This window comes from Streptomyces sp. TLI_146 (assembly GCF_002846415.1).
Lineage (GTDB): Bacteria > Actinomycetota > Actinomycetes > Streptomycetales > Streptomycetaceae > Streptomyces.
Map to the genome: position 1 here is coordinate 1818887 of NZ_PJMX01000001.1, position 114252 is coordinate 1933138.

General features: G+C 69.9%; 110 protein-coding genes and 6 pseudogenes (2 of these 116 only partly in view). 58 read left to right on the top strand and 58 right to left on the bottom strand.

All coding sequences use genetic code 11. From position 1 onward, the window contains the following. On the top strand, positions 1-533 hold the 3' portion of the coding sequence (locus BX283_RS08275) for a 1-acyl-sn-glycerol-3-phosphate acyltransferase (RefSeq protein ID WP_101386995.1). Its footprint begins 199 nt before the window's first position; 533 of the gene's 732 nt are visible here — the last part of the coding sequence; its start codon lies beyond the left edge, outside the window; it ends in the stop codon at positions 531-533. Positions 534-557: 24 nt separating this feature from the next. Here BX283_RS08275 and BX283_RS08280 read toward each other — a convergent pair whose 3' ends face one another. The 5 genes and pseudogenes from BX283_RS08280 to BX283_RS08300 all read right to left on the bottom strand — a co-directional run bounded on the left by BX283_RS08280 (position 558) and on the right by BX283_RS08300 (position 4719). Beyond that, complete coding sequence (locus BX283_RS08280; protein WP_101386996.1) at positions 558-1256, bottom strand: B3/4 domain-containing protein; 699 nt, start codon at positions 1254-1256, stop codon at positions 558-560. A 13-nt stretch (positions 1257-1269) separates the two neighbouring features. Further along, positions 1270-1392 (bottom strand): annotated as a pseudogene (locus BX283_RS41455) (transglutaminase); the annotation flags it as partial. An 86-nt stretch (positions 1393-1478) separates the two neighbouring features. Further along, positions 1479-2540 (bottom strand): low specificity L-threonine aldolase, encoded by a 1062-nt coding sequence (locus BX283_RS08290; RefSeq protein ID WP_180357427.1) that lies wholly within the window; start codon positions 2538-2540, stop codon positions 1479-1481. Further along, positions 2537-3298 (bottom strand): SDR family NAD(P)-dependent oxidoreductase, encoded by a 762-nt coding sequence (locus BX283_RS08295; protein WP_101386998.1) that lies wholly within the window; start codon positions 3296-3298, stop codon positions 2537-2539. The genes BX283_RS08290 and BX283_RS08295 overlap by 4 nt, the downstream gene beginning before the upstream one ends. A gap of 23 nt (positions 3299-3321) precedes the next feature. Further along, positions 3322-4719: a DUF6421 family protein gene (locus BX283_RS08300; protein ID WP_101386999.1), complete on the bottom strand. Its 1398-nt coding sequence runs from the start codon at positions 4717-4719 to the stop codon at positions 3322-3324. A 373-nt stretch (positions 4720-5092) separates the two neighbouring features. On the opposite strand from BX283_RS08300, the gene BX283_RS08305 reads away from it, so the two are divergent. Beyond that, the gene (locus BX283_RS08305) at positions 5093-5776 is read left to right on the top strand and encodes a glycerophosphodiester phosphodiesterase family protein (RefSeq protein WP_101387000.1); all 684 of its coding nucleotides are present in this window, start codon (positions 5093-5095) and stop codon (positions 5774-5776) included. A 31-nt stretch (positions 5777-5807) separates the two neighbouring features. Here BX283_RS08305 and BX283_RS08310 read toward each other — a convergent pair whose 3' ends face one another. After that, complete coding sequence (locus BX283_RS08310) at positions 5808-6350, bottom strand: GNAT family N-acetyltransferase (protein ID WP_101387001.1); 543 nt, start codon at positions 6348-6350, stop codon at positions 5808-5810. Between the two features lie 76 nt (positions 6351-6426). Here BX283_RS08310 and BX283_RS08315 point away from each other — a divergent pair, with 76 nt between their 5' ends. From BX283_RS08315 to BX283_RS08345, 7 genes and pseudogenes are all read left to right on the top strand, one after another. Then, positions 6427-6813, top strand: a complete 387-nt coding sequence (locus BX283_RS08315) for a VOC family protein (protein WP_101387002.1) — start codon at positions 6427-6429, stop codon at positions 6811-6813. Positions 6814-6971: 158 nt separating this feature from the next. Continuing rightward, positions 6972-7541 carry a DUF5134 domain-containing protein gene (locus BX283_RS08320; protein ID WP_101387003.1) on the top strand — a complete coding sequence of 190 codons (570 nt, stop codon included), beginning with the start codon at positions 6972-6974 and terminating at the stop codon, positions 7539-7541. A 149-nt stretch (positions 7542-7690) separates the two neighbouring features. Next, positions 7691-8626, top strand: a complete 936-nt coding sequence (locus BX283_RS08325) for a M56 family metallopeptidase (protein WP_101387004.1) — start codon at positions 7691-7693, stop codon at positions 8624-8626. A 48-nt stretch (positions 8627-8674) separates the two neighbouring features. Then, on the top strand, positions 8675-9367 hold the full coding sequence (locus BX283_RS08330; RefSeq protein ID WP_101387005.1) for a phosphatase PAP2 family protein: 693 nt from the start codon (positions 8675-8677) through the stop codon (positions 9365-9367). Positions 9368-9400: 33 nt separating this feature from the next. Then, a pseudogene (locus BX283_RS08335) lies at positions 9401-10090 on the top strand (HAD family hydrolase); the annotation flags it as partial. Between the two features lie 164 nt (positions 10091-10254). Beyond that, the gene (locus tag BX283_RS08340) at positions 10255-10872 is read left to right on the top strand and encodes a TetR/AcrR family transcriptional regulator (protein ID WP_101387007.1); all 618 of its coding nucleotides are present in this window, start codon (positions 10255-10257) and stop codon (positions 10870-10872) included. Positions 10873-10941: 69 nt separating this feature from the next. Further along, positions 10942-12309, top strand: a complete 1368-nt coding sequence (locus BX283_RS08345; protein ID WP_101387008.1) for an FAD-dependent oxidoreductase — start codon at positions 10942-10944, stop codon at positions 12307-12309. A gap of 51 nt (positions 12310-12360) precedes the next feature. Here the strand turns inward: BX283_RS08345 and BX283_RS08350 are convergent, their stop codons facing one another. After that, complete coding sequence (locus BX283_RS08350; protein WP_101387009.1) at positions 12361-12708, bottom strand: helix-turn-helix transcriptional regulator; 348 nt, start codon at positions 12706-12708, stop codon at positions 12361-12363. A 117-nt stretch (positions 12709-12825) separates the two neighbouring features. Between BX283_RS08350 and BX283_RS08355 the strand changes: the two genes are divergently transcribed. Continuing rightward, complete coding sequence (locus tag BX283_RS08355; protein WP_257582257.1) at positions 12826-13917, top strand: NADH:flavin oxidoreductase/NADH oxidase; 1092 nt, start codon at positions 12826-12828, stop codon at positions 13915-13917. An 18-nt stretch (positions 13918-13935) separates the two neighbouring features. Here BX283_RS08355 and BX283_RS08360 read toward each other — a convergent pair whose 3' ends face one another. Further along, entirely contained in the window at positions 13936-15831 is a 1896-nt protein-coding gene (locus BX283_RS08360; RefSeq protein ID WP_101387011.1) for a neutral/alkaline non-lysosomal ceramidase N-terminal domain-containing protein, read from the bottom strand. Positions 15832-16040: 209 nt separating this feature from the next. Here BX283_RS08360 and BX283_RS08365 point away from each other — a divergent pair, with 209 nt between their 5' ends. From BX283_RS08365 to BX283_RS08380, 4 genes are all read left to right on the top strand, one after another. Further along, positions 16041-17129 (top strand): sialidase family protein, encoded by a 1089-nt coding sequence (locus tag BX283_RS08365; protein WP_101387012.1) that lies wholly within the window; start codon positions 16041-16043, stop codon positions 17127-17129. Positions 17130-17139: 10 nt separating this feature from the next. Next, positions 17140-17817 carry a uracil-DNA glycosylase gene (locus BX283_RS08370; protein WP_101392222.1) on the top strand — a complete coding sequence of 226 codons (678 nt, stop codon included), beginning with the start codon at positions 17140-17142 and terminating at the stop codon, positions 17815-17817. After that, positions 17814-18848, top strand: coding sequence for an N-acetylglucosamine kinase (locus BX283_RS08375; protein WP_257582260.1), 1035 nt, complete (start codon positions 17814-17816; stop codon positions 18846-18848). Before BX283_RS08370 ends, BX283_RS08375 begins: the two co-directional genes overlap by 4 nt. A gap of 95 nt (positions 18849-18943) precedes the next feature. Further along, positions 18944-19870 carry a sirohydrochlorin chelatase gene (locus BX283_RS08380; RefSeq protein WP_101387013.1) on the top strand — a complete coding sequence of 309 codons (927 nt, stop codon included), beginning with the start codon at positions 18944-18946 and terminating at the stop codon, positions 19868-19870. 88 nt (positions 19871-19958) lie between these two features. Here BX283_RS08380 and BX283_RS08385 read toward each other — a convergent pair whose 3' ends face one another. Together BX283_RS08385 and BX283_RS08390 are read right to left on the bottom strand one after the other, a co-directional pair. Then, on the bottom strand, positions 19959-21002 hold the full coding sequence (locus BX283_RS08385; protein ID WP_101387014.1) for a lactonase family protein: 1044 nt from the start codon (positions 21000-21002) through the stop codon (positions 19959-19961). A gap of 129 nt (positions 21003-21131) precedes the next feature. Further along, a pseudogene (locus BX283_RS08390) lies at positions 21132-21818 on the bottom strand (FUSC family protein); the annotation flags it as partial. Positions 21819-22275: 457 nt separating this feature from the next. On the opposite strand from BX283_RS08390, the gene BX283_RS08395 reads away from it, so the two are divergent. After that, positions 22276-23412: a tyrosine-type recombinase/integrase gene (locus tag BX283_RS08395; protein ID WP_180357105.1), complete on the top strand. Its 1137-nt coding sequence runs from the start codon at positions 22276-22278 to the stop codon at positions 23410-23412. A gap of 320 nt (positions 23413-23732) precedes the next feature. After that, the gene (locus BX283_RS08400) at positions 23733-23903 is read left to right on the top strand and encodes a helix-turn-helix domain-containing protein (protein ID WP_257584264.1); all 171 of its coding nucleotides are present in this window, start codon (positions 23733-23735) and stop codon (positions 23901-23903) included. Positions 23904-24563: 660 nt separating this feature from the next. On the opposite strand, the gene BX283_RS08405 is transcribed toward BX283_RS08400, so the two are convergent. The 11 genes from BX283_RS08405 to BX283_RS08460 all read right to left on the bottom strand — a co-directional run bounded on the left by BX283_RS08405 (position 24564) and on the right by BX283_RS08460 (position 32459). Then, complete coding sequence (locus BX283_RS08405) at positions 24564-24923, bottom strand: DUF6233 domain-containing protein (RefSeq protein WP_101387017.1); 360 nt, start codon at positions 24921-24923, stop codon at positions 24564-24566. Continuing rightward, the gene (locus tag BX283_RS08410; protein ID WP_101387018.1) at positions 24920-25204 is read right to left on the bottom strand and encodes a hypothetical protein; all 285 of its coding nucleotides are present in this window, start codon (positions 25202-25204) and stop codon (positions 24920-24922) included. Before BX283_RS08410 ends, BX283_RS08405 begins: the two co-directional genes overlap by 4 nt. Continuing rightward, positions 25201-25449: a hypothetical protein gene (locus BX283_RS08415; RefSeq protein WP_101387019.1), complete on the bottom strand. Its 249-nt coding sequence runs from the start codon at positions 25447-25449 to the stop codon at positions 25201-25203. Before BX283_RS08415 ends, BX283_RS08410 begins: the two co-directional genes overlap by 4 nt. Before the next feature lie 33 nt (positions 25450-25482). After that, on the bottom strand, positions 25483-25695 hold the full coding sequence (locus tag BX283_RS08420; RefSeq protein ID WP_101387020.1) for a hypothetical protein: 213 nt from the start codon (positions 25693-25695) through the stop codon (positions 25483-25485). A gap of 262 nt (positions 25696-25957) precedes the next feature. Next, positions 25958-26623, bottom strand: coding sequence for a hypothetical protein (locus BX283_RS08430; RefSeq protein WP_101387021.1), 666 nt, complete (start codon positions 26621-26623; stop codon positions 25958-25960). Further along, on the bottom strand, positions 26620-27084 hold the full coding sequence (locus BX283_RS08435) for a DUF2199 domain-containing protein (protein ID WP_257584265.1): 465 nt from the start codon (positions 27082-27084) through the stop codon (positions 26620-26622). Before BX283_RS08435 ends, BX283_RS08430 begins: the two co-directional genes overlap by 4 nt. A gap of 207 nt (positions 27085-27291) precedes the next feature. After that, positions 27292-27753, bottom strand: coding sequence for a hypothetical protein (locus tag BX283_RS08440; RefSeq protein WP_257582262.1), 462 nt, complete (start codon positions 27751-27753; stop codon positions 27292-27294). A gap of 70 nt (positions 27754-27823) precedes the next feature. Then, entirely contained in the window at positions 27824-29926 is a 2103-nt protein-coding gene (locus BX283_RS08445) for a TniQ family protein (protein WP_143676404.1), read from the bottom strand. A gap of 14 nt (positions 29927-29940) precedes the next feature. Continuing rightward, positions 29941-30093, bottom strand: a complete 153-nt coding sequence (locus BX283_RS41460) for a helix-turn-helix transcriptional regulator (protein WP_101387024.1) — start codon at positions 30091-30093, stop codon at positions 29941-29943. A 407-nt stretch (positions 30094-30500) separates the two neighbouring features. Continuing rightward, complete coding sequence (locus tag BX283_RS08455) at positions 30501-30986, bottom strand: TrmO family methyltransferase (protein ID WP_101387025.1); 486 nt, start codon at positions 30984-30986, stop codon at positions 30501-30503. A 75-nt stretch (positions 30987-31061) separates the two neighbouring features. Next, positions 31062-32459 (bottom strand): Tat pathway signal protein, encoded by a 1398-nt coding sequence (locus tag BX283_RS08460; protein WP_257582266.1) that lies wholly within the window; start codon positions 32457-32459, stop codon positions 31062-31064. A gap of 351 nt (positions 32460-32810) precedes the next feature. On the opposite strand from BX283_RS08460, the gene BX283_RS08465 reads away from it, so the two are divergent. The 6 genes from BX283_RS08465 (at position 32811) to BX283_RS08490 (ending at position 36738) form a co-directional block, all read left to right on the top strand. Beyond that, positions 32811-33353: a hypothetical protein gene (locus BX283_RS08465; RefSeq protein ID WP_101387027.1), complete on the top strand. Its 543-nt coding sequence runs from the start codon at positions 32811-32813 to the stop codon at positions 33351-33353. Between the two features lie 36 nt (positions 33354-33389). Beyond that, entirely contained in the window at positions 33390-33623 is a 234-nt protein-coding gene (locus BX283_RS08470) for a hypothetical protein (RefSeq protein WP_101387028.1), read from the top strand. A gap of 356 nt (positions 33624-33979) precedes the next feature. After that, entirely contained in the window at positions 33980-34576 is a 597-nt protein-coding gene (locus BX283_RS08475; RefSeq protein WP_101387029.1) for a bifunctional 2-polyprenyl-6-hydroxyphenol methylase/3-demethylubiquinol 3-O-methyltransferase UbiG, read from the top strand. Between the two features lie 151 nt (positions 34577-34727). Then, entirely contained in the window at positions 34728-35264 is a 537-nt protein-coding gene (locus BX283_RS08480) for a GntR family transcriptional regulator (protein ID WP_101387030.1), read from the top strand. Further along, positions 35258-36151 carry an SAM-dependent methyltransferase gene (locus BX283_RS08485; protein WP_101387031.1) on the top strand — a complete coding sequence of 298 codons (894 nt, stop codon included), beginning with the start codon at positions 35258-35260 and terminating at the stop codon, positions 36149-36151. Before BX283_RS08480 ends, BX283_RS08485 begins: the two co-directional genes overlap by 7 nt. Next, the gene (locus BX283_RS08490; protein ID WP_101387032.1) at positions 36139-36738 is read left to right on the top strand and encodes a hypothetical protein; all 600 of its coding nucleotides are present in this window, start codon (positions 36139-36141) and stop codon (positions 36736-36738) included. Before BX283_RS08485 ends, BX283_RS08490 begins: the two co-directional genes overlap by 13 nt. A 126-nt stretch (positions 36739-36864) precedes the next feature. Here BX283_RS08490 and BX283_RS41040 read toward each other — a convergent pair whose 3' ends face one another. Both BX283_RS41040 and BX283_RS08500 read right to left on the bottom strand, forming a co-directional pair. After that, positions 36865-38040, bottom strand: coding sequence for a helix-turn-helix domain-containing protein (locus BX283_RS41040; RefSeq protein ID WP_218976516.1), 1176 nt, complete (start codon positions 38038-38040; stop codon positions 36865-36867). 18 nt (positions 38041-38058) lie between these two features. After that, complete coding sequence (locus tag BX283_RS08500) at positions 38059-38496, bottom strand: NUDIX domain-containing protein (protein WP_101387033.1); 438 nt, start codon at positions 38494-38496, stop codon at positions 38059-38061. Between the two features lie 165 nt (positions 38497-38661). Between BX283_RS08500 and BX283_RS08505 the strand changes: the two genes are divergently transcribed. The 12 genes and pseudogenes from BX283_RS08505 to BX283_RS08560 all read left to right on the top strand — a co-directional run bounded on the left by BX283_RS08505 (position 38662) and on the right by BX283_RS08560 (position 51351). Beyond that, the gene (locus tag BX283_RS08505) at positions 38662-39465 is read left to right on the top strand and encodes a TauD/TfdA family dioxygenase (RefSeq protein ID WP_101387034.1); all 804 of its coding nucleotides are present in this window, start codon (positions 38662-38664) and stop codon (positions 39463-39465) included. Continuing rightward, on the top strand, positions 39462-40166 hold the full coding sequence (locus BX283_RS08510) for an ATP-binding protein (RefSeq protein ID WP_180357107.1): 705 nt from the start codon (positions 39462-39464) through the stop codon (positions 40164-40166). The genes BX283_RS08505 and BX283_RS08510 overlap by 4 nt, the downstream gene beginning before the upstream one ends. 12 nt (positions 40167-40178) lie before the next feature. Continuing rightward, positions 40179-41351, top strand: coding sequence for an NAD(P)-dependent oxidoreductase (locus BX283_RS08515; protein ID WP_257582272.1), 1173 nt, complete (start codon positions 40179-40181; stop codon positions 41349-41351). Further along, a complete protein-coding gene (locus tag BX283_RS08520) occupies positions 41348-42277 on the top strand; it encodes a thymidylate synthase (RefSeq protein ID WP_101387037.1) in 930 nt (309 codons plus the stop codon). Before BX283_RS08515 ends, BX283_RS08520 begins: the two co-directional genes overlap by 4 nt. Then, positions 42274-43983, top strand: coding sequence for a carbamoyltransferase C-terminal domain-containing protein (locus BX283_RS08525; RefSeq protein WP_101387038.1), 1710 nt, complete (start codon positions 42274-42276; stop codon positions 43981-43983). The genes BX283_RS08520 and BX283_RS08525 overlap by 4 nt, the downstream gene beginning before the upstream one ends. Then, entirely contained in the window at positions 43980-44990 is a 1011-nt protein-coding gene (locus BX283_RS08530; protein ID WP_101387039.1) for a hypothetical protein, read from the top strand. Before BX283_RS08525 ends, BX283_RS08530 begins: the two co-directional genes overlap by 4 nt. Positions 44991-45054: 64 nt before the next feature. Beyond that, entirely contained in the window at positions 45055-45570 is a 516-nt protein-coding gene (locus tag BX283_RS08535) for a topology modulation protein (RefSeq protein WP_101387040.1), read from the top strand. Between the two features lie 30 nt (positions 45571-45600). After that, positions 45601-46434, top strand: a complete 834-nt coding sequence (locus BX283_RS08540; protein ID WP_101387041.1) for a class I SAM-dependent methyltransferase — start codon at positions 45601-45603, stop codon at positions 46432-46434. Positions 46435-46446: 12 nt separating this feature from the next. Then, positions 46447-47175, top strand: a complete 729-nt coding sequence (locus BX283_RS08545) for a phosphotransferase (RefSeq protein ID WP_101387042.1) — start codon at positions 46447-46449, stop codon at positions 47173-47175. 449 nt (positions 47176-47624) lie between these two features. Then, complete coding sequence (locus BX283_RS08550; RefSeq protein WP_101387043.1) at positions 47625-48089, top strand: NUDIX domain-containing protein; 465 nt, start codon at positions 47625-47627, stop codon at positions 48087-48089. Further along, positions 48086-50081: pseudogene (locus BX283_RS08555) on the top strand (ATP-binding cassette domain-containing protein). Before BX283_RS08550 ends, BX283_RS08555 begins: the two are co-directional and overlap by 4 nt. Positions 50082-50169: 88 nt before the next feature. Continuing rightward, entirely contained in the window at positions 50170-51351 is a 1182-nt protein-coding gene (locus tag BX283_RS08560) for a bifunctional class I SAM-dependent methyltransferase/NUDIX hydrolase (protein WP_101387044.1), read from the top strand. A gap of 233 nt (positions 51352-51584) precedes the next feature. Here BX283_RS08560 and BX283_RS08565 read toward each other — a convergent pair whose 3' ends face one another. From BX283_RS08565 to BX283_RS08585, 5 genes are all read right to left on the bottom strand, one after another. After that, the gene (locus BX283_RS08565; protein ID WP_101387045.1) at positions 51585-52109 is read right to left on the bottom strand and encodes a hypothetical protein; all 525 of its coding nucleotides are present in this window, start codon (positions 52107-52109) and stop codon (positions 51585-51587) included. A 163-nt stretch (positions 52110-52272) separates the two neighbouring features. Next, on the bottom strand, positions 52273-53337 hold the full coding sequence (locus tag BX283_RS08570; protein WP_143676405.1) for a hypothetical protein: 1065 nt from the start codon (positions 53335-53337) through the stop codon (positions 52273-52275). Between the two features lie 201 nt (positions 53338-53538). Further along, positions 53539-53829 carry a hypothetical protein gene (locus tag BX283_RS08575; RefSeq protein ID WP_101387047.1) on the bottom strand — a complete coding sequence of 97 codons (291 nt, stop codon included), beginning with the start codon at positions 53827-53829 and terminating at the stop codon, positions 53539-53541. Positions 53830-54858: 1029 nt separating this feature from the next. Further along, positions 54859-55143, bottom strand: a complete 285-nt coding sequence (locus BX283_RS08580; protein WP_143676406.1) for a hypothetical protein — start codon at positions 55141-55143, stop codon at positions 54859-54861. 117 nt (positions 55144-55260) lie between these two features. Then, a complete protein-coding gene (locus tag BX283_RS08585) occupies positions 55261-55911 on the bottom strand; it encodes an HAD-IA family hydrolase (protein WP_101387049.1) in 651 nt (216 codons plus the stop codon). 767 nt (positions 55912-56678) lie between these two features. On the opposite strand from BX283_RS08585, the gene BX283_RS08590 reads away from it, so the two are divergent. After that, positions 56679-57245, top strand: a complete 567-nt coding sequence (locus tag BX283_RS08590; protein ID WP_101387050.1) for a hypothetical protein — start codon at positions 56679-56681, stop codon at positions 57243-57245. A gap of 45 nt (positions 57246-57290) precedes the next feature. Continuing rightward, a complete protein-coding gene (locus BX283_RS08595) occupies positions 57291-58511 on the top strand; it encodes an MAB_1171c family putative transporter (RefSeq protein WP_306822860.1) in 1221 nt (406 codons plus the stop codon). A 32-nt stretch (positions 58512-58543) separates the two neighbouring features. Here BX283_RS08595 and BX283_RS08600 read toward each other — a convergent pair whose 3' ends face one another. Further along, positions 58544-59410 carry a helix-turn-helix transcriptional regulator gene (locus BX283_RS08600; RefSeq protein ID WP_107503672.1) on the bottom strand — a complete coding sequence of 289 codons (867 nt, stop codon included), beginning with the start codon at positions 59408-59410 and terminating at the stop codon, positions 58544-58546. A gap of 805 nt (positions 59411-60215) precedes the next feature. Here BX283_RS08600 and BX283_RS40550 point away from each other — a divergent pair. The 12 genes from BX283_RS40550 to BX283_RS08665 all read left to right on the top strand — a co-directional run bounded on the left by BX283_RS40550 (position 60216) and on the right by BX283_RS08665 (position 72932). Beyond that, positions 60216-61301 (top strand): hypothetical protein, encoded by a 1086-nt coding sequence (locus BX283_RS40550; protein WP_180357108.1) that lies wholly within the window; start codon positions 60216-60218, stop codon positions 61299-61301. Continuing rightward, complete coding sequence (locus BX283_RS08610) at positions 61298-62053, top strand: ATP-binding protein (RefSeq protein ID WP_101387053.1); 756 nt, start codon at positions 61298-61300, stop codon at positions 62051-62053. Before BX283_RS40550 ends, BX283_RS08610 begins: the two co-directional genes overlap by 4 nt. A gap of 125 nt (positions 62054-62178) precedes the next feature. Beyond that, positions 62179-62808 (top strand): WhiB family transcriptional regulator, encoded by a 630-nt coding sequence (locus BX283_RS08615; protein WP_101387054.1) that lies wholly within the window; start codon positions 62179-62181, stop codon positions 62806-62808. Continuing rightward, positions 62805-64214, top strand: coding sequence for a DUF2637 domain-containing protein (locus BX283_RS42405; protein ID WP_101387055.1), 1410 nt, complete (start codon positions 62805-62807; stop codon positions 64212-64214). Before BX283_RS08615 ends, BX283_RS42405 begins: the two co-directional genes overlap by 4 nt. Then, positions 64211-64402 carry a hypothetical protein gene (locus BX283_RS08625; RefSeq protein ID WP_101387056.1) on the top strand — a complete coding sequence of 64 codons (192 nt, stop codon included), beginning with the start codon at positions 64211-64213 and terminating at the stop codon, positions 64400-64402. The genes BX283_RS42405 and BX283_RS08625 overlap by 4 nt, the downstream gene beginning before the upstream one ends. Before the next feature lie 47 nt (positions 64403-64449). Beyond that, complete coding sequence (locus BX283_RS08630) at positions 64450-64734, top strand: hypothetical protein (RefSeq protein WP_101387057.1); 285 nt, start codon at positions 64450-64452, stop codon at positions 64732-64734. Beyond that, complete coding sequence (locus BX283_RS41470; protein WP_257582275.1) at positions 64731-65363, top strand: hypothetical protein; 633 nt, start codon at positions 64731-64733, stop codon at positions 65361-65363. Before BX283_RS08630 ends, BX283_RS41470 begins: the two co-directional genes overlap by 4 nt. Next, positions 65360-67081 (top strand): relaxase/mobilization nuclease domain-containing protein, encoded by a 1722-nt coding sequence (locus BX283_RS08640; protein WP_101387058.1) that lies wholly within the window; start codon positions 65360-65362, stop codon positions 67079-67081. Before BX283_RS41470 ends, BX283_RS08640 begins: the two co-directional genes overlap by 4 nt. An 80-nt stretch (positions 67082-67161) precedes the next feature. Further along, positions 67162-67611: a hypothetical protein gene (locus tag BX283_RS08645; RefSeq protein ID WP_257582278.1), complete on the top strand. Its 450-nt coding sequence runs from the start codon at positions 67162-67164 to the stop codon at positions 67609-67611. A gap of 84 nt (positions 67612-67695) precedes the next feature. After that, on the top strand, positions 67696-68367 hold the full coding sequence (locus tag BX283_RS08650) for a hypothetical protein (protein ID WP_101387059.1): 672 nt from the start codon (positions 67696-67698) through the stop codon (positions 68365-68367). A 526-nt stretch (positions 68368-68893) separates the two neighbouring features. Continuing rightward, the gene (locus BX283_RS08660; RefSeq protein ID WP_101387060.1) at positions 68894-69226 is read left to right on the top strand and encodes a trypco2 family protein; all 333 of its coding nucleotides are present in this window, start codon (positions 68894-68896) and stop codon (positions 69224-69226) included. A gap of 55 nt (positions 69227-69281) precedes the next feature. Beyond that, a complete protein-coding gene (locus tag BX283_RS08665; RefSeq protein ID WP_101387061.1) occupies positions 69282-72932 on the top strand; it encodes a tetratricopeptide repeat protein in 3651 nt (1216 codons plus the stop codon). Positions 72933-74132: 1200 nt separating this feature from the next. Here the strand turns inward: BX283_RS08665 and BX283_RS40010 are convergent. The 5 genes from BX283_RS40010 to BX283_RS08680 form a co-directional block, all read right to left on the bottom strand. Next, positions 74133-74366: a hypothetical protein gene (locus BX283_RS40010; RefSeq protein ID WP_143676408.1), complete on the bottom strand. Its 234-nt coding sequence runs from the start codon at positions 74364-74366 to the stop codon at positions 74133-74135. A 366-nt stretch (positions 74367-74732) separates the two neighbouring features. Further along, on the bottom strand, positions 74733-74906 hold the full coding sequence (locus tag BX283_RS40555; RefSeq protein WP_180357109.1) for a hypothetical protein: 174 nt from the start codon (positions 74904-74906) through the stop codon (positions 74733-74735). Between the two features lie 43 nt (positions 74907-74949). Next, entirely contained in the window at positions 74950-75546 is a 597-nt protein-coding gene (locus BX283_RS08670) for a DUF317 domain-containing protein (protein WP_306822795.1), read from the bottom strand. A 168-nt stretch (positions 75547-75714) separates the two neighbouring features. Further along, the gene (locus BX283_RS08675; RefSeq protein ID WP_306822796.1) at positions 75715-76203 is read right to left on the bottom strand and encodes a hypothetical protein; all 489 of its coding nucleotides are present in this window, start codon (positions 76201-76203) and stop codon (positions 75715-75717) included. 99 nt (positions 76204-76302) lie between these two features. Beyond that, positions 76303-76662: a DUF317 domain-containing protein gene (locus tag BX283_RS08680; RefSeq protein ID WP_373979151.1), complete on the bottom strand. Its 360-nt coding sequence runs from the start codon at positions 76660-76662 to the stop codon at positions 76303-76305. Positions 76663-77650: 988 nt separating this feature from the next. Between BX283_RS08680 and BX283_RS08690 the strand changes: the two genes are divergently transcribed. Both BX283_RS08690 and BX283_RS08695 read left to right on the top strand, forming a co-directional pair. Further along, entirely contained in the window at positions 77651-77947 is a 297-nt protein-coding gene (locus BX283_RS08690) for a trypco2 family protein (RefSeq protein ID WP_101387064.1), read from the top strand. Between the two features lie 46 nt (positions 77948-77993). Continuing rightward, positions 77994-81332 (top strand): tetratricopeptide repeat protein, encoded by a 3339-nt coding sequence (locus tag BX283_RS08695; RefSeq protein WP_101387065.1) that lies wholly within the window; start codon positions 77994-77996, stop codon positions 81330-81332. Between the two features lie 509 nt (positions 81333-81841). On the opposite strand, the gene BX283_RS08700 is transcribed toward BX283_RS08695, so the two are convergent. Continuing rightward, positions 81842-83044, bottom strand: a complete 1203-nt coding sequence (locus BX283_RS08700; protein WP_101387066.1) for an IS110 family transposase — start codon at positions 83042-83044, stop codon at positions 81842-81844. Positions 83045-83255: 211 nt separating this feature from the next. Here BX283_RS08700 and istA point away from each other — a divergent pair. Then, positions 83256-84850: pseudogene (gene istA, locus BX283_RS08705) on the top strand (IS21 family transposase). Next, the gene (gene istB, locus BX283_RS08710) at positions 84850-85623 is read left to right on the top strand and encodes an IS21-like element helper ATPase IstB (protein WP_101387067.1); all 774 of its coding nucleotides are present in this window, start codon (positions 84850-84852) and stop codon (positions 85621-85623) included. Before istA ends, istB begins: the two are co-directional and overlap by 1 nt. Here the strand turns inward: istB and BX283_RS08715 are convergent. After that, on the bottom strand, positions 85620-86144 hold the full coding sequence (locus BX283_RS08715; protein ID WP_101387068.1) for a hypothetical protein: 525 nt from the start codon (positions 86142-86144) through the stop codon (positions 85620-85622). The two genes, istB and BX283_RS08715, sit on opposite strands and share 4 nt — an antisense overlap. 1174 nt (positions 86145-87318) lie before the next feature. Between BX283_RS08715 and BX283_RS08720 the strand changes: the two genes are divergently transcribed. After that, positions 87319-88212, top strand: a complete 894-nt coding sequence (locus BX283_RS08720) for an antibiotic ABC transporter ATP-binding protein (protein WP_101392228.1) — start codon at positions 87319-87321, stop codon at positions 88210-88212. A gap of 2 nt (positions 88213-88214) precedes the next feature. After that, positions 88215-92564, top strand: coding sequence for a caspase family protein (locus tag BX283_RS42130; RefSeq protein ID WP_101387069.1), 4350 nt, complete (start codon positions 88215-88217; stop codon positions 92562-92564). Positions 92565-92610: 46 nt separating this feature from the next. Here the strand turns inward: BX283_RS42130 and BX283_RS41490 are convergent, their stop codons facing one another. From BX283_RS41490 to BX283_RS08825, 21 genes and pseudogenes are all read right to left on the bottom strand, one after another. Beyond that, positions 92611-92748, bottom strand: a complete 138-nt coding sequence (locus BX283_RS41490; protein ID WP_373979551.1) for a DUF5990 family protein — start codon at positions 92746-92748, stop codon at positions 92611-92613. Positions 92749-92806: 58 nt separating this feature from the next. Further along, positions 92807-93034: pseudogene (locus tag BX283_RS42410) on the bottom strand (DUF5990 family protein); the annotation flags it as partial. A gap of 182 nt (positions 93035-93216) precedes the next feature. Continuing rightward, positions 93217-93648, bottom strand: coding sequence for a hypothetical protein (locus BX283_RS08735; RefSeq protein ID WP_101387070.1), 432 nt, complete (start codon positions 93646-93648; stop codon positions 93217-93219). A 173-nt stretch (positions 93649-93821) separates the two neighbouring features. Next, positions 93822-94838, bottom strand: a complete 1017-nt coding sequence (locus BX283_RS08740; RefSeq protein WP_101387071.1) for a collagen binding domain-containing protein — start codon at positions 94836-94838, stop codon at positions 93822-93824. A gap of 46 nt (positions 94839-94884) precedes the next feature. Continuing rightward, entirely contained in the window at positions 94885-95364 is a 480-nt protein-coding gene (locus BX283_RS40015) for a hypothetical protein (RefSeq protein WP_101387072.1), read from the bottom strand. A gap of 31 nt (positions 95365-95395) precedes the next feature. Beyond that, on the bottom strand, positions 95396-96238 hold the full coding sequence (locus BX283_RS08750; protein WP_101387073.1) for a DUF317 domain-containing protein: 843 nt from the start codon (positions 96236-96238) through the stop codon (positions 95396-95398). A 29-nt stretch (positions 96239-96267) separates the two neighbouring features. After that, on the bottom strand, positions 96268-97488 hold the full coding sequence (locus tag BX283_RS08755; RefSeq protein ID WP_101387074.1) for a hypothetical protein: 1221 nt from the start codon (positions 97486-97488) through the stop codon (positions 96268-96270). Positions 97489-97533: 45 nt separating this feature from the next. After that, positions 97534-98769 (bottom strand): ATP-grasp domain-containing protein, encoded by a 1236-nt coding sequence (locus BX283_RS08760; RefSeq protein ID WP_101392229.1) that lies wholly within the window; start codon positions 98767-98769, stop codon positions 97534-97536. A 62-nt stretch (positions 98770-98831) separates the two neighbouring features. Next, positions 98832-99167, bottom strand: a complete 336-nt coding sequence (locus tag BX283_RS08765; protein ID WP_101387075.1) for a hypothetical protein — start codon at positions 99165-99167, stop codon at positions 98832-98834. A 44-nt stretch (positions 99168-99211) separates the two neighbouring features. Then, the gene (locus BX283_RS08770; RefSeq protein ID WP_101387076.1) at positions 99212-100453 is read right to left on the bottom strand and encodes an MFS transporter; all 1242 of its coding nucleotides are present in this window, start codon (positions 100451-100453) and stop codon (positions 99212-99214) included. Beyond that, positions 100450-101031 (bottom strand): hypothetical protein, encoded by a 582-nt coding sequence (locus BX283_RS41495; RefSeq protein WP_257582293.1) that lies wholly within the window; start codon positions 101029-101031, stop codon positions 100450-100452. The genes BX283_RS08770 and BX283_RS41495 overlap by 4 nt, the downstream gene beginning before the upstream one ends. Beyond that, the gene (locus BX283_RS08780) at positions 101028-101936 is read right to left on the bottom strand and encodes a winged helix-turn-helix transcriptional regulator (RefSeq protein WP_101387077.1); all 909 of its coding nucleotides are present in this window, start codon (positions 101934-101936) and stop codon (positions 101028-101030) included. Before BX283_RS08780 ends, BX283_RS41495 begins: the two co-directional genes overlap by 4 nt. A 30-nt stretch (positions 101937-101966) precedes the next feature. Then, positions 101967-102377 carry a hypothetical protein gene (locus tag BX283_RS08785; RefSeq protein WP_101387078.1) on the bottom strand — a complete coding sequence of 137 codons (411 nt, stop codon included), beginning with the start codon at positions 102375-102377 and terminating at the stop codon, positions 101967-101969. 12 nt (positions 102378-102389) lie between these two features. After that, positions 102390-102833 (bottom strand): hypothetical protein, encoded by a 444-nt coding sequence (locus BX283_RS08790; protein ID WP_180357110.1) that lies wholly within the window; start codon positions 102831-102833, stop codon positions 102390-102392. Then, entirely contained in the window at positions 102830-103288 is a 459-nt protein-coding gene (locus tag BX283_RS08795; RefSeq protein WP_101387079.1) for a hypothetical protein, read from the bottom strand. The genes BX283_RS08790 and BX283_RS08795 overlap by 4 nt, the downstream gene beginning before the upstream one ends. 96 nt (positions 103289-103384) lie before the next feature. Then, complete coding sequence (locus BX283_RS08800) at positions 103385-103720, bottom strand: SH3 domain-containing protein (protein ID WP_101387080.1); 336 nt, start codon at positions 103718-103720, stop codon at positions 103385-103387. A 205-nt stretch (positions 103721-103925) separates the two neighbouring features. Continuing rightward, the gene (locus tag BX283_RS08805) at positions 103926-104651 is read right to left on the bottom strand and encodes a hypothetical protein (protein WP_101387081.1); all 726 of its coding nucleotides are present in this window, start codon (positions 104649-104651) and stop codon (positions 103926-103928) included. Positions 104652-104689: 38 nt separating this feature from the next. Then, complete coding sequence (locus tag BX283_RS08810) at positions 104690-105379, bottom strand: hypothetical protein (protein WP_101387082.1); 690 nt, start codon at positions 105377-105379, stop codon at positions 104690-104692. Continuing rightward, positions 105336-105809, bottom strand: a complete 474-nt coding sequence (locus BX283_RS08815; RefSeq protein WP_306822861.1) for a GNAT family N-acetyltransferase — start codon at positions 105807-105809, stop codon at positions 105336-105338. The genes BX283_RS08810 and BX283_RS08815 overlap by 44 nt, the downstream gene beginning before the upstream one ends. A gap of 135 nt (positions 105810-105944) precedes the next feature. Beyond that, positions 105945-106430: a hypothetical protein gene (locus BX283_RS08820; protein WP_101387083.1), complete on the bottom strand. Its 486-nt coding sequence runs from the start codon at positions 106428-106430 to the stop codon at positions 105945-105947. Then, the gene (locus BX283_RS08825) at positions 106427-107080 is read right to left on the bottom strand and encodes a DUF4913 domain-containing protein (RefSeq protein WP_257582299.1); all 654 of its coding nucleotides are present in this window, start codon (positions 107078-107080) and stop codon (positions 106427-106429) included. Before BX283_RS08825 ends, BX283_RS08820 begins: the two co-directional genes overlap by 4 nt. Before the next feature lie 826 nt (positions 107081-107906). On the opposite strand from BX283_RS08825, the gene BX283_RS39785 reads away from it, so the two are divergent. Continuing rightward, positions 107907-109946 (top strand): SUMF1/EgtB/PvdO family nonheme iron enzyme, encoded by a 2040-nt coding sequence (locus tag BX283_RS39785; protein ID WP_180357111.1) that lies wholly within the window; start codon positions 107907-107909, stop codon positions 109944-109946. Between the two features lie 1107 nt (positions 109947-111053). On the opposite strand, the gene BX283_RS08845 is transcribed toward BX283_RS39785, so the two are convergent. Then, entirely contained in the window at positions 111054-111821 is a 768-nt protein-coding gene (locus BX283_RS08845) for a site-specific DNA-methyltransferase (RefSeq protein ID WP_101387085.1), read from the bottom strand. A 502-nt stretch (positions 111822-112323) separates the two neighbouring features. Between BX283_RS08845 and BX283_RS08850 the strand changes: the two genes are divergently transcribed. From BX283_RS08850 to BX283_RS40560, 3 genes are all read left to right on the top strand, one after another. Next, on the top strand, positions 112324-113460 hold the full coding sequence (locus BX283_RS08850; protein WP_101387086.1) for a C40 family peptidase: 1137 nt from the start codon (positions 112324-112326) through the stop codon (positions 113458-113460). A 141-nt stretch (positions 113461-113601) separates the two neighbouring features. Continuing rightward, on the top strand, positions 113602-113916 hold the full coding sequence (locus BX283_RS08855) for a DUF6112 family protein (protein ID WP_101387087.1): 315 nt from the start codon (positions 113602-113604) through the stop codon (positions 113914-113916). Beyond that, positions 113913-114252 carry the start of a hypothetical protein gene (locus tag BX283_RS40560; RefSeq protein ID WP_180357112.1) on the top strand. 356 nt of this gene lie beyond the right edge of the window, so the window shows 340 of its 696 coding nt (coding positions 1-340); its start codon is at positions 113913-113915; the stop codon falls past the right edge of the window. The genes BX283_RS08855 and BX283_RS40560 overlap by 4 nt, the downstream gene beginning before the upstream one ends.

Below are 114252 nucleotides of genomic sequence, written 5' to 3' on the forward strand. Positions count from 1 at the left end.
TGGCGAAGGAGTCGGTCTTCCGGCACAAGATCTCGGGCCCGCTGATGCGCGGCATGAAGCACATCCCGGTCGACCGCAAGCAGGGCGAGGCGGCGTACGCGCACGCCCTGGACTCGCTGCGCTCGGGAGAGATCGTCGGGGTCTTCCCCGAGGCGACCATCTCGCAGTCGTTCACGCTGAAGACCTTCAAGTCGGGCGCGGCCCGGCTCGCTCAGGAGGCCGGGGTCCCGCTGATCCCGATGGCGCTGTGGGGCACCCAGCGGGTATGGACCAAGGGCCGTCCGCGCAACTTCAAGCGCAGCCACATCCCCGTCACCATCCGGGTCGGCGAGCCGGTCGAGGCCCCCGCCGACCAGTACGCGGGAGCGATCACCCGGCGGCTGCGCGAGCGGTGCCAGGAGCTCCTGGAAGCCGCCCAGCGCGCCTATCCCGTACGTCCCAAGGACGCCGCGGACACCTGGTGGATCCCGGCCCACCTCGGCGGCACCGCGCCCACGCCCGAAGAGGTGCGCGAGCGCGAGGCCAGCCGCTGAGCCGGCGCGGGGGCCGCTGAATCGTCACGCCCCGGCGGCGACCGGGGCGTGGACGGTGATCCGCGCCCCGGGGCTCACCTTCTCCAGGAGCTCGGCGAGCTCCGCCGCCGCCTCTTCCAGGGCGCAGTGCGGGGCCATCCCCTCCAGCAGGAAGAGGGCGTTGACGGAGTCGTCGGTGAGCCGGGTCCGCACGCCCTGGCGCCAGTTCCAGCGGCGGCAGGTGACGCCCTCGTCGTCGCACCACACCACCTCGCCCGCGTCCGGGTGCTCGACGGCCGCCTCGCCGCCCGCGACGGTGGGGAACGGCTCGTCGCCGGTGGCCCGCACCAGTCGCATCGACCCGGCGATGCGGTCGGTGTCCTCGCCGCCGACCGGGATCAGATGGGCGACGCTGATCGCGTTGTAGACGTCGACGAGCCGGTTGATGCGCGGCAGGCCGCCGTCGGCGAGCGCGCGCCTGGCGAGCGCCTCGGCCGAGTTGCGGGTGCGCGAGGGCTTGGCGCCGAACGCGGTGTACGCGTCGCGCCAGGCAACCATGTGCGGGTCCTCGTGCGGGGCGAGCGCGCCGAGCCGCTCGCGCAGCCGCCGGGCGGCCTCGTCGAGCAGCGCCGAACTCGCCTCGTCGCTGGGGCCGTTGACGAGTCCGCGGGCCTGGACGGCGACATGGGTGAAGCCGGGCGCGAGCGCGCGCACCTCGTCGGACACGGTGAGCGTGAGCGTCATGGTCGGTCGTGCCTCACAGTTCGGTCGGGAGCGTCCGCCAGAGGTGGGGACGGTCGGGCGCGGCCTTCAGAGCGGCCGGCACCATCGGATGCGGTACATCATAGAGTACTGGATAGTCCACCTCACTGAACTGCGGCCGGCGCGGGCACACGAAAGCGGCCGACCGCGAGTCAATGACTTTACGGTCGGCCGCATACGTATTTAGCCACTGAGACTATTGCCTCAGCGGGACATCTCTTCCTTGAGCGCCGTGAGGAAGCCGTCCACGTCGTCCTCGGTGGTGTCGTACGAGCACATCCAGCGCACGTCGCCGGCCGCCTCGTCCCAGAAGTAGAAGCGGTAGCGCTTCTGCAGCCGCTCGCTCACGTCGTGCGGCAGCCGGGCGAAGACCGCGTTCGCCTGGACCGGGTAGAGGATCTCCACCCCGTCCACCGAGCGGACGCCCTCGGCCAGGCGCTGCGCCATGGCGTTGGCGTGGCGCGCGTTGCGCAGCCACAGGTCCTTGGCGAGCAGCGCCTCCAACTGCACCGAGACGAACCGCATCTTGGAGGCGAGCTGCATCGACATCTTGCGGATGTGCTTCATCCGGCGCACCGCGTCCGGGTTGAGCACCACGACGGCCTCGCCGAACAGCATGCCGTTCTTGGTGCCGCCGTACGAGATCACGTCGACGCCCGCGGCGTTGGTGAACGCACGCATCGGCACGTTCAGCGACGCGGCCGCGTTGGCTATCCGGGCGCCGTCGAGGTGCACCTTCATGCCGTGCTGGTGGGCGTGGTCGCAGATCGCGCGGATCTCGTCCGGCGTGTAGACCGTGCCCAGCTCGGTGTTCTGGGCGAGCGAGACGACCTGCGGCATCGCGCGGTGCTCGTCCTCCCAGCCCCAGGCCTGCCGGTCGATGAGCTCGGGGGTGAGCTTGCCGTCCGGCGTCGGCACGGTGAGCATCTTCAGGCCCGCCATGCGCTCCGGCGCGCCGCCCTCGTCCACGTTGATGTGCGCGGACTCGGCGCAGATCACCGATCCCCAGCGGTCGGTCAGCGCCTGGAGGGCGACGACGTTGGCGCCCGTCCCGTTGAAGACCGGGAACGCCTCGGCGCTCGCGCCGAAGTGGCTGTGGATGACGCGCTGGAGGTGGTCGGTGTAGTCGTCCTCCCCGTACGCGATCTGGTGCCCGCCGTTGGCGAGGGCGATGGCGGCCAGGACCTCGGGGTGCACGCCCGCGTAGTTGTCGCTGGCGAAGCCGCGCACCTCGGGGTCGTGGTGCCGTCGCGCGTCGGTCTTCACGGCTTGGGGGTCAGCCACAGGCGCTGTCCATTCACTTCCACGGCGGGCCGCTCCCAGACTCCGGCGATGGCCTCGGCCAGCTCCTTGACGTCGGTGAAGCCCGCGAACTTCGCATTCGGGCGCTCGGCGCGCATCGCGTCGTGCACCAGTGCCTTGATCACCAGGATGGCAGCAGCGGCGCCCGGCCCCTCCTCGCCCCCCGCCTTGCGGAAGGCGTCGGCGAGCGCGAGGGTCCACGCCTCGGCCGCGGCCTTGCCCGCGTTGTACGCGGCGTTGTTCGCGGTGGGCTTGTGCGCCCCGGACTGGCTCACCAGCACATAACGGCCGCGGTCGCTGCGCAGCAGCCCGTCATGGAAGGCCAGCGAGGTGTGCTGCACGGTCTTGATGAGCAGCTTCTCCAGGAGCTCCCAGTCGGCGAGGTCGGTCTCCGCAAAGGAGGCGCTGCCGCGCCAGCCGCCCACGAGGTGGACCAGACCGTCGATCCGGCCGAACTCCTTCTCGGTCCTGGCCGCCCACTCGCGGGTGGCGTCCAGGTCGAGCAGGTCGACGGTGTCGCCCACGACGGTCGCCCCGCCGTGTGCGTAGCGCGCCGCGTCGACGGCCTCGGCCAGCCGTGCGGCGTCCGCGTCGGACGCCACCACGATGGCACCCGCCTCGGCGAGCGTGAGCAGGGCGGCGCGGCCCGCGGGGCCCGCCGCACCGGCCACCGCGATCACGGCGCCGCTCAGCGGCCCGTTGCCATTCCCATTGCCGTTCATGATCGTCTCCTCCGTACGAGCGCTCACGCGGCAGCTCGATCAGCGTCCGCCGCGGTGATCCCCTTGGTGGAGGCAATCACGTCCTTCAGCTTCTTGGCGAGCGCCTCATAGAACATGCTCAGGGGAAACTCGTCCGCGAGCACGTCGTCGACCAGTTTGCGCGGCGGCAGCGAGAGGTCCAGGGCGTCCGGGCCCTTGGCCCAGCGGGATCCCGGGTGCGGCGCGAGGTAGGTGGAGACCAGGTCGTACGCGGCGAACCAGTGCACCAGCTTCGGGCGGTCGATGCCGTCCCGGTAGAGCTTCTCGATCTCGGCGCAGAGCTCGTTGGTGACCCGGGGGGCCTGCTCCCAGTCGATGTGCAGCTTGTTGTCGGTCCAGCGCACCACGTCGTGCTTGTGGAGGTACGCGAAGAGCAGCTGGCCGCCGAGGCCGTCGTAGTTGCGGTTGCGGTCGCCGGAGACCGGGAAGCGGAACATCCGGTCGAAGAGCACCGCGTACTGCACGTCGCGGCCGTGCCGGTTGCCCTCGGCCTCCAGCTTCACGGCCTCCTTGAAGGCGGTGAGGTCGCAGCGCAGCTCCTCCAGGCCGTACATCCAGAACGGCTGGCGCTGCTTGATCATGAACGGGTCGAAGGGCAGGTCGCCGTGGCTGTGGGTGCGGTCGTGGACCATGTCCCAGAGCACGAAGGCCTCTTCGCAGCGCTTCTGGTCGTGGACCATCGCGGCGATGTCCTCGGGCAGCTCCAGGCCCAGGATGTCGACGGCCGCGTCGGTGACCCGGCGGAAGCGGGCGGCCTCGCGGTCGCAGAAGATGCCGCCCCAGGTGAAGCGCTCGGGCGCCTCGCGCACGGCGATGGTCTCCGGGAAGAGGACGGCCGAGTGGGTGTCGTACCCGGCGGTGAAGTCCTCGAAGGCGATGCCGCAGAAGAGCGGGTTGTCGTAGCGGGTGGCCTCCAGCTCGGCCAGCCAGTCGGGCCACACCATGCGCAGCACGACCGCCTCGAAGTTGCGGTCCAGGTTGCCGTTCTGCGTGTACATGGGGAAGAGGACAAGGCGCTGCAACCCGTCGGCGCGGTCCGCGGCCGGGTGGAAGGCGAGCAGCGAGTCCAGGAAGTCCGGCACGTCGAAGGCGCTGTCGGCCCACTTGCGCAGGTCCGCGACGAGCGCGCGGTGGTACGCGGCATCGTGCGGCACCAGCGGGGAGAGGTCCTCGACCGCGCCCGCCATCCGCTCGACCACGGCCTCCACGGCGGCACGGGCCGGTGCGCCCTCGGCGTCGAAGTCGATGGAGCCGTCCTTGGACTGCCAGGGCCGGATCTCCTCGACGGAACTCTTGAGCACGGTCCAGGCAGGGTGCTCGACCACGGCCGGGTCGGCGATCCCGCCCTCTGCAGCCACGTCCTGCACAAGAATTTCCGTCATGTCACTTCCTCCACAGGAGAACCTCGCGTTAAGACACCGTATCCGTGTTCGGTTCACCCACTCAAGGGGGATCCCGGGAAATTATCCTGTGCGCCGTCACACAGACCGCTGTTTTTTCTGTGACGCTCCCCCGGCGCGCTCGGTTCTGCCACGGCGCGGACGTAGTGCTCCCCCGCGTCAAGGATCCGGGGACTCGCCCACCTCCGGGTGACCCGTCACACGCCCGCACGCCCTGCGGCGTACGGGCGGACGCCTCCACTGCCCCGCGCGAGCCGGGGTCCCACGCGCGCCCCGGCCGTTAGGCTGCGGCACTGCCGCGTGCGCACGGGACTGCGCCGCGCGCAAACCGCCGTCGACGGAAGCGAGGCCTGTCTTGACGTTCCTCACCATCGGTCATCGCGGGGTCATGGGTGTAGAGCCGGAGAACACCCTGCGTTCCTTCGTCCGGGCCGAACGCTCGGGCATGGACGTCATCGAACTGGATCTGCACCTCAGCAAGGACGGCGCGCTCGTCGTGCTGCACGACGCCGAGGTGGACCGCACCACGGACGGGAAGGGCCCGGTGGCCGACAAGACGGTCGCCGAGCTGCGGGAGCTTGACGCCGGTCAGGGCGAGCGCATCCCGCTGTTCGAGGAGGTCCTGGACGCGGTCGCCTCACCGCTCCAGGCCGAGATCAAGGACATCAGGGCCGCCGACGAGCTCGCGCGCGTCATCCACGCGCGCGATGTCGTCGGCCGGGTCACGGTCTCCTCGTTCCACGAGGAGGCGCTCGCGCGGATCTCCTCGCTGGTGCCGGGGGTACGCACGGTCCTCGTCGCGAGCCGCTGGGACAGCGGGATCGTGGACCGGGCCACGGCGGTGGGCGCGCACGCCCTCTCGCTCGACATCCGCCGTCTCACGCTGGAGGACGTCGAACGGGCCCACGCCCTGTCCGTGCAGGTCATCGGGTGGGTGGTGAACACCCAGGACCATCTGCGGCTGGTGCGCGCGCTGGGCCTGGACGGCGCGACGACGGACTACCCCGAGATCCGCCGCACCGGCCGTTTCACCGCGTGAGCCGCCGCACGTTCCGCCGACCCGGTGCCTGCTAGACCAGTTCCTTCACCAGGAGCTCGAAGGCCAGGTCCTCGCGCTGCGGGATGCCGAAGCGCTCGTCGCCGTACGGGAAGGGCGTCAGCTCTCCCGTACGGCGGTAGCCGCGCCGCTCGTACCAGGCGATCAGCTCGTCCCGTACCGAGATCACCGTCATGTGCATCTCGGTCACGCCCCAGTCCTCGCGCGCGGTGCGCTCCGCCTCGGCGATGATCTCCTTGCCGAGGCCGCCGCCCTGGAGGCCGGGGCGGACCGCGAACATCCCGAAGTAGGCCGCGTCGCCGCGGTGTTCGAGCTGGCAGCAGGCGACGATGGCGCCGTCCCGCTCCACCGTGAGCAGCCGGCTGCCGGGCGTGGTGATCACCTTGCGCACCCCGTCCGGGTCGGTGCGCTGCCCTTCGAGGATGTCCGCCTCTGTGGTCCAGCCGGTCCTGCTGGAGTCCCCGCGGTACGCCGACTCGATGAGCGGCACCAGCTCCTCGACATCGGCCTCGGTGGCGTCCCGGTAGCTCAGCTCTCCGGCGCGGGTGGTGTCCATGGCGAACGTTCTCCCAACTGCATCATGACGTGGCGGGCGCACCCCGAGCGTAACCCCGCCTCTAAGCTCCTCCGGCATGGTGCATGTACTGAGCAGCAGGACTCTTCTGCGCCCCACCGACCCCGACCGCTCACGCGCCTTCTACGGCGGGCAGTTGGGGCTCGCGGTCCACCGCGAGTTCGGCACCGGGCCGGAGCGCGGCACGGTCTACTTCCTCGGCGGGGGCTTCCTGGAGGTGTCCGGCCGCGCCGAGGCGCCTCCCGCGCCCGGTCTGCGGCTGTGGCTCCAGGTGGCGGACGCGGCGCAGGCGTACGAGGAGCTGACCGGGCGCGGGGTGGAGATCACGCGGCCTCCGGTGCGCGAGCCGTGGGGGCTCATCGAGATGTGGCTCCAGGACCCGGACGGGGTGCCGATCGTCGTGGTGGAGGTGCCCGCCGACCATCCGCTGCGCTTTCGCGCGTGAGACGGGCCTCCGCCACGAAGACCACGAACAGCCCGGCGGTACGCGAGCTCCCCACGCGCCCCCTTGTGTGCCCTTGCGCCCGCGTGCGCCACCGCCCGCACGGGAATCGACCCCTCGGCAGGGGCGACATGTCGAGATGTCGAGCGGGGAGGTGTGCCATGCACGGAACCGCGCTGTCCGGCTGGCTGCTCGTGGCGGTGTGCGCGGCCACCGGCGCGTACTGCGTCATGCGGCTGCGCAGCGACTGCGCACGGGCGCGCAGTTCGGCCGGGGGCGAGGCGGTGATGGGCTTCGGGATGGCCGCTATGGCCGTCCCGGCCGCAATCGTGGCCATGCCGTCCTGGATCTTCGCCGTGTACGCGGGGGTCTTCGGCGCCGTGGCCCTGCGGGCGGGCTGGCTCGCGCGTGCGCACGGCAGCGGCGGCGGCCACCATCTGCACCATGTGATCGGCTCCCTCGCGATGGTCTACATGGCGCTGGCGATGAGCCCCCCGGGCGGTCACGCCCACGGGGACCACACGGGACCGGCGAGCGGGATCCCGCTGATCACCGGCGCGCTGCTGGTCTACTACGTGGGCTATGTGCTCACGACGGGCGTACGGCTGCTGCCCGTGGCCGGACCGGCGGGCGACGGCGGTGCGCGCGGCTGGGGCGCGCGGCCCGAACTGACGCTGGCGTGCCGGTTGTCGATGGGGATCGCCATGCTGGCGATGCTGCTCGCCCTCTGACGTCCGCGCGGGGTTCGCCCGGGGCCCGTCCGCGATTCTCCGGGCATCCGCTCCGAGACGCCCGCCGAGACCGTGATCAAAACGTGGCGTGCGTCACTTGCTGTGCAAGGTCGTACCTATGGCGACGGCCCCGCTCATAGGCTGAAGCCATGATGGTCTCCCTCGCGCTGCTGGCGCTCGGCGTCGTGTCCGCCGTGGTGGCCCCGCGACTGTTCGCGCGCGCCCACTGGGCCGAGCGCGAGCCGGTGGTGGCGCTGTGGGTCTGGCAGTGCGTGGTGGCGGCGGTGCTGCTGTGCTTCGCCCTGGCGATGGTCTTCAGCGCGGCGGCGGCCTGGCAGACGGTACGGGGGCAGGTGTTCGCGACCGCTCCGCGCGCGGTGGTCGACGCCTACGCGCTGGGCCCGTACGGCCCGTGGTCGGCGGCGCTCGCGGTGCTGCTCTTCTGCGGCGGCGCCTGGACGGCCGCGATGCTCACCCGGGAGGTCCGCGACGCGCGGGCGCGGCGCCGGGCCCGGCGTTCGGAGCTGCTGGTGCGCGCGCCGCTGCTGCCCGGCGAGGAGCCCGGCGGGGCGCCGCTGGTGGTCCTGGAGGCCCAGCGCCCGGACGCCTGGTGGCTGCCGGGCCCCAGCCCCCAACTGGTCATCACCACCGCGGCACTTCGACGCCTGAAGGGCCGTCAGCTCGATGCCGTGCTCGCCCATGAGCAGGGCCACGCGCGCGCCCGTCACCACTGGCTGCTGAACTGCTCGGCCGCGCTGGCCAACGGGTTCCCCAAGATCCCGGTGTTCGCGGCCTTCCGGGACGAGATGCACCGGCTGGTCGAACTGGCCGCGGACGACGTCGCCTCGCGGCGGTACGGACGGCTGACGATCGCGCTCGCGCTGGTCGAACTCAACGAGGACCGGGGCCTGTTCGGCCCCTGCCCGGCCCCGCACGGCGAGGTCCCGCAGCGGGTGAAGCGGCTGCTCGCCGCCTCGCCCCGGCTCCCCGCCGGCCACCGGCTCCGGCTGACGGCGGCGGCCGCCCTGGTCCCGGTGGTGCCCCTGCTCGTGGCCTTCGTCCCGGGCCTGCGCGCCCTGGGCTGAGCCCGCACCCGAGATCGGCCCGTCGGCACCTCAGCGAGGATCGAGCCCATGCCCAGCCCACCCGCGCCGACCCGCGCCCGCGCCGCCACCGGCGGTCCGGCTCGCGCGGGTGCGGCCCTGGCGGCCCTCTGCGGCCTCCTGCTGGCCCTTGTGGCGGCCGAGTGGGGGCCGCTGATGTCCCTCGACCGCACGGTCGCCGACAGGCTCCACAGGACGGCCGTGGCCGAGCCGGGGCTCACCCACGTCAACCGGGTGCTCACCGACTGGGTCTGGGACACCTGGACGATGCGCGCCCTGCTGGCCGTGGTGGCCGTCGCCCTCTTCGTACGCGGCGGACGGCGCCTCGCGCTGTGGGCGGCGGCGACGAGCGCGCTGGGCACCCTCGTCCAGCAGAGCCTGAAGGCGGCGCTCGGGCGGGAGCGGCCCAGCTGGCCGGATCCCGTCGATTCCGCGTCGTACGCGGCCTTCCCGTCGGGCCACGCGCTCACCGTGACGGTGACATTCGGACTCCTGCTGTGGCTGGCCGTCGCCCGCGGCGCGCGCCAGGCGGTACGGCGGGCGGTGGCTGCGGCCGGTGCCGTCTCGGTGCTGGGGGTGGGCTTCACCCGGGTCTATCTCGGCGTCCACTGGCTCTCGGACGTGGTCGGCGGCTGGCTGATCGGCGCGGCCCTGGTGGCGCTGTCGGCGGCGGCGTACGGGAGATGCGGCGCGAACCGGCCGCGAACCGCCGACGGGGCTTGAACCGGCCGGGGCGCGGAGGGAAGGATCGCCGCCATGGCGATCAAGGGTGTGCTGTTCGACTTCTCCGGGACGCTGTTCCGCGTCGAGTCCACGCGGGAGTGGCTCGGCGCCGTCCTCGACGAGCGGGGCATCACGCTCCCGGAGGAACAACTCGCCCGGTACGTGGAGGAGTTGACCGAGGCGGGCGCGCTGCCCGGCGGCGCGGACCCATCGCACGTGCCGCCGCACCTGGCGGAGCTGTGGGCGACCCGCGACCGCAGCGCCGAGCTCCACCGGGCCGCGTACACCGGGCTCGCGAAGCGGGTGACACTGCCGGATCCGCAGTTGTACACCGCGCTCTACGAACGGCACATGACACCTGCCGCCTGGCACCCCTATCCCGACGCGCGCGCGGTCCTGACCGGGCTGCGCGAGCGGGGCGCGCGCGTGGCGGTGGTGAGCAACATCGGCTGGGACCTGCGCCCGGTGCTGCGCGCCCACGGGCTGGACGGCCTGGTGGACGCGTATGTCCTGTCGTACGAGCACGGGGTGCAGAAGCCGGACGCGCGGCTGTTCCGGGCGGCCTGCGAGGCGATCGGGCGGGAGCCGGACGAGGTGCTGATGGTGGGCGACGACCGCCGGGCGGACGGCGGCGCCGCGGCACTCGGCTGCGCCGTCCACTTCGTGGACCATCTGCCGGTCGAGGAGCGGCCGACCGGGCTGCGCCCCGTCCTGGACGTCGTCGACCTGGACGAAGAGCAGGGCAAAGAAGGGCCGCCCTTTCTGGGTGATCCCCCGCGTCACCCAGAAAGGGCAGCAAATCCGCAGGCCAGAACCCCCGGGAGGGGTTCCCGCATACGGTGACCTGAGTATATTGGCTCAGAGCCAGTCAACGCAGGAGTTACAGCATGTCCCCGCGCAGCGCATCGGTCAATGAAGAGTTGCGCCGACGTTCCCGTGAACGGCTGCTCCAGGCGACGGTCGAGCTGGTGGCGGAGCACGGCTACGAGGCGACGACCCTCGGCGACATCGCCGACCGGGCCGGTTCGGCGCGCGGTCTGGTCTCGTACTACTTCCCCGGCAAGCGCCAGCTGCTCCAGTCGGCCGTCCACCGGGTCATGCACCTGGCCCTGGAAGCGGGCCTGGAGCAGGAGCCGCGCACCGACGACGGCCGGGAGCGGCTGGCCCGCGCCATCGACGCCATACTGGGGCTCACCAAGGTCCACCCCGTGCTGATGCGCGCCCACATGGCCGGGATCCTCCAGGCCGAGGGGTTCGTGCAGTGCCCCGAGCAGCAGCGGCTCTCCTGGCTGCTGAGGGACACCATGGAGCGGTACGGGTCGACGGACGTGGACGCCGACTACCCCATGCTGCGCGCGCTCCTGATGGGCGCGGTCTTCGCGGCGCTGCTGCCCGGCGCACCCATGGAGGTGCCCCGGCTGCGGGCCGAGCTGTTCCAGCGGTTCGGGCTCGACTGGGAGCTCGGAAACCCGCCGCCGCAGGGGAAACCCCTCGCCGTCCCCTGACGCCGCGCGCGCCCCGGTGCGATGCTGGAGTCCCTGGTGGGATCCTCCTGCGGGAAGGGAGCACCCGTCGTGCTGCGCATCGCCGTCGTCGGTTCCGGGCCGAGCGGGGTCTACACCGCCCAGTCCCTGGTCACCCAGAGCGCGGTACCGGGGCTGCGGATCGACGTCCTGGACCGGCTGCCCTGCCCGTACGGCCTGGTGCGCTACGGGGTGGCGCCCGACCACGAGAAGATCAAGTCCCTCCAGAACAACCTGCGCACGGTCCTGGAGGACGAACGGATCAACTTCCTCGGCCACGTCGAGATCGGGCCCGGGGGCGTGTCGCCGGAGCGGCTGCTGCGGCTCTACCACGCGGTGGTGTACTGCGTGGGCGCGTCCGCCGACCGCCGGCTCGGCATTCCCGGCGAGGACCTGCCGGGCAGCTGCTCGGCCACCGACTTCGTCTCCTGGTACAGCGCCCATCCCGACGCGGGGACCGGCGGCTTCTCCCTCGAATGGCTCACCGCCCGCTCGGCCGTCGTCATCGGCGCGGGCAACGTGGCGGTCGACGTGGCCCGCGTCCTGTCGCGCGGCGCCGACGAGCTGCGCCCCACCGACGTGCCGCACGCGGCGCTGGGCGCGCTGGCGGCGAGCCGGGTGCGCGAGGTGCACATGGTGGCCAGGCGCGGCCCCTCGCAGGCGAAGTTCACCACCAAGGAGCTGCGCGAGCTGGGCTCGCTGCCGAGCGCCGAGGCCGTGGTGGACGCCGCCGAACTGGCCCTGGATCCGGCCTGTTCGGACCCCTCCGCGCTGCCGGCCGCCGTCCGCCGCAACGTCGAGGTGCTGCGCGGCTGGGCGGCGCCGGACCGCGTGCCGCGCGGGGTGGAGCGCACGCTGCGGCTGCGGTTCTTCCTGCGTCCGGTGGAGATCCTGGAGCGGGACGGGCGGGTGGGCGGCGTCCGGTTCGAGCACACCGCCCCGGACGGGGCCGGGGGCGTGCGCGGCACCGGCACGTACGAGGAGATCGAGGCGCAGCTGGTGCTGCGGGCGGTCGGCTATCTGGGCGTGCCGCTCGCGGGCCTGCCGTTCGACCCGGCGACGGGGACCGTCCCGCACGCGGCCGGACGGGTCCTGCGCGACGGCGTGCCGTCGCCCGGCGAGTACGTGGCGGGGTGGATCAAGCGCGGTCCGACGGGCGTCATCGGCACCAACCGCCCGTGCGCCAAGGAGACGGTGACCTCGCTCCTCCAGGACGCGGAAGCCCTCGCGCGGCGGCCGGTGGAGGGCGAACCGGTGGACGCCATGCGGGAGTCGGGCCTGCGTCCCGTCCGGTGGCGGGGCTGGCTGGACATCGAGGCGGCGGAGGCGGAGCTGGGGCGCTCGCTGGGCCGGGGCCCGGTGAAGATCGCCGACTGGGACGGGCTGCTGACGGCGGCGCTGGGCACGCGCGAGGGCTGAGCGCGACTCTCCTTGGCCCCGTCGCCCGCCCGGAGGGCACGAGGGCGACTCTCAGCCGCCGACCCGCGCCCCCTGGAGAGCCGCCGCCTCCAGGATCCGGTCAAGCAGCCCGGGGAAGAGCTCCTCCAGGTCCGTGCGGCGCAGGCCGTTCATCTTGGCGGTGCCCCGGTAGGTCTGCTGGATGACGCCGCTCTCGCGCAGCACGCGGAAGTGGTGCGTGGTCGTGGACTTGGTGACGGGCAGGTCGAAGTACGAGCAGGAGAGATCGCCGTCGGCGCTCGCCAGATCGCGCACGACCCGCAGCCGGATCGGGTCGGAGAGCGCGTGCAGCACGCCCTCCAGGCGGATCTCGTCGCGCGCCGGGTGGTCGAGTTCGCGCTTGCTCGTTGCTGTGGACACCTCCTCATTGTACGAGGACCATCGTAGTTTGACATCTCCCGTACTACGATGCGTATCGTACGAAGCGGATCCGGCGCCGCCCCGTGGCGCCGCGGCCGTCCTGAAACGGAGTCTGCCGTGTCTGCTGCGCGTGCCCTGTTCGAGCCCTGGACCCTGCGGTCGCTGACCATCCCGAACCGGATCTGGATGGCGCCGATGTGTCAGTACAGCGCGGAAACGTTCGGGCCGAACGCGGGCGTGGCGAACGACTGGCACTTCGCCCACTACGCGGCCCGCGCGGCCGGCGGCACCGGCCTGGTCCTCGTCGAGGCGACCGCGGTGGCCCCCGAGGGCCGGATCTCCCCGGCCGACCTCGGCATCTGGAACGACACCCAGGTCGAGGCGTTCCGCCGGATCGTCCGCTTCCTGGAGGAGCGGGGCACGGTGCCCGGCATCCAGATAGCCCACGCCGGACGGAAGGCCTCGACCGACCGCCCCTGGCGCGGCGGCGCACCGATCGCCCCGGGCACGGAGGAGGGCTGGCAGCCGCTCGGGCCGAGCCCGGTGCCGTTCAGCGAGCGGCACACCGTACCGACGGAGCTGACAGCCGATCAGATCAAGGAGATCGTCGGGCAGTTCGCCGACGCGGCCCGGCGCGCGCGGGACGCCGGGTTCAAGGTCGTCGAGATCCATGGCGCCCACGGCTATCTGATCGGCGAGTTCCTCTCCCCGCACTCCAACAAGCGCACCGACGCGTACGGCGGCTCGTTCGAGAACCGCACCCGCCTCGCGCTCGAAGTCACCGACGCCGTACGGGCGGTGTGGCCCGAGGAGCTGCCGCTGTTCTTCCGGATCTCGGCCACCGACTGGCTGGACGAGGGCGGCTGGACGGCCGACGACACCGTGCGTTTCGCCGGGCTGCTCAAGGAGCACGGCGTGGACCTCCTCGACGTGTCGAGCGGCGGCAACGTCTCGGGCGTCCGCATCCCGACGGGACCCGGCTACCAGGCGCCCTTCGCGGCCCGGGTCAAGCAAGAGACCCCGCTGCCCGTCGCCGCGGTCGGTCTGATCACCGAGCCCGCCCAGGCCGAGAAGATCCTGGCCAACGGCGAGGCGGACGCCATCCTGCTCGGCCGGGAGCTGCTGCGCAACCCGTCCTGGGCCCTCCAGGCGGCCCGTGAGCTGGGCGGCGAGGTGCGGGTGCCGGACCAGTACGGCTGGGCGATCTGAGCCCGGCTCCGGCCGCTCTCAGCCGATCTCGAAGGGCCCGCTCACCCCGGTGAACGGGCCCTTCGCCGTGTCGCCGTGGTACGCGAGGCGGTAGCGGCCCGGCGCGGTGCCGGGCGGTACGTTCCAGACGACGGTCGCCACCGAGGTCGAGCCGCCCGAGCGGGCCCAGCGAAAGAGCGTCGACCAGTCGCCGTCGCCCGCGATCCGCGTCCATCCGTCGCCCGTCCACCGCTCCACGGACAGGTAACTCCCGCCCCTGCGCAGGTCGTTGCCGGGGTGCGCGGCCACGAAGGAGGCGGTGGCGCGGCGGCCGATCAGGGCGAACGAGAGCAGATCGCCGAACGCGCGCCCCGGATGCGGCGCGTCCACGCCCCGGTGGCGGTGTCGGCGCCGTACGGGGACGGCGGGCTCGGGGACGCCGCGCTCGACGGGGACGCCGTCGCGCAGGGCGGTGGCGAGGCGGGCCACGGTCCGGCAGAGCGCGGGCAGCTCCCAGCGCCCGAACAGCGTGCTGCCGCCCTCGTACTCCTGGGCGTCGTACTCCTCGGGCGTGGTCACGTAGTGGATGTAGCCGTTGCTGTATCCGGCGACCAGGACGTCCTTCAGGTCCGCGCCGAGGACGGCCGCGGCGGTGCGGCGCAGCCGCAGCCCGGCGACGATCGTCACCTCGCCGGGTATGCCGATCAGATACAGCGGCCCGATGCGCAGCAGCTGTACGGGCGCGCGCTCCTGGACCACGGGCAGGAGGCGGTTGACGGGCCCGGCGGGCAGCACGAGCGCCTTGGGGTACTGGGCGTCGCGCAGCCGGGGCGCCAACGGGTAGACCAGCCGCCGCGAGAGCGCGTCCCACAGCGGGTTGGCGCCCGGCCGGAAGCCCTTGAAGCCGGGGCCGTCGACCCAGGCGCCGGCGAAGGCCGCCGCGCCGCCCACGGGGGGCGAGGTGCGGTGCGTACGGCCGTCCCCGGTGTACTCGGGGCCCACTTCGACGGCGGACAGGTGCACGTACGTAGTACGTGAGTCGACGGCGCCGGAGATCTCCCGGCCGCGCAGCGCCGCCGCGGCCTCGTACTGGCGGGTGCCGATGATCCGGGTGTTCTCGAACTGGTCGGCGGTCGGCCCGGTGCCGGGCGCCAGGCCCAGGTTGGGCGACATGTCACCGGCGTTGGTCTGGGCGAACGCGATCACCGGGTCCCCGGTGGTGGGAGCAAGGTGGTCGACGCCCGCCAGCCGCTCCCAGTGGTGGGCGGCGTAGCCCTTGTTGTCGGCGCTGATCAGCCGGTTGCGGTTGGTCATGCTGGTGTTGTGGGTGGCGAACCAGTTGACCGCGCCCACCAGCTCGCCGTCCCGCTCCAGGGCGAGCAGCGTGGTCTGCGGGTCGACGGCCCGCGGGAAGTGCGCCCGGTCGGCGGCCGGGTTGCGGTCGAAGGCCCGTCGGGAGCGGTTGACGCTGGCGTCGGTCAGCTCGCCGTGCGCGAGCCGCAGCACGGTCGGCGCGAGGTCCGCGATGGCCGCCAGGGCGGCCTCCGTGATGCCGTCGGTGATCGCCCGGAAGGTCCGCTCGCGGAATCCGCCGGTGTTGCTGTTGTAGAGCGCGTGGTGGAAGTAGCCGCCGGGTCCGCAGTGGGTGTGGGTCGCGGTGAGCATGACGTTGGACGCGTCGTACCCCTCGGGCAGCCCGCGCAGCACCTCGCGGACGACGCTGTCGGCCATCAGCGGCAGCTCGCACACCACCAGGAGCGCCCTGGCGCGCCCCGCCGGGTCGGCGAAGGCGAAGGCGCGGGCGCGCTGACGGGTGTGGATGCCCGCCGTGCGCTGGTCGGCCTTGCCGTAGCCGAGCATGCCGCACTCGGCGGCCTCGCCGGTGATGTCGGCGGTGCCCCGCCCGGCCAGGAACCCCGTGGCGCCCTCGGTCATGGTCGCTCCGCTCTCGTACGGGTGAATGCGGCCCGGGCGACCGGGAGGGCCCGGCGGGACCTCCGGCCGGCGCGGCAGGTGTCCCGGACGGCCTCGCGAGGCCCGCCCACGCGCTCCGACCTGCGCGGACGCCGTCTGCGGGGGCCGCTGTCAGTGGTCGGGTGCAGACTGGCCACTATCCGGGACAACGGCGTTTTGGAGGGGTCGGGATGACCGACGTACTGCTCACCGTGGGGACGCGCAAGGGACTGTTCATCGGCCGCAGGCACGGCGGCGAGTGGCGGTTCGACGGTCCGCACTTCAATGCCCAGGCGGTCTACTCGATCGCCATCGACACCCGGCGCGCGGTTCCCCGACTGCTCGTCGGCGGCGACAGCGCGCACTGGGGACCCTCCGTCTTCCGCTCGGACGACCTGGGCGAGACCTGGGTGGAGCCACCCCAACCGGCGGTGAAGTTCCCGGAGTTCACCGGGAGGTCGCTGGAGCGAGTATGGCAGTTGCACCCGGCGGGCCCGGAGGCGCCCGACGTGGTCTACGCGGGGACGGAACCGGCCGCGCTGTTCCGCTCCGAGGACGGCGGCGAGAGCTTCGCCCTGGTGCGCCCGCTGTGGGAGCACCCGACGCGCTCGCAGTGGGTTCCGGGAGGCGGCGGCGAGGGCCTGCACACCATCGTCACCGACCCCCGGGACGCCCGGGCGGTGACCGTCGCGGTGTCCACGGCCGGGGTCTTCCGCACCCGGGACGGCGGCGAGAGCTGGGCGCCCGCCAACAAGGGCGTCTCGGCGGTCTTCCTGCCCGACCAGAACCCCGAGTTCGGCCAGTGCGTGCACAAGATCGCGCAGGACGCGGCCGACCCCGACCGGCTGTTCCTGCAGAACCACTGGGGCGTCTACCGCAGCGACGACGGCGGCGAGCGGTGGCAGGACATCGGCGAGGGCCTGCCGTCCACCTTCGGCTTCGCCGCCGCGACCCACCCCCGCCGCCCCGGCACGGCGTACGTCTTCCCGATCACGGCCGACTCGGACCGGGTCCCGGCCGAGAACAAGTGCCGGGTCTTCCGCACCGAGGACGGCGGCCGCACCTGGGAGCCGCTGTCGGCCGGACTGCCCTCCCAGGCGCACTACGGCACGGTGCTGCGCGACGCCCTGTGCACCGACGACGCCGACCCGGCGGGGGTGTACTTCGGAAACCGCAACGGGGAGGTGTACGCGAGCGCGGACGACGGCGACACCTGGAGCCTGCTCGCCTCGCACCTGCCGGACGTCCTGTGCGTACGGGCGGCGGTGATCCGCCAGTAGAGTGACGGCCGTGGCAGCACGACCGTTGAAAGAGATCGTCGAGCCCGGGTGGGCGGACGCTCTGGAGCCCGTGGCCGGACGGATCGCCTCGATGGGCGACTTCCTCCGTCAGGAGATCGCGCAGGGGCGCACCTACCTCCCGGCAGGACAGCATGTGCTGCGGGCCTTCCAGCAGCCGTTCCAGGACGTCCGGGTCCTGATCGTGGGCCAGGACCCGTATCCGACGCCGGGGCACGCCGTGGGGCTCTCCTTCTCGGTCGCCCCCGAGGTGCGTCCGCTGCCGGGCAGCCTGGAGAACATCTTCCGCGAGATGCACACCGACCTGGGGCTGCCCAGGCCCTCCAACGGGGATCTGACGCCCTGGACGCGGCAGGGCGTCCTGCTCCTGAACAGGGCGCTGACCACCGCGCCCCGCAAGCCCGCCGCGCACCGCGGCAAGGGCTGGGAGGAGGTCACCGAGCAGGCCATCCGCGCGCTCACCGCGCGCGGGACCCCGTTGGTCTCGGTGCTGTGGGGGCGCGACGCCCGCAATCTGCGCCCGCTGCTCGGCGAGCTCCCCGCGATCGAGTCCGCGCACCCCTCGCCGATGTCGGCGGACCGGGGCTTCTTCGGGTCGCGGCCGTTCAGCCGCGCCAACGACCTCCTGGTCCGCCAGGGCGCGCAGCCGGTCGACTGGCGCCTGCCGTGACAGCCGCCGGTGACGCCTGGGTGCTCGGGGTCGACTCGGGCGGCTCCGGGGTGCGGTTCGCGCTCGGCCGGGCCGATGAGGCGTCCCCGGCCGAGGTGTTGGTGTCCGACGAGCCGGTACGGACCGGCCCCGCCGGGATCGACGCCGGGCACCTCCTCGGTCAACTGGTGCCCGCCGCGATGGAGTTGCTGGCCCGGACCGGCGCGGACCGGGTGGCGGCGGTGGCCGTGGGCGCCGCCGGGATGGCCTCGCTCGGCGACCACCTGCGGGCCCTGCTGCCCGCAGCGCTCGCCGGTGCGCTGAATGTGCGGCGCCTCGCACTGGCCGCCGACGCCGTGACGGCGTACGCGGGAGCGCTCGGCCAGCGCCCCGGCGCGGTGGTCGCCGCCGGCACCGGAATGATCGCGCTCGGCACCGATCTGACGCGCTGGCGGCGCGCCGACGGCTGGGGCCATCTGCTCGGCGACTGCGGCGGCGGCGCCTGGATCGGCCGCGCGGGCCTGGAGGCGGCGATGCGCGCCCACGACGGCCGGCGCGGCGGCTCGGCCGCGCTGCGCGAGCGGGCCGAGGCGCTGTTCGGCCCGGCGGCGGAGCTGCCCGGGCTGCTGTATCCGCGCACCGACCGGCCCGCCGTGCTGGCGTCGTTCGCGCCCGAAGTGGCGCGCTGCGCCGCGTCCGACCCGGTCGCGGCGGCGATCCTGCGGGAAGCGGCCCGGAACATCGCCGAGTCGGCCGCCGCGGTGTGCCCCGAGAACGGCCCGGCCGACGACGACAGCGCTCACTCAACCGCGGGCGAAAGTGTGAGCGAATGCGAAGTGGCGCTCACCGGCGGCCTGTTCCACATCGGTGACGCGCTGCTCGTCCCCGTACGGCAGGATCTGGCGGCCCTGGCGCCGCACGCGCGGACGGTCCCCGCGGCGGGAGATCCGCTCGCCGGAGCCCTGCTGATCGCCTCCGCGCTGGCCCGCGAGGAGCTGCGACTGCCGCACCATCCGCGCATGTTGTGGGTCACGACAGAGCGGGACGGTTGAGGACAATGTCACTCACGGGATAAATACGGACAGAAACCGCGCACCTGCACCCTCCCCGAACACCCGCGCCCGCAAAGCCAGTAGCATGCGGCGCCATGAGCTCCCCCACTGGGCCCGCGAACGGCCTGCCTGTACGAATGCCGCGACCTCGCCAGCCAGGGCGGCACCGCCGCCCCGAGCCGGTGGTCGCTCCCGAGGGTGCGCCCGCGCTCGTCCTCGCTGTTCCCGGTACCCCTTCCCCCGCCGTGCGCGCCCTGGCGGAGGAAGTCATCAGCATCGCGCGCTCCGAGCTGCCCGGCCTCGACGCCCGGATCGGCTACCTGGACGCCGACGCCGCGTCCGTGGAGTTCCCCCCGCTCGACGCCGTGCTCGCGCACGCCGCCGCCGAGCGCACCGCCCGCTACGAGCAGGCCCGTGCCGCCGGTCAGGACGTGGCCGCCCCCGACGGCCCCGTCGCCGTCGTCGTGCCGCTGCTCGCGGGCCCCGACAGCGCCCTGATCCGCCGGGTGCGCCAGGCCGTCATGGACAGCCGCGCCGCCGCCGAGCTGACCGACGTCCTCGGCCCGCACCCGCTGCTCGCCGAGGCCCTGCACGTGCGTCTGTCCGAGGCCGGTCTGGCCCGCGCCGACCGCGCCCGGCTATTCACGGTCGCCACGGCCGCCGACGGCATCATCCTGGCGACGGTCGGGGGCGAGGAGGCCGTGCAGGCCGCCGGGATCACCGGCATGCTGCTGGCCGCCCGCCTCGCCGTGCCCGTGATGGCCGCCGCGCTCGACCAGGAGGGCTCGATCGCCGCCATGGCCGAGCAGCTGCGCGGCTCCGGCTCGGTGCAGCTCGCGGTCGCCCCGTACCTGATCGGCCCCGAGGTCTCGGACGGGCTGCTCGACGCCGCCGCCAAGGAGGCCGACTGCCTGGCCGCCGAGCCGCTGGGCGCCTACCCGGCGATCGGCAAGCTCGTGCTGTCGCAGTACGCGGCCGCGCTGGGCATCACGCCGCAGCCGCAGGGCTCCCCGGTGCACTGACGTACCCGGCACTCGTACGCGTACAAGTGACGCGAAAGGGCCCGCACCCGATGACGGTGCGGGCCCTTCGCGTGCGTGCGGCGGCGCTCTAGCCGAACACGACGCACGAGGCCGCGGGGGCGGGCACGGAGCCGGTCCGGCGCGGGATGCCGCTCTCCTCGTACAGGTCGAACCAGGTGACGTCGCCGGAGCGTTCGTTGGCCGCGTACAGGCGACGGCCGGAGGGGTCGAGGGTCAGATGGCGCGGCCAGCGTCCGCCGCAGTCCACGGTGGCGACCAGGGCGGCGTGCTCGCCGTCCGGGTCGAGCGCGAGCGTCGCGATCGAGTCGTGGCCCCGGTTGGCGACCCAGAGGAAGCGTCCGTCGCGCGCGACGACGACCTCGGAGGGGAACGTCTCGGTCGTCACGCCGTCGTGGATCACCCGGGTCTCCCCCAGCGGCTCCAGGGTGCCCGCGGCGGCGTCCCAGCGGCAGACGACGAGGGTGGGCTCCAGCTCGTTCAGGACGTACGCGTGCCGGCCGTCGGGGTGGAAGGCCAGATGGCGCGGGCCCGTGCCCGGGCGCAGCGCGGTCTCGCCGTGCGGGCGCAGGCCGCCGGTCGCCGGGTCGAGCGCGCAGACGCGTACGGAGTCGGTGCCGAGGTCGACGCTGACCAGCCAGCGCCCGCTCGGGTCGGGCAGCACCTGGTGGGCGTGCGGGCCGCTCTGGCGCTTGGGGTCGGGGCCGCGGCCGTGGTGCTTCAGGACGTACGCGGCGGGGCCCGGGCGGCCGTCGGGGCGCAGCGGGAGCGTGGTGACGCTGCCCGACGTGTAGTTGGCGGTCACCAGGTGGCCGGCGGCGAGCGCGAGGTGGGTGGGGGAGGCGCCGTCCACCGGCACCGGCTCGCCGAGCAGGACCGGGGTGTCGCCGGTGACGTCGAAGGCGGCGGCCGTGCCGGGCTCGCTCTCGCCGACCGCGTACAGGACGGTGGCGTCGGGCGAGAGGGCCAGGAACGAGGGGTTGGGAAGCGCGGCGGTGGCACCGAGCGGGGTGAGCGCGCCGGTCGCCGCGTCCACGGCGGCGACGGTCACGCCCCTCCCGCCCGCCGCGGTGAACGACCCGATGAATGCCCGCCCGGCGCTGCTCTCGGCCACCGTGCTACCCCTCTCCGCGCGACTGCGCGCCGGGGCTGGGCCCGGCGCCGACTGCGGCGACCGTAGCAGGCGGTCTAGACCAACTGGCGGGTGCGGGTGGCCGCCCGTGTCGCGGGCGGCGCCGACGGGTCAGGCGGTCGTGAGAGCCGGAGCCCGCGGCGACGTGCGCAGCGGCGTGGCCAGGGCGGCCAGGGCGTGCTCCAGGGCATGCAGATGGCGCAGGGCCGCCTCGGCCGCCGGGTGGTGGTGCGGGTGCGGCTCAGGAGCGGGCGCCGGGTTCGCCGTCGCCGCGTACGCGCGCGCCGCCGGGGTCACCAGAGCCTCCACCGCCGCCTCGACCCGGTCGCAGGCCGCCGTCAGCCGGGCGTCGTGCGAGGCGGCCGGGTCGGCGGCCACGGCGGCCAGGCCGCGCACCTCGCGGGCGCAGGCGTCCAGCAGGGCGATCACCTGCCGGGCCCGTGCCCTGCGGCCCTTCAGCGGGCTGAGCGGGTGGACCAGCGGCGCGAGCGCGAGGCGGACGCGGCCGAGCAGCAGCTCCAGCTCGGCGGCGTGCGGCGCGGGGTCGGCACTCTCGTCCCCGGCGAGCCGTCGGGTCGCCGCGCTGGTGCAGCCACGTACGCAGTGCAGCGCGCGCTGGATCCAGGCGTTCGTCGCCGCGTGCGTGGTGACCGGCAGGACGAACGCGACGGCCGCCGCCGCGCCGAGGGCGCCCACCGCGGTCTCCTCGAAGCGCAGCAGGAGCAGCCCGGGGTGGAGCACGCCGAGCAGGCCGTAGAGCAGCCCGGCCATGACGGTGACGAAGAACATCATGAATGCTGCGGTACAGGGATTCTCGCAGGTCAGGGGCGTGCTCACCCAGGAGGGGGTCAGCAAAAAGTCAGCATCGGCGGCACAAGGAGCCGATCGGCAGCCTCGACTGCTGACCGTGGAAGGCGACGGCCTGCCTTCGGAGGGAGGCACCCCGAGCCTCCCCGCATCACCTCAACCAATCAACCGCCCACCGAGCCTGCAAGGTCACCGCACGGCAGGCGCCCTCTCGAAGGCTCGATGCATGTTCAACCATGCGCCGCGCGGTGCGCTTATAGCAGCAGATCCCCGGTTAGCCAAACCGGGGAATCTCAGGACTCTGGTCGCAGCCCCTGCAGCGCGGTTGAACGGCCTCGCTGGAGCGAACTGAATTACACATCCAAAGCCCGAACCTACCTGGAATCCAATAACCCCGATCAGGACCCCGGAGCATCAACCAATGCCAAGCAAGACTCTTACTCGCGGCATGGGCACCTTCTTCAAAGAGTGCGATCACCCCGAGGATCGCTGGTCGAAATGCCCACACCCGTACACGATCAGATTCCGAGATGCAACGGGTCGCCAGCGCGAGGAGGGTGGCTATACGAACCAAGACAAGGCCAAAGATCGACTCATTGCGATCTATCAAACGAAGAAGGGGCCACTAAAAAGCGAAAACACAGAATCTCAACAGATTGCAGAGATGCGTTTTGAGGACTTTGCGGCTCGTTACATATCGAACCGCAAAAGAGGCTTGGCTTCCAACACCGTCGACCAGTACGAGGGAAGCCTGAAGGTCCAGCTCAACCCGCGATTGGGTAGCCGCCGGATCGGTACCTTCACTCCAGGCGCCATCGAGGACTGCCTCGGAGGAATGGAGTTGGACAAGGTCGGCCTAGCCAGCCAGAAGAATGCCTACCTTGTACTCAAACTCGTCATCGACGCGGCGCGTCATCGAGGGGCTATATCGCTAGACCCATTCTTGGACGTCGCCCCTCCCGACTACGTACCGAAGGAGGTGATCATTCCATCCCTCGAAGAGCTAACATCGATTCGCGAGGCAGCCGAAGGTGACGATCTCAGGATGGTTATTGAGCTAATGTCCGGATGTGGCCACCGAAACGGGGAAGCTCATGCGGCAAACATAAAGGCGATAGTAGCCGATGACGTATACCGAATCAGCGAGCAGATTCACGGAAACAAAATACAGCCCGCAGCATTGAAGCACCGCAAACGCGGAGAGTTCCGCGAGACTCCCCTACCCAGAAAGACTCACGACTTCTTCACGTACTTCACCGATACCTACGGGGCAGACAAGAATGGCTACGTACTAACCAAGGGGAACGGCGCCGGAAGCCTGCGCATGAAGAGTTATTTCTATGGCGACCAAACGCTGCGATGGCGATGGAATCGGTGCCTGGAACGAGCGGGTGTATCCGCCAGGTACACGATGTACTCTCTCCGTCACTATTTCGCATCGAACTGCCTAAGCCATGGCATCCCAATCACAGATGTCGCTGAATGGATGGGCCATAAATCCATCGAGGTGACCTACCGGATCTACCGCCACCTCCTGCCGGGCTCCATCTCCAGAGCAGCGAAGATCCTAAACGATGGCCTATGAGCTTGAGCTGGCCTGCGTCCAGTCGCGGGCTACCGGAACAAAGACATGGCGTGGCGATGCGTCCCCGCTGGATCCCTGATCATGTCAGCGTCCGCCCTTCGGGAGCCTTACGCCAGAGAATCCCCGGTTAGCAAAAAGATCGGCGTCTCTCTAGATCATTAATTCAGTCTGCGTACGACACTAGGCCGTGGCTCACCGCAGACATTCCATCAATGCCTACTCACAGGATGCAAGTGTCCGATTCGACTACACACCTCTCTATGAAAGCGGGCCGCACGCCCAGCCGCGCCGGGCGCAGCCGCCAATTCGAACCAGTCCTCATGGATACCAATGAACTCGCAGCCATGCTCCGCATGTCGCCAAGTTGGGTCTACCGAGAGGCTGCAAAGCTAGGCTTGAAAGGCTACAAGCTCGGCCAAGGAAGAAATGCAAAGGTCTTGTATAAGAGAGCCGAAGTATTTCAATGGCTTGAGCAGCAGAGAATCCATTAAGTATTGCTCCATACCGAACCACACGACGCCCGATGCGCGTTCGTGTAGGTGAAGAGGCCCCTCGGCGCCCACAAGACAGTGAGCTCCGCATAGTCAGCGACCCGTGTGGCAACCAGCTCGCGGCTCCACGCTGCCTCGACTGCTGCTGCGCCGAAGGCCCCGACGTGTTGGTCGACCGTGGTCGTGATCCGGTTGAGGCGGGTTGCAGGTTCCGAGTGCGCACGTCGAAGTGGGCTGGCCACCGTCGCGGTTTGCGTCTTGAGGAACCGAACGCCGCGCGTCGCCCGTCTTGATCAGCTTCCGCGAATCAGCCGCATCGGCTATCTCCTGAGCCGGCAGGCCGTCGCGAAGCCCTACGTCGCGGGTCTCGGGATGATCACCAACGTGTCCTGATCCTCTTCCTGGTGATCGTCTGCTCCTCCATGAGACCGCAGGTTCACACGACGGCAGCGCCCTGGCGTGGCCCAGCTCGGGGAAGACCCTCCCCCAGGCGTCGCATCTGAAGCGACGAACCCGGGCGCACAGGATTGCCACTCGCCGATTCAAAAGGTCGCGGCCGAGGAAAGGCACCCGGGTCCCACTAAGCGGCGCCCGGACCAGACGACGTGCAGCGGCAGGTCGACGGTCCCTGCGCGGGGCCGCTCAGATCCTCATGCGGACCTAGTCGATCATGCCGAGTGCCGTGTCCGGACGGCAGAAGCCGCACGGTTCGACGCCGCCTGCCAGAGCCTGGCGGGCAGTGTCGCGGTCGACAGCGCGCATGCGGCCAGCTTCGCGGAGCATCCAGCAGTCGCCGGTGTGGACTGCGGTCAGCAGGTGCGGTCCCCCGAGGGCGTGCTCGATCGTCCACTCCGGAGGTGGCGGCCGCCGCCGCTGACCCTCTGCACGTTCGGCCCCTTGACGTTTCAGGTCGGCGAGGGCCTGGTCGATGAGACCGACCCACAACGCATGCCAGGCCCGCAGCGCCTCCAGTCGGGGAAGGTCGGGCGGCAGCAGCCCCGGGGGCCGTGGCCGGTTCATCGGGCGAAGTGCCGTCGGGTCATGGTGGCGGGGCTCCACCAATACCAGCCGGTGCGGGCGCCCTCGGGCAGGGGCGGCCACAGGGCCAGGTGGTAGGCGCGGCGGCCGTCGGGGGTGTCATAGTGGGCCATCGCTACGGTCCGGTACCGCTGACCGCCGATCCGCAGATCGATGGGAACGACCTCGTAGGGGGTGTAGGCCCGCAGGGCGGTAGGCGCTTTCGGAGGTGGGGCCGGCTCGGCGTCACGGGCGGCGGTGCTCCCGCGCGGGGGCGTGTTCATCGCGCCCCGGCTCCCAGAGCGGGCAGCCCGGAGCCCGTGAATTCGGCCTGAACCGTCCAGGTCCGCCTCACCTGTCGGTGCCCTCCGCGGTTCTCGATGAGCTGGATCACCGCGGCCGGGTTGGCGCCGTGCAGCCCGACCCGCTCGGTGTACCGGGCCTGAGCCGTGCCGGGGACGGACCACTTGCCTTCGACTGCCGGACCAGCAGTTCCGAACGCCAACCGGACGAGGTACGTGCTTTCCATGGCTGCTCTGCCTCCTTCGCCCCCCTTCCGCCATCAGTGCCCGCAGTACGGGCATCGGCCGCTGCGCCGCCCCCGTGTCTCCACCTCCACACCTTGTTCACGCATCCGCCGCAGGTGGTAGGCGATGGAGGAAGAGGAGGACACTCCGACCACAGCGGCGAGCTCACGCACCATGGGCGCCTCCCCGGAGGCGGCCACCCACTCCCCGGCGCTGCGGGTGATACGGGCCTTCTGTTCGGTGAGCATCACGGCCGCACCTGCATGCGGGTGCGGGCGAGCTCCTTGAGAGCGACGCGTGCCGCGGGGGTGCCGGCAGAACTCTGCCAGCACGGGTGCGCGGTGATCCGCCGCGACAGTTCCACCAGCCGACGGCGGTGCGCGGCGTCCCCCTTGGCTGTCGTGGCGAGCTGGTCGTAGACGGCGTACCAGGCTGTCTGGGCCGCCAGTGTGACCGAGCACGATAGTTGGCCCTTTTGGCCAAGTAGGTGCTCAGATCCAGCCCTACGAGTCAGCCGCCGTGGAGGCCCCACTCGTCGAGGCCGCCGTAGATGTGGGCTTCGAGGCATTGCGGGGCGTCAAGGCCAACGGCCTCACCCCGGTACACGGCGATGAGGGAGTCCTCGCCCCGCCACCAGTTGTCGGTCACTCCCCGCACTTCGGGTACAGGCTCGAAGCCGCCGAGGTTTAGGGCCTCGACCGCCTTGCCCTTGATCCTTGTGACGGTTCTGGCCCAGCGGCGGGCGTGGTCGGCGAGCGCCAGGGATTCCACCCAGCCGTCCGTGTCGGCGTGTAGGGGTGTCCACTGATAGGCGTCGATGCCGAACGCCCCGTCGGGGCCGATCTTGAATCCGTAGGCCATGGAGACCCGACACTGGCCCGCCTCGAAGGACCAGCCCTGCCCGGCCATCCGCTCGGGGCAGCCGGCGTCCAGGGTGCGGGGGCCGCCCTCGTAGGACGGGGCCGGCGGCAGGGCGAGGCCGCCCCAGCGGTCCTGGAAGGCGGTGGCCCGGTCGGCTTCCGCAGCGGGGATCCCGTGCCTGATCATCGCGTCGCGGTGTCGCCGGATGTCCTGCCGCGGGACGCGGATGCCCGCCACCTCGACGAACCGTCGGGCCCTGGAGCTCAGGCCGGTGGGCCCGACCGGGATGGGCGATACCGGGCTGCCGGCCGTCACCGCTGCGCGTCGTCGCCTGCGTGGAGCACGGCCGCCGCGATCTCCCGCACGCGGTCCAGGGTGATTCCTGTGCGCTGCTCGACGGCGAGAGGGTGGTCGGTAGGCTCAAGCTCGACGAAGGGGCGCTCACCGACCGGGCGGGTGTGGACGTAGGTCTTCAGGTTGAGGGTCGTGGCCGGGTAGACCGGCAGGTCGGTGGTGAGCCAGCCGAAGTACGGCTCCTCAGACTCTCGACTGGGGCTTTCCCACAGGTCCGCGGCCCGGGAGAAATTCTCTCGGCTCAGCGAGACCCACACGCCCCAGGAAAACACCTCGTCGCTGTCGATGACCGGTATCTCGATCAGGCCCTTGACGAAGTAGTGCTGCGCGCGGATCACGCACTGGTCCGACGAGAGCAGGCAGTCGTCGGCGTCGGCAAAGGCCGACTCCCACACAGCCGGGGCCTCGGCCGTGTAGTTCATCGGCAGCTCAGGGTGGTGGGTCCCGCAGCACGCGCATGTGAACCCGAGATCACTGGTCATAGGGCCGGAGCCTAGTGACCGGTTTCGCCCCAGCCTCAGGCGGGCCCCACGCAGGCCCTTCCAGGGCCAACCGTCCCTGCTCAGTCACAACAGGGGGCATCTGCATCGAGCTGACAGTTCGACCCGCAGAGCAGTGCCATCAGGCGCTCAGCCGCGTGTCAGTGGAACCAGACGACAAGGCGTACGTTCTCGGCTCCGTGGACTTCGCTGAGGATGCGCATGACGCTCCAGACGCGCCCAGTCGGTGTCGTCCCCTGCGGCTGAGGCGCGCGTTCGTGTGCCTGAGGAGTTGGTCTCCTGCCAGTCCGTGGTGTCCAGCTCGGCCCAGGTCAGCCAGGTAGTCCCGTGCACATCGTGGGGGCCGCCGTAGCCTGCGAACTCACCTCGCAGCCCATCCGAGGCGTCGACCGGGAAGCCACGATCTTCCGCCAGGGGACGGAAGCCGTAGGAGTTGCGGATCCCGAAGAGGCAGGCCAGGCCGTCGTAGGCATTGCCCCTGTTGAGGAGGAAGAGATCGATGGCGGCCTCCCACACGGAGTCTTCGTCGTCGGGGCCCCATAGACGGGCCCCGGGCCGGCATTCGATCATTCCGCTGACATCGGTCGACATGGAGCGATCCTGCCTGTGCCGGTCAAGGGAAAGCATCTCCATTTCCCGCGCTCGCAGGTGGCATGGGGCTTCACCCATGTTCGGGAGCAGCCATGATGATCTCTGCCACGTGTTGCAGGGCGGCCTGGTATGCCTCGGCGTTGCCCGGCAGCTTCTGCCAGCTGCGCACTCGCAGAGTGGTGGACTGCAGGGTCCCGGGCGGGATGCCGAGGTAGCGGCCCGCGCTCGTACGTGATCCGCCGCGGGCCATCTGGACCAGACGAATCGCGGCGTCGCGCCGCAGAAGCCTCGCAGGTCCGTCCAGCCCGTCCAACGGGGCTGCCCAGGCGTTGGGGAGGGGATCTGAAATGGTGCGCGGGTCGAGGCAGCCTCTGTGGGAGGGGGGTTGGGGGAAGAGGGGCTGCGGTCCGCAGGCTTCCTGCTGGAGGCGGGTTGCTTCCGCGATCACAGCGTTCATTGCGGGTGAGCAGTGCGGGGTGAGGCTTCTCAGGCGCCCGGACCTGCCTGGCGGGAGTCGGGACAGTAGACGAGTGAGTGCGGCGGAACCGTCCGGGTCGTCGAGGACTTGGACGACGAGGCTCATCAGGGCGGCGCATTGCCGTGAATCAGCAGGCGGATGGTCGATGGATCGGGCCAGCCACCCATCGCTCTGCGGTCTGAGGCGTTCGACGGGGCTTCTACGCAGGGCTTGGGCGTGGGCAGCGATCGAGCCCAGGTACTCGAAGGCGGGGAAGACGTCGGCGGCGGCAGGCCAGGTGGAGCAGATCGCCAGGACGGTAGTGCGGACGTCGTTGAAGAACTGTTCGGGGGAGGCCGGCTGCCCGAGGCTCTTGATGTCGCCTTCCGGGCCGGTAGCGGCGGCTGTGGCCAGCCGCTGCTGGGCTTGTGCTGCGGCTGTGGTGGGCGGGGTGAAGGCAGCAGGTGTGCAGTCGAGGCGGGCGCCGCAAGCGGCGTCCCATCCGCCTGCCGGGCGGTGACGGCATTGCGCCGGATGCAGGCGGAGGCGGAGTCCCGGGGCCAGTTGGGACGGACGCCACCTTCCGTCAGCCTGGTAGCCGTTGGAGAAGGCGGGTGCCCCACAAACTGGACATCGCCAGGAGAGGTGACGGTTGTGGCGCGGGCAGATGAAGATGTGAGGGAGCCGCCAGGAGCCCTGCCAGACCGGGCCGCCCGGAAGATCGGCGGTGTCGGTGAGGCAGTCGGGGCAGTAGCGGCTGAAGGTGGTGAACACCCATCCGCTGTTGGCCATGTCCATAGGGCTTTGGCGCTGCCCGAGGTAGATGGCGCCGAGCGGGGAGTAGCCGGGGGCCTGGCTGGTCAGGGTGAGGCCGTGAACCTCGTCAAGCTCATGTTGGCGGATGTAGGCGAGCGTAAGGTTGCCCAGCACGATGGCGCGCGACTTCTTTCGATCTTGCAGCTCAGCGGCTGTGGCCTCCAGGATCAGCTGAGCACGACGGTGCTGTCCTAGGGACAGGTAACAGGAGCCGGAGAGGCGTCCGATCTGGGTGGACGAGACGAGTCCTACGGCGGCGTCTGTGGCGTCCGACCTTTCGAGTGCTTGCTCGGCCTGCGTGAGAGTGCGTTCGAAGGCACGCTCTTCTCCGAGCATCGCGTGTGCCTCACCCGCGTGAAGGAGGGCCAAGCCAGTTACGCCCGGGCTGGTCAATCGGGCTGTCTCGGCTGCTTGCAACGCCAGGCCAAGTCCAGTTCTCGGATCCTGCTGCGCCCCGTACAGGGCGACGTAACTGGTGCGGAGCAGGGCTCGGGCCTCCAGAGTGTGATCGCGGAGCCGGCGTGCGATCTGGCCACTCTGGTCGTAGTAGTTCCTGGCCGTATCCTGGTCTCGCCGCTGCGACGCATCCCATGCCAACTGGCCCATCAGCACTGATGCGTCGGCCTGGATTGACATCAATTCACGCTGCACACGGCCGCCGCGCGCTTCCCGCGCGAGGAAGGTGAGGTGGCTGAGCTGCTCCCCACCCCTCGCGAGAAGGCTCGCCGAGGGCACCTGGTCATATCGCTCGGCCAGTTCATCAAACTCCCGTCGCAGCTCCCCAACGGTGCCCATATCGACCTTGGCTGGGTGGCGTAGGGCATGCTCGCGGCGTTGCTGATCAAAATCAGACTCGTCGATCGGCTCCGTGAGCAGACTTTCGAGCTCCAGAGCGTTCACGCGCAACTGGGCGGCTAGCCGGGGGCGCTGCCAGGGCTGGGGGATCCAGTACCCGCTTCCCAACGCACCACCGTGCTCCGGTCCACACCGAGGCGATCGGCAAGAGCCTCTTGAGTCATACCGACCGTCTTACGGCGCTCAGCGAGGCGATACCTCCTTTGCCCCATGACGTTGCTCCCAGTCCATCGAGCCCGGTTCACAGATACAGCCAGGTCATGACCCTACTTGCATCAGCAATGCCTCATTAGAGCATCAATCCCGCTCTGGATAGCTCGAGTTGGCGGCAGTTGAGTAAGACCCACTTCGCAGTTCCAAGCGAGGTCACCACCGTCATGACAAGTGGCCGTGAATCGCCCCCAGGGCAGAAGGGAAGTGGGCAATGAAGGTCCACCTCCCCTTCGCGCAGACGACGGCTCTCCCAGTTCAACCCTCGCAGGGGGTGGGCGACGTCGTGGCTCTGGCCTTGGTCATCGAGCAGTTGCGGGCCGTCTCGACACGGACCGGCCCCCAACACCACGAGCAGCTCGGAGACCGCCTCGTGAATACGGCCATGTGGCAGAGGCTGACCTTGCGCTCAGCGCTCCCGGGCGTCTCTCCAGTAGTCCTTCAGCATCTCGCTGGGCCACGAGGGCTGCGTCACAGGGCCTCGCGGCAGCATCTCCTGGAAGCAGGCTACGAAGTCGATGACCGGTGTCCCGTCGTCGGCATCGAGGTCGACGACATGGAGGTCGCGGCTGTCGACGCGCAGCAGCCTGGGGAAACTCGTTGCGAGGCGTGCCGGGCGCCGGTGGTTGTGGTGGACGAAGGTCCCGGTAGCGGGCCAGTCGGGGTTATCGCGAGGGCTGCGGGCGTGCAACGCGACGTCGGCCGGGTTGCCCGCGCTGAAGTACCACGTGACTTGCAGGTGGGAGAACTCCTCGATCCCTTGCAGTGTCTCCAGCGGGTACTCGGGGCGGAGACGGATGATCGATTCCACGCCGCCTTTGAAGTCGTCCAAGCGGCCAACGTGGCCGCCGACGACCTCGGCGACGACAGGAAACTCGATGCGCTCCACGGACACGGACGCCCCCTCGTTCTCAGTCAGTGGCGGGCCGCCAGCCAGTCTGAGTGCTGCGCCCGCGCGATCATGGCCCGGTCAGGCTACGCCTGCCAGGACCGTCCTGGCCCTCTCATCGATCTCCGCCGCGGCCGGGATGCCGCGGTTGCGGTACGGGGACAGCACCCGGCGCATGTTGATCACGGTCTCGCGTGCCCGCCCGGAGTGGATTCCGTCCATCGCATCCAGGGCTCGCGACCAAGTCGCGCATGCGGCCTCGACGTTGCCCTGCTGGGCTTGCACGGCGCCCATGTACCCCAGCGTCACGGAATGGGTCCGGCTGAACGTGTCGGCCTTCCTGGTGAGCACGCTGCGGCGGAACTCCCGGAGCGCGCCGTCAAGGTCGCCGAGGGTCCACAGCGTGCGGGCTGTCTCGTGCGCCAGCGACGCTTCCGCGAAGAACCAGACGCGGGACGGCTCATCGTCGCCCGGTACCGCCGATGCGAGATCTGCTTCGGCTCGGATCAGCGTGGCAAGGGCCTCGCGCCGGTGGCCGGCCGCCGCGAGACTGCGGGCCTGCACCACGCCGAGCAAGGCGCGTTCGCGGGGCGTGGCCAGCGCGTACCTCTTGCGCGCGACGGACTCCGTCGCCAGGTCCACGGCCTTCCTCGGGTGGCCAAGGTCTGTGGCCTGGTGAGCCATCGCGCGCAGGATGTGGCCGCCCAGCGGGGCATCACCGGCTTCTGCCGCCAGCTTCGTCGCGAGGGTGAAGTAGCGCCTGGCTGCCTCGTGCCGGGAGGCGTCGAAGCTCATCCACCCCGCTACGTACACCGCTTCCGCCGCGGCGGAGAACAGGCTGCGCCGAACCTCATCGGTCGCGAACACACCGCCGATGTACGCCGCGATGTCGTCACTGATGTACTGGTAGAGGGCGGTGCGACCATCCATCCCGCCGTGCAGTTGATCCCGCCTGGAGAAGAACTCCGTCGTTGCGCGCAGAGCGCTGACCTCCGCGGTGCCCACGCGACGGCCGGTCGTCGAAGGCCGGCGGCGGGCTCGCTCGGGGGCCTCGTCCCACCACTGCCGTCCGGGAAGCACCAGCCCGCCCACCGAGTAGGCGGCACCGGACAGCAAGCGGCGACGTTCCAGGTCCACGTTGGTTCTCCCCAGGTCCACCAGCTCGGTCAGCGTGTCGACGTGCCATTCGATCGCCGTGACCGCCACCGAGCCCGGCGTGGAGAGACCGATCTCTGCAAGCGTGATGGGGCGTTGGAGCCGTCGGGACAACGTCTCGCACAAGATAAGGGGCGCCCTGCCTTTCGGGCGCGTGCCGCTGACCCACATGGCCACCTGCGACCGACTGGTCCCGAGCAGTTCCTCGGCCCTGACCTCGGCTGCGACGCGTACGAACGCTGCGGCCACCTTGGTCTGCGACCAGCCGGTTTCGGCGATCACCGCAGCCAGTTCCTCGTTTCGCTTCCGCGCGGCACTGCGCATCAGACGCCCCTGTTCACAAGGGTACAAAGTTTGACGGGTTTGACGGCCTCGCCAGCCACTCGGGGATACCGACCCCCCGCCTTGAGCGGTTGGCTCAAGGTCAACGAAACCACTAACTGCCTTGCCCGTGAGGGGAGTCCGGTGAACATGCACCAACTGGGTGGCTCGACCGGGACGCGCCCCAACCCTCGCAGTCAGGGAACCGAAGCCCGCCGGTCTGATCTCCGCGGAGGGTCAACCACCCAGGTCCAACTGCCTGTATCTCAGGCGAAGAAGCCGCTGACTCAGCCTCCTCCCGAAGACGAGGGCCCTGACTCCCTCGAACGGATCGCCCACAGGCTGCGCTGCGCGGTGCGCGACGACCGCGAGCGGATCGAGAACCTCCTTCAGACCCTGGAGTTGGCCCTTGATCCCACGGCGGAGCAGGCGATGGCAGCGACCCAGGCCCGGCAGTTCCTGGAACTGGAACCCGTCGACCCGACCCGGCCCAGTCGATCGTACGTACGGGCGCTGCGTGCTCTCATCGCGCGGATCGAGGCGCTTCGCGTGTCGGCCGCGACGTACGTCGTCGTCCCCGAGGGCGCCGAGGTTCCACAGGTTCACGAACGGCTCGGCCGCACGGCGGAGGCTCACGGCGGGTCGGTCTGCTGGTTCCACCACGACCGCGCACTGTCGGACTGGCCCCTGTGGGACCGGCCAGGCTGGCAGCACGTGCAGCGCCTGGTCCAGGGTCGACAGATCACACTGCTGGCCGTGGAGTCCGCCACTGATCTGGTTCCGCCGATGTGTGTGGGCGAGCCGCAGTGGGGGCGGCAAGGGCTGGAGACGTGGCTTCGCGGCTGGGGCATTCGCCTGGTCTGCCGCACCGAAGCCGAGGCGGACGCGCGCCGATGACCACCCTCCCCACCGCCCCCGACCCATTCCAGGATCATGATCGTCCGCTCTCTGTTCATCTGCGGCCTGCTCCCGCTGTACGCGGTGCTGCTGGCCCTCTCGGTCCGGGCGGCACGCCGCAGAGCCGCCGCACGCACCTGCATGTCCACGGCTCCAGTCGCTCCAGTCGCTCCGTTTTTGAAGCACTTCCTTCAGCAGTGCGCTGGGTTCCCGATCCTGTGCCTCGTGCTGATTTCGCTGACCGTGATCTTCCCCGGACGGCTGCCGTGACCCGCGCCCGCCGGCTCGGACTCCTCGGCATGCGGTGCAGCCCACTTGATCTCCCTCCCCCATAACCGGCCGCCTCCTGGTCGCAGTCGAGACCTCCCCTGTCCACGACGCGGCCAGGAGGCGACCCTCCAGCCGGGGCCTTTCCGCTCGCGGCCCGGACGCTGCGCCCGTGTGCGGCACCAGGGATCGCGGGAAGGTGCGGCGCCGCTCGGTGATCCACCTGCTGTGCGGGGCGGCAGGAGCAGCGTGCGCCCCGGCCTCCGCCCAACAGAAATGCGGAGGCCGGCCCACCCCGACCACGCACGAAATCTACTATCTCGCCCCACTTTGGTGAGGCGGTCGAGAGGACAGTCCCCATGACCACCAGCCCGCCCCGGTTACCCGCGCACGACGTGGTCTTCTGGGACCGCGTGGCCACCAGCGGCTGGTACCTGCACCCCCTCGCCTCCGAGGAACTCCGCCGCTTCGAGCGGCACTTCCCCGGCCACCGCGGTAAGCGGGCCATCGACGTCGGCTGCGGCACCGGGGAATTCACCCGCCACCTGTACGCGGCCGGGCTCGACGTCACCGGCATCGACTGGTCCCCCGCGATGATCGCCCTGGCCCGGCAGGCCACCAGCTGTCCGCTGCCCTACGTCGTCCACGACCTCGCCCTCAGCGACCCACCCGGACTGACCCCGCGCAGCGTCGACTTGGTCGTGTGCCGCCAGACCCTGTCCCTGCTCGACGACCCCGCCGATCTCCTCTACCGCATCCGCACCCACTGGCTCCGCCCCGGTGGCCACCTCTACCTGAGCGAGGTCCGCGCCACCGACTACGAGGCACGGACCCTGCGTGGCGGAATGACGGACCAGCAGCTCGACCGGCTCGGCGATGGCTGGGCCCACGCCGTCCGCTACGACCTCACCAGCCAGCGTGTCGCCTGCGTGATCCTGCGCGACACAGCCGCATGACCCCTCTACCTCTTCCTTCACTCCCCCGTCAGCGAGGAACCATGGCCCGCCCGCAGCACCCGCCCTCTCCGAACTCCCGGTTACGCTTCCGCGTCCTGTCGCTGCCCGAGAACCGCGATACGGCGCGGCGCCCCGGTGAGGACGGTGCCTCGTGACGCGCGGGGGCGTGCGGCCCGTGTCCGCCACCGATCTGAGCAACACCGGGCACGTACTGCTCACCCGCATCGCGCGGGGCGACCACTTCTTCGGCTCAGCACTGCCGCTTCCGGCCGACCTGGCCGCAGAGTTGCGGGTGCCCGAGATCTGCGTGCGATCCGCGCTCGACCGCCTGCACGACCTCGGAGTCCTCGACCGGGACGCCGGCCACCGCCTGGTCGTGGCGTCGCGCGAGCGGTGGAAGGTACGGCACGCCGAGCCGGGTCCCGGCGCGGTTGCCGCCGCCCGGCAACTGCGCGGCGAGATCCGCGACGGGGTGCACCGCGTGGGTCATCCGCTGCCACCGGGCCGTGACCTCGTCCGCCTTCTGGGCTTGTCGCCGCGTGATGTCCGCCGGGCCCTGCGCGACCTGGCGGCCGAAGGGCTGCTGGCACTGCCCGTGAAGGGCAACGCCATCGTCATCAGCAGCCACCCCACCCCGGTGCCTCCTGCTGAGTTGCTCAATCCGGGGATGGACGGTGCGTCGTGCTGACGTCCGGGCCGTCGTGGAGGGGGCCGGGAGCACCGGCCCTGGACGACGATGCCTACCGCCGCCCGAACCCCGCCCGCGTCTACCACTTGCTCAGTGGCGGCCGGGATTCCTTCCAGCTCGACCGGGACTTCGCGCAGCGGCTCTTTGACGCGGACAACACGATCGTGTCGGCCTCCTACATCAACCGCGACCACAGCGCGCTGACGGCCCGGTTCTTCGCGGAGTTGGACTTCCAGCAGGTCCTCGACCTGGGCTGCGGGTACGCGTACGACTGGTCGAAACGTCACCAGCGCCACGAGCCACCGACGCTCCGGGAAGTACTGCCGGGCGCCTCGATCGTGCACGTGGACATCGACCCCATCGTCGTCGGGCTCGCCCAGAGCACCATGCGATGCGTTCACGGCAACCCCAGCGTCCTCCAGGCCGACATCCAGTACATGGCGGAGATCCTCGCCCACCCCCAGGTCGCGCCCCGGTTCGACCTGGACCGGCCGATCGCCGTCCTGCTCCACGACGTACTGCCGTGGATCGCGGACGACCAGGCCGTCACCTCCGCCCTTGCGGTGCTGCGGGAGTGGCTGCCACCTGGCAGTGTCCTGTCGATCACCCACGCCAGCGCGGACCTGGCCCTCATGCCCAACGCGAAAGCCAAGCTCACGGCGCTGTGGGCTGAAGAAGCAGCCGTAGCGTTCCGGCCCCGCAGCCGTAACGCGATCCAGGTCCTGTTCGGTGGCTGGCCCCTGCTCGATCCCGGCCTCGTCCCCACCCACCGCTGGCACCCCGAGCACCCCGATACGCGCGCACCCGAAGCACACTCCGGCGCCTACGCCGGCATTGCCCGCAAGCCACACCTCTCGATCGTCAAGGACCCGCCGTGTACCTCATGAGACTGCTCTCGCCCGAGGACCGCCCCCTCGTCGATGCGCTGCTCACCGCCCGCACCGCCTGGGCCCAGCAACAAGGCTGCCCGCACCACGGCCATAGCCTCGCGCTGCTGAGCCTGCTCGCCAACGGCCACGACACCACCCAGATCATCGGGATGGAAGAAGACGGCGACCTCGTCGGGATCTTCACCCTCGCCGTCCGAGAAGCCGCCCTCGTGGGATGGAGCGGCAGGAGGAAGCCCTGTCGGTCACCCACCCCGCCCAGGCACGGCCAGCGCCTCGCGCGTCTGGGCTCGCTGTGGCTGGCCGACTACATCACCCACCTGCCCGGTCCGCCGCGCTGGGTGCGCGGCGCGGTATCGGACAGCGCTGTCGCCCTCTACCTCCAGGGTGTCTGCGGCTGGCAGCTGGTCCGGTACTCGCGTGATCCCGACGGACGCCGCGCCTACCGCCTGCAACTCCCCGCCCAGGCCACGCCCGGTCTCCGCCACCTGGTCACCACCAGCGCCGAACTGGCAGCACCACTCGCCGACCCGGCTTCCAGCCCCATCCGGGGCACGCCAGCACGGCCGGATCTGCTGCCCCGCTGACGCTAACACCGTGCGCCATCGAGCCCCCATCAGCGATCCCAGAAGGGACACCCGTAGATGCCCCGCCCCCATCGAGTTCCGCTTGCCCCCTTTGGCGGGTTCCCCGGCAACCGCCCGGGTGCCGGGCTAGGCCGCCATCTCCTGGCGCAACCGGTCCAGGGCGTGGCCGGCGGCGTCTCGGCTCGCGGGCAGCTGGTCTCCCGCCGCACGCATGATCCGCTGCAACTGGTGGGGAAGCCGTTGCCGGGTGGCCTCGAAGACGGCCGCCTCCAGGCACGTGCTGGCGCCGTCGCGGTCGTCGGCCAAGAGCCTTACGTGGGCGACGGTGATCAGTTCGATGACGCGCCACTGCGGGGCCACTGTCATGGTGGGCTCCGGGGCCTGCTCGACCAGCCGTATGGCCATGTCCGCCCGGCCGGTGGCGACCAGGCCGCGCAGCCGGATCTCGTGCAGCGCGTACGGGTTGAACAGCGAGGTGTGCTCCACCTCCTCCAGCAGCGCCGCAGTCTCGCTGACCACGGTGTCGAACAAGGTGCCGTCCCCAAGGGCCCCGGCGGCGCGGGCCAGGAGCGGCAGGACGGCGGCCCGCGCGGTGGGGTCGGGGGCGAGGACGGCGGCGTGCTGGAGGCGGTCGACGGCGGCCCCCTTCATGCCCGCCTTGCGCAGCTCGTTGCCGTGCATGCGCAGCACGGACGAGGAGAAGGCCCGGTCGCCGAAGTAGCTGGCGATCGGCAGGCTCTTTCCGGTCCAGCGCGCGGCCGTGGCCAGGCGTTCCTCGGGCAGGACGTTGCCCAGGGCGACACCGAGGCCGACCCGGGCCTGGGCCAGCAGCCGCAGGACCCCCCGCTCGGCGTGTCCGTCCTCCAGGCGGGCTTCCAGCCGGGCCACCAGCGGCCACAGCTCGGCAACGGCTTCGGTGGCGTGGCCGGACTGGCGGGCGATCTCCGCCAGCCGCACGGTCGATTCACCGAACTGGAGCATCGCCCGGTGATCAGTGTCCGCTTCATCGGTGACCCCGAGCAGGTGCGGGGGCAGGCGCAGTTGGTCAGCGATACGCCGCCGCGAGCCGACGTCTTCCACCGAACGTTTCCCGAGCTCGATAGCGGACACGTAGGTCTTGTCGTAGCCGAGCAACTGCCCCAGCTCGGTCTGGCTGAGGCCGTGGACCGCGCGGAACAAGCGCAAGATCCGACCCAGGTCGCCCGCCGCGAGGATCTGCTGCGCCTGCCCGGTGGCCCAGTGCCAGGCAGCGAACCGGGACGACGAGCGCAGCACCACCGCCGCCCCGTCACTGGGTCGCATGCCGGTGCCGTCCACGTGTTACGCCTGGGCGAACCACGTGGTGATCGACTGCTTGTAGCCGTCAGGCATCGTCAGCGCCGGCACCTCGTCGGCGGTGAACAGGCCGACCTGCTTGTGCTCGTGACTGACCACGGGGGCCTGGTCGGGGGTCAGGACCGTACAGCCGTACGTGACGATCAGAACGCGCCGTCCCGGAATCGGCTCGTAAATCCACGTTCCGCCGTCGATGAGGGACGCGGCCTGGATCTTCCAACCGGTCTCTTCTGCGATCTCCCGCTCCAGCGCCTGCTCGGGCGATTCGTCCGGGACCTGCAATCCGTCCGGACTGCCGACCTCCAATCGGCCGCCGGGCAGCTCCCACTCCTCGCGCTCGTTCTTCAGCAGCAGGACCCGGCCGTGCGCGTCGAGCGCGACGCCCTTGATGGATACGGGCCACAACGGCGGCGTGTACGGCATGACGTTCCTCGTCCAGCAGCGCGTGCAAGGGGCGATCGGAACGTAGCACGCCGTCCTCAACTCCGATGCATTCTGCCCGACTTGCCCGAGTCGACAATCAGTCGCTTTACCGCCTGCCAGTTGGCCGCGAACAGTGGGTCAGCCATCCAGCGAAGGAGTTCCGTGATGAGCCACGCCCACGCCCTGCGTGCTCCCGCCCCACCGTTCCAGCCGGCCACCACGCTGTCCGTGAACGACCTCGCGGAGCGGCTGCGGGAGACCGGGCTGGTCAGCGTGGACCGGTTGGTGCTCCGCTCGTCCGTCACGGCGTTCGCCGACCGGATCATGCGCGTGACCGCCCACCGTGACAGCGACGCGCGGGACGGGCTGACCACGATCTACGACACCCGCCGCGACACACAGCAGGCTGGGTACGGCGGCTTCACCAGCAGCGAGCTCGCCCCCCACACCGAACGCTCCGGCATCCCCAGGCCGCCTCGCCTGATGCTTCTGGTGTGCGCATACCCGGCGGCCACGGGCGGCGAGTGCCTGCTGACCGATGGACGGGCCGTCCACGCAGACCTCGCCGCCCACCACCCCGATGCCCTGGACCTGTTGTCCACCCGGCACACCGCGTTCTTCGGTGGTGGGGACGGCCACGCCTCGCAGGTGTTCACCCCGCGCGCCGAGGGACGCGTCTCCCTGCGGCTACGCCTGGACGCCCTGGCGCGTTGGAGTCCGCTCGTCGAACCCCACCTTCCCGCTCTGCGCGCCGCCATCCAGCGCCACCAGCTCACCCTGCCGCTCCAGGCCGGGCAGGGCTACCTCCTGGACAACAGCCGCTGGTTGCACGCCCGCACCAGCTACACCGGGGACCGCCTGATGTGGCGCGCCCTGGGCGAGCCGCTCCCCCAGCTCACCCCCCTGCCCACCGGATTCCGTCCCGCCCCCCGCACTCCCGACCGGGCACCCGAGGAGACCGCGTCGTGACCTCCCACCAAGTCCGAATCCACGTGTCCGGAACCGCCGACCTGGCCCGCACCCGAAACCGCGTCCTCACGCAGATCGCTGCCTGGGGAGTCACGCTGGAGGCGGACCAGCACGGCGCGATCAAGCTGGTCACCTCGGAACTCGTCACCAACGCCCTGACCCACGCGCAGGGCCCGGTCACCGTCCGCCTCGCCCTCAACAAGAACCGGCTGATCCTGGTCGTGCACGACGGCAGCGAGGAACTTCCGGTCTGCCCGGACATCGGCGATGTCGCGGAGTCGGAGTCCGGGCGCGGGCTGCTCCTGGTGGACGTCTTCGCCAGCCGCTCCGGCTGGCGTCGCACGCCGGGAGGCAAGAAGGTGTGGGCCGAGTTCGACGTGCCCCCCACACTCGCAGAAGCCGAGGCGTCCATCCCCTGCCCGGCAACGGCGGCAACACCGCGCCCGCGCCTGTACATCGCACCCGAGGGCGTCGTACTGGCGGGAGAGCGGCGGGGTGAGCGGTCGGCCTCGCGGCAAGCGGGAACCGATGCGATGACTGGTCACCCGGTCGGTCGCGGTCCCCCTGGCCCACCGACGGCCGCGAAGCGTCCGCCCGCGTACGTACCCAGGCAGTCGGCCACGGGCGGACAAGAGGGTGTCGGCCGGTTCCCCCGAGGCCGACCGACGCCCTCGGCACCACTCCCTGCGCGACTTCCCTGACGAAGGAGCACCGTGGAACCACTACACCTCGCCGACCCCGACATAGCCGGAACCTTCCTCCGGCCGGTACAACTCCACGTCCCTCACGACAGCCAGGACCAGCCACCCACCCCGCTCTCGGCGTCGCAATCCTCTCCCGCCCCACCCGCCGAGAAGCACAAGACGCCCGGACAAAGTGACGTGGAGAAGGCGGCGTTAGACGGCAACTCGCGGGGCCGGACCGCGCTGGTGACGGGAGCCTCCGGGTTCATCGGCTCTCATCTCGTTGACGCGCTGGTGGCCGATGGCTGGGCGGTGACCGGCGTCGACCGGCGGTCCCCCAGCGCCGACCTAGTGGCGGCCCGCAACCTCCACGGGGCCATGTGTCAGCCGGGGTTCACGTTCGAGCACATGGATCTGACCGACCCGCGCCTGCGGGACCTGCTGACCGGCGTGGACGTGGTGTTCCACCTCGCAGCGTCCACCGGCGTGCGCGGATCGTGGGGCAAGGCGTTCCTCTCCTATATCCACGACAACATCGCCGCGACCCACCACCTCGTGGAGGAGTGCGAGCGGGCGCGCGTGCCCCGGCTGGTGGCCGCGTCGTCGTCCAGCGTGTACGGGGGCCGGAACACCGAGCCGTCGCGTGAGGACGGGCCGGTGGCGCCGCTGTCGCCGTACGGGGTGTCGAAACTGGCGGGCGAACAGCTCGCTCTGGCTTACGCGTTGCGGGAAAGTGCGGCGACGCGGTCGGTAGGGCTGCGGTTCTTCACGGTGTACGGGCCCCGGCAGCGCGACGACATGGCGATCTTCCGGATGCTCGACGCGGTCCGCACAGGTCAGCCGATGCGGCTGTACGGGGACGGCAGCCAGCGCCGGAACTTCACGTACGTCGCCGATGTGGTCGATGCGCTGTTACGGGCCGCCACGGAGGACCTGAACGGCACTGTCGTGAACGTGGCGGGACCGCAGACCGTATCGGTGCGGGAACTGCTGGACACCGTGCGCAAGGTGACCGGCACCCCGGTGCCCCTGACAGAGGCTCCGGCGCGTTCGGGCGACCCGCAGTGCACCGAGGCCGACACCCGTCTTGCCGCGTCCCTCCTGGGCTACCGGCCGCGTATCCGGCTGACGAAGGGCATCGCCCGGCAGTGGGCGTGGACCCGCGACACGCTCGGCGCTGCTGCCGTAGGGGGGACGCTGTGATCAACGTCTGTGCCTCGTCGGCGAACGAGCTGTTCACCGCCGCCTGCACCGCGGTCCTGGCCGAGGGCCAGGCGGTCAAGCCGCGGGGACTGGTCACCACCGAGGTCATCGGCGCGCACCTTACGCTGACCCAACCGCGCCGACGCCTGGTGAACGTGCCGCCGGTGCGGATCCTGAACGCGGCGTTCGCCGCCGCCGAAGCGGTGTGGATCCTATCCGGCGCCGACGCCGCGTGGATCTGCACCTACAACCAGCGCATGACCCAGTATGCCGAGGCGGGACGTCTGCGCGGCGCGTACGGGCCGCGGATGCGGGCCTGGAAGCCGGGCTGCGACCAGATCGACCATGTGCGGCAAACTTTGCTGGCCGATCCCGACTCCCGCCGGGCTCTGATCCAGCTCTACGACCCCGGCCGGGACATCCCCCACCACAGCGACATCCCGTGCACCCTCAACTACCGCTTCTACGTGCGCAGTGGGCGCCTGGACATGCACACCACGATGCGCAGCCAGGATCTGTGGCTCGGGTTTTGCTACGACCTGTTCACCGCAACGATCCTGCATGAGCTAATGGCTCACTGGGTCGGAGCTGAGCTGGGGCACTACCACCACCACGTGGACTCCCTGCACCTGTATGAGACCAACCTCCCTGCCGCCCGGAGGCTGCCAGCCGCGCCCGTGCCGAGCCAGGCCATGGAGCCGCTGGCGATCGGTTGGGAGGACTTCGGCCCCCTGCTATCCGGCATCACCAACGATGGAGCGGTGTCCGGGGCGTGGGCGGAGTTTGCCCGGGTGATGTGCAGCTACCGGGTCTGGAAGGGGGGTGACCGGGCCGATGCCAGGCACATGATCACCCCGCCTCACGGTGTCCTGACCGACGGCCTGAACTCCTGGTACACGAAGCTCGAAGGGCGGGAGACGGCATGAAGTCCGTGGTGCTCGGCCTGTGTTCGGGAACGCACGACTCGGCAGCCGCGCTGATCACGGAGGGGCGACTGGTCGGCCTGGTCGAGGAGGAACGCCTCAACAGCATCAAGCACACCAAGGCGTACCCGGCCGCCGCTGTCGACTGGCTGCTGGACACGGCCGGAATCAGTCCCGGTGACGTGACCGACGTGGCCTACAACTTCGCCCCCCGGCTCTACCTACTTGGCGCACTCCCACTGGGCCACCTTCGGCCGGCCACGGCGCGGCGGGCCGTGCCCAGGGCGCGCAGCTTCTTCACGGTGACCCGGCGGGCCGCCCAGCGGCTGCACGGCTTCGGGGAGCACTTCCCGCACGCCCGTCGGCACGGCGTCGAGCACCACCGCGCGCACGGCCTGTACGCATTCGGCGCCTCCCCCTTCGAGGAAGCGGCCGTGCTGATCGTGGACAGCCTCGGCGAGACCGTCACCACCTCGATGTGCTCCGCTCGACGCACGCCCGGCGGCATCCACATGCATCAGCGGTGGTCGCTGCACGATCCGGCCTCCCTCGGTTACGCCTACGGCGCTGTGACCGAGCACCTGGGCTGGAGGCGCGGTGATGAGGAGGGGACGGTGATGGCACTCGCCGCTCTCGGTGATCCGGCACGGTTCCGGGACCTGTTCGCCCAGGCGATCGTCCTCACCGAGGAGGCGTTCGCCCTGAACCCGGCTTGGTTCCCGTTGCGGGTGATCTCCAGCCGCTACCCGCGTCTGTCCGCCCAGTTCGTGGAAGCGACCTGCCCTTCCCGCGCGCCGGAAGAAGAGGTGGCGCAGGTGCACGCGGACCTGGCCGCAGCCCTCCAGGAGCGCACCGAGCAGGTCATGGTCCACCTGGCCCGCCGCGCCCGCCGCCGCACCGGGCAGCGTGCCCTGTGCGTGGGCGGCGGGGTCGCCCTGAACTGCGTCAGCCTGGGACGGATCGTGGCCGAGGCCGGATACGACGAGGTGTTCGTGCCACCCTCTCCGGGGGATGCCGGCACGGCGGCGGGCGCCGCCCTGTCGGTGTGGCAGCGGCACACCCCGGCCCAGGTGGAGGGGATCCAGGATGCCTGCTACCTGGGGCCCGCGTTCAGCGGGATCACCCTCGTCGAGCGGCCCCGCCCCGGGATGTGGGCCCACCGCCCGGCCGACGCCGTCCGGCATCTGGCATCCGAGCTGGCCGCAGGGACGATCGTCGGCCTGTTCCGGGGCGCGCTGGAGGCCGGGCCGCGCGCCCTGGGCAACCGCTCCATACTTGCCTCCCCGCTCCGTCCTGAAGTTGTGGGGCGGCTGAACGCCCGCGTGAAGTTCCGCGAGCCGTTCCGCCCCTTCGCGCCGGTCGTGCTCGCTGACAAGGCGGCCGACTACTTCACCCTGGGCCAGGCAGCCCCCTACATGTCGTTCGCGAGCGGAGTGACGCCGCTGGCCCGCGAGACGATCCCGGCGATCGTCCACGCCAACGGTCTCGCCCGCATCCAGACCCTCACCCCCGAACGCAACCCGTTCCTGGACGCGGTGCTGCGCGCGTTTCACGAGATCACCGGCGCCCCCGTGCTGATCAACACGAGCCTCAACATCAAGGGCAAGCCGATCTGCGGCACCCCCGACCAGGCCCTGGACTGCCTCGCCGAATCCGGGATCGACGCCCTGCTGCTGGAGGACTGGTGGGTCCAGGAGGCAGAGGAATGAAGATCGGATACAGCCACTGGGGGTTCCTCGGCGACGGGATCACCGACACCCCCGACGGCGGCCGCAGCCACCGCAAGACCCTCGTGGACGGCCTGGTCGCCGCCGGGCACCAGGTGGTGTTCCTCCAAGCCGACCGGGACACCCTGGAAGCGCACCGGCCCGTGCCCGGCCCCTACGTGTGGGATGCGGGGCTGCCCGAGCTGGACGCCTTGTTCCTGGAGTGGCGCTGGCCCATCCCGGGCCGCAACGACACCCCGTGCGGCACCCCCGGCCACACCTGCGACCTGCACCGCCAGCAGCAGCTCGTGAGCCACTACGTCGAGCAGCGGGGCACCCCGGCCCTGCTGTGGGACAAGGACCAGCAGCTCCACCCGGCCGACGCACTGCGCCAGGGCGGAAACGTCACCGTGTGCGAACCAGCCCTCCACCCCCGGCCCGGCGCACAGAGTCTGCTGTTCCCGGTCGCCGACCAGGTTCTTGATCAGGCTGAACCCTCCGTGCTCGCCGCCCATCCACGGCACCTGGCCCTGGTCTACGTGGGCAACGAGTACGGCCGTACGGACGCGTTCACCACATACTTCGCGCCCGCCGCTCACGACCTGCCGCACGAGGTTGCGGGGAAATGGGCGGACACCGGGCGCTGGCCGCACGTCACCTTCCTCGGCCGCGTCCCCTTCCGCCACGGCATCCGCATGCACCAGGCAGCCCACGCCACGGTCCTCCTTGCCCCGGACCGCTACCTCGCCACCGGTCAGTACACCCAGCGGATCTTCGAAGCGGTCCTGACCGGATGCGCGCCGATCACCCCCGCCCGCTACCGGTCCGCGGCCACGGTCGTCCCTGAGGAGCTTCACGCGCGGGACGGAGCCGACGTGGCCGATATCACCCGCCGTCTCGCCGTCCTCGGCGGTGAAGATCGCGCCCGGCTCCTGGCGCAGTGTCTGCGCAGGCTGGACCCGTTCCGCCTGTCCCGGCAGCTCGACACCATCGACACGGTCTTGAACTGATTCGGGGTAATGATCATGAAATGTGGCCACATGGCCCCCGCTGGGCTCGGTAGCTTCTTCCGTTATGAAGCGCATCGCCCTCATCGGCTGCGGCGGCAGCGGCAAGACGTACCTCTCCAAGCGGATCGGCACTCTGATCAACGCGCAAGTGACCCATCTCGACGCCGTGTATTACGACGACCACTGGAACACCCTGCCGCCGGAGAAGTTCGCCGCCATCCAGGAGGAGCTGGTGGCCGCACCGGCCTGGGTCATCGAAGGGAACTACGCTGGCACGCTCCCCATCCGGCTGCGCCGCGCCGACACGGTGATCTTCCTCGACCTTCCGGCCTGGGCCTGCCTGTGGGGTATCGCCCAGCGGCGCCTGCGCTACGGAGGCGGCCAGAACGATGCGACCGGCGTGTACGACCGGATCAACTGGGGCTTCATCCGCTACGTGTGGGGCTACCGCAAGTCGATGGCCCCTCGGGTGCGGGACCTGATCAGCGAGCACGCCACTGGCGCGGCCGTGCACCGGGTCACCAGCCGCCGCCAGGCCCGCGAGCTCCTGGACCGGCTCACCAAGACGCAGGCCGCCTAACTGGCAGCCCGTCCCGCCGGGGGGCTGCCAGTGTCTGACTTCTCCCCGTTCCTGGACTCCCGGCTCGCCACCGGCAGCCTCTACCGCACCCAGCAGCGGCTCGCCGAACGCACCCAGGCGCTCCTAGCGGCGAAGGTCTGCGGCCGCCCCGCAGCGCAGGTCGTCGCCGCCCATGCGGCACACGCCCTGCCGCGGCCCGGCGCGACGGTCGTGGACATCGGCTGCGGCCGGGGCGCCTCGACCGTCGCTCTGGCCCAGGCCCTGCCCCGCCCGCGCATCGTGGCGATCGACGCGTCCGCCGCGCTGCTGGCCGCAACCCGCACCCGGCTCCACCAGCACGGCCTGACTGGCGCGACCGTGCAGGCCGACTTCCACCGCCTTCCCCTGCACGATCACACCGCCCATCTGGCCGTGGCCGCGTTCTGCCTGTACCACTCCCCGCGACCCGAGCTCGTGGTGCGCGAGATCGCCCGCTGCCTCACCCCGGGGGGCACGGTGATCCTCGCGACGAAGTCCGCAGACAGCTACCGGTCACTGGACCACTTGATAGTCCGCGCCGGCCTGGACCCGCATGCCGAGGCCCGGCCCAGCCTCTACGCCGCGTTCAACAGTGCCAATCTCCGCTCCACCGTCGAGGGTGTGCTCCAGGTCAAGACAGTCGAACACGAGACCCATCGGTTTCAGTTCCACGACCTTGCGCACACGGCGGCTTACCTCGCGACATCGCCGAAGTACCAGCTGCCGCCTGGCCTGGCCAATAACGCCGCAGCCCTCACCGACCGGCTCCGCCAGGCCCTGCCCGACGGGCCCGTGACGACCGCGTCCGTGGTCAGCTACCTGGTCGCTGCCGCTCCCGCCGAGTGAGGAGGGACAGGCGTGGAGTTCATCAAGACGTACCGCACACCGGCGGCCGCTCAGCAGGCCCAGGCCCACCAGACGTGGCTGGCCCAGCTCGGGATGCCTGTTGCCCCTGTCCTTGCCCGCCACGGCCGCCACTTAGTTCTCGCCCGCGTGAACGGCAGCCACCTCGTCTCCGAGCAGCTGCCTGAGGCCGCCCTTCTCCTCGGCCGGGCGCACACCGCCGCCCACCAGAGATTCCTGACCAGCGCGCGCCTAGGCGAAGGCTGCACTGTGCCGGACGTCGGGCCCCTGGAGCCGTTCACCGCCCCGCGTATCCGGCGCGTCCGCGCGCTGCTGGCCACCGGGAACGTCCCCGGGGCGGTGTTCACTGCTAGCGAGGGCGGGCACCTCGTGGCCTCTGCCGCCGACGAGCCCGCCGCGTTCTACAAGGACGCCAATCCCCGCAACTTCCTCCACACCCCCACGGGGATCATCGCGGTGGACTTCGATGACCTGACCCTCGCCCCGTTCGGCTACGACCTGGCCAAGCTCATCGTCACCACCGCCATGACCTACGGTCCGCTCCCAGCACCGCTCACCCGCCGCACCATCAACGCCTACAACCGGCACGTTCCGTACCCCGTCCCTCCGGACCGACTGAACCAGTGGATGGAGATCCACCACATCCTCACCAGCCCCTACCTCGGCCGCAACGGCTACACCCGCAGCTGGCACACCCTCCGCCGTGAAACCCAGATCCGCTGAGCCAGTCTCCGAAGGAACCGCGAACCGTGTCTGAACGACCGTCTCCCACGCGCCGTACACAGTGCCGCGCAATCCCCGGATCGTGTGCAGCACGCACTCGGACACCCATTGGCGTGATCGAACGGGCCCCGGCTCAAGCCCTCCAAGGCCCAGAGAACGAAACCGCACATGAGCCCGAAGAGTTCGCCCTCTTCCCACCCGAACGTGCGCCCTTGGGGGCCGTTAGTCCGAGCACCTGTCCGAGCGTCACGTCAACGAGGAGGCGTCATGCGTCTGCATACGCACCACACCATCACTCAGCGAAAGCTCGAACGTCAGCAGATGCTCCTCGAACAGCCCGGCACCCATCGCACCTCTGATCAGTCTTCGCCCCACGCGTTTCTCCCGCGCACCAGCCGATGCGGCCACAGCTCCGTTTCCTGCTTTGAGGGGCCGAGGGGGGTGTGCGCATGAGCAGCGTCTACCGAAGCGAGGTCGACGTCGTCGTGGTGCTGCACCGCACGGACGGCCGGGTTCTGCTGCTGCGCCGGGCCGCGTCGGAGTACCGCGGGCAGCTCACGCTCGTCGGCGGACGTCTCGAACGTGACGAGTGGTACGACGACGGTGCGCGACGCGAGGTACGTGAGGAGGTCGGCGTGCACATCGATCCGGGCGACCTCGAACTGTGCTGCGCCGCGCACCTCCAGATCGAAGACCTGGAGCGGCGTCTGGTCTTCCTGTTCACCACGCAGCGCTGGTCGGGCGATCCTCACAACGCTGAGCCCGATCGACACACCGAACTCGTGTGGGCGGACCCGGGCGAGCCGCCCGCCGACTGCCACCCCGTCTCTACGGCCCTGTTGGAGCACTTCGTCGCGGGAAGCCTGCGGGCGAACATCACCGTCCCCGCCTCCCTGTGTGGGGGTGCGGGATGAAGCGGTTCCTTAAACGCGTCCGCATGGACGAACCCACGGTGTCGGCGGCGGAACAGGAGCTGTTCGGCGGGCCGCTGCGCTACGACATGGGCTGGTCGGAGCACGAGCGGGCCCGCCTGCACCTGACGATGATCACCGCGATCCGGGCGATGCCCCGCCTGGTGGGCGCCACACTGCGCAGGGCCTGGCGGGCGGACCAGCAGTCGCTGCTGAGCGTGGGGATCAGCGAGGTGGGGCAGGGCATCGCGGCCGCAGCCAGTCTCCTCGCGGTCAACTCCCTCATGCATGCCCTGCTCGGTACGGGCGCCCCCGTCGACCGTCTGCACACGGCGCTGCCCGCGCTGATCCTCGTGTCCTGCACAGCGATTGCCACCTCGCTCCTCGCCAGCTGGTCGACCTCGCGGGCGGGACGGCTGGAGCCGCTGGTGGAGCGGATGACGACCGTCGAGTACCTGGAGGCGGCCACGGCCGTCGAGCTGGAAGCCATCGAGGATCCCGAGTTCCGGCGCCTGGTAGACATCGCCCAGTACGCACCGTCCTCAGCCCGCCGCATGATCAGCGCCTGCGTGGCCGCGCTCAACAGCACCATCTCCCTGATCGCCACAGCCGGGGTGCTCACCGTGCTCCATCCCGTACTGCTGCCGATGCTCCTGCTGATCGCGGCGCCACGGGGGTGGGGAGCGATGCGCGTGGCCCAGGAGCGCTACGTATCGGTACTCACCTGGGTTGAGCACCTGCGGGCCAGCCGTCTGATCGGGGATCTCCTCACCGCGCGCCGGGCCGCGCAGGAAGTACGGCTGCACCACGTCGGGGCCTTCCTCCTCGACCGCTACCGGACGATGGCTGAGAGCGCCGAGAGCGAGCAGCGGCGCCTTGCCGACAACAAGGCGCTCACCGAGCTCGTCGCCGCCGGCCTGTCGGGCCTGGCCAAGGCCGCCACCTATGGCGTGATGCTCTGGCTGATCCTGGCCGGGCACATGGAACTCGCCGTCGCCGGGACCGCAGTGATCGCCGTGCGCTCCGGCTCGGCCTCCCTGGGCGCGCTGGTGATGAACATCAACCAGCTCCACGAAGAGTCCCTGTATGTGCTCGACCACGAAAGGTTCCTCGCCGAGGCGTCCCGCCGCTCCATCCCTCCGGGCGGATTGAGCGTTCCTGCCCACCTGGAGGCGGTCGTGCTCGACAAGGTGAGCTACCGCTATCCGGACCGGGACGAGCCCGCTCTGGACGGCGTGTCCCTCTCCATCCCGGTCGGCTCGGTCGTCGCCGTCGTCGGGGCGAACGGCTCCGGCAAGTCGACGCTGATGAAGGTGCTCGCAGGACTGCTCCTTCCGCACAGCGGCCAGGTGCGGTGGGGCGAGCATGATCTGACCGACTTGGACCGCACGCAGGTCTTCGACCGGGTCAGCCTGCTCACCCAGGACTTTCGAGCAATGGCCGATGACCGCCGCCGTCAACATCCAGATCGGCCGCCCGCACCACCCCGCCACCCGCGACGAGCTCCAGGGGTCAGTCGACTACGCCGGAGCGACAGCCGTCATCGCCAAGCTCCCGCACGGTCTCGACACGCTGCTGGCCCGCGTCTTCCGCGGAGCCTCGGAGATCAGTGGGGGCGAGTGGCAGCGGATCGGTGTCGCACGGGCCCACTGGCGCAGCGCGACCTGCCAGACCGACAACCTCCTGATCGTGGACGAGCCGACCGCCGCGCTCGACCCCGAAGCCGAGATCGAAACGTTCGACCGCATCCGCCGCCTCGCCGGCCCGCACCGCGCAGTCGTCCTGGTCACCCACCGCATGTCCGGCGTCCGCCAGGCCGACATCATTCATGTCCTAGACCAAGGGCGCCTGGTGGAGTCCGGCAGCCACGAGGAGCTGATCAGCGCGAACGGCCGCTACGCGGCCATGTTCCACACTCAGGCCGCCCAATACGCCCCCACCGCACCGCTTGCGCTTCCGCGCCCCAACTCCCCCTCCGTAACGGAGCCCTCGTGAACCCCACGCCCCTGGCCTCAGAGCGGAGCCCGATAGACCGACGACCCGCTTTGGCCTGCCCCTCAACTGCGAGCAAGGAGCCTCACGCATGACCCGGCTCACCAACAACGGCGCCGAGCAGGCGAACGCCGACACCTGGCATGCCTACGGCCAGCATCAGCTCCAGCGGCGCCCCGACATCCCCGACCTGGCCCAGTGGCAGTGGGGCAACGCCGGAACCGGCCCGGGTGTCGAGATCCTCGGCAATCTCCATGGCCGACGGTTTCTGGACCTGGGCTCCGGGCTCGGCCTGCACGCCGCCTACCTCGCCCGGCACGGGGCGCTGGTCGACGCCGTGGACGCCTCCCCCAGCCAGCACCAGCGCGCCACCGACCGCTACGGCACCCTGCCCGGGCTCCAGTTCGTCCTGGCCGACGCGGTGCGCCACCTCGCTGACGCTGATCCGTACGAGGTGATCTACTCCGTCAACGGACTGCCTTATCTCGACCCCGACCGGCTACTGCCCGTCCTCGCCGACGCCCTCGCCCCCGGCGGCCAGTTCGTCTTCACCACCCTGCACACGACCTCGGACGGGACCGGCCCCTCCTGCCACGTCGCCTCCCGTCCCGAGACTCTCCGCCTGCCCCACAGCGGCGAGGAGCGGACGGTCCACATGTGGGTGCTCGAACCATCCCTGTGGGAGGACCTGCTGGTCCAGAACGGGCTGATCGTCGACTCGATCACTGTGCTGGACTCCGGACAGCCGGACAGTCCCGTCTCCTACCGCCTCTTTCAGGCGCATCGGCCGCCCATCCCCACCTCACGGCCCCGCATCACCAGACCTCCCCTCGCTCACGCCGCCGTCGGCGTTGGAGTCCTCGTCCACGGCCCGCACGGCATTCTGCTGGGCCGCCATGCCCGTGGAACCTGGGAGGCACCCGGCGGCTCCGTCGAACCCGGCGAGGATTTCGCGCAGGCCGCCGTGCGCGAGCTAGCCGAGGAAGCCGGGCTCCTTGCCGAGGCCGGCGATGCCCGTGTGCTGGGCACCCTCCTGGATCACGTGGACGGAGTGCTGCGGGTCACCGTTCCGGTTCTGGTCACCCGCTGGCGCGGTGAACCACACGACCGCGAACCGACCATCGGGTCCTGGCGCTCGTGGCGGCTGACAGTCCTGCCCAACAGGCTCTTCGACTGCACCGCCCAGTGCCTCACCGCCTGGCGGCCCGACGTCCGGATCGATCACCCCCCGGCCCACTTCCTGCCCGCAGCCCCACCGCACGCCAGTCCCTGACCGCCAACCGAAGCGCCGCAGCAGCGGGAGCTGCCCGTCTCCCGTTGCTGCGGCCCTGGATGCAGGGGGAGCCATGACGTACGACCCGAACTACCCGTTATGCATCGCCGGTGACCACGCCACCGGCCACCAGCCGCGGAAGGAGCCTGAGCCAGAACCTCCAATACCGATCAGGGCGAAGACTGCCTGTCTCCTGCTACTGCTACTGGCCCTCGCCCTGTCGGGCGGACTGGCTAGGTAGGTGTCTTTGGGCGGCGTTTGTCAGTGGTTCCGGGAGGCAGTTGACGGGCTCGCGGTCGTGGAATGTCAGCGGGAATTGAAGTCTCACCCGTGCGCATGGGCGTGCCCCTTGTGGTGGTACAAACGAGCGCGGGCGTCTGCACCACCACAACCCGCTCCGTGACGCTCTGCTCGCGCCGCTCCGCCTCGCTGAGCAGCGCGCGTTCCGCGTCCTTGCGGGACTGCTCCTCATCGCGCTGGCCCTGGACGAAGTCGGCCAGGGCTTTCGTCGAGTCGAAGCCGAGTTGCCCCAAGAGGTCACGCACAACGGCACGACGCCCTTGATCCTTCTCGCGGGCGAACAGCTTGGAGAGTTCGTACTGGGGAATCGCCACGCCGCCCGGGCCGGGATCATCGGTCGGCGGCTGGTTGCTCGGGTCGTCCGAGGACGCGCCCAGGATCGGCAGGATCGGCCGGCCGTTACGCCGGTATCCGATCGGCACGAGGGGAAGTGGGCGCATGGCGCGGGGGCTGATCATGGGTAGTCTCCTGGCCCAAGCGCCCCCGCGCGGGCGGAGTCTAACCCCGAGATCCACAACAACGGGAAAGGTTCTGTCGGGCAGCCGTCGGAGACCGCGCCTCACCCCGGTGTCATAGGGGGCACCGGGCCCGCCTCCCTCGGGCGCGATCTCCTCGCCAGCGTCAATGTGCCTCGTCAGGGTCCACGTTCATGTAGAAGCACAGCTCGGACAGGCAGGTGATCATGTTCTCCAGGGCGCGGATGTGCTCGCGTACGGCGACCGGGAAGTGGGCCCGTTCCCACAGCGCAACGCTGCTGTCGCGACGGGCCCACAGCTCCTCCAGCTCGCCGACGGTGGGCTCGATCTCCCCCAGAGCCACCTTGGTGGCTCCCAGTGCCCACCCGAAGGGGTGACGGGGGTGGGGGTCAAGCTCGCCGGATACGCCGTGGTGGGCCAGCACGGCGCCGATGGTGCCGTACAGATGGGCCATGCGAACGACCCGCTGGATCCAGGTCACCCCCTTCACCTCGTCCGGCGGGAGTGGCGCGTCTGGTGCCGCGGTGAGACTGGGGTGCAAGGCCGCGGCGGCGTGACAAGCGACTGGGCCCGGCAGCCACCGCCTTGCCCTCAATTGCTCCAAGGCACCGGCAAGTTGAACTTCGGCGTATTCGACGGTACCGGCCCACCGGGGACGATGACCATCACGGTACGGACCGGAGATCAGCGCCCGGCAGCGGTCACCGAGCAGCAGTGGTACAGCAGGTGTGCCGTCGGCGCTGTCGGCGAGCGCCCGGTTTTCCTGGATGTCCTGCATCACGTGCCAGGTCGCGACCCACCGCGCTGACTCCAGGAGAAGCTCTTCACGCTGCTGCACTTGGGTCCAGTCCCCGTCCAGCGGGGGCTCCCAGGAGGGGAGCGGATCGATGTACAGCTCTGCGTGGCGGGCACCGCCGAGCCACCACAACGGCCGGTCGAGGGGCACATCGTCAACCAGGAGATCAGCATCCCGCGCTGCTCGCCACACCGCCAGCGCCAGGAGCCGTGCCGCTGGAATCCACCGCTCCAGCCTCTCCTTACGTGCCTCCGGAGGGTCGATGATGACCCCACCGTCCTGCTCGATCTTCTCGATGTCCCCGGGGTCCCAGCCGATCCCCCTCTTCATGAGCATCCACGTCAACCGCTGGACCCGAATCCAGGAACCCTCGCTGTACACCTGGTGGTGCCGTGCCTCCCAGAGGTCCGTCATCTCCGCCACAGCCAACGCCCATCGTTTGCCCGGATCAACCCGGTCACACTATCGCCGCGCCCTACCCGTGCACTGCCCGCTTCTGGCTCGTCTCAGTGAACCTTGACCGTTCTCAGTGAAGTCTGACCGGTGGCTGCCGGTCGACCAGACACTGGCGGGTGGTTCCGCCGCGAACGCCGCCATAGGTTCGGGGCACCGGTCCTACGCTGCGGCGCCATGGACAGGCGCTCCCGAGAAGCTCCTCAAGGACTGGGCGGAGGACGAGGCCGCCAGGGCATCGTCGTGATTTCCGACGATGGCCTCCAGCGCGGCCAGTGCTCGTAGGTGCTCATCGTCAGCCAGCTCGAGCCGCCGGCGTTTCGCATCGGGCACCCAGGAGGCGGCCACCGCGCCGGGGAACCGGGTCGCACGCCCATGGGCCGCCTGCTGGAAGGCCGGTTTGAAGGACAACGCTCCCCACGCACCGATAATCAGCTCTCGCAACCGTCGCATCGCCGCTCCCTGTTGATCAGGCAAAGTCGGCGGAGCCTAATCCTCGGGACGCCATGAGCCGACAGCACCGGCTGCTCGGCACAGGGGCCGGATCAGCCGCGCCGGACCCGGCTCCCTGAATGTCGCGACGGAAGGCGGTTATCCACAGAAGCCAGCTAGTCCTCCACGGGAGTTGCCGAAAGCCCGGCACGAGCCGACCTTGCTAGCTAGGGTCAGCGTCGTTACGGCTCTCGCCCCCACCCCGCTCGCTCGTTCATGTGTTCGAGCATCGCGTGCGAACGATGAAGGGAGAGTGAGATGGGCAAGCACGAGAAGCCGAGGACTCGGCGGCCGACCGGCCACCAAGTCTGGTTACTCATCCAGATGTTGATCTGGACATGTAGCCGACTCGGCGACCAGTAGCCGGACACCGTGAGCATCGGCCGTCACTGCCGGCAAGCTACGGCGGCCGGTGCTCACACAACAGCTGATCTGTTGACCCACAACAGGTGAGTTGGTACTGAGCACCTTCTCACTAACAGGTGGGCTATTGGCAGACTAATTGAGGCGCCGCCATGACGCATATAACTTGACGCACTTCACGCCTGTGCGGCAACACAAAAGGGTCACAGCCGCTGCCGACGGCGCACGATGCTTCCCTGTTGGGCGCGAGCTGACGGCACAGCGCAACTGGCACTCTGGGTACCAAGCCTCAGCGTTGAGTTGTGCTCGGCAGCCTCTGGAGGGCCACGCCCGCGCCAGACAAGAGACCCTTCAGGGGCCGTCGTCATCTGGGCGTTGCGGCACGGCCCCAATGCCGAACCTCGCCCGCACATCGGCAGACGCACCCCCAGTGCACCACGTGGCGCACTGGTCGATCGCTTCGAGTCCCGACTGCCACTCATCGCCACCCTGCCCGCCGCTCATCGACAGCTGCGCCTGGCCTCACGAACGTGCCGGAGTCGAGGAACAGGTCCGTGAGCGCCCACACGCACGCGTCCAGCAGGTTGGGGGACTTCTCCTGCTCGTCGGAGGAGCCCACGTAGCTGGTCAACTGGTCTTCGAGTTGGGCGTAGGTGCGGGCTGGTCCGGCGTGGGTGATGCGGGACTGCCGCAGTCACCCTGACGCTGCTCGTGGTAGAGCGCGGCGGCCCGGCGCATCGCGGCCGTCGGGGTGCAGCGGCCTCGCTCGACGTGCAGGAGGAAGCCGCGGGGCTGCCGGTTGCCGTACTGCGCGTCGAGCGGGTACGAGCGGCCCGCCACGGTGAACGCGGTCAGGTCGACGCTCTGCGTGGTGGTGACGGCCGGGTCGACGGGCACCGGCAGAATCTCCACACCCAGCCGTAACGATCTCGCCGCAAGCCCGGCCTGCCCCCTGCCCCGTTACGCCTCTGCGTGAGGGACGTCCGGCGCAACCGGGTCTGGAATCTTGGGCGATGCGTAGAACCGAAGTCAGTGCGTAATCACGAGTTCCACGCCTCGGTTGGAGACGTGGGCCGAGATGTCATTGAAGTCGGCAACGACGGCGTCGGCATCCAAGGCGCCAACAGCGTGCGTAGTGGTGAGCGCTACCGTCCTCATGCCAGCCGCGCGCGCAGAGGTAAGGCCCGCTGGCGCGTCCTCGAACACAACGCACAGCGAGGGGTCCACGCCGAGTCGTTCAGCGGCGAGCAGGAAGGGCTCCGGGTGCGGTTTGTGGTGGGTGACGTCCTCAACAGTGACGAGGCATTGCGGCTGGATGCCAACTTGGGACAGGCGCGCCTCAGCCACACGGCGGGTCCCGGAGGTCACCACCGCCCATCGGGTCGGCGGCAGAGCCGCCAGGAACTCACTTGCCCCGGTTACCAGCGTCACGCCGCCAGCCTTGGCGTCGGCCACCTCGGCGTTCTCAAGCCGTGCAACTGCCTCTGCCACCTGCTCAGCGGGCAGAAGGTCCGCGACGATCGCGGCAGCCGGGCGGCCGTGCACCTCGACCTTCTTCACGTCTTCCAGTGTCATGCCATAGTCCGCAGCCCACTGGGTCCAACAGCGCACCACGGAGCGCAGCGTGGACACCAGGGTTTCGTCGCTGTCGAACAGCAGAGCTTCGGCTGAGATTCTCACCCGAGGATCCTACATGGAGTTTACTTTCGCGCATCCAGAATAATCGCGTCGCCAGCGCAGCGACCAGCGGTTATGCCAGAAATCCTGGATGACTCAGTAAGACGCGTCACAGCTGGCGACTGCATATTGACGCAGGGGCGGCGACGCGTGGTTCCAATCCGGTGAGCCCACACGCATAAACCCGCCAGCAGCGTCGGAACAATAAGGACAGCTCGAACAAAAGGTGCGCATAGCCCCCGATGAGTCGTGGGACACATTTCGACCACGACAGGCCGATCGGAACGTAGCCTGTCGCAGGAAAACACCCACCGACGCATAGAATCCGCAGGTCAACTGGGTTCCAGTCGCACAGCGAGGCGGATCCATACCTCCTGACGGGGGACCGAGGCACGCAGGCCCCTCTATAGGGTGCAGAGGGACGTAACCGAGTCGCCAAGTCCGCCTACCTGCCAGGTTCGGATGCCTGCCGGACGAACTGCACCCGAATGAAGATCATTTCTCTAGGCGTTCGCCGACGAGTGCCACTGAAGGATTTCTCATGTACAGCACCGCGCAGCAGAGTGGCCGCGTGACCCACTCCGCCGTCGCTGTCGCTTTGCACTGCGTTGCTAGGCAAATTCACCTGTCACAGTGCCTCCAAAGCGCAACTCGCCCACCAAGCAGGGCACCTCGCCCCTGCAGCCCGGCCGCGGTCCATTGACATGCCCTGGCCTCGCGATCGCACTGCGGAAGCCCCTTCGAAGTCGCGCACAAACGATGGATACCCGATGACACCGGTGCGCCGCTTGCTCGTCGGCGGCGAGATGCGTCAGTTGAGTCGGTACTGCAAGAAGCAGCTACTGAACTTCCCTCTACCCGACCCGTTCACCCTTGACGGCCTGATCGCCAACATAGAATTGGCCCGCGATTGCTCCATCCGTCTCGTGGCGTTGGGGTCTACGGGAACTGACCTTCACAGTCCGTGCGGCCTGCACATCCAGGCGGGACCTAAGAATTTCATTCTGTACAGGCGGAAGCCAACACCTAATCAGACATTTCACTCCATCTTTCATGAAATATCCCATTTGTGGCTTGATCATGGGAAGCACAGGGCGGGCGAGGGGCGATTGCCTCAGAGCTTCCAAGCCTTCCTCTTCGATCACTTGGGTGCCGACAGGGCCGCGCAGGCACGTGTGCACTACGACCGTCGCGAAGAACGCGAAGCGGAGCTGATGGCGTCGCTCATCCGGCAGCTCATTCGACAACAGGCCCGTCATGGAACAGACCTTGTCAGCGCCATGGAAGCCAGCCTCACTCACCCTCTCGCCCCACTGCGGCCCAGCCGCTTGTCGTAAGGACCTCCCATGCTGGGCCTCTTCATCCTCTGCGTGTGCCTGGAGATGACAGCCGTGGCCCTCTGGCGCCTGCCGGCGCTCCGCTACAGCGACCCGCTACGCCGCACTTTGTGGGGCTGTAGCGCTGGCTTCGCTGTGGCTCTTTGGGCCAGATTCCCGCCAGTCAAGGCTGCCTTGGACTGCGTGGCCGTCGATTTCAGCGCCTTGGTGAAGTACTTCTTCTCCATGATCGCCTCCCTCGCCCTTCTGAACTACGCGGTCACCAGCTACGGCGCCCAGAGCGACCCACCCCGACACATAGTCATCTGCCGGACAGTGGCGGTCGTCTCACGACGGGCAACCATCATCGTCATTCCAACGATGGTCATCCTCTTCTTCACCCTGGTCGACCGCTCCCACCCCACCCATGACTTTGCTGCCGACCATGCGGGGCAGTGGGGGGCAGCGGTCTTCATGACGTTGTTCTACCTGTACCTCGGCTCGGCGGCAGCAACTTGTGCCTTCCAATGGGGGCACGTGGCCCGGCGCGCGGAGACGAATTCGCTGCGCGCCGGACTCACCCTCGGTTCAGCTGCGACATGGTTGTACGCCGCGTACTCGGTGGTCCGCGTGTCCTTCATGTGGCTGGCGATGTTCATGCACGTCGCGCCCCCCGTAGAGCAGGTGGCCGGCAACGCCGGCGATCTACTCAATGTGGCTGCTGCCGCTCTGTTCGCTACGGGAGCCAGCTTGCCCACCACCGGCGTCGCCGCTCAGCGATGGCAGACATGGCGACTGCTCTATCGCTTGCAGCCCTTGCGCAGGGACCTAGCGCTGCAGTTCCCCCAGTTCAGCTTCCAACCCCTGGCATCGCGCCTCCGGGAGGCGACACGCCTTGCACCCTCACTGGACATACGGCTAGACCGGGCGATCCAGGAATGCGGCGATGCCGTCGAGCAACTGCGTCACTACGCAACAGCCAGCCTATGGCCTGCGGCCGAAGAGGCGGCGGCTAACCACGCAGATTCCGAGGCTGCGACGGAGGCGTATTGGATTGCGGCAGCATTGCGCCGCGCCCACGCCCATCAGCGTAGTGCGATCCCGGCAGCGCCCCTGCCGATGAAACCCTTCCCCGACAGCCAGAGCGAAGCCCGCTGGCTGGTGAGAGTCCAGGACATCTACGTCGGGCTCTCTCGGGGAGTCATCGACGAGATCCTCGTCCGAGCTGGCAGACCGCACGGCAATGAGCAGCCCACTGTCACCATGGCCGGCAGCAGTCAACCCTGATGACAAGCAGTGCCGGTGCCGCCAAGGTCGCCCTACTCGCCCTCGGCGTCGTCGGCGCGCATTTCCCGCATCACCAGCTCGGCAGCAACTGCCAGCATCTCCTCGGAGATACCGCCGCCACCGCGAGCGTTGACCGTTACCCGCCCCTCGCCGAGCCCTTGGGCCAAGAACCGCAGGCGCTCCATGATTTCCCGCTCCACCTGTTCACCCGTCTGGAAGTGAAACGGCGGTACGCCCAGGGCGTCAGCCAGCCCTTCATACACCGTGCCCAGAGGAAGACCGGCGAGGATCTCCTCTGCAGGGTGCTGCTCTGCGCGCAGCGCCTCGATCACCGCAGGCTCCACGATTTCCGCTTGCGCCCTCCGGTTAATGGCAGCCGCAAGCTCCTCATCACTCATCGGTCGCGTACGCAACAGGGCTCGCAGCTTCTCGCCCACCGTCCCGGCGACAGGACGACCGGCCACCAGACGATTCGCGGGCATGATTCCGAACGAAACGTCCTGCGCTGCTTCAAGTTCCGCCAGGCTCACGCCGTACAACTCGGCAGCACGCTCAGCAATGTCGGCCGCAAGGCGGCGCTTGCCGCCTTCGGCATTCCCCAGTGGAACGCGGCTGATACCAAGAGCCCTGGCCGCCTGCGTCTGCGAGTACTCCGCATCGGCCCTCAGACCAGCAAGGTCCGGGGGGCCAATTCGCTCGAACAGAACATCGACACTCTGGCCCAACGCTCGCGCGATGGCAGGAAGGCGCTCCGGCGGAGGCGTGGCCTTGCCGCTCTCCCAGTCCGCAACTGCGACCTTGCTGACCCCCAACGCCTCGCCGAGATCTTGCTGACGCTGCTCAGCGGCACGGCGCGCCGTCCGCAGGCGCCGGCCGTTGAAACTCCTCAGTGAGGACACCAGGCACTCCAGACGTGAGGAAAGCGGGGACTAGACCACCTTAGCGCCCGCCATTGAAGCCGGAAGCGAACTCAGGTAGATTCTCGAATCACGCACGGGGAGCAGCCTGCTTCCCAACCTAGCTTTCCGCTCCGGAGTCCTACATGCCCTTCATCGGCTCGCCGCCAGCGCACACGCTCGCGGAAGGACCACTGCCGCTAGAGAGCTTCGGCAGCTGGTCCATGATCACCCCGTGACGGTTACAGCTATCCGGTTCACTTCCGCGATGTCACGTCCCGGCCTAGACCAGGAAGCGCGTGGGAGGTTCGAAGACATCCCTCTCGCAGGGCACGCGCTTCCGATCCGCAGCCACTTGCCGACGCCTTCCATGGCGACTTGTACCGCGTCCTTTAGCTAAGTCTGGATCTTGTCGCAGCGTCCGCATATGTTCGTCGTCCCTCGCCGGGCACCTCGCCCCGCGTCAGAGATGAGGAGGAGCTGCGTGGGCCCTACATGGACCGGCCGGGCCGGGTGACCCGGAGAACAGCGGCGGCGCCTGAGAGGTGCAACTCCCAAGCGCCGAACGCCCAATGGAAACTCCCGCCCGTACAAGGGCTGGAGATTTACCCACCTTCACCGCACCGGGCCAATTCCCAAACACGCCCCGGAGCGGCACTCACTTCAGAGGAGAGTGTTGCATGCGCACTGCCCTGCGCAAAAGGCCGGTAAGACCGGTCAGCGCGGCAGGCTGCCCCCTGTCCACCGCCCGTGGCCGCCTGCGTGTCTGGCAGGGCCCTCTCCGGCATCGTGGCGGAGGTGAGGTCTGATGGCACGCATCCGCACGATCAAGCCGGAGGCTTTCGAGTCGGAAGACCTGGCCTCGGTCAGCGTCACCGCGGAGCGGACCTTCTTCGGGCTCCTGACGCAGGCCGACGACTCCGGCCGGCACCGCGACCACCCCGCCATCATCGCCGGGCGGCTATGGGCTCTGCGGCCGGAGCACACCGCCACGCACGTCGCACAGGATCTGGAGGAACTGGCTGGCGCCGGGTTGATCTGCCGGTACACCGGCTGCGATGGGCGCACCTGGCTCCACGTCGTCACCTGGGAGCGGCACCAGAAGATCGACCGCCCGTCCGCGTCGCGTCTGCCGCGGTGCCCGCATCACCAGGTAGGCCACAAGTGCGGTGGATGCGGTGCCGCCCAGTGCTCCGACGGCGCCGGACGCACCACCGTCCAGGTCGCTTCGCCGACGCCTCGTGCCGTCCTCGCCGAGGATTCGTCGAGGGCTCGTGGAGCCCTCGCACAGCCGGATACGGCCCAGGTTGCCGACGAGCCGCACAGGTCCGGTTCCCTGCCAGCACCGCCGGCTCCCGCTTGTGCCGATCCGCACGACATGGTTGCGCCCCATGGCCGGAAGTTCGGAGTTTCCGCAGGTCAAGAGAGTGTCGTCGAGGGCTCGCCGAGTCCTCGACGAAGCCTCGACGAGCCCTCGGCGTCTGGATCTAGGATCTTGGATCCTGGATCTTTCCCTACGGGGCGCGGGGCACCCGCGGCCGACGCCTCCTTGGTCAAGGTCTCGGCCAAACAACTGGTGGCCGAGTACGTCCGAGGCTGCAACCGCCGCCCGCCCGAGGATTTCCTCGGGCATCTCGGCCGGAAGGTCAACGCCCTGCTGGAGGAGCGGTTCGAGGCTGGCGACATCCGCGCCGCGCTCGACAAGCTGCGGTCCAAGAGCCTGCATCCCAGCGTCCTGCCGAGCCTGGTGAACGAGGTCGTCAACGCCGCGCCGCAGTCGGCTGCCTCGCAGTCGTCCGCCTCCGGCGCGGGGCCCTGGGCCACCACCGGAAGCTCCTACTCGCCCTACCTCAACCCCACCGCCGAGCCGACGACGTTCGGAGGCAGTCTGTGACCCGCGCCCGCTACGCCGACCCGCAGCCCGCGATCTCCGAGCGGCTGCGTGAGCGCCTGGAGGCCAAGCTCGCCGAGCGCGGCCTGGATCTGGACCGTCCCCTGCCGGATACCCCGGAGCCGATCCCGGCTCTGGAAGCCGCCCAGGCGCGCATCCCGGTCGACTACCGCGCAGCCCTGCCCGAGCACCCTGACGTCGCCGCGTGGGTGAGCGCCATCGCCGGCAACGCCGTGGCTCCGAATGCCGAGGGCGTCAACCCGCACTACGGCACCGCCGGGCGCAGGGAGATCACGCACGGGCCCAGCCTGCTGCTGTGGGGCTCCACCGGGGCCGGTAAGACGCACCAGGCGTTCGGCGCGATCCGCGCGCTGACCGCCGCCGGATGCGGGGTCGCCTGGCACGCCACCACCGCCGCCGACCTGTACGCCGACCTGCGCCCGCGCGCCGGGGTGGACCCCGAGCACATACTGCGGCGGATCATGCGGATCCCGCTGCTGCTACTCGACGACCTCGGTGCGGCCAAGCCGAGCGAGTGGACCGAGGAGATCACCTTCCGGCTGATCAACTGGCGCTGCCAGAACCGGCTGCCGACGATCGTCACCAGCAACATGCCGCCCGTGCGAACCGAGCGGATGCCAGCGCGCCAGGCAGTGCTGCGCGACAAGGTCGGCGACCGCGTGCTCTCCCGCCTGTCCGGCATGTGTACCGCCGTCGAGTTCACCGGGCCCGACCGCCGCTTCCAGCGCCCCTGACCTGCCGCCGCGCCACCGCTCGCACGTGCGGCCCCCGTCTGCCGCACCCTGTCCCGCCTCGCCGCACACCGCCGCACCACGGTGCTGCCTGCCCGCCTTCCTGCGAGGCGACCTCGGAGACTCCCTTGCGCTACAAGACCACCAACGACTCCCCCGCACCGGACCTGCGGGGAACCGGCGACCACAGCTGGCACCCCCGGGGCGCCTGCCACGGCATGGACCCAGCCCGCGCCGACAAGCTGTTCTTCCACACCGTCCGCGACCGCCGGTCCATCGCCGAAGCGAAGCGGATGTGCGCCACCTGCCCGGTGAAGAAGGACTGCTTCAACTACGCGATCGACCACCAGGTCATCTTCGGCATCTGGGGCGGCCTGACCGACAAGGAACGCCAGCAGTGGCTGAAGAAGCGCAGTGAGCGCCTGGACTACGAGCGCGTTCGCGCCACCCTCCAGGGCCGCGACGTGCCGCTGAGCACCGCGGAGCGCAGCACCGTCATCCACCAGCTGTGCCTGCGCGGCTGGAGTCCGGAGCGCGTAGCCCACCGGATGAATGCCGACCTCGACTGGACCCGCGACCTGATGCGCGAAGCCGCCCGCGCCGTCGAGACCCGCGACCTGTACTGGGGCCTAGTGGAGGAACACGACGGCAAGCTCCGCGAGCCTCACCCCGACGACCCGGATGAGCAGCACATGGCGACGCACGGTCGCGAGGTGCAGTCCCACGCCCTGATCTCCTCGCTCGGAAAGGCCGCATGACCCACCGCACCACTGCACACCCCGCCGTCGCGCCGGTCGGCTTCTGGGACCGCCTGGCCATCGTGGTCCTTGGCCTGGCGGGATGCGCCCTCAGCTATGACGCCCTGCAGCAGATGGCCGTCGCCATCCACATCCGCGGATTCCTCACCTACCTTTTCCCGCTCGTGATCGACGGCTTCATCGCCTACGGGGTACGGGCCCTGCTGGTCCTCTCCGAGGCTCCGCTGCGTGCCCGGCTCTACGTCTGGGTCCTCTTCGGTACCGCCACCGCAGCAAGCATCTGGGCCAACGCCCTGCACGCGGTCCGCCTCAACCAGCAGACCGTCCGCTCCGGACTGCAGTTGGGCGACACGGTCGTCGCCGTGCTCTCCACCCTCGCCCCACTCGCGCTCGCCGGCGCGGTTCACCTGTACATCCTCATCACTCGCTACCACCCGGCCGACCAGGATCCTGCCGAGACCCCGACGGACCACCCGGCGGTCAGGGGGGCGACGGGGTCCACCGGACACCTGCGCTCGGACCACACCAAGGTGGACCACGGTGACGGACAAGCAACCCACAATGGCCCGCCGGAAGGGTCTGGTCCAGTGGGGGCGGACCAGAGCGGACTCGCGGGCCAGATGCCGGACCGCGAGCGCACACAGGCTGCAGACCACGACACACGGACCACGAACCAACCGGCCGACTCCGCCCCACCGGACCAGCGGACCAACCCCGCACCGGACCGCCCGGACCACGAAGCGGACCAGGTCGCGGACCACGGTGCGCCCGCTGCGGACCAGCAGATCGCCGCTGGGCCGCAGGAGGCCGACAGCGAGAGGCGGACCAGCAGCTCCGCAGGTCAAGTGGCCTCTGGACCGGATGGTCCGGCGGACCACAAGCGGGCGGACCGCGTACACGGTCCGGCCGACGGGTCTGGTCCGGGGGGCGCGGACCACGGTGCCCCGGCGGACCAGATGCCGGACCGCGAACACCCGCCGACCGCGGACCACGACACGCGAACCGCGGACCAACTGGCCGACTCCGCCCCTCCGGACCAGCGGACCAACCCCGCACCGGACCGCCCGGACCACGAAGCGGACCAACCTCTGGAACCGCTGGCGGACCAGGTCGAAGGCGGCTCCTCGGGCGGACCGCAGGGAGCGCAGACCACGGCCCTTGGCACCCCGGCGCCGGACCAGCGGGCCAAGCCCGCGGACCAGGACGAAGTCCCGTGGGAAGCGAAGGTCGCAGTCGCGCGTGAGGCTGCCCTCGGTGAAGGCCGGATGACTCGACGGGCCATCCGCCCGCACCTGCGGAACGCCGGTATCACCGTCAGCAACGAGCTGTTCAGCGACATCCAGGCCGCCCTGTACGCAGACCCGGCGCTCGCCCACCTGCCCCGAGACACGAGGAGAGCCCGATGAAGACCTGCGAGCGCTTCGAGCGCATCAAGAGCGGCTACGAGCAGGACATCACCTACCTGCGCAACCACTCCCAGCGCAGCACGGGCACAAAGGCCGCAAAGACCAGCGCGACCAACGCCCTGGCCGTGAGGTCCCGCATGGCCAAGGCCCTCGGCCGACACTTCGAAGCCTGCCCGATATGCGGATGACCAGGCGATAACCACAGGTCAATGGCCCTATCGCCCCCGATGACGCGGTGGCCCGGTCCTGTGCCGGGCCACCGCCCCAGCCCCGGAGGACCGCCATCCGCTCCCGCCACTCCCGTACGTCGATCCCGACCGCAGCCGAAGCCGGCGCCTGGGCCGAGGTCCTGGTCCGGCACCGTTTCCTGCACGCCGCTGTCCTGGCCCCGAACGGGCAGTGGCTCGTGCAGAGCACGCCCCAAGCCCCCGTCCGTGTCCTGGACGGGGCCGCCGCCCTGGTCGATCTCGCCGCCCAGATCCAGCACCACACCCGCACCACGAGGAACGACACCCGATGACGAACCCGAACGACCCCCAGCCCCACACCCGCGACGAGGCGGCAACCAACTTCCTCTCGCGGGGAGCAAGTTGGGGCGGAAGCGTAGCTTCCGCCGACCCCGCCCCGAAGGGGGCGGGAGCAGACCTGCACCAGGGGGCGCAGGTCCGGCAGGCTTCGACCGAGGGCGGACCGAAGCCTGGGGGGAAGAACGATGCGAACCGCCGCCGTCGCCGCTCGTCCGCCGCGCCGCGCGCCCGTCAGCGTCCGCGCCAGCCGCGTGAGAAAAAGCGCCTGCACCAGCCCAATGCCCGTTTCAACGATGAAGAGTTCGCCCTGATCAAGTCCGCCGCTGCCCAATCGAATCTATCCGTCGCCGGTTTCCTCGCCCGCTCCGCCCTGCGCGCCGCCCGCGACGCTGACCGCACCGCCGCCGAGATCGCCGACGACCGCGAAGTGATCACTGCCCTGTTCGACTCCCGCCGCCGTCTCGGCTGGGCGGGCAGCAACCTCAACCAGGCCGTCAAGGCACTCAACTCCGATGCCGAAGCACCGCAGCTCGCTGCCGCCATCGCCGCGGTCCACACCGCGGCTGAGTGCGTCCGCGAGGCTGCCGCCCAGCTCATCGCCCGACAGCAGACCCCGGCATGATCCCCAGCATCAACGATTCCGGCGACAAGACCATCGGCCTCCTCAACTACCTGTACAGCCCCGGACGCGCCGAGGAACACGTCGACCCGCACCTCGTCGCGTCCTTCGACGACATGGCGCCCGACCCCGGCCGCACCGCCGACTTCGACGCCGCCCTTGAGGACCTGGCGCTGCTGCTCGACCAGCCCGTCGAAGCCCTGCCCGCGCACGCCCGTCCGGCCAAGCACGTGTGGCACACCTCGGTGCGTGCCGCGCCCGGCGACCGCATCCTGTCCGACGACGAATGGGCAGACATCGCCCGCCGGGTCGTTGCCGCCACCGGCATCGACCCTGGCGACGGCACGCCCGGTTGCCGATGGGCGGCCGTACGGCACGCGGACGATCACATCCACATCGTCGCGACCCTCGTGTGCGAGGACGGAAGCCGCCCCGACGACTTCCGCTCCGGAATGCGGGCCCAGGCCGAATGCCGTCTCATCGAGAAGGAGCTGGGCCTGACCCTGGTCAACGCGGGCGACGGCACCGCCGCCAAACGGCCCACCAGCGCGGAGCGCCACAAAGCGGAGCGTCAGGGCAGGGAGCAGACCGCCCGCGAGGAACTGCGTGAAACTGTCCGTAGGGCGGTGGCCGGCGCGACCAGCGAGGAGGAGTTCTTCGACCGGCTGGCAGCCGCCGGCCTGCTCATCCGCAAGCGCACCGCGCCCTCCGGTGACCTGCTCGGCTACAAGGTCGCGCTGACCGACGACCGCAACGAGGACAACGAGCCGGTCTACTTCGCGGGCTCCACGCTCGCCCCCGACCTCTCCCTGCCCCGCATCCGCGAACGCTGGTCCACTCCCCAGCAGGACCCCGCCGCCGTTCGGGACGACCGCGCCAGCGCACCGGGCGGTCCGGCACGGGCACGGCGCCGCGCGGCAGCCGCCGCCTGGCAGGCGGTCCTGATCATCGACCACGGCGCCGACCACCAGGCCGCTGCCCACATCGCGGCGGCTTGTGAGGTCCTCGACGCCCTCGCCAAGACCTCCGCCGCCCACACCCGCAGGCAACTCCAAGAGGCGGCACGGGCTTTCGAGCGTGCCTCCCGCTCCCACGTACGAGCCGAGCGCGGCCACGACCGCGCCCTGCGCCAGGCCGCCCGCGACCTCATCTACAGCGGTCCCGCCCTGGGGCGCGGCGAGGACGGCGCCACCACCGCCATGGTGATCGACATGGTCGCCTTCCTGGTCATCGCCGCGGCCCACTGGCACGGCCGGAAGAACCACGCCCAGCAGGCCGCTGCCGCCCGTCAGGCCGCCGAACACCTGCGCGCGGCCTACCAGTCCGCAGCCCAGCACCCGATGGCCGTCCTGCGCCACCGTGGCCGCCGCCTCTCCCAACCGCTCCAGCGCCGCCAGGCGGCCCACCTGCGCCAGGCAGTACCGGAGTTGGCCGAGCAGGTCCTCGCCGAGCCCGGCTGGCATGCGCTCGCCGCGACCCTCGCGGACGTCGAAGCCGCCGGCCACGAGCCTGCCGCCCTGCTCGCCGAGGCTGTCGCACGCCGCGAACTCGATACGGCCGAGTCGGTCAGCGACGTCCTGGTCTGGCGGCTGCGGCGCCTGGCCGACCTGCCCGCCGACGCCTCCGCCATGCCCGAGCCGGGCACCGCCACACCGCAACGCTCCGGGCGGCCGCAGCGGACCTCCGCGGGGCGCAACGACCGTCCCAGGAAGACGAGATGATTCCCGAATGTGCAAGTTGCAGCAGCTCAGGACCCTGGGGCACTGTCCGTGTGGCCGATGAAAGACGAAGAGGGGGACATATGTTTCGACGCCGCGCGGACCGCGAGTTCCGTGACGCCCAGCTCGCCGGCCAGGCGATGCTGCAGATGCACGCGAACTGGCCGGCGCCCGACTTCGCCGACCCGGCCGCCGAGCCTGCGACTCCCGCCCACGGCGGAGGCATCGAAGAGGTGCCCGACTTTCCGCCGCAGGAGCTTCGCGCGCCATCGCGCCACGAGGTCGAGGGACTGATGATGCGCTGGGAGCAGCCGCTCGTCGTCGACGGCGAGGTGCGCGAGTGCCCGCAGTGCGGCGCGTACCGGGACTGGATCGTCTTCAGCATGCGCGACGACACGGTCTGGCTGCGCTGCCGCGCTGGCCACAACACCGCCGAGCCGCGTCTGGACCCGGCCTGGTACAACCGCAACTCCGGTCCGGTGGACCACTTCCACCCCACCCTGGACGACGGCCTGCGCCACCTGGGCCACTGACCGCCCGTACCCCCCTCCCCGCCGGCAGCGGATCGCGTGTCGGCCCCAGTCAGACCGCCCGCTCCGCACACCAGGGGGTTTCACTTGCGTCACCACACCACGGCCGCCCTTGTCCTGACTGCACTTACTCTTACCGCCTGCTCCGCCGCCCCCTCCGGCACGTCGCCGACAGCGTCCTCCTCGCCCCGCGGTGGAAGCGATGCCGTCGGCGCGAAGTCGCTGTCCTCGGCCGTGCTGAGCAAGCGGCTGCTGACCGAGAAGGACCTGGGCGAGGGCTACGTGCGCAAAGCCGAGCGAACTCAGCACAACGACGACTTCGCGGTGATCGGCTGCCCCGCCCTCAACCAGCTCGGCGGGGACACGGCGACCGGCCAGGGCCTCGACTTCCCGAACAAGGTGAAGGCCACGTTCGCCTACAACGGCGACAGCGACTCCGAGGTGGCCGAGGAGCTGTACAGCGACACCGCGCAGAAGCTGTCAGACGGCGTCGGCCGCATCTTCGAGGCGATGGCCTCCTGCCCGACGTACCAGGTCGTCTCGGGCAGCACCGCCATCGACATGACCACCCAGACGACCGGCGCCCCCCAGCTCGGTGAGGAGCGTTGGAGCCAGCTGCTCACCTACTCCACGGGCGGTCAGCGCAGCGTCGTCAAGCAGACGGCGATCCGTAGCGGCAACGTCCTGGTGATCGTCTCCGGTTCGCCCGGACTCCTGGACGCGCACCTGGGCAAGGCGTTCGCCAAGGCCACCGTCTAGCCCACCGTCGTCTCAGCAGCCCCGCGTGCGCGTGCCGCTCGCGGGGCTGTGTGCTGCCTGGACGGGTGTTCCGCGTCAGTTCGCGCGTGTTGTACTGAGCCGAGCAGGGCTTTGGTGTACTCACCGATGCCTGCGACCAGCGACCTGCTTGCCGACCGTAGAACACCGTCACGTCGATTGCGAAGCTACCCGGCGTCTCCAGGAACACGATCTACAACTACCTGCCCGAGTTGAAGAGCGGCCGCCTCGCACTCGCTGAGGCGAAGCGCACGCCGGTACTGCCCCAGCCCACCAGGCCCGAGGACTGATTACCGCCGTTTGCGGCTGGTGACGATCCTGCTGGCTTATTCCGTGCCCGGCGGGGCTGGCGGCTCGTTGGTCGGGGCAGCGGCGGTCGTCTTGGCGTTCCCGGTCGCGCCCGTTGGCGGACCTATCCGGCTGTTTCCCTCCTCCCGGCCCGTAGGGGGTGGGAGGCTGGCAATTCAGTGCTCGCTGCCCGCGCGGGGCGGGGCGGAAGGGGACAGCGATGGCCGGGAACGGTGTGGGGGACGACGAGTTGGACCTCGCGGACGCGATCACCCTCCTGCGGGAGCAGGTCGCCGAGGCCCAGCGCCGGGTCGCCGACGACGGGGACCAGGGGGTCGGTTTCGGGCTGGGCGAGATCACCGTGGAGCTCGGCATGGAACTGGCCCGCACCCGCGGTGTGGACGGCGGCCTGCGCTTCAGCGTGGTCAACCTCGGCGGGAAGAAGGAGACCACCCGCAAGACCACCCACACGGTGACCGTGCGTCTCAAGCCGCACCTGCCCGGCGCCGGTGATCCCGGCGACACCGAGGTCGGCGACGAGGACGACATGTAACCGCCAGCCCGGAAGCTGACCGGACGACAGGCGACGGGACGAGACGGGGAGGACGATGGAGTCTGATCGGGTCGTACAGATTCGCGTCCCCAAACCGGACGGCGCCGCGCAGGCCAAGCCGTGGTTCGGCAGCGGCTACCTGGTCGCGCCCCGCCTGGTCCTGACCGCTGCCCACGTCCTGGGCAGCGCGGCCGCCACCGGGCAGGGCGGGGTCTTGGTGAGCCGGTCCGGTGCGGGCGGGCGGCAGTTCGCGGGTACCGTGCGCTGGTGCCGGTACGACGACACCGTGGACGCCGCCCTGGTCGAAGTCGACGACCACGCCGACTGGCAGATCCCCAACTCCCTGCGCGGCCTGCGCACCCGCCCGCCTCAGCGCTGGGGCCAGTTCATCGGCCCCCACCACGCGCAACCCGTCCAGGCCCGCGGCTACCCCCGCCTGCAAAAGGACCAGTCCGGCCGCGGAGCCGAACCGCTCCAAGGCCACGTCAACCCCCTCACCGGCGACCCGGCAGGCCGCTACGAGGTCCTCAGCCTGGACCCCCTGCCCGCCACCGCCCCCACAACGCCCGGGGCCAAAGGAACCAAATGGTCGGGAATCTCCGGGGCCGCCCTGCTGTCCGGGGACCTGCTCGTCGGGGTCCTGCGCCAGGACCGCAAGGCCACCCACGGGGCCCGGCTGACCGCCACCCGCACCCTCGACCTGCTCGCCGACCCCGCCTTCCGCAGCCTGATCCACCGCCACAGCACCGAACCACCCACCCTCAACCCCTGCCCGGAGACCGGATGGCCACCCGTCCTGGAAGCCGTCGAGCCGGCCGGACTGCTGGCACCGGCCGCAACCGAGCGGGACCTGCGCTCACCGGCGATGCTCCTGCGCGCCGACGCCGAAGCCGTCACCTTCCACGGCCGCCACGACGAACTCCGCGACCTGCGCGCCTGGTGCCACGACGCGCGGGAGACCTTCTCCGTGCGGGTGCTGACCGGCCCGGGCGGCCAGGGCAAGACCCGCCTCGCCCGCCACCTCACCACCCAGCTGCGCGAGCACGGATGGATCACCGGGCACCTGCGCGCCGACCTCACCGACGACCCCCAAGGCCCAGGCCCCGACTGGAGTGTCCTGGACACCGCCACCCACCCCCGGCTGCTGGTCGTCGACTACGCCGAAACCCTGCCCCACCAGGTCCGCCGCCTGGTCGAACACCTCCGCACCAGCCACCACCCCACCCGCCTCCTGCTCCTGGCGAGAGCCGACGGGGACTGGAAGAACGACACCCTCGACGCCACCGCGCCCACCCGCGCGATCCTGGCCGGCGCCCCCGTCACCGACCTCGCCCCCCTGATCCCGCGCACCGCCCACACCCACACCCGCGCCACCGCCTTCACCACCGCGGCCACCGGCCTGGCCCGGCTGCTGGGCCAGCTCCCCGATCACGCCGCCACCGACTGGGCCGCCCTGGCCACCATCGTGCGGCCTCCCGACGACCTCACCCACCCCCGCTACGACTCCGTCCTCACTTTGCAGATGACCGCCCTGGTCACGCTCCTGCAACACGGCCCCGCCCCCGTGGACACCGACCCCGGCCAGCCCGCCGAGGCCACCTTGCTCAGCCACGAGGAGCGCTACTGGGGCGGCACCGCGAAATCACCCATGTTCAAGCTCGGCGACCTGACGATGGACACCCTGCGGGACGCGGTGGCCGCCGCGGCGGTGTGCGGAGCCGCCGACCCAACCGAAGCCCTGACCGTCACGGCCGCGGTCCCCGACCTCCCCGGCGGCCGGGCCCGGGCCGTCGCGCGGTGGCTGGGCTTCCTCTACCCACCGGCCCCCGGCCGCTACTGGGGCTCCCTGCAACCCGACCGCATCGCCGAACACCACGCCTCCACCCAGCTCACCGGCCCCGACAGCTTCCTGCCCGCCCTCATGACCCAGGCATCGGCCACTCAGCAGGCCCAGGCCCTGACCGTGATGGCCCGCGCCGCCATCGGCCACGCCAACGCCGGCCGCCCCACCGTCAGCACCGACGTCCTGCACACCATCGACACCGCCTTGAACACTGCCCCACCCACACCCGATGCCCTCCAAGCGGCATCCGCCGCGCTTCCCCGTCCCTCCCGCGCCGTGGCCCCCCTCGCCCTGCGACTCCACCACGACCTGACCTCTGTGTACCGGCGGCTGGCGGCGGCCAACCCCGACGCCTACGAACCCGGCCTCGCCGCCTCGCTCAACAACCTGTCGATCCATTACGGGGAGGTGGGGCGGCGGGCGGAGGGCCTGACCGCGAGCGAGGAAGCCACCTCCGTGTACCGACGACTGGCGACGGCCAACCCCGACGCTCACGAACCCGACCTCGCTGCCTCGCTCAACAACCTGTCCGTCGACTACGGGGAGGTGGGGCGGCGGGCGGAGGGCCTGACCGCGAGCGAGGAAGCCACCGCGATCAGGCGGCGGCTGGCGGCAGCCAACCCCGACGCCCACGAACCCGGCCTCGCCATGTCGCTCAACAACCTGTCGATCCATTACGGGGAGGTGGGGCGGCGGGCGGAGGGCCTGACCGCGAGCGAGGAAGCCACCTCCGTGTACCGGCGGCTGGCGGCGGCCAACCCCGACGCCTACGACCCCGACCTCGCCATGTCGCTCAACAACCTGTCGATCCATTACGGGGCGGTGGGGCGGCGGGCGGAGGGCCTGACCGCGAGCGAGGAAGCCACCTCCGTGTACCGGCGGCTGGCGGCGGCCAACCCCGACGCCTACGACCCCGACCTCGCCATGTCGCTCAACAACCTGTCGATCCGTTACGGGGCGGTGGGGCGGCGGGCGGAGGGCCTGACCGCGAGCGAGGAAGCCACCTCCGTGTACCGGCGGCTGGCGACGGCCAACCCCGACGCCCACGAACCCGACCTCGCTGCCTCGCTCAACAACCTGTCCGTCGACTACGGGGCGGTGGGGCGGCGGGCGGAGGGCCTGACCGCGAGCGAGGAAGCCACCGCGATCAGGCGGCGGCTGGCGGCAGCCAACCCCGACGCCCACGACCCCGACCTCGCCATGTCGCTCAACAACCTGTCGATCCATTACGGGGAGGTGGGGCGGCGGGCGGAGGGCCTGACCGCGAGCGAGGAAGCCACCTCCGTGTACCGACGACTGGCGACGGCCAACCCCGACGCCCACGAACCCGACCTCGCTGCCTCGCTCAACAACCTGTCCGTCGACTACGGGGAGGTGGGGCGGCGGGCGGAGGGCCTGACCGCGAGCGAGGAAGCCACCGCGATCAGGCGGCGGCTGGCGGCAGCCAACCCCGACGCCCACGAACCCGACCTCGCTGCCTCGCTCAACAACCTGTCCGTCGACTACGGGGAGGTGGGGCGGCGGGCGGAGGGCCTGACCGCGAGCGAGGAAGCCACCGCGATCAGGCGGCGGCTGGCGGCAGCCAACCCCGACGCCTACGAACCCGACCTCGCCGCCTCGCTGTGGGCAACTGCCTGGGTGCAGCTCAGGGGGCCGGAAAATCTCCCCCTCGCATTGGAAGCAGTAACCGAAGCAGTAGCGATATTCACCAAACTGGCCGAGCACACGCCTGCGGCCTACCGTGACCGCCTGCAGGCGGCGAGAGGCACGCTGGCCGACGTCCTGGAGGCCATGGGCAGCGCCCAAGAAGCGTCGGACGTGCGCCGACTTCTCAACGGCGAGGAGCGTGGATCGACTGCCTGATCCATCCGCCGCCCCGTCCTGCGGGACAGCGCGACAACCCGCAGATAATGCCCCACTATCTGCGGCACCATGGAACGCCACCTGCAGGAACACTCGCCCGCCGGTGCGCGAAGCGGTCCCGTTATCTGCGGCAAGGAGGACCCAGTACCCCACCGTCGTCACCCTGCGCACCGGCAAGACGTTCACCGTCCAGACCGCCGCCGACGCCTTCCTCGACTCCCTCCGCACCCCGAACGCCGAGCCGCCCTCCTGTCCTGGCTCCACTGGTGCACCGAGCACGACCACGACACCCCCGCCCTACCCGCCTGGACCAAGCGGCTCACCCCGCCCGACTCCGACTCCCCCGCCGATGGCCGCACCTGGCGGGGATGGCACCACCACGTCACCCTCGTCCCCGTCGCGCGCCCCCACTGCAGTTACTCCTTGCGGTCTGGACCGGCGCCTGTCCCACCTGTCACCGCGACATGCCGGTTCCCATACCAACCTGACCAGGTCCTACGAGTCGCATGTGCACGTGGGCTTCTGTTCGACCCAGTGGTAGCGCCAGTACCAATTCGGGTCCCCTGCCGGAGTCCGCTTCGGTTCGCCTATGTCCGCGTACTGCTCTGTGAGGTATCGTTTCCCGCAATCGCACTCCCATATCTCCCGTGTGCGCAAAGTCTCTTCGGTGGGTGCGGGAAAGGTCCTGGCGCAGTCTTCCTTGTAGTGGTACGTGCCGACATGCTTGCTCATATCTCGCTCCATCCTTACGTCCATAAGGCGCCACGAATGACGGCCCCGGGCACCCTGAGACATCACGGTTGATGCCGCCCGCGTGGCGGCATTGCCGTATACCGAGTACACCAGCGACGGCTTCAAGATGATCGCGCGTCTAACATGAGACTTTCACGCTCACGGCGTGCATATGGCCGCGCGCAAAGACGACGACTTCAAGGGTCCCACGCCGGTTCCTGGCGTGCTGCCAGCGGTAGCCACACGTCCGGCAGCGGGAAAGGCGCGATACGCTGAGGCGTGAAGGTGTGCGCCGCCTCGAGCCACTGCCCTCGGCCTGGACATGATCGGCGGGGTGCCGCTCGCAGTCCGGGAACGCGCAGATCCAGTAGCCGCTCTCATGCAACCGATGCCCGGTGATCAACGGCAGCCGGGTGGAACGGGGCCGGTGCCATGCTTGCGTCGAATTTGGGTGGGCGGTCAGAGCGCTCACTTGATCTGGTTCGAATGCTTGGCGGCCAATTTGCGGCCTACCTGGTCGGCCAATTTCACCGTAAACCGGTAGCCGGAGTGGGCGATCCGACCATCTAGTCCAGAGATCCACCAGTGCCAATGCAAGTCCTTGGTGGTGCCGAGAACGCCAGCCCGGGCAAGGTTCTGTTCGATGTGCAGTTCACAGGGACCATCCTGCGGGGGGGTGCGAAAGAACTTCAGGCGAGCCATCGGGCTGAGTTTCTGGAACTCCTCCCAGTCGTCCCGGCCAGTGCGCGGCTCGTATTCAGCCCGGCGCTTGGCCTCTCGCTTCTCGCTTCTCGCTCATGGGCACCTCCCTTGGTCTGTCTGGGTGCCCCTGTACAAGTCTGCGCCGAAAGTTCGCCAAGGTCTCGGTGGCGTTCTGTGTGATCTCTCCGCTTCAGGGGTGGCAGTACCTGGCGGAGTGCAGGGCCCGGCCCCGAAGGGCCGGGCGGGCCCGTCAGCTGTAGAAGGTGGCGCCGAGGGGCGGCGTCGCGCCGGTGGTGCGATCGCGGGGGGCGTAGGTCTCATCGCCGTCCTCATCGAGGACCAGGCCGTGCTGCTGGAGGTAGGCGGCTATGTGGCGCGTTGCTCCTGCTCCTCGCAACGGGCGGAGTCGGCGCCGCGCTCCCCCTCGATGTCGTCGCGCAGGCGGACGATCTCGTGGACGGCGCGCTCCAGGCGGCGGCAAGCCCACTCGGCGAGCAGCCAGCCCTCGGCGAGGGTGTCGAACCATCCGGCAGAGATCACAGTGGAGCGGCCGGTGACGCGGATTTGTCGGTCAGGCCCAGGGTCAGCCGCGGCGGACGATCGTGAGGCGATCTTGCGCGCTGTGCGGCAGCCGGTGGCGTGCCACCGGGACTGGGGAGGCGAGCGAGGCAGCGAACACGGCGACCAGCTCGTTGGGGACGCTCGGGCTGAAGTTCGCACACCACAGATAGGTGGCGCCGAACGTGGGCTCGGCCCATGCCTGCCAGCCCATCAGGTCCTCCCGCAGATCGGCATCCGCGATCAGGTCCGGCAGCATCTCGAGCGAGACGTGCGAGGCGAAGCCCGGGTCCGTGGCGGCGGTGCGGGGCCGGTCCACGTCACGGATCCAGCCCTGCGCGCTCAGGGCTGCCACCACCACCTCGGGCTCCTCGAAGCCGGTATCGGGCACCGCGCTGGCGTCGAGCGCGACGAGGAAGTCGTGCAGCGCCTCGTGCGGGACACCGGTGGTGAAGTAGGCGTTCCACTGCACCAGCGCGCTGCCGGCGTCCGGGCGGGCGGAGATCTGCAGGGCGACGCGCAGGCCGCCGAGCGTGAACGGGCTGCTGGCCAGGATCCATTCGGCGCCGCGCAGCTCGTCCGGGCTCACATACAGCAGGGTGTCGCGGGAGGTCGGCCACATGCGCCAGCCCAGACCGGTCAGGGTCTCGCCGACCTGCTCGGCGAGGGCGTCGTCGTCACCGGCCAGATGGCGCGGGGTGACCCAGTGAACCGGGGGCGGCGAGAGGGGATAGGAGGAGTCAGAGGGATGGTGCGGGTGCAGGGGCGCCTCCGTGGGCTCGCAGGTGATTCACTGCCCGCCGCTGGGGCGGGTGCCGCGCCGGCGGCGCGGCGGGGCCTCGGTCGGTTCGTGCCAGGTCAGCGCGACCGCGACGTGAGGCAACAGGGGACCGAACTGCTCGGCCTCGTCCTCGTCCGGCTCGGTGAGGAACAGCACGGGACGGCCCATCTCATCGCGGGCGGCGGCAATGGGGCCCGCACGGTGGGCCATCGGGAAGCCGGGGTTGAGGGCGAACTGCACGACGGCGTTGCGGTCGCAGGCGGACAGCTGGTCGAGCAGGTCGCCGACGGTCGGCTCGGGCCGCGTGCCGAGCGGCTCGGCGTCCTTGGCCTCTGCGATGAACACCACCGGCCGGTCGGCGTCGTCACGGGTGGGGACCACGCCGCCCAGGCGGCGCACCGTGGGGGCGAAGGGGTTGATCCGCAGACGGACCACCACGTCGCGGTCGCCGGCGGACAGGCTCTCCAGCAGGTCGCCGACGGTCAGCTCCGGGGCCAAGACTCATCTCCTTGCAGTAACGGGCGCCCCACCAGGGGACGAGGGAAGGGTACGTGCCGTCGGTGAGCAGCAGATCCGAGCCGCGCGGTGGTGGTGGGGTCACAGTGGCCGGGACGTGGCCAGCACGCGCTGGACCGTGGCCGCGACGATCTCCGCCGGCGTTTCCGTGTCGAAGCGGATCCGGTAGCCGGGGACCTTGGCGGTGCCGGTGACGGCGAGGGCCCAGCCGTCGCCATCGGTGCCCGGGCGCCCCAGCGGGAACCATCCGAGGTAGAAGCGGCCGTCTTTGCTGCTGACGTGGACATCGGCCCGGTCGTCCACGACGAGGTGGAAGAACTCCGCGTTGAACAGGTCGGTGACCATCGTCGGCTGGCCGGGTCCCAGCTGCCACGAACGCAGCCGCAGAGCCTCGGTGGTAGTGGAGAATCCGGGCGTGGACGCGTCCACGGTCACAGGCATCACCTCTCTGACCTGGTGTTTCGGGGAAGTCGTCTACGTTGACATGCCCCTGGCGGCTTCCACCAGTCCTTTCGCGATCTTTCCTGTCTGCCCCCGGCGAACTGCCGGATCCGACTGCTGTGTAGGTTCTCGAAAATGGCGCCATATTCTCAGAGTTGACTGCACGTCAGGGCCATATATGGCGTTGTGCTGAGAATTGCAGCTCAGCACACTCACTCATTCGAGTGGCAGGGACAGTTTCTGCCTGCCCTCCTCGCGGAGGGTGGGCATCGTGGGTGTATAGGGCCTCACCCGGCTGGGGGTACACCACGGATGGTCCTACCGCAGTGGTCAGTGCTCGCTCGCGCGACGGCAAGTGTGTCGAGGGTCTGTCGTGGATGACTGTGCCTATCGACCTGTTGGGATCGGCGACTCCGTGGCGCACATTCCGTTGGTATCGCGGGCAGAAGCCCCGCTCCGGGGCCTACTGGTCGGCGACGATGCGTGACCACGTGATCTATGAGTCGCGGCTGGAGTTGGCGGGGCTTCTGTTTGCTGACTTCGATCCGTCCGTACACCGTTTCGGGCGATGGCTGTCGAGACCCGCCGCTCAAGCGGCAGTCATCTTCGTGATATAGCGAGGCACCTGGTTCGTCCCGGCGGCGAAAGCGGTTCGGAGCGTCCAGGCGCCCCCATGAGAATCCAGCCTTCGCAGCCGTCACATACGCAGAATGCACCAGGTCTGTGGACGCGTACCGGCGGTAGCGTGGTTGGGTTCCGCTCTTTCGGGGTGAACCGGCTGGCTGCCTCATGACGCCGTCCCTTCAGACGGAGGACGATGTGCAGGAACATCAGCTCGGGCCTGGAACCGGAGCTCGCCGGGCCCGAGTCGTTGGCGTTTACGCCGGGAGGAGTAGCCAGGTGCGCCCTCTCGCCGTAGGTACAACAGGGCTTGGGCAAACAGGAGGGGATCGTAGTGGGCAACACAAGCAGTTCAGATCAGGAGTGGATGGACCTCGCGGACGCGATCGCACTGCTGCGGGACCAGATCGCCGAAGCACAGGAGCGCATCGCCGCCCCTGCGGGCGGTGGCCACCGGGGGGTGCTGTTCACGCTGGGAGAGATCTCGCTGGAACTCGGCCTGGAGTTGACCGGTACCAAGGGTGTTAACGGCGGGCTGCGGTGGAGCGTGATCAGCCTGGGCGGCAGGAAGGAGAGTGGCAGGAAGGCCACCCACACGGTGACCGTGACGCTGCAGCCTCACCTGCCCGGCGGCGGCGACATCGACGTCAGCGACGAGGAATAGCCGGGCCGGGCCTGCGCAGGTTGGGGAGCAGGGAACGGGGGATGCCGTGGAGTTCGACCGCCGGGTGCAGATCCGGGTACGCAAACCGGGCACGGACAAGCGGAGCTTCGGGTCGGGCTACCTGATCGCGCCGCGGCTGGTGCTGACGGCCGCCCACGTCCTGGACAGGATGAACGATGCGGGCGGCAACCCGCTGACCGTGTCCCAGCCTGACGCTGGCGGACAGGAGTTTCCCGCCATCGTGTGCTGGCACCCCGCAGACGAGACGGTGGATGCAGCGCTGATCGAGATCTCCGGCGGGCACGGCTGGCAGACACCGGAGTCCCTGAGCGATCTACTCACCCGTCCGCCGCAGCGCTTCGGACTCATCATCGGTGCCCGCCCGCACCCGATTACCCTGACCGGCTTCCCTCGCATGCAGAAAGACCCCGACGACGGCCGGCGCCTGGACGAACAGCTCACCGGCCACATCGTCCCGGGCAGCGGCTCCTTGGCCGGCCGCTACGAGATTTCCAGCAGCGACCCCACCTTCCCTGCCGCTCCTCCCCCTGGCTCGGAGGGCAGCCGCTGGTCGGGAATCTCGGGAGCCGCCCTCCTGGGCGACGACGTCCCTGGCGGGGACATGCTGTGCGGCGTCGTGGGCCGCGACCGCCAAGCCGACAGCGGCACCCGCCTGACCGCCACCACTGCAGCCCGCCTCCTCGCCGACGACACTTTCCGTGCCGCCGTCGCCCAGCACACCGGCTGGGAACCCGTCCTGGAACCGGTGGAAGCCGCTGGGCTCCTCACACCGGCGGCAGCCGGACGCGACCTGAACTCACCGGCTGCGCTGCTGCGCGCTGATGCCGAAGTCGTCGCATTCCACGGCCGCGACAGCGAACTCAGCGACCTGCGCACCTGGTGCCAAGAGGGTCCCCCCACGCTCGCGGTGCGGGTGCTGACCGGGCCCGGTGGGCAGGGCAAGACCCGCCTGGCCCGCCACCTCACCAACCTCCTCAGCCACCACGGCTGGGTAGCCGGACACCTGCGCCCCGACCTCACCGACTACGACACCCCACCTGACTTCACCCCCCTGACCACCGCCCTGCCCTTGCTCGTCGTCGTCGACTACGCCGAGACTCGCCCCCGCCTGCTACGCCGCCTCATCAGCCACCTGCATTACTCCCGCCACCGGGTGCGGCTGCTGCTGCTCGCCCGCTCCGATGGGGAATGGCGCACCGACCCGCTCAACGCCGCCTCCGCCGTGCGCAGCCTGCTCGCCGCCGCCCCAGTCACCGCACTCGCCCCGCTCATCCCTCGCAGCCGACCCACCCAGGACCGCCGTATCGCATTCACCAGCGCCGCCCACGGCCTCGCCTGCCTGCTGCCCCGGATCTCCACCGTGCCCGCGCACGACTGGACTGCCCTGGCCGCCGCCCTCCATCCCCCCGACGACCTGAGCGATTCCCGCTACGACAACGCCCTCACCCTGCAACTGACCGCCCTGGTCACCCTGCTGCAGCACGGCCCCAAACCCACCGACACACCCCCCGGCACCCCGGCCGAAGAGATCCTCTTACAGCACGAAGGACGCTTCTGGGAGGACAGCGCCAGAGCCCCCGCCTTCAAACTGAACTTGCCCACCACCACCCTGGCCGCAGCCGTCGCCGCCGCGGCCCTGACCGGAGCTGCCAGCAAAGACGAGGCCGCCCACGTCATCAGCACCATCCCCGACCTACCCGCCGACAAGGCCGTACGCACCGCGGCCTGGCTGGCCAGGCTGTACCCGGCCGAACCCGACCGTTACTGGGGCTCCCTCCAACCCGACCGCATCGCCGAATACCACGCCTCCCGCACTCTCACCCACGGCAGCATCTTGCTGCCCGCCCTTCTCGCCACAGCGGCACCCGGACAACAGGCCCAGCTCATCACCATCCTGGCCCGCGCCGCCATCGCCCACTACAACGCCGGCCGCACTAACGACAGCGAACAAGTCCTCCGCACCATGGACACGGCCCTCGACACCGCCCCCCTCGCCCACCAAGCCATCCAGACCACAGCAGCCGCACTCCCCTACCCCTCCCGTGTCATCTGCCCCCTCGCCATTCGCCTCACCACCACCCTCGCCCACACCAACCAGGAACTCGCGGCCGCCAACCCAGCCGCGCGCCAACCCGAACTCGCCCGCTCACTGTCCAACCTCGGCAACCGACTGTCGGAAGCGGGATGCAGAGACGAAGCCCTCACCGCCACCGAAGAGGCAGTGAAGATCTACCGTCGGCTCGCGGACAGCAGCCCAGCCGCGTACGAACCCGAACTCGCCGCCTCACTGTCCAACCTCAGCGTCGATCTGTCGCAGGCGGGTCGCAGGAGCGAAGCCGTCACGGTCGTCGAAGAGGCGGTGGAGATCCGGCGTCGGCTCACGGCCGACAGCCCAGCCGCGTACGAACCCGAACTCGCCGCCTCACTGTCCAACCTCGGCAACCGACTGTCGGAGGCAGGACGCAGAGACGAAGCCCTCACCGCCACCGAAGAGGCAGTGAAGATCTACCGCCAACTCGCGACCGACAACCCAGCCGCGTACGAACCCGAACTCGCCGCCTCACTGTCCAACCTCGGCATCCGGTTGCCGGAGGCCGGGCGCAGGAGCGAAGCCCTCACCGCCGAACAGCAGGCGGTGGAGATCCGGCGCCGACTCGCGGCCGCCAACCCTGCCGCGTACGAACCCGACCTCGCCCGCTCCCTGTCCAACCTCGGCAACCGACTGTCGGAGGCAGGACGCAGAGACGAAGCCCTCACCGCCACCGAAGAGGCAGTGAAGATCTACCGCCAACTCGCGACCGACAACCCAGCCGCAGCCGCGTACAAACCCGACCTCGCCCGCTCCCTGTCTAACCTTGGCGCAGATCTGACGGAGGCCGGGCACAGGACCGAAGCCCGCGCCGCCACCGAAGAAGCAGTGAAGATCTACCGCCAACTCGCAGCCGACAACCCAGCCGCGCACAAACCCGAACTCGCCGCCTCACTGTCCAACCTCGGCAACCGACTGTCGAGGGCGGGGCACAGGGGCGAAGCCCTTACGGTTGTCAAAGAGGCGACGGAAATCTACCGCCAGCTCGCGGCCGACAACCCAGCCGCGTACGGACCCGACCTCGCCCGCTTGCTGCAATTCCTTGCGCCGCTTCTGGCCGTGGAGGGTGATCCTTCCGGGGCTCTCGGCGCAACGGGGGAGGCTGTGGAGCTGTACCGCAGTCACATAGCCACGATGCCGTCTGCGCTCCCACCGCTCCATCCTGTGCTGAACCTGCAGACGAAGCTGCTTGAGGCACTCAGGCGGGAAGAGGAGATAGAAGAAGTCCGCCGCTGGTTCAGGGAGAATCCGCTACCACCCGATTCTCACAGTTGACCACCTGTGAGAACTCTGCGTGAGGCTGGGGAAGGTCCTGTTTCCACAGGCCCCTGCTGACCAAGGCCCGCTAAGGACTACAGGTTCTGTGGCGGAGAGCGCCATTTGCCCAGCCGCCAACGTAGGCCCCACTACCGAGCTGGGAAAAGGCCACGTTCCTGAGACTGAACCGCTGTGTCACCCATCTAAGACAGCGGAAGAAGTGCTGGTCAGCGACCTCGGCCTGTGACACGAGCGGTGAGACCCTACAGATGTGGGATCTCCGATTGCGCGGCACAATCTCACGATCACGGCAACGAACGCGGCATTGTGAGCGTTCACGTTTTTCCCCATCTCGGGTGGTTTGAGCGTCATGTAATTCCTCGTCCCGACTTCTCCTAATTGGCCATGGGTACGACGGAGTTCGGGATCGAGGGACCTGGTCATCGCGGAGGCGCGTGGGCGGCCCTGGGCCTGTGGTTCGGAAGGCCGATGGTCAGCCCGGATGGCAAGGAGTTTCAATGACCGAGTCAAGCTGCTTGCGGGGCCGGAGGAGTTGGCGTGAACAGCCGGTTGTCCCGAAGCAGTGCCCACAGGACGTCGATCCTCCGTCGGGCCACCGCGATGACGGCCTGGACGTGTTTGAGGCCCTCGCTGCGTTTCTTGAGGTAGAAGTCCCGGTTGGGGCCCTCGCGCATGATGCTCACCTGCGCGGACAGGTAGAAGACTCTGCGCAGTCGGCGGTTGTAGCGTTTGGGTCGATGCAGGTTCCCAGTGCGTCGTCCGGAGTCGCGAGGGACGGGTACGAGTCCCGCTGCCGAGGCCAGGTGGCCGGCATCTGCGTAGGCCGACATGGCGCCCGCAGCTACGATGAACTCGGCGCCCAGGATGGGCCCCATGCCCGGCAGGGACTCAATGATGTCGGCCTGGGGGTGGCTGCGGAAGGTCTCTCGAATCTGCTGGTCGATGCACTTGAGGCGATCTTCCATAGCCAGGATCTGCGCGGCCAGGTCTGCGATGATCTGGGCCGCGACGGTCTCGTTGGGCAGTGCGGTCTGCTGAGCCTGAGCGGCTTCGAGCGCGGCGGCTGCGACTGCGTCGGCACCACGCACGTTGCGGTTGGCCAGCCAAGCCGTGAGCCGAGCTCGGCCGCGACGGCGAATCGCGGCGGGGGTCTGGTAGCCGGTCAGCAGCACCACGGCGCCCTTGTGCGCCGAGTAGTCAAAGGCCCGTTCCAGGGCTGGGAACATGCCGGTGAGCACGTCCTTGAGGCGGTTGAGCATCCGCACCCGATCGGCCATCAGATCGGAACGGTGGGAGGTCAGCAGAGCGAGACCGGCGGCCAGTTCGGCGGGCACGTCGATAGGGGCGAAGTCCCGGCGGTGGCGAGCTGCTTCAGCGATGACGTACGCGTCGCGAGCGTCGGTCTTGGCTTCGCCGCGGTAGGCGCCGGACATGCGGTTGACCGTGCGGCCGGGCACGTAAACGGCCTGCTGACCGTGGGCCGCGAGCAGGGCCAGCAGCAGCGCGGAGGATGTGCCGGTGATGTCCACGGCCCAGCCGACCTCGGCGGCCAGGTCGAGGATCTCGCCGAGCGCGGTGAGGATCGCCGCCTCGTCGTTGTCGATCTTCTTCGACCATAAGGTCGAACCGGTCTCGTCTACTGCAGCTGCCCAGTGGTGGGCCTTGCCTACGTCGATGCCCACCCAGATGCGGGCCCGTTGCTTGGTCACGTGCTTCTCCTCGAACCGTTCGCCTTTCCGGCGGCCCGAGGAACACCCCGTCGTCATCTCCGTAAATAGCGACCGATCCGCAGATTTCAATCAGCGACCAGGGCGCCCCGGAGAGCTGGGCGGCCACTCCTTGCGAGCCACTGCAGGCAGAGAACGTTCAGCCACACCCGGCCCTCCCGGGCCACCAAACAACTTACGGAGAACGTTCGTCGTGGTCGACATCACCGAGATCTACGTCCACTGGTACGCGGGCCGTTCGAAGAGCGAGCTGGCAGCGTCGCTGGGGGTGGACCGCAAGACGATCAGGAAGTACCTGGAGCCGGCGGAGGCGTCCGGGATCACGCCCGGCGGGCCGCCGATGCGGGAAGCCGACTGGGCCAAGCTAATCAAGAGCTGGTTTCCCGAACTCGCTGACCGGCGGCTGCGGCAGATCACCTGGCCCGACATCGACCAGCACCGCGACTACATCAAGAACCTGCTGGGGACGGTGACCGTCTCCACGATCCACCAGCGGCTCCGGGACGAGCACAAGCTGGACGTGTCGATCTCCTCGTTCCGCCGCTGGGTGCATGCCACGCTGCCCGACGAGACGGCAAGGTCCCAGGTCACCGTCCTGCGTGATGACGTCGAGCCGGGCTCGGAGGCTCAGATCGACTACGGGCACCTGGGCCAGTGGACCAATCCGAAGACCGGCAAGCGGCACCGGATCTGGGCCTTCGTGATGGTGCTGCCGTGCTCCCGGCACATGTTCGTCCGCCCGGTCCTCTACCTGCACCAGCACGCCTGGACCGAAGCCCACGTCGCCGCCTTCCGCTACTTCGGGGGTGTCCCGCGCCGGCTGGTGCCGGACAACCTGCGGACCGGCGTCGACAAGCCCGATCTCTACGACCCGAAGATCAACAAGGCGTATGCCGAGCTCGCCACCCACTACGGGGCACTGGTCGATCCGGCCCGCGCGGCCCGGCCCAAGGACAAGCCGCGGGTCGAACGCCCGATGCCCTACATCAGGGACTCGTTCTGGCGGGGTCGGGAGTTCACCTCGATCGAGCACATGCAGGCCGAGGCTGTGACCTGGAGTCAGAAGGTGGCCGGCCGACGGCAGTGCCGGCCGTTGCAGGGAGCCGCTCCGATGGCGGTGTTCGAGGCTGTCGAGGCCGAGACCCTGCTGCCGCTGCCGCCCACTCCGTTCGTTCTGGCCCGTTGGTCGACGGCGGTGGTCGGGCCGGACATCCACATCAAGGTCGGCCGCACCCTCTACTCGGTTCCCTGGAAACTGATCGGCTGCCGGGTCGATGTCCGCTCGACCGCCACGATGGTGCAGGTGTTCCTCGACGGCGACCTGGTCAAGACCCACGTGGCACTTGAGCAGGGCAAACGCACTGACAGGAGCGACTACCCGCCGGAGAAGATCGCCTTCCAGATGCGCACGCCGATCTGGTGCCGGACCCAGGCATCCGAGGTCGGGGACGCCTGCCGGACCGTCGTTGACCTGCTGCTGGAGGTCAACGCGCTCTACCGGCTCCGCGCCGCCCAGGGGATCCTCGGGCTGAAGAAGAAGTACGGCGACGCGAGGCTGGAGGCCGCCTGCGCGAGGCCCTCACGGTCGGAGATCCGTCCTACCGCACCATCAAGGGCATCCTGATCGCCGGCACCGAGACCGATCCGGAGCCCGAATCCAGCGGCGACGCGGGTGCCGCGGCCTTCCTCCACGGGCCCCAGCGGCTGTTCGCCTCCGTCGCCCCGTCCGAGACGGCGGACGAGATCCACGACGACCAGGTCCACGGCGAAGCTGAGGGAAGCATCTGATGAGCGTGATGGATTCTGCCCTGCGTGAGTCGCTGAAGTCGCTGCGGCTCTCGGGGATGCTGGAGACCCTCGATGCCCGCCTGGCCCAGGCCCACGGCGGCGAACTCGGGCATCTGGACTTCCTCCAGGTCCTCTGCCAGGACGAGATCACCCGCCGCGAGACCGTCGCTTTCCAACGGCGCCTGGCACGGGCGAAGTTCGAGCAGCAGGTCACCCTGGAGGAATTCGACTTCACCGCCTCCTCGAAGCTCCCGGCCGCCCAGATCCGCGACCTCGGAGCCCTGCGCTGGCTCCACTCCGGCGAGTCGGTCATCCTCTTCGGCCCGGTCGGGGTCGGAAAGACACACGTCGCCCAGGCCCTCGGCCATCTCGCGGTCCGCCAGGGCGCACACGTCCGGTTCGCCAAGACCAGCCGGATCCTCGCGGACCTCGCCGGCGGCCACGCGGACCGCACCTGGGACAAGCGGATCCGTGAACTGGTACGGCCCCACGTGCTCATCCTCGACGACTTCGCCATGCGCCAGCTCGGAGCGTCCCAGGCCGATGACCTCTATGAACTGGTCAGCGAACGGCAGGGACGGTCTTTGATCATCACCAGCAACCGGGCACCCAGCGACTGGTATCCCCTCTTCCCGAACCCGGTCGTCGCCGAGTCGCTGCTGGACCGGCTGATCAACACCAGCCACCAGGTGATCATGAACGGTCCCAGCTACCGCCCCAACAAGCGCCCCAAGAACCCCACCGACAAGCCCGACAAGCCCCCGGTCCGCTAACGCCCAGCCCAGTCCACGTTCCATTCCCGCGGCAGGTCCTCGTCACAGAAGACGCAGACGAAGTCCGCCTCCCGAACGATGTTCAGCTGACTGCAGGAGGGACAGCGCCGGAACATCACCTCATGGGTGAAGCCGGAAGGGTGCTCGATCCCGGCTGCGTCCAGAGCCTTCGCGACGGCCGGCCACGAGCTGATGTCCGGGCAGAATCCGGTCGACTGGTTACTCACCTCGGCGACCACCCACTGCCCGGACTCCTCGCGGAAGCTCATCTCCCCGGCGCCCAGAACAGGGCCACCGCCAGCACACACCACGTGCTCGCTCCGGCGCGGCGCGAGCCGCAGCACACCCGCCAAGTCGATGACGAACGTGAAAGGCTCGGCCAGCTCCACCGCTGCCAGAGCCGAAGCCCAGTCGTCGAAGTCCGCCGCCGAGTGGATGCCTCGGCCCTCAGCCTCCGGCCGGACAAGGGCCCGCAGATCAGGCGGTCCCACATACCGATAGCTCCACCCCAGCAAGTTCACGCAGGCCAACCTAACGCCCGCCCGAGGCCAGGGCCTGGGGAATTACGTGAACTTACCCCTGGGGAATAACGAGAACGTTCACAGGCATCGAACTGAGACATCGCAGGTCAGCGGTTCGCCCTGCTCGCCATCCGAACAGGCGCGCTGAGGATGTGCCACGTCTCGTGAGACTGAACCGTGTGCCAACGCCGTGAGACTGCGGGAACCCTGCTGGTCAGGAATCCTGCCTATGCCACGAGCTGCGAGTTCCTACAGCTGCCGCAAGGCATCCGGCAGACGGTCGAGCAGTCGCCTACGCGCGGGCCGTCGCCGCCCAGACCGCCCCCAGCTCCATCAGCCTCCGGCGGAGCTGGCCTCGCTGCTCCTCAAAGACCAGCGAGGTGGGCGACAGGACAAAGACGTTGTCCCGGTAGTGGAGGAATCCGATCCGCTCCCACCCCCTGGCGATCTTCGCCGTGATGCGGTCCCACTCGGCTTCGTCGCGCAGCCGGTCCGCGCTCAGGTCAGAGACCCCCGGAGAACCACGCCACGGCCCGGCATCCGGGCATCAGCCGGAAGATGGCTTCGATAGCGAGCGTGATCCCCAGACCCTGTCCTCTCCATTCCGGGCTCAGGGCGACACGGTCCATGACGAGTGTAGGGAGCGCGATTTCATGAGCACTGGCTCCTGCGGAAACACCGGAATCCGCGTCTGGTGAGCAGTGCGAGGGGTCGGTGATCATGAGCAGAGTTGGTCGTAGGGCTCCGAAGGGGAGTCACTGCCGGTAGCGGGCCCTGGTTCCGGTGCCGCGAGGATGATGTGTTTTCCACGTTCTCCGTATGAAGCTGCTTGGGGCTGGGGGAGCTTCAATGGTCGCGAGGATCGCCGGTTACCCAAACCGGGGATCGTCGGCCATGTTGCGGTCGCTTCGTGGGGTTGTCCCAAGTGGGGGGACAGCGGTTCGGGCTCCGTAGCACTCGCAGGACACTGCGCCGTCAACGGCCAGGCCGGGACAACGTGAGTACCCCGGACATGGGTCGTGCCTGCAGCAGCTTGGCTCTGTGCGGTCACGGGGCACGGCCGGGACTGGAACGAGGTGGGCCACCGAGCGGGATGGCGGGGTGATTCAGCTGCACGGGGTTGCGTGTGCGGCTAGCCTGAAGGGCTCGGGAATTGCGTTCGGGGGTGGGCGTCATGGCGCGAGTGGTGCTGGTCCATGGGGTTGGCCAGCAGTACGAGGGGCCGGAGCTTCTGTCGCTGCGGCTGGGGGCTGCGCTGCGTGACGGTGTGCGTCTGGCGTCGGGGGTGCGGCTGGCGCCGGAGGATGTGGCGTGTGCGTTCTACGGGAACGTGTTCGTCGAACCCGGTACACGGTCTGACGACCTGCCGCCGTGGGACGAGCACGACGTTGAGGAGGGGCTGGAAGCGGACCTTCTCGACGCGTGGTGGCAGCAGGCTGCGGCGGTGGATGACAAGGTTCCTCCCGTGGAGGAGGACGGCACCCGCGGAGCGGTGGCGTTCGGTGCGTCGCGGTTGCTCTTGTCGCAGCGGGTGCGGTCGGCTCTGGACGCTTTGTCGGGGGCACGGTTTTTCAAGCCGGTGACGGAGCGGATGCTGATCGGAGAGCTGAAGCAGGTACGCCGCTACCTTGACGAGCCGCCTGTCTGGCAGGCGGCGCGCGCCGCGGTGGCTGCGGAGATCAGTGCGGACACGAGGGTGGTGGTCGCGCATTCGCTGGGGTCCGTGGTGGCGTACGAGGCGCTGTGCGAGCACCCGCAGTGGCCGGTGACGGACCTGGTGACGGTGGGCTCGCCGCTGGGCCTACCAGTGATCTTCGACCGCCTCAGCCCACTGCCGATCGACGGGCGCGGGGCCTGGCCGGGGGGCGTGGTGCGGCGGTGGACGAACATTGCCGACCAGGGCGACATCGTCGCCCTGGTGAACGCCTTGGAGCCCCACTTCGTTGCCGGGCCTGCCCAAGCGGTGGTGGACCGGACGATCACCAACGGGGTGCAGATGCATGATCTCCAGCGGTATCTGACAGCGCCGAAGACCGGCGCCGCGATCACTGCCGGATTGCAGGAATAGCGATGGCACCGGCACCGCAGCCGTCTCGTCGGACGGGCTCGGAAAAGGGGCGCCGCTTCCTGATCACCACCGGCGTGGAGACCTACCAGGATCCGGGGGTCAGTGATCTGCCCGGGGCGATACGGGACGCGGAGCGGGTTCGCGTGCTGCTGGAGCCGATGGGGTACACGCACGTTCTTCCCGACCTAGTCCGCAACCCGACCCGGGCCATGCTCGCCGAGGGCATCGAGAACTGGGCGGAAGAGACGCTGCTGGGCCCGCAGGACATCGTGGTGGTGTACTTCGCCGGCCACGGCATCCGCGCCGCCGACCGCCACTACCTCCAGTGCGTCGACAGCCAGCCCCACCTCCGTGCACGCGCCCTTCCGGCTGAAGACTTGGCACGCTCGCTGGTGATGAGCGAGGTCGGGCACCTGCTGGTCATGCTGGACACCTGCTATGCAGCGGCCGGAACGCAGGACATCAACCGGGTGGCCGGGGAACTCGCCCACCTCCACCGCCAACGGGCGAACCGGTGGCACCTGGCGGCTGCCCGTGCCAAGGACCGTGCCAGGGACACCGCGTTCGTGGACGCGCTCACCGATGCATTCGCCCATCCCCGGCATGGTCCGACCCAGCAGTTCATGAGCGTGCGGGAAGTCACCGAACGCATCAACGAGTCCTTCGCCGAGCGCCGAATGCTCCAGCAGGCTCGTCTGACCACGTCCGAGACCGACGGCCAGGACCTCTTCTTCCCCAGCCGCATCTTCATCCCCGGGCTGCCCGCCGACGGCATCGACCTCGCCGCCCTGGCCCGGCTGCGTCACCGGCACGCAGGGTTCTTCGGCCCGCGCAGCCGGGGTGTGGAACATGCCGGCGAGCACGGCGACTACTTCACCGGCCGCAGCCGTGCGCTGAACGAACTCACGGCATTTCTCACTGCGCCCGCCGCCGCACACGACCGCAAGGCCCGCGTCGTCACGGGGAAGCCCGGCTCCGGCAAGTCGGCTCTGCTGGGACGCCTGCTGGCGCAACTCGACTCCTCTCCTCCGCAAGCCACAGGGCCCGTGCCCGCGGTATGGCACGGGGCCCCGCCGGAGACAGGGGGAAGCCAGCCCCGGCTGGGGTTGCCGCCGGTGATTGCCCTGCATGCACGCCGAGTCCCGATGGAGGATCTGGCGGCCGACCTGGCCGCTGCTTTGGGCCTGTCGGCCGGTGCCGGCCGTGACGACATCCTCACCGTCCTGGGAACCCGCACCGACCAGGTGGCTGTCGTGGTCGACTCTCTGGACGAGGCCGGAACCGCAGGCGATGCCCGCGAGAGCCTGCGCGTCGCCCGTGAACTCCTCCAGCCCCTGTCCGTGCTGCCGTCCGTGCGGCTCGTGATCGGCACCCGCCACCCGCAAATCCGTGCCCTCGGCCAGGCCGTCCATCTCATCGACCTTGACAAGCCGGCCTACCTCACCACAGGCGACATCGCCGCCTACGTACAGGCCCTCCTCGAAGACGCCCAGGACCCCCACTCCCGCTCGCCCTACCGTGACCGGCACGATCTGGCGGCTACCGTCGCTGAGGGCATCGCCCGGCGCGCCGGTTCATCCTTCCTGGTAGCGCGGATGACCGCGCGCGCTCTCGTCCACGGCCAGATCCACATCGACACCGGCCAGCCCGGCTGGCGCGAACGCCTGCCCAGTGACGCCGGGGAGGCATTCGCCGCCTACCTCGACCGCTTTGGCCCCGAGCGTCCCAAAGCCGAACGGCTCCTGCGCCCACTCGCCTACGCCCAAGGAGCGGGCCTGCCCTGGTCCACCCTCTGGGCACCGCTCGCCGAAGCCCTCTCCGGCGTGCCCTGCTCCAACGAAGACCTCGACTGGCTCCACACCCACGCTGGCGCCTACATCACCGAAACCTCCTCACCCGACGGATCCGCCTACCGCCTCTTCCACGAGACCATGGCCGAACACCTGCGCCGCCCCGTTCGCGAAGCCGACGACCATGCCCTCATCGCCCGCACACTCGCCCGCCTCGTCCCCACCGACCCAGCAACCAACTTCACCGACTGGCCCGCGGCCCACCGCTACATCCCCCGCCACCTCGCCACCCACGCCGCCGCCGGAAACATCCTCAACGACTTCGTACGGGACGCCGAGTACCTCGTCCACGCTCACCCCGCCCACCTCCTGAACGCGTTCGCCCTGCACACTCCAGCCATGCAAACGGCCGACGCCCTCCTCGCCGCCGCCATCTACCGCGCCTCCGCCAACATCCACAACGCTCTCACCCCCGACCAACGCCGTGACATCCTCGCCATCGACGCCGCCCGCTACCAGCAATCCCACCTCGCCGCCTGCCTGTCACACACCCGGCCTTGGAGACCCCGCTGGGCCACCGGCGCTCTCGTCAACCCTGCCCACCACGCCACCCTCACCGGCCACACCCGCAGGGTGAACGGGGTGGCGGTAGCGCAGATCGATGGCCGCCCGCACGCCGTGACCACCAGCTACGACGGGTCGGTGCGGGTGTGGGACTTGGAGGCAGGAACCGAACGCGCCGCCCTCGCCGGCCACACCAGCGAGGTGCACGGGGTGGCGGTAGCGCAGATCGATGGCCGCCCGCACGCCGTGACCACCAGCTACGACGGGTCGGTGCGGGTGTGGGACTTGGAGGCAGGAACCGAACGCGCCGCCCTCACCGGCCACACCCGCAGGGTGAACGCAGTGGCGGTAGCGCAGATCGATGGCCGCCCGCACGCCGTCACCACCAGCAACGACTGCACGGTGCGGGTGTGGGACCTGGAGGCAGGAACCGAACGCGCCGCCCTCACCGGCCACACCAGCAGGGTGAACGGGGTGGCGGTAGCGCAGATCGATGGCCGCCCGCACGCCGTCACCACCAGCAACGACTGCACGGTGCGGGTGTGGGACCTGGAGGCGGAAACCGAACGTGCCATTCTCGCCGGCCACACCAGCGAGGTGAACGCGGTGGCGGTAGCGCAGATCGATGGCCGCCCGCACGCCGTCACCACCAGCTACGACGGGTCGGTGCGGGTGTGGGACTTGGAGGCGGGAACCGAACGTGCCATCCTCACCGGGCACATCGGCTCGGTAACCGCGGTGGCGGTAGCGCAGATCGATGGCCGCCCGCACGCCGTCACCACCAGCAACGACGGGTCGGTGCGGGTGTGGGACTTGGAGGCAGGAACCGAACGCGCCGCCCTCACCGGCCACACCAGCTGGGTGAACGGGGTGGCGATAGCGCAGATTGACGGCCGCCCGCACGCCGTCACCACCAGCAACGACTGCACGGTGCGGGTGTGGGACCTGGGAGTGGGGGCCGAACGCGCCGCCCTCACCGGCCACATCGGCTCGGTAACCGCGGTGGCGGTAGCGCAGATCGATGGCCGCCCGCACGCCGTCACCACCAGCAACGACTGCACGGTGCGGGTGTGGGACCTGGGAGTGGGGGCCGAACGCGCCATCCTCGCCGGCCACACCAGCGAGGTGAACGCGGTGGCGGTAGCGCAGATCGAGGATCGCCCGCACGCCGTCACCACCAGCAACGACTGCACGGTGCGGGTGTGGGACCTGGGAGTGGGGGCCGAACGCGCCATCCTCACCGGGCACATCGGCTCGGTAACCGCGGTGGCGGTAGCGCAGATCGATGGCCGCCCGCACGCCGTCACCACCAGCTACGACGGGTCGGTGCGGGTGTGGGACTTGGAGGCAGGAACCGAACGCGCCATCCTCACCGGCCACACCGACTGGGTGAACGCGGTGGCGGTAGCGCAGATTGACGGCCGCCCGCACGCCGTCACCACCAGCAACGACTGCACGGTGCGGGTGTGGGACCTGGGAGTGGGGGCCGAACGCGCCATCCTCACCGGCCACACCAGCTCGGTAACCGCGGTGGCGATAGCGCAGATCGACGGCCGCCCGCACGCCGTCACCACCAGCAAGGACGAGTCGGTGCGGGTGTGGGACTTGGAGGCAGGAACCGAACGCGCCATCCTCACCGGCCACACCGACTGGGTGAACGCGGTGGCGGTAGCGCAGATCGACGGCCGCCCGCACGCCGTCACCACCAGCAACGACTGCACGGTGCGGCTATGGGACCTGGGAGTGGGGGCCGAACGCGCCGCCCTCACCGGCCACACCGACTGGGTGAACGCGGTGGCGGTAGCGCAGATCGATGGCCGCCCGCACGCCGTCACCACCAGCAACGACTGCACGGTGCGGCTATGGGACCTGGTTTCAGCACGTCCCATAGCAGTGGCCTACACACCGTTGCCGGTCTCCGGGCTTGTTGTGCACGACCGCGCCGCCATTTTGGGGATGACAAGCGAGATTGTGGTCCTTGAGCGAGTGCAGGAATAGTGAGAATTTCGGCGCCAGAGCCTGTCCCACACCGGGCTGGCAGGCGTCAGGGGGTGGGCGCCGACCAGTCGATGAGGGCAGGTCGGACGGCCGCGCACAGCGGGTGGCCACGCTGATCAGTCAGGCCGAGTTGGCCGACGAGCAGCCCTTGCTCGACTGCGGTGTTCAAGACCTCCGGGGTGATGCCGTTGAACCAAGCTCGGCGCGTCGGAACGTCGTGAACACACCGTCCTCCACCGCCCCCAGGGCAGGTAGATGGAACGGCCGCCTGGCCGCCCTTGCACGTAGGGGCCGCGCAGGTCCCAGCCCGATGCCGTGGCGCTCGCGGTGACCCCCAGGGCCCGCGTGGCCCCTGCGGCGTCGCCCGGTTGCAGGTGGAGGAGTTCCTCGCAGCCCTCCCACAGCTGCACGCCCACATGGCTGTTGCGGTGACCGCCGCAACGGAACTTCGCGTACCGCCCCGCCCTCATACAGGATCGATGTCGTAGGAACCTTGCGCGTACGACGGGTGCTGCCCGCGTTCCGCACTGCCATCACGGGAACGGTACGGAGCATGGGCAGCCGACACAGAGCTAAGACCGAAGGGGGCTTCTCTGGGACAGCTACTGACCGTAGCCATTGCCAACTGGATCACGGATTTGCTAGTCCACTGCTAACGAACCGCCTTCATTGCCCACGAAGTCGCGGATCCTAGAGCGGAGCCGCTGTACTCCAGCAACTCGCCAACCTCTTCCGCGTAATAGCCGGTGGCGGGGTCAAGGAGGACCTGGGCGATCTCGTAGAGGTCCTCCGATTCATCTGCCAGGGCTGCATAGGCGTTCCGCCCGCGGTCGAGGTGTACCCGGTAGAACGTCATCGAGCCGACAGCAGCATCCTGCAGGGCGTACGCCGGGCACGCGTCGGTGCCGCATTCGCTCGACTCGGCCGGGCATCGGCGGTCGTCGTGCACCCGTCGGCGATGTACCACGGTGACGTCCCACCGTTCAAGCGTGTCCGCGTCGGGGGTGTCGCACAATTCGTCGACGTAGGCGATACGCAAACGCAGCTCGGTGGGGTCGCCGGGGAGTAGAGAGGTCTCGATCACCGCGGCAGCCTAGCCATCAGGCGCTCGCGGCCTCGCCTCTGCCGCCGCGGACGTAGTGAAGGGCCGTGGCGACGGCCGTGCTACCGGCGGCACCTGGGTCCATCGGATGGGGCGCCGGACATGCCGAAGCCCCCGGAATCGCGGGGATTCCGGGGGCAGGAGGGCAGGTGGTGCTAGTTCTCGGTGGAGCCGTCGTCGGTGGCATCGCCGGTGCGGCGTCGGCGGGCCACGACGAGGGCGGCTGCACCGGCGGCGAGGAGGACTCCGGCACCGCCGAGCAGCCACGGGGTGGCGTCCGCGCCGGTGTGGGCGAGAGAGCCCTCCGGGGTCGGGGCGCCGGGGCTCGGCGGGGTCTCGTCCGGGACCGGCGTGTGGGCGGCCGAGGCGGAAGGCGACGGCTTGGTGTCCGGGGTCGGCTTGTCCGTCGGCGGGACTGGCGGCTTCGTCGGCGGCACCGTCGGCGGGATGGTGGGCGGCGGAGTGGGCTTCTCCTTCTTGGTGTCGGCAAAGGTGATGGCGACGGTCGAGCCGGGCTTCGCGGTGAACTTCTGCGGCGTGGAGTCGAGCTGGTAGCCCTCGGGGGCCTTGGTCTCGGTGGCGGTGTAGGCGGTGCCGTTGCGGGAGGCGACCGGGAGCTGGGCCTTGGCGGTGCCGTCCTTGCCGGTGGTCAGGGTGACCGGGTCGCCGCCGCTGCCCGCCGGGATGATGTTGATGACGGCGCCAGGCAGCGGCTTGCCGCTGTCCTTGTCGGTCTTGGTGACGGTGAGGTCGGCGGGCTTGAAGGGATCGATGACCGTCAGGGGCGTGCCGTTGCCGGGGGTGACGATGACGTCCTGGTCGGCGACGGTGTTGTGCAGGGGGCTGCCGCTGCCGGTCTCCTTGAGGCGGTAGACGCCTGCGGCGAGGTCCTTGAAGACCAGTTGGCCCTCCGCGTCGGTCTTGCCGGTGGCCACCTCCTTGCCGGAGGAATCGAGCAGGGCGAAGGTGGCGCCAGCCATCAGGTCACCGCCGGGGTCCTTCTTGAGGATCTTGATGCCGCCGTACTCGACCATGTTCCGCGGGGCGGTCGTGGACGGGGTGGGCTCGGGGGCATGGGCCGAGGCGGCCGGGGCCCAGGCCAGCGTGCCGGTCACGGTGGTAGCGACGGCGAGGGCAACAGCGGAGAGAGAGCGGACGGATCGGGTGGGCAAGGAGGAACTCCAGGTCGGGGCGGGTCTGTTCGGGGTGAGGGGCGGTTCAGCGGGCACGGGCGGCGCCGCGTGCGGGTGGCGGAGCGGGAGTGGGATGGGCGGTACGGCCCTCGGCGCGGCGGGGCGCGGACGTCTGCCATGCGCCGGGGAACCAGACGGCGGTGTACTGCTCGATGGCGTCGCGGAGCCCGCCGGTGACGGCGCCCTCCCAGGGCGGGCGGCCGACGGGGCCGAACGTGCCGTACTGCTTGCTGCGTTTGGGGGTGTTCTTGGCTTCGTCGCGGCGGTGGAAGGTGCCGTGGTCCACGAAGGTGAGCGCCACGGCGTCGATCTCGCCCCGGTCCGCATGGAGGACAGCCAGGCGCAGGCCGCCGTACGTGTCCGCGTGGATGGTTGGCGTGAAGCTGATCCTCAGCCGCAGCGGTGCTCCCGGAACGGGGGTGGCGTAGTAGGTGTTACCCACGACGGCGCTGTGCGCGAAGGGGAGGCACAGTTCGGCGAAGAACTCGGGGGCATGCATCAACACGAGGTGACTCCGGTGGGGATGGAGCCCGGCGTCATCGGCGCAGGCCGGGCAGGGCCGGCGGTGGGCTGGGCAGGGCCGGGCGGCTGGTGGTGCTCCAGCGCGGGACGCTGCGCGTACCAAGCGCGGGCGGGCGGCGGCGGGCGGCGGTCTGCTGGACGTCGAGCGGGGTGGGTGCGGGAGGCTTCGGGGGCTCGACGGGGGTGAGCTGGGCGAGCCGGGCAAGCCGGGGATCGAGGGTGTCCTTGTAGCGGGCGACCGGGGTGGGGTCGACGAAGGCGGCGGCGGTCGCTGCGATGAGGTGCTTGGGGGTACGGGCGGTGAAGATCGCCTCAGCACGGGTTCCCCAGCCCTCGGGTCCGGCCCACAGCTCCACGGTTTCGCGGTCCGGGCCGGTACCGACGACGTCGATGCTGGCTCCCGCCAGCCCGTCCGGGGCGACAATCTCTACCGTGCCGCGGGCCGGCGGTCGGCCTTCCCAGCCGGCGTCGAGCAGGGGCTGGACCGCATCCGTCCAGCGGTACGACGGATCGGCCAGGAAGCTGTCGGTGTCCGTGCTCCACTCGCGGGCGAGGGCACTGGTGAGGCCGTGGACGATCTCGGGCGGGGTGTTCTGGTTGAAGGTGGCCGTCCAGGTCGCGCGGGACACGGCGTCCTCGGCTGCGCTGATCCGCCACACCTCGTAGTCATCGCCCGCCCAGCCGATCTTGATCCGGTGGTCGGGTGAGGTGACGACCGTCTGGAACGGCCCGTCGTCCAGGTGGTGCTGCGGCCAGTGCTTGACGGGGTCGAAGCTCGGATCGGCGTGGCCGGGCAGGCCGGCGAGGTAGCGCGGGGAGACGCAGACATCTCCCTCGATCACGGTGGGGTCGGTCATGGGTGTATCCGTCGGGGTCGGGAGGGAGGTCAGCGGGTGGCCGTCGGGCGCAGAACAGGCGCGGTCGGTCTCGGCGGGGCGGTGGCCGTGACCAGGTGGGGTGGCGCCGATGCCGGGCGTGGTGAGGTGAGTTCGGCCAGGATGTGGCGCTTGAGGGCGCCGCGCTGGTCGGCGTTCAGGACGGATGTGTCCAGTTGGCCGGGGGTGGTCTCGAAGGGCCGCAGCCGGTGGCGGATGTGGTCGTAGGCGTCGGGCTGCTCGTCGGCCAGGCAGTGAAGGGCCCGCTCGAAGACGCCGTGGTGGGCGGCGTGTTCGGGCTCGTCCTGTTCGCGCTGGGTGATGGTCTGGGCGTACTGGCGGGCGACGCGGGTGTTCTCGGCGGTGCGCTGGTGGACGGCGACGAGGAAGCGGCGGGCGTTCAGGACGGCGAAGGCGGCCTGGCGCGGCAGGGTGTCCAGGTCGGTGGTGAGCGGGCCGAGCAGGGTGGGGCTGGTGGCCCCGGCGAGCGGGGCGGTCATCTGTGCGAGTTCGTCCAGCGCGGTGCGCCAGCGGCGCAGCAGCAGGGGGTGGCGCAGTTCGACGTTGCGTTCGTCCTGCTCGCGCGCATCGGCGGCGACGGTGTTGCGGAAGGCGAGGGGGCTCTGGGCGAGCAGTGCGTGGACGGCCGGGGTCATGGTGGCGAAGAGGTAGCCCTCGCCCGCGCCCCATTCAACGGCGTCGAACACATCGGCCGGACCGGGCCGCTCGGGGCGCGGCTCCAGCTGGGCCGTGGCGTACTCCTGGGCGAGGAGCTGCTCGAAGCGGTCGGGGAAGGCGCTGCGCAACCAGCGGCGAGCGGTGGCGTCGGGGTTGGTGTCTACCTGGTGGCCGGCTGAGGCGCGGTGGTTGGTGCGGCGCCGGTCGGCTTCCTCGGCTCGGGCCTGGGCCAGGGCGGTACGGATCTGCTGGAGCTGGCGCCCGGTGCGTCCGGCCCTCGGGTCCCCGATCCAGGTCATGCGCTCGGCGGAGACCTGTATCTCGCCCTCGGCGAAGCGCAGCGCGTCGACGAGGTCGTCGCGGAAGTGCGGTCCGTGCAGCAGCTTGCGGGAGCTGCGGGGCAGGTGTCCGGTCGCGTCCGCGATGGCGGCCGTGACCAGGTTGCGGAAGCTGTCCTGCAGGAGCGGCTGGAGTTGCGCGGCGCCCATGTTCGCAAGGTCGTTCAGGCGCAGGGAGCGCCGCTCGGGCGAGGGAGTACGGGAGGGCTGGGGCATGGCGGGGTTCCTGTTCAGCGGGCCTGGCTCGGGGCGGTGCGCGGGCTACGCCGCGGACGGCGGGGGTGCGGCGGCGAGGGTGAGGTGGCCGAGGGCCTCGTCGGCGCGTGCCTGGGCGACGTCCGCTGTGGGCCCGGTGGTGATCAGGAAGCCGGCACGGGCGCTGAACATGTCGCCGTCGGGCGGAAGGATGACCGTGTCGCCGACCGTGCGCTGGAAGGCAACCTGCTCCAGCCACGGGGTGCGGGCGGCGAAGTCGTCGTCGAAGTGGCAGTGGCAGTGGGTCAGAGTGCCGGAGGCATTCGGGTACAGCAGCCGGATCGCGGCGGCGCTGTGGCGCGTGCGGGTGAGGTCGGGGGCCTGGCCGCAGGCGGTGTCGGCCGCGGCGCGGGCCAGGTCGACGCCGGTGGCGAGCTTCACGAGGTGGCCGATCATGTCGCCGCCGATCCGGGCGTTGACCTCGATCAGGCGGGGGCGGCCACCCACCAGGCGCATCTCGACGTGGCTCACACCGTCGGTGATGCCGAGCGCCTTGATGGCCGCGGCGGCGACCGGCGCCACCTGGTCGAGCAGCCGATCGGCGGCATCGACACTGTGGGCGATCTCCTCGAAGAACGGCGGGGCACCAAGCGTCTTGCGGGTGACGGCGACCGCGGTGGTGTGACCGCGGTGGGTGACGCACTCGACGGAGACCTCGGGGCCGTCGAGGTACTCCTCCACCAGGACCTTGGTGCTCTCGATGCCGTCGCGGGCGCCGGCGGCAGCGAACGCGAAGCCGACCGGGAGTTCTTCGGCGCGGTCGACGCGGATGACGCCGATGCTGCCCGCGCGGGCAGCGGGCTTGAGCACAACCGGGTCGCCGATCGTCTCGGCGGCGAGCGCCGCCTCCAGCAGGGAGCGGGCACTCATCGACGCTGCCGAGGGCACGCCGTGGCGGGCGAACAGGGTGCGGGCACTGGCCTTGTTACGGGCGGCTTCCATGACCTCGGGGCTGTTCGCATGCAGTCCCAGGCGCCGGGCCAGGCGCGCGGCGGGGACGAGGTACCACTCGGTCCACGTCACCACGCCGGTCAGCTCGTGCCGCCCGGCCAGGGCCTCGCCAGCAGCGGCCAGCGCCGGGGCGTCGTCGGGATCGGCGATCTCGAAGTCGGTGATGAACTCCCGCTCCCAGGTCGGCTCGGCGGGGGTGATCAGGACGACGTCGTACCGGGCGGCGACCGCTTCAAGGCAGTAGACGCGGTATGCCTCGGCCTCCGGACCGGTGGTGGAAACGACAAGGATGGTGGGCAAGGACTCTCCAAGAAGAAGCAGATAAGGGGCAGTTCAGGCACGGCGGCAAGGGTTCAGGGGGTGCGCCGCCGGCGCAGCTCGAAGGCGGAGGCCCACTCGGGGTGGTCCGCGACCAGCTGCCTCGCATACAGGGCGGTGTAGTTGTTGTTGAGCCCGCGCAGCCCCTGCGGGAGACGCCAGCGCAGGGCCTCGAACAGTTCCTTGAGCCCGATACGGGTGGCGCCGGCGGCCAGCCGCTCGGCCGTCAGCCTCTCCAGAGCCCGGTAGACGTAGGGGTGCGCGGAGTCGAAGGCGAGGAACTGGTCGGTGATGGTGGGCCGCGCACCCGCGCGGAAGGAGGGGCGGGCGACCGGTATGACGGCCTGTGCGGCGGCAGCGGGCGTGGGCATCGGGTAGATCTCCAGGGCGAAAGGGCAGCAGGGCAGGGAGAGAGTCAGGCGAGACGGGTGCGCAGTCCGGGGAGAGCGCGCAGGCGTGCGAAGGCGAGGCCCAGACCGAGGGCCTGCAGCACCGCGCAGGCGGTGATCACATGGCCGAGCAGGGCGGGCGGCACAGTGGCGACCAGGACGCCGGCCAGCGGGAAGGGCAGCAGGAGCAGCAGGATCGTCATCGAGAGGGTGGCGCCGAACACCGACGCGGGGATGAGGTGGGAGCGCAGGGTGCGCAGGACCACCGTCATGCCGCCCTCGCCGGCCATGAGCACCGCGATGAGCACGAGGTAGGCGGTGTAGGTGTGCGTGAGGGAGACGGCCAGGCACGCACCGGCCGCGACGGTGGCGGAGAACGCGCCGACGGGCCACAGGCCGAAGCGGTCGATCGCGCGGCGGCACGGGGCGACCGTGATCAGGGAGGCGACGGCGGCCACCGACCAGATCAGGCCCACGTCCGCGCCGGAGTGTCCGAACTCCGTCACCACGATCACGGGGGCGGCGGCCTGGAGCAGGCCGATGGCGAGGTTGGAGAGGGTCAGTCCGCACACCAGCCAGCCCAGCGCGGGCAGCGAGCGCAACGTCGTCCATCCGGTGCGCAGCCCCGCGAGGACGGGCTGCGGCGTCGCGGACTGTCCTGGGGTGTGCTGCCGGGGCGCGAGCGCACAGGCCAGGAGCGAGAAGACGGCGATCGTGGCCAGCATTGCGGCGGCCCCGGTCCGCTCCAGCAGCAGGCCGGCGACGGCGGGTCCGGCCAGGGTGGCGACCTGGTCGATGCCCAGGAGCACCGACTGCACGCGGTGGGCGCGCTCGCCTGCCTGGCGGCTGGCGACACCGCCCGCCGTCTCGGCGGCGATGTAGGAGAACTCCGTGAGCACGCCGGTCGAGGCTGCCAGCAGCATGACGGCGACCGTGGTGGCCAGCCCGGTCTCCAGCTGCGGGAGCGCGAGGGCGGCGGCCACGGCCACCGCGGCGCGCAGGGCCGAGGCCGTGAGCAGCACGCGGGTGGTGCCGTGGCGGTCGACCATCGCTCCGGCGACGGCGAACGCGCCCAGGCGCGGCACCCATTCCAGTGCGAACGCCAAGCCGGTCAGGGACGCGGAGTTGGTGGTGGCGAGCACCAGCAGCGGGATGCCGTACGTCGTCATCGCGAAGGCGCCGGCATCCATACCGCGCGGCAGATAGATGCCGCGCAGCAGGGTGGGGACCGGCCGGCGGGCATGCCGGGGTCCGACACTCGATCTCACGCAGCGGGCTCCCACTCATCCGCCGCGCGCAAGGAGCCAAGGGCGGTGTAGTGCAGGACGTACGCATGCGCCTTGAGCCAGGCGGCCAGGACGCGCTGCGGGCCCTCCAGGGCGGCGATGGCCTCACCGTCGAGGACCGCTCCCCCAGGGACGACCATCCCGTACGAGTTGCCGAGCCGGGCGGCCGCGTGGGCGAGAGCCGGAGCGTGGCCGAGCAGGTCGAGGGTGTGCTGAACCCGGGTAACGAAGTCACCGGCCAGGGTGGGGAATTGGTGGGCGCGGGCCCAGCGGGCGGCCGTGTCGTACACCTCGGCGAGGTCCTCGCCGCTGTCGGTGAGCCGGTAGCGGACGCGTTCGTCTTCATCGCCGTGGATGAGGCCGAAGTCGCGGGCCCGGTCGATGGCGTGGCGCAGCTGGGGCGCGCTCAGGTCGTCGAAGGTGCTCTGCAGGCTGCCGCGGCGGCGGCTGATGGGGCCGTTGTCGTCGATCTCGGTGACCACTCGGATCAGTGCGGGCAGCGACAGTGCTCTGATCGCGCGGCGCGTCTGCGGGTGGTCGGCGGTGGTGAGGTGGGTCATCGGCGCGGCCCCCCGGCCTGCGGGAGAGTGATGGGGCGCGCCGGTATCTGGTGCGAGAACAGGTCGCCGCCCTTCCAGGCCGCAGCCGGCGTGGCCGCAGGCTCGGTGGACAGAGCCGGATGCGCGGCGGCGGGCGCGGGAGGGGCCGGTGCCGGGACGCGGGGCTGGGTGGTCAGCCACGGTCCGGACGTCGCCAGCTGCGCCACCGCGACCGTGCCCCACAGGGGGTGGGTGTCGGCGTCGGCGAGCGGGCGTCCTGCGGCCCAGGCGCTCAGGGCCCGGTAGACGGGGGCGAGTGCATGGCCGGTGATGGTCAGCTCGTAGGCGCGGTCCTCCTTGCGGACCAGGCCGTCCGCGACCAGGCGGTCGACCTGGGGGTAGATGTTGCTGAGCCGGTGGCTCGGCATCGTCGCGGCGGACAGTGCCTTGGCGCTGGAGGCGCCGCGTTCCTTGAGTGCCCACAGGATCGGCGTGGCGTGCCGGGGGCTGATCAGTGCGAGGGCGTCCTCGATGTTCTGCGCGGGCGCGACCTGGGCGAGCGGCTCCAGCTTCCCGGTGTCCTTGTTCTTGACCAGGGGCGTTTCCAGGTACGTCTCGCCCCAGGCGGCGATCACGGTCAGGACGGGTATCAGGTCGGTGCCGCGGGCGGTCAGGCCGTAGGTGACGTGGCCCTGGGCGACTTCGGTGCGCTCGACCAGTCCGGCGTCGGACAGCTTGCGTAGCTTGGGGTGGAGGGTGCCGTCGTTCAGCCAGGGCAGGCGCGGCTTGACCTCGGCGTAGCGCAGGGGCTGCGTGGACAGCGTCATTAGGATCCGCACGTTCCACAGCGGGGCGATCATCTCCAGCGACTCGGTGACGCGGGCGACGTCGACCTGGGTGGAGCGGGGCAGACCGGTGGTGGCCAAGGGGGGTAACTCCTCATGCGGGCGGGCGGATCAGCGGGGGCGGGCGGCAGTGGGCGCCACGCCGGAGACCGGTACGGCGGGTGCCGCCGACGGCGGGGTGGGTGTGGCGGGGACGCGGTGCAGGCCGGCGAGGACGGCACTGACGGTCTTGGCCTGGGCGTCCCGGGTGGCGACGGATTCGGCGATCCGGCGGGCGCAGTCGAGCAGGTGGCCTGCTTCGTACTTGCCGATGTCCCGCTCCGGGTGCACCAGTTCACGCAGCCGCTGGAGCTGGAGGGTGATGTTGCACTCGGCGAGCTGGAGATCGGTGTGACTGCTGGTCAGGGCGGCGAGCATGCTGCCGCGGGGGTGAGTGCCGGCGTGGGCTTCGAGCTCGGCGATCGGCTGGCCGTACAAGTCCTCGATGCGTTCGGCGATGGTCTGGGAGAGGGCGTGGGGCAATCGGCAGGGCTTTCAGGGTCGGCGGGCCCGCACCGCCCCGGCACGCACAGGTGCCGGGGCGGGCGGAAGCGTGGTGGTGAGCCTGGGCTGGGCGAGCTGCACCGGTCGCTCAGAGCGGGTTCCGGGTGTCGGCATGGTGTGCAGCAGCCCGGCCAGTGCGGTGGCGTATCCGTCGCGGGCGGACAGGGCCGCCTCCAGCCACCGCGCATCGAACCGCAGGTCGTCGGCGAACAAGTCGCCAAGGTCCCGGTCAGCGGCCGTGGCGTCGTGGATGCGGTCGCGGACCCGGGCGACCTGTTCCTCGGCCACCGCCAGCCAGGAGCGCAGCTCCAAGGCGCGCATCAGGGCGGCGGACGCCTCGGGGCCGGCGGCCTGCGCGTACAGCTCGCTCAGCGAGGCACCGAAGGCTTGGGCCAGGGCCTCGTCCTTGCTGGTGGGCCTGTGCACAACGCTCACCGCACCGCTCCGCGCACCGGGACGGACGGCGCGGGCGCGCTCGGCGCCGGTGCGGTCTGCAGGGCCGGACCACGCCGGGAGGCTGCTTCGGCGCCCCGCCAGGCTCCCGGTCCCCTGCGGCCCAGGGAGTTCGGGTCGGTGTAGTGGCGCACCACCATCGCCCGACCGTCACGCACCGCCACGGCAGTTTTGACCCGGTCGGCCAGCGCCATCACCGGGTCGCCCAGGACGTCGTCAGGCGCGCTGCCGAGGGCTGCGACGAGGGCGTCCTCGACCTTGTTCAGTGCTTCCTGGGCCTCGGCGAGCATGCCGTACCACTTCACGACGACGGTGGCGTCGTCGTTGGCGTGCGGGGCGGCGGCCACCGCCCGGCGCAGGTCGGCCAGCGGCATCTGGAAGCGGGCCTCGATCTGCTCGGTGATGACGCCCATCACGTCGTCGGCGTCGTCGGGCACGGCACGGCTCCTTTCCTTGGAAATACGTGGGGCGGGTCCGTAGCGAAGGCGGGAGGAATTGCGCTGCCGGTTCGGTGAATTGGCGTGGCCGGGCGGCTAGTCGAGGCACATGTAGGCGTCGCGGTAGACGTATGAGCCAGAGACCCAGCCCTTTACGCCGGTGCTTGTGTCGGTGATGTAGTGCCAGTTGCCGCTGGTCTTGTGGACCGTGAAGCGGTGGCTGCGGTAGAGCACGCCGACGGCGGTGGAATGCGCGCTCGCCTTGGAGCGGATCGTGACCGCCTGCGTGTGTACGGCCCACGGTCCGGGCCGGTCGCAGCCGCGGGTGGCCGGTGCCTGGGCCGGTGCCGCGTTCGCGGAGGTGGCACTGGCGAGCGGCAGGGCGAGTGCACCAATAACGGCGGCGCAGACGGCTATGCGGGATGAGCGCATGAGGAATTGACCTCCAGGAAAAAGGGGAAGGGGGAATGCGGAACCACCCCCGCGGCTGACGCCGTGCGGGCAGTGGTTCAAGAGTCCGGAGATTCCCCGGTTTTGCTAACCGGGGATGTGCTGCTATGTTTCGCCCTTCGCAGGGCGTCGGCGCCTCGCGGAGTTCCCGAGGGAGATCCGGCGCGGGGCTAATTTGGGCTCGGAGTCAGCGAGTTGGGCCTGTGCGCGGAGCGGAGGCCACGGGAAGGCCGGGCATCGTGGACGGTGCGCTGCGCCGGGTCGATGTATCGGCGGTCGGCAGAGGGACGTCCTCGCCGGACCAGTGGGCCTGCCACCAGGCGGTGGCCTGCTCGTAGGTCGAAAAGCCGCCTTCGCGCAGGGTGTGCGTCCCGCGCTCGGTGTCGACCTCTTCCAGCAGCACCCGGAAACGCAGTGGCGCCGTCTCGTCGATGGCGGCCAGGAGCACCGTGATCTGCAGGCGATCCGGGTCGTCGTCCGAGGTGTAACTGGTGACGAGGGCGAAGTGATCGCCGTCGGAGGTGAGGCGGTCCTCCAGCGCCTTGGTGGCCTCGTCGGCAGGGTCGGTGCCGATGTCCGCGGGCAGGGCGATGGCGTCCTTCGGGCAGCCGCGGGCGATCAGCCAGCTCTGCGCCATGGGCACCAAGGGCAGTTGGTCGTGCTGGAAGCGGAAGGTGCGGGCCGACACGTCGCGCTGCAGGTGGAGGGCCACCAGCTGCGGCTCGCCGGGTATGCCCCAGGTCACCGAGCTGTTGTGCATGACGTAGTAGCTGTGCCGCTGGTCGTCGGTGTGGTGCTCGGCGAGCACGGTGAGTTCAGTGGCTTCGATGTCGATGTGCTGCCAGAACTGCTCGGCGACACGGTCATTGACGGCTTCGTAGCCGTCGAGGCGGAAGTCCGGGGACGAGAGCATAGAGGCTTTCGGGGATGGGGCACGCGGGGCGTGCGGGTTCAGCGGCGGGCGGGAGTAGCCGCAGGCCAGGTACCGGGGCGGGGTGCGGGAGCGGCTCCCGGTGTCGTGGCCGGGCGCGGGGCGGTCAGGGCGGCGCGGCCAGTGTCGGTCAGCGTGACGGGCTGGCCTGCGGTGACCGGGTGGGAGGTGTCGCGCACCACCAGGCGGTCTTCTTCGAGGCGTTGGAGCTGGCTGTAGGGGAGGCGGGTGCCGGAGGCGGTGACGACGTACAGCTGCTGCGTGAGCAGGTTCTGGTGGAGCTTGGCGCCCTGAGTGATGGCGAGCAGCGCCGCGATGTCGGGCGCCGGCAGGTTGGGCACGTCGCGCGGAGCGTTGTGCCGGGCGGCGGCCTCGACCGGCTTGAGCGCGGCGACGGCCTGTGCCTGCCGCTCATCCCGGGTACGGGCCGCCTCCTCCAGCAGGCTGAGGGTCCGCTCGATGCGCGCGAACAGTGCGCCATCGACCGGGTAGTGGCCGGAGGAGAGGCCGTTGAGCTGGGAGCGGTAGAAGGCCACGGTGGTCTCGGCCTGGACGAGAGCGCGGTGGGCGTCGACCAGGCGGGTGTGCGGTGCGTCGAGCAGGTGGCGGTCGCGGTGCTGCCACAGCCGGTCGACGCTGTGGCCCACGGCCGCCTCGATGCGGTGATCAAGCTGAGTCGGCGACGTGGTTAGCGGGGCGTTGCGGGGCATGGAGAGGTTCCTTGGGGTGGGGCGCGGAACGGTGCGCGAGGCCGCCCGCGCCGAGGTGCAGGCGCACGTCGAGGTGCGCGCCGTGCCGCGTTGCGCGGACGGGGCCAAGACGCCGCAGCAGGCGGAGCATCGCTGGGTTGGATGCCTCGGTGTAGGTGCTCAAGGTGTCGGCGCCCCGGGCATGGGCGTACTGGGCGGCGTGCCGGGCCAGCGCGGTGCCGATGCCGCGGCCCTGGTGGGCGTCGGCGACCTGGAGCCCGAGGTCGAAGACGCCCGCCTCCCGGCTGACGGGACCCGTGCAGACCAGCGCGAGCGGCTCGCCACCGGCACCGAGGCCCAGCCAGCAGTCGGCCTGCGCCAGCAGCTGGCCCGGCGTGCGGTGCGGCAGGTGTGTACGGCCCCAGCGGCGCAGCGCGTGCGCGGGGAACAGTGTTGGTGGAAGGCGTCGACGAACGGGAAGCCCTCGGTCCTCACGCGGCGAAGGGCCGTGAGGGCTGGGTGCCTCAACAGGTGCGGTCGGGCAGCGCGGCCGTGAGGTGGTCGAGGCCGGAGGGGACGTGGGTCGTCAAAGAGTGCGGTCCTTCGGGGTCGGGGACAGGGCGGGGCGGGGAAGGCCAGGCAGCGCGTACGGCGGGCCTGGCTTGGGGATTTCGCGGCGTGTCTCCAGCTGCGGCGAGCGGGAGCGGGCGGCGTGGGCGAGCGCGCTGGTGGGGCGGCGGGTGATGCCCAGGCGTTTGCGGGCGACGTTGTACACCTCGTGGCGGTCGCGCGGGCGGACGGCCACCACGTGGATCTCGGTGCGGTGCGCCGAGGTGGGCGGGGCGGGGCGCTGGGCGTAGACGATGCGCCAGGCTTTGCGGCTGTCGACGTACAGCTTGCGGTAGTCGGCCAGTTCGCCGAGCAGCTTGGGACCGAACTGCTTGGCGTTGACGACGTCCTGGAGCTGGGCGAGGGCCAGGTCGCGGATGTCGCCGGGGGCCGCCAGGAGGTCACTCAGGGCGCGCGGGTCGAAGGAGAGGCCGAAGGCGGGCCGGTGCTCGGGCCCGCTCATGCGCCGGCCTGGTCCGGCTCGCCGGGCTCCGGCTGGTCCGCGGAGGCGGTGCGTGCGGAGCGATTGGAGGAGGCGGGGCCGGGCAGCAGGCGGTGCGCGTCGCGGTCGGGGTCGGTCTGGCAGGCCGAGAGCGGTCCGCCCGCCGCCCGTACATGGGCCAGGCAGTGGGTGAGGAAGTCGCGGTGCCACACGAACATCGCGGACGGCCCGGCTTCGGGGTCTTTGTGCTGCTGGTAGGCCATCCACAGGGCGTGGAGCCAGGCGACGACGTCGTCGTGTTCCTGCCACTGCTTGCACCACGGGGCCGCGGTGGTGACCTCGGCGCCGTAGATGCGGATGAGGTAGCCGTCCACCCAGTCGGAGAGCGCGTCCAGCTCGTCCTCGTACTCGTCGCCCTCCAGTTCCAGGATCGGGCGCGGCTCGGGCGGCGCCTGGAGTGGCGCCCCGGGCATCCCGGGAAGGCTGGGCAGGCCGAAAGCGGCGAACGGTGAGGATTCCGGGGGCATGGAGAGGGCGTCGAGCTGCCGGGCGTGCTCGGCCTGATCCTCCATGAGCTTGCGGACGGTGGCTTCGACGCTCTCCAGCTTCGAGGCCGGAAGCCGGACAGGTTCCCTTTCCCCGTCGTCGGGGAGGTCTATGGATTCGGGCACGAAATGGGTCTCCTTGAAGCCGCAGCCGATGGCGTGTGAATGCCGGCTCCACGATCCGGAGAATCCCCGGTTTCGCTAACCGGGGATCCGGTGCTATAACGCATCACGCGGCACGCGGCACGCGGCACGCGGCACGCGGCACGGGGGACGGGACGGACGGATCAAATCTCCGCTATCGCCCGTGCCAGGCGGCGGGAAAGCCCTAGGCGGACAGGACGAAGTCGTCCTGGGGCAGAGTCTGTTGCGCGGTCTCGGTCAGCCGGTCGGCTACTGGCGGAGCGCGGTTATTCCTCCTCGGCGGTATTCCTGTCGGCACAAGGAGAGAAGACGCCTAGGGGTCGCAGGTCACGAACGCTCCGCAGAGGATAGATCCGGCCCTCCTCCGTCGGGGGGTGACGACGAGGCGGATCCGTCTCGCCCGGCGTGGGGCCGGCGCTCACGAAGGCGGACTGCTACGGCAATCCCGGCCCCGGCCACTGTCGCTACTGCGGTTGCGCGGTCGGGGTCCATCACGTCACCGAGCACAAGTCCACACACCACTGCTGTGACACCCAACACCGCGGTGGCCCACCCCGCTCGCTTCTCCCTGGCCATCACATCTGCCTCCCTTCGCCGTTGGTTCGGACCAGCAACCTGGTCGCAAATCGACCATGCCTCCGTTCCGGCCGTGCCGGCCGTTTCTGCGTCAAGCTGGAACGGATCGGCACACGCTGGTTCGCGGTCCGCTAGCATGGAACACGCAGTGACCGGGGATGCGCTGTGAGTAAGGAAGTCGGTAGTGACGGGACCGGAACGCACGGAAGATGAGAGTCACGAAGCGAGCTCCGTGGCGAACTTACTGAGTCAACTGCGCAAGACAGCAGGGACACCGTCGCTCCGCGAAATCGCTGCCCGCACAGACAGCTTGATGCAACGTCACCAGGTGCAAGGCGCGGCACCACTGACTGGGCCGCACGTGCAGCCGACGCGAGTACCCCTGGCCACCCTCAGCCGCCTCTTCAAGGGCGAGCTCATCATGCAGTGGGCCCAGGTCTACACAACCTTGTGGGCGTTGGGTGATTCCCAACAGCGTCCGCCGCAGGCCCAGGTGGAAGCCTTACGACGCTTGTGGAATGCACGATATGACGCTGAACGAGGCGGCGAGGCCGCGGCCGATGACCGTGAGGAGGTCGCATACCGGCGGGACGTCCGTCTCGCCTGCGACAGCCTGCTGCGAGGCCCCTTGCTACCGCTCACGATCTGGCAGCCTTCCCATGGCACGGCTGACGCCCGTGAGGCCCTGCGAACATGGCTTACCTCGACACAGCGTCTGAGCACGGTCGTTGGCGGCGTCGGGTACGGGAAGTCGATGCTTGCCATGTGGCTGGCACATGAACTGGCCCAGGAACCGAACGGCCCCGTACCGGTACGCGTGTCCGCGCGACGAGTGCTGGACAATGCAGGACAGGACACGAGCGCGGTCAGCGACACGACCATGTCCCTGCTCCGCTTTGCCCATCCACCGCTCCCTCAACGACTGAGGGAAAGTATCGGCGGCGGGGCCACCGACGTTGTGGTCATCCTCGATGACCTGGATGAAGTCGGTGCACTGACGGCTACCGGCTTCGACTCATCACGCCGTGTGCTCCACCAGGCATTCACCTCCCTTGGGTCAAACGTCCGCATCGTCGTTTGCTGCCGAGCCGTCGCGCTCAACTATTCAGATCCCAGCCATGCAACCGAACAGCGTGCCCTTATGGAGGAAACAGAGTTCGCGGTGCGGCAGGTGATCGACCCTGATGTCACGGGGTCCACTCTGTTAGGGATCGATGCTGTGGAGCAGGACGAAGCCGAGGCGTTTCTACGCCAGCAGGGGGTTTCAGATGAGTGGTTCGCCAGTGTGGGTTGGCCGCTGCCCATAGAACTCACTCCCCAGTTGATCCAGCTACTAGTCACTCTAGGCCGGACCTCCCGGGGGAAGGCCCACGAGCTCTCCCTGGATCAGATCTATGAGCAGGTGGCATTCGCTTGGAAACGGAGTGTGCCGCTCCTTGAGCGAGCCGAACGTCGAGACTGGTCGGCACTCCTCACATACCTGGAGCAGCGCTCGGCCTCCTTCATGCGCCCCATGCAGGTGTCTCCGGAACTGGACAGACTCGCCGAACTAGCGGGGTTCCTCAGCTCCGATCAGCTAGGCTGCTTGAGGTTCACACACTTCTCGTGGCAGGAGTTCTTCCTCGCCAGGTACCTGGCCGCCGAAATCTTGTCCAATAGGGCCGCTCTCTTGTCACGACTCAACCTGCTGTTCGATTCAAACATCAACCGCTTCCTCGTGCCGCAGCTCCTCCGTGGTCGCCGCTATAGAGCCATAACGACTAGCCAACAACTTAGGGTTGTCACGGTCGGGGATTTCAAGGAATTCCTGGCGGACACGAAGTGGCGTGGTGGGATCGGCTGGGGAGTCCACCCTGCAGGAGAGCGCGTCCGCGATCGATGGCGGCCGCCAGGAGACATGACAGGTTCCCTGAGCGCAGAAGGCGGTCCGCCGCTCGATGCAGCGGACAACGACCCGGTGACCCATGTCTCCTGGTACGACGCCGAGCGGTTCGCGGCCTGGATGGGGGGACGTCTACCGCTAGGCGACTCGCCCGTCCCCCGCTCCCGTAAACAGACTGCCCCACCTTATGCCTGGACCGAGAGATGGGGCGAAGAATCTATGGCCGAGATGGAACTTCAACCTCTGCAGCAGAACCTGACCACCCAGAAGGCTTCGCGGAACCCCGACTTCAGGAGCCCCCAGATCGGCATCGCAGTGATGACCACGATGCCGTATTGGTCGGGGTTCAACCTTTCCGGTTCGACCACTTCTCATCTGGAAAGCGGGTAGTCGATGATAAGGGCACAGATTGACCCATAGCGCTTAGAACGTGACGACAAAACCACCCTGGGACAAAATCTGTTGCAGTGTTTGCAAAAGCCGAGTTCCTGCCGGTGGAGTGTGAATATTGCAGGCTGTTCCTTGGTGTCGCCCGTGGCGTCCTGGTCTCTGACGCCAAGGTAAGCGGACCAGTTGGGTTGGGTGTAGGCAGCCCACCTGTGCGCAGTGTCAATCGAGATGTCCAGCAACCCAGCGAGTATGGGTGGCGGCAACTTCTCGGCGAGTGCGACAAGCGCAGCGATGCGTGCGGGCTGAACGTGGAAGCCGTGTCGGCGCATGAGGAGGCTGAAGCCGGGTGCGGACATCGGCTGGCCGGGGGATGTTGCCGGGGAACAGCCACTGCTGCGTTGCGGCCAAGGGGGGCACCGGTGGTTCATCCCGGGTGGTGTCGGCAAGTTCGGCGAGGAGGTGGGCCATGCGGGGTGGGAGGAAGAGCGTGCTGGTCCGCAGGCGGAGGTAGCTCTCGGTCCCGCTCTGCTGGAGGTCGGCTGCGGTCAGGTGCCGGATCCGGCTGGCTGGCAGGCCGTAGAGAAGGGCGAGTGCTCTGCCGACGCGAACACGTAGCGGAAAGGCGTCAGAGTTGAGGCACTCGCGCAGTTACGCCCAGCGTTCGTCGTCGGCGAGGAACCGACTGCCCCGGGAGTAGCCGACTGGGGTGATGTCGTGTGCGCCGGTCAGACCCCGGCGGTGCGCCCAGGTCAGGAACGTGCACAGGTCATGGCGGCGGGCGGGTCCGGAATCGAGCTTGCCATGGGTACTGGCCCGTGAAATCCGCCATCCGCCGGATCAAGGCCAGCCGCGGCGCGATCGTGCCGCTCTCTTGCAAGAACCGCGCTCGCTGCTGCCGGGCCCAGCCTTCCAGCATGGCCCGGAAGACCGTGGACTCCGGATCCAACGGCCGCACATTCGCAGCCAGTCCCAAGACCGCTGGCCCCGGAGACTCGATGCCCGTCACCGTCCACCTCCAGCGTTCCAGCCGATGCATCATCGTTGCGCCGAACATGGACGCCGGGGAATCCCCAGATCGTGTACTCCAGGGCCACAGAACGTATACCGTTACTCGGCCTCAGGACCTGCGAGAACGAAGTCCTCCTGGCTGCCCATTTGTTGCATCGTCTGCAATAGCCGCTCATTGGCCACCTCGGCGTACTCTCGGGTCTTCTCGACGCCGATGAAGTCGCGGCCCTCCATCAGGGCCGCGACCCCGGTCGAGCCGGATCCGCAGGTGAAGTCGAGCACGGTGCCGCCCGGCGGGGCGATCTGCACCAGCTCACGCATGACCGAGACGGGCTTCTGCGTGATGTGCTGCCTGGCCTTGCCGCTGGGCTGCGAGCCGCTGAACAGGCCGGGCAGGTAGACCGGGTTCCGGGAGCCGTCGATGGCGCCCTTCGAGCCCCAGATGATGAACTCGCAGTTCTGGGTGAAACGGCCCTTCTGCGGCCTGGCCTGCGGCTTGTGCCAGGCCAGCACGCCGCGCCACAGCCAGCCGGCCGCCTGCAGGGCGTCCGTCGTCGTCGGCATCTGGCGCCAGTCGGTGAACAACAGCGCGGTGCCGCCGGGCTTGGTCAGCCGGTGCGCCTCGGTCATGATCTGGGTCAGCCAGAAGCCGTACGAGCGCTGATCCATGTTCTCGCCGGTGAAGTCCGGCAGGGCGTGCTGCGCATCGGCCGAGGTGTACTTCTGCTTCGCGCTGCGGCTAGTGCGCTCCTTGGCCGTCCGCCCGCCGGAGTTGTACGGCGGGTCGGTGATGACGGAGTCCACGCAGTGGTCCGGCAGCGTGGAAAGCACGCTCAGCGCGTCGCCCTGGTGCAGGGAAAAAGGCAAAGAGAATACCCCAATTCGGTTCGGGTGAGAATGGGTTGAATCACTCCGCCTCGCACACGAAACCCGGCGGAACTGGCATGCCAATGCCTACGGTCCGCGATGCGGGGCGCGAGGGGGAGGAGCCCAAACTGTAGGGGACGATTCCCGGTGGAGCGGTGCCGTTGGGCGATATTCCCGTGGAATTGTTTTCTGACGGAGCGTTATGCCGTCCACCGGGGATCTGCGCTTACTGTTTTGGAGCCCGGCAGCACCCGCCGACGGCTCTCCTCTCCCTGCCCTCACGAACCGAGGTCCACCATGTTCGGCCCCACCTGAGCCTGACCGGCGCACGCAAGCGAGGTGCAACTCGCCGCGTGCGCCGGTCCCTGATTTACCCGCCACCGGCCGCTGCGGCCTTCCCCAAGCACGCCCGCGCGGACTGGACTTCACCCTTCAAGGACGCCCTCGTGACACCTCTCTACCCTCCCCTGCCTGAAACTCCGCCGCCGGGAGGCGTGCCGGATTGAAGGCGATAGCCGTCGGCATCGGCGTCGTCTTCCTCTCCCCCGTACTGCTCGCGGGCACGGCCATGATGGTGGCCGCCGCCTCCAGCGAAGCCGCCGCAACCACCCGCTCATTCAGCAACTGCCTGCACGACGTCGACACCGACGCAGTCACCAAGCAGGTGACGAAGATCCTCGACGGAGCGTCCGGAAAGGACGTGAAGGTCGAGGGCCTGACCCTGCCCGCCGAGCAGGTCCCCAACGCCCAGACCATCGTCGCCACCGGCATCTCGCTCGATGTGCCCAAGCGCGGGCAGATCGTCGCACTCGCCACCGCGATGCAGGAATCACGCCTGCGCAACCTCGGCTCCGGCGACCGCGACAGCCTCGGACTGTTCCAGCAGCGGCCCAGCCAGGGCTGGGGCACCGCCGAGCAGATCCGCGACCCGGTCTACGCCTCGGAGCAGTTCTACAAGGCGCTGCTCAAGGTCAAGGGGTGGCAGCAGATGACCGTCACCCAGGCCGCCCAGGTCGTGCAGAAGTCGGGTTTCCCGGACGCGTACGCGCAGTGGGAGCCGCTGGCCACCGCCCTGCAGAAGGCCATCGCCGCCACGTTCCCCGGCGGGGAGAAGGGCAAGCCCGCCAAAGACGGCGACAAGCCCAAGGACGGTAAGACCCCGGCGTCCGGCTGCGGTCCGGCCGAGGACGGGTCCTCCTACGGGCGCATCCCCGAGGGCAGCGTGCCCAAGGGCTACGCCATCCCGAAGGACGCCGACCCCAGGGCCCGTACGGCGATCGACTGGGCGATGCACCAGCTCGGCACGCTCTACCAGTGGGGCGGCAGCTGCACCAACTCCCGCGGCCCCGGTCCGATGGGCCGCTGCGACTGCAGCAGTCTGATGCAGCAGGCGTACGCCAAGGCCGGCATCAACCTGACCCGCACCACGTACACGCAGGTCAACGAGGGCAAGCCCGTCTCGCCCGACAAGCTGCAGCCCGGCGACCTGATCTTCAGCCGCGGCACGGCTGCCGTACCCGAGCATGTCGGGATGTTCATGGGGGCGGGCCTCGTCATCGAAGCCCCAAGGACCGGCAAACCGGTACGTATCACCCCATTGAAGGACTGGGCGATTCTCGCCGTCCGCCGCGTCCTCTGACGCCGCCCTCCGCCCGGGATCCCCGCACCGCGCGGGCCGGACCGGCCTCTCTCGGCGCCGCTCGCGCCACTCCCCTTCCTCTTCTTCCCCCTTTCGCCGGGCCGTATCCGGCCTGCGCACGCAAGGAGTCCCGCCACACCCATGCCCATACCTCTCGCAGACCACGTCATCCCGCTCGCCTACGACCCCGGCATCTCCCCGCAGGGCGGTGGCCTGCCCGGCGTGAGCGTGCTGAAGAACGTGGTCAACAGCATCAACATGTTCGGGATCATCGCCGTCGTCGGAGCCCTGGCCGTCTCGCTCGGCGTGTGGGCCTGGGGCCACCACACCGGCGGCCACCAGGCAGAAGCCAACGGCAAGAAGGGCGCCATCGTCGCCGCGGGCGCAGCCCTCGGCTTGGGCGCGGCCAATGGCATTGTCGCGTTCTTCAGCACGCTGGGGTCGCAGGTCCAGTGATAAAGCGCTTCCCCTCCTTCTCCCTGTCCTCCTACGGCGTCGGCTGGTCGGCCAACCGCCGCATCGCCATCGTCGCGATCAGCCTCACCGTCCTGCTCGCGCTGGCCGCCGGCGTCGCCTTGTTCACCGGAGGCGGCAACGGCAGCGGCCACTCCGAGTCCGGCTCGCCCTCTGCCGCGAACAGCACCGGCCCCGGTGAAAGCGCTCCGAAGCCCGCCACCACGGGGACGGGGTCGGTGCCCAGGCCGCCGCAGGTCGCCGAGCCCGTCGCCTACGCGAAGGCCGCCGCCGAGATGCTCTGGTCCTACGACACCCGCAACACGACCCGCGACCAGC

Excerpts from the sequence above, each read along its gene's own strand:
- BX283_RS08280 (WP_101386996.1), bottom strand. The coding sequence starts at position 1,256 with ATGACGCTCACGCTCACCGTGTCCGACGAGGTGCGCGCGCTCGCGCCC.
- BX283_RS08295 (WP_101386998.1), bottom strand. The coding sequence starts at position 3,298 with ATGAACGGCAATGGGAATGGCAACGGGCCGCTGAGCGGCGCCGTGATC.
- BX283_RS08300 (WP_101386999.1), bottom strand. The coding sequence starts at position 4,719 with ATGACGGAAATTCTTGTGCAGGACGTGGCTGCAGAGGGCGGGATCGCC.
- BX283_RS08310 (WP_101387001.1), bottom strand. The coding sequence starts at position 6,350 with ATGGACACCACCCGCGCCGGAGAGCTGAGCTACCGGGACGCCACCGAG.
- BX283_RS08315 (WP_101387002.1), top strand. The coding sequence starts at position 6,427 with ATGGTGCATGTACTGAGCAGCAGGACTCTTCTGCGCCCCACCGACCCC.
- BX283_RS08320 (WP_101387003.1), top strand. The coding sequence starts at position 6,972 with ATGCACGGAACCGCGCTGTCCGGCTGGCTGCTCGTGGCGGTGTGCGCG.
- BX283_RS08325 (WP_101387004.1), top strand. The coding sequence starts at position 7,691 with ATGATGGTCTCCCTCGCGCTGCTGGCGCTCGGCGTCGTGTCCGCCGTG.
- BX283_RS08330 (WP_101387005.1), top strand. The coding sequence starts at position 8,675 with ATGCCCAGCCCACCCGCGCCGACCCGCGCCCGCGCCGCCACCGGCGGT.
- BX283_RS08340 (WP_101387007.1), top strand. The coding sequence starts at position 10,255 with ATGTCCCCGCGCAGCGCATCGGTCAATGAAGAGTTGCGCCGACGTTCC.
- BX283_RS08360 (WP_101387011.1), bottom strand. The coding sequence starts at position 15,831 with ATGACCGAGGGCGCCACGGGGTTCCTGGCCGGGCGGGGCACCGCCGAC.
- BX283_RS08365 (WP_101387012.1), top strand. The coding sequence starts at position 16,041 with ATGACCGACGTACTGCTCACCGTGGGGACGCGCAAGGGACTGTTCATC.
- BX283_RS08380 (WP_101387013.1), top strand. The coding sequence starts at position 18,944 with ATGAGCTCCCCCACTGGGCCCGCGAACGGCCTGCCTGTACGAATGCCG.
- BX283_RS08395 (WP_180357105.1), top strand. The coding sequence starts at position 22,276 with ATGGGCACCTTCTTCAAAGAGTGCGATCACCCCGAGGATCGCTGGTCG.
- BX283_RS08400 (WP_257584264.1), top strand. The coding sequence starts at position 23,733 with ATGGATACCAATGAACTCGCAGCCATGCTCCGCATGTCGCCAAGTTGG.
- BX283_RS08405 (WP_101387017.1), bottom strand. The coding sequence starts at position 24,923 with ATGAACCGGCCACGGCCCCCGGGGCTGCTGCCGCCCGACCTTCCCCGA.
- BX283_RS08410 (WP_101387018.1), bottom strand. The coding sequence starts at position 25,204 with ATGAACACGCCCCCGCGCGGGAGCACCGCCGCCCGTGACGCCGAGCCG.
- BX283_RS08415 (WP_101387019.1), bottom strand. The coding sequence starts at position 25,449 with ATGGAAAGCACGTACCTCGTCCGGTTGGCGTTCGGAACTGCTGGTCCG.
- BX283_RS08420 (WP_101387020.1), bottom strand. The coding sequence starts at position 25,695 with ATGCTCACCGAACAGAAGGCCCGTATCACCCGCAGCGCCGGGGAGTGG.
- BX283_RS08435 (WP_257584265.1), bottom strand. The coding sequence starts at position 27,084 with ATGAACTACACGGCCGAGGCCCCGGCTGTGTGGGAGTCGGCCTTTGCC.
- BX283_RS08440 (WP_257582262.1), bottom strand. The coding sequence starts at position 27,753 with ATGTCGACCGATGTCAGCGGAATGATCGAATGCCGGCCCGGGGCCCGT.
- BX283_RS41460 (WP_101387024.1), bottom strand. The coding sequence starts at position 30,093 with ATGGGGCAAAGGAGGTATCGCCTCGCTGAGCGCCGTAAGACGGTCGGT.
- BX283_RS08460 (WP_257582266.1), bottom strand. The coding sequence starts at position 32,459 with ATGCGCAGTGCCGCGCGGAAGCGAAACGAGGAACTGGCTGCGGTGATC.
- BX283_RS08470 (WP_101387028.1), top strand. The coding sequence starts at position 33,390 with ATGATCGTCCGCTCTCTGTTCATCTGCGGCCTGCTCCCGCTGTACGCG.
- BX283_RS08475 (WP_101387029.1), top strand. The coding sequence starts at position 33,980 with ATGACCACCAGCCCGCCCCGGTTACCCGCGCACGACGTGGTCTTCTGG.
- BX283_RS41040 (WP_218976516.1), bottom strand. The coding sequence starts at position 38,040 with ATGCGACCCAGTGACGGGGCGGCGGTGGTGCTGCGCTCGTCGTCCCGG.
- BX283_RS08500 (WP_101387033.1), bottom strand. The coding sequence starts at position 38,496 with ATGCCGTACACGCCGCCGTTGTGGCCCGTATCCATCAAGGGCGTCGCG.
- BX283_RS08505 (WP_101387034.1), top strand. The coding sequence starts at position 38,662 with ATGAGCCACGCCCACGCCCTGCGTGCTCCCGCCCCACCGTTCCAGCCG.
- BX283_RS08525 (WP_101387038.1), top strand. The coding sequence starts at position 42,274 with ATGAAGTCCGTGGTGCTCGGCCTGTGTTCGGGAACGCACGACTCGGCA.
- BX283_RS08530 (WP_101387039.1), top strand. The coding sequence starts at position 43,980 with ATGAAGATCGGATACAGCCACTGGGGGTTCCTCGGCGACGGGATCACC.
- BX283_RS08535 (WP_101387040.1), top strand. The coding sequence starts at position 45,055 with ATGAAGCGCATCGCCCTCATCGGCTGCGGCGGCAGCGGCAAGACGTAC.
- BX283_RS08550 (WP_101387043.1), top strand. The coding sequence starts at position 47,625 with ATGAGCAGCGTCTACCGAAGCGAGGTCGACGTCGTCGTGGTGCTGCAC.
- BX283_RS08560 (WP_101387044.1), top strand. The coding sequence starts at position 50,170 with ATGACCCGGCTCACCAACAACGGCGCCGAGCAGGCGAACGCCGACACC.
- BX283_RS08565 (WP_101387045.1), bottom strand. The coding sequence starts at position 52,109 with ATGATCAGCCCCCGCGCCATGCGCCCACTTCCCCTCGTGCCGATCGGA.
- BX283_RS08570 (WP_143676405.1), bottom strand. The coding sequence starts at position 53,337 with ATGACGGACCTCTGGGAGGCACGGCACCACCAGGTGTACAGCGAGGGT.
- BX283_RS08575 (WP_101387047.1), bottom strand. The coding sequence starts at position 53,829 with ATGCGACGGTTGCGAGAGCTGATTATCGGTGCGTGGGGAGCGTTGTCC.
- BX283_RS08590 (WP_101387050.1), top strand. The coding sequence starts at position 56,679 with ATGACACCGGTGCGCCGCTTGCTCGTCGGCGGCGAGATGCGTCAGTTG.
- BX283_RS08595 (WP_306822860.1), top strand. The coding sequence starts at position 57,291 with ATGACAGCCGTGGCCCTCTGGCGCCTGCCGGCGCTCCGCTACAGCGAC.
- BX283_RS40550 (WP_180357108.1), top strand. The coding sequence starts at position 60,216 with ATGGCACGCATCCGCACGATCAAGCCGGAGGCTTTCGAGTCGGAAGAC.
- BX283_RS42405 (WP_101387055.1), top strand. The coding sequence starts at position 62,805 with ATGACCCACCGCACCACTGCACACCCCGCCGTCGCGCCGGTCGGCTTC.
- BX283_RS08625 (WP_101387056.1), top strand. The coding sequence starts at position 64,211 with ATGAAGACCTGCGAGCGCTTCGAGCGCATCAAGAGCGGCTACGAGCAG.
- BX283_RS41470 (WP_257582275.1), top strand. The coding sequence starts at position 64,731 with ATGACGAACCCGAACGACCCCCAGCCCCACACCCGCGACGAGGCGGCA.
- BX283_RS08640 (WP_101387058.1), top strand. The coding sequence starts at position 65,360 with ATGATCCCCAGCATCAACGATTCCGGCGACAAGACCATCGGCCTCCTC.
- BX283_RS08645 (WP_257582278.1), top strand. The coding sequence starts at position 67,162 with ATGTTTCGACGCCGCGCGGACCGCGAGTTCCGTGACGCCCAGCTCGCC.
- BX283_RS08660 (WP_101387060.1), top strand. The coding sequence starts at position 68,894 with ATGGCCGGGAACGGTGTGGGGGACGACGAGTTGGACCTCGCGGACGCG.
- BX283_RS08665 (WP_101387061.1), top strand. The coding sequence starts at position 69,282 with ATGGAGTCTGATCGGGTCGTACAGATTCGCGTCCCCAAACCGGACGGC.
- BX283_RS40010 (WP_143676408.1), bottom strand. The coding sequence starts at position 74,366 with ATGGCTCGCCTGAAGTTCTTTCGCACCCCCCCGCAGGATGGTCCCTGT.
- BX283_RS08670 (WP_306822795.1), bottom strand. The coding sequence starts at position 75,546 with ATGTGGCCGACCTCCCGCGACACCCTGCTGTATGTGAGCCCGGACGAG.
- BX283_RS08680 (WP_373979151.1), bottom strand. The coding sequence starts at position 76,662 with ATGCCTGTGACCGTGGACGCGTCCACGCCCGGATTCTCCACTACCACC.
- BX283_RS08690 (WP_101387064.1), top strand. The coding sequence starts at position 77,651 with ATGGACCTCGCGGACGCGATCGCACTGCTGCGGGACCAGATCGCCGAA.
- istB (WP_101387067.1), top strand. The coding sequence starts at position 84,850 with ATGAGCGTGATGGATTCTGCCCTGCGTGAGTCGCTGAAGTCGCTGCGG.
- BX283_RS08720 (WP_101392228.1), top strand. The coding sequence starts at position 87,319 with ATGGCGCGAGTGGTGCTGGTCCATGGGGTTGGCCAGCAGTACGAGGGG.
- BX283_RS42130 (WP_101387069.1), top strand. The coding sequence starts at position 88,215 with ATGGCACCGGCACCGCAGCCGTCTCGTCGGACGGGCTCGGAAAAGGGG.
- BX283_RS08750 (WP_101387073.1), bottom strand. The coding sequence starts at position 96,238 with ATGACCGACCCCACCGTGATCGAGGGAGATGTCTGCGTCTCCCCGCGC.
- BX283_RS08755 (WP_101387074.1), bottom strand. The coding sequence starts at position 97,488 with ATGCCCCAGCCCTCCCGTACTCCCTCGCCCGAGCGGCGCTCCCTGCGC.
- BX283_RS08765 (WP_101387075.1), bottom strand. The coding sequence starts at position 99,167 with ATGCCCACGCCCGCTGCCGCCGCACAGGCCGTCATACCGGTCGCCCGC.
- BX283_RS41495 (WP_257582293.1), bottom strand. The coding sequence starts at position 101,031 with ATGACCCACCTCACCACCGCCGACCACCCGCAGACGCGCCGCGCGATC.
- BX283_RS08800 (WP_101387080.1), bottom strand. The coding sequence starts at position 103,720 with ATGCGCTCATCCCGCATAGCCGTCTGCGCCGCCGTTATTGGTGCACTC.
- BX283_RS08805 (WP_101387081.1), bottom strand. The coding sequence starts at position 104,651 with ATGCTCTCGTCCCCGGACTTCCGCCTCGACGGCTACGAAGCCGTCAAT.
- BX283_RS08810 (WP_101387082.1), bottom strand. The coding sequence starts at position 105,379 with ATGCCCCGCAACGCCCCGCTAACCACGTCGCCGACTCAGCTTGATCAC.
- BX283_RS08820 (WP_101387083.1), bottom strand. The coding sequence starts at position 106,430 with ATGAGCGGGCCCGAGCACCGGCCCGCCTTCGGCCTCTCCTTCGACCCG.
- BX283_RS08855 (WP_101387087.1), top strand. The coding sequence starts at position 113,602 with ATGCCCATACCTCTCGCAGACCACGTCATCCCGCTCGCCTACGACCCC.